101 protein-coding genes, 3 pseudogenes and 1 other annotated feature (1 of these 105 only partly in view) are annotated in these 113,505 nt (G+C 64.9%); of the genes and pseudogenes, 57 read left to right on the forward strand and 47 right to left on the reverse strand.

The features are described 5' to 3' along the window. Nucleotides 1-287 precede the first annotated feature (287 nt). The 4 genes and pseudogenes from QOL82_RS20630 to QOL82_RS20645 all read right to left on the reverse strand — a co-directional run bounded on the left by QOL82_RS20630 (nt 288) and on the right by QOL82_RS20645 (nt 5,070). Nucleotides 288-716: a VOC family protein gene (locus QOL82_RS20630; RefSeq protein ID WP_346772308.1), complete on the reverse strand. Its 429-nt coding sequence runs from the start codon at nt 714-716 to the stop codon at nt 288-290. A gap of 361 nt (nt 717-1,077) precedes the next feature. Then, nucleotides 1,078-2,664, reverse strand: coding sequence for a vanadium-dependent haloperoxidase (locus QOL82_RS20635; protein ID WP_283444196.1), 1,587 nt, complete (start codon nt 2,662-2,664; stop codon nt 1,078-1,080). 658 nt (nt 2,665-3,322) lie between these two features. Further along, a pseudogene (locus QOL82_RS20640) lies at nt 3,323-3,751 on the reverse strand (IS5/IS1182 family transposase); the annotation flags it as partial. A gap of 53 nt (nt 3,752-3,804) precedes the next feature. Further along, a complete protein-coding gene (locus QOL82_RS20645; RefSeq protein WP_283444197.1) occupies nt 3,805-5,070 on the reverse strand; it encodes an IS256 family transposase in 1,266 nt (421 codons plus the stop codon). 333 nt (nt 5,071-5,403) lie between these two features. Here QOL82_RS20645 and QOL82_RS20650 point away from each other — a divergent pair, with 333 nt between their 5' ends. The 5 genes from QOL82_RS20650 to QOL82_RS20670 all read left to right on the forward strand — a co-directional run bounded on the left by QOL82_RS20650 (nt 5,404) and on the right by QOL82_RS20670 (nt 7,827). Further along, a complete protein-coding gene (locus tag QOL82_RS20650; RefSeq protein WP_283444198.1) occupies nt 5,404-5,655 on the forward strand; it encodes a hypothetical protein in 252 nt (83 codons plus the stop codon). 60 nt (nt 5,656-5,715) lie between these two features. Beyond that, entirely contained in the window at nt 5,716-6,027 is a 312-nt protein-coding gene (locus tag QOL82_RS20655; protein ID WP_283444199.1) for a site-specific integrase, read from the forward strand. Between the two features lie 100 nt (nt 6,028-6,127). Next, complete coding sequence (locus QOL82_RS20660; protein ID WP_283444200.1) at nt 6,128-6,382, forward strand: site-specific integrase; 255 nt, start codon at nt 6,128-6,130, stop codon at nt 6,380-6,382. A gap of 74 nt (nt 6,383-6,456) precedes the next feature. After that, nucleotides 6,457-6,828, forward strand: coding sequence for a TIR domain-containing protein (locus QOL82_RS20665; RefSeq protein ID WP_283444201.1), 372 nt, complete (start codon nt 6,457-6,459; stop codon nt 6,826-6,828). Between the two features lie 9 nt (nt 6,829-6,837). Further along, entirely contained in the window at nt 6,838-7,827 is a 990-nt protein-coding gene (locus QOL82_RS20670) for a caspase family protein (protein ID WP_283444202.1), read from the forward strand. Nucleotides 7,828-8,177: 350 nt separating this feature from the next. On the opposite strand, the gene QOL82_RS20675 is transcribed toward QOL82_RS20670, so the two are convergent. From QOL82_RS20675 to QOL82_RS20685, 3 genes and pseudogenes are all read right to left on the reverse strand, one after another. Further along, a complete protein-coding gene (locus tag QOL82_RS20675; protein WP_283444203.1) occupies nt 8,178-8,708 on the reverse strand; it encodes a hypothetical protein in 531 nt (176 codons plus the stop codon). 591 nt (nt 8,709-9,299) lie between these two features. Further along, nucleotides 9,300-10,522: pseudogene (locus QOL82_RS20680) on the reverse strand (IS3 family transposase). Beyond that, nucleotides 10,128-10,244: a sequence feature (AL1L pseudoknot), on the reverse strand. (Overlaps the previous pseudogene by 117 nt.) A gap of 332 nt (nt 10,523-10,854) precedes the next feature. Then, a pseudogene (locus QOL82_RS20685) lies at nt 10,855-11,049 on the reverse strand (magnesium chelatase domain-containing protein); the annotation flags it as partial. Between the two features lie 263 nt (nt 11,050-11,312). On the opposite strand from QOL82_RS20685, the gene QOL82_RS20690 reads away from it, so the two are divergent. Continuing rightward, the gene (locus tag QOL82_RS20690; RefSeq protein ID WP_283444204.1) at nt 11,313-12,452 is read left to right on the forward strand and encodes a GGDEF domain-containing protein; all 1,140 of its coding nucleotides are present in this window, start codon (nt 11,313-11,315) and stop codon (nt 12,450-12,452) included. 105 nt (nt 12,453-12,557) lie between these two features. Here QOL82_RS20690 and QOL82_RS20695 read toward each other — a convergent pair whose 3' ends face one another. Then, a complete protein-coding gene (locus QOL82_RS20695) occupies nt 12,558-12,812 on the reverse strand; it encodes an accessory factor UbiK family protein (RefSeq protein ID WP_283444205.1) in 255 nt (84 codons plus the stop codon). A 236-nt stretch (nt 12,813-13,048) separates the two neighbouring features. On the opposite strand from QOL82_RS20695, the gene QOL82_RS20700 reads away from it, so the two are divergent. From QOL82_RS20700 to QOL82_RS20710, 3 genes are read left to right on the forward strand one after another with little or no spacing between them, the layout of a single operon-like run. After that, a complete protein-coding gene (locus tag QOL82_RS20700; RefSeq protein WP_283444206.1) occupies nt 13,049-13,822 on the forward strand; it encodes a TorF family putative porin in 774 nt (257 codons plus the stop codon). A gap of 15 nt (nt 13,823-13,837) precedes the next feature. Then, the gene (glnK, locus tag QOL82_RS20705) at nt 13,838-14,176 is read left to right on the forward strand and encodes a P-II family nitrogen regulator (protein WP_283444207.1); all 339 of its coding nucleotides are present in this window, start codon (nt 13,838-13,840) and stop codon (nt 14,174-14,176) included. A 10-nt stretch (nt 14,177-14,186) separates the two neighbouring features. Beyond that, complete coding sequence (locus tag QOL82_RS20710) at nt 14,187-15,731, forward strand: ammonium transporter (protein WP_283444208.1); 1,545 nt, start codon at nt 14,187-14,189, stop codon at nt 15,729-15,731. Between the two features lie 155 nt (nt 15,732-15,886). Here QOL82_RS20710 and QOL82_RS20715 read toward each other — a convergent pair whose 3' ends face one another. Both QOL82_RS20715 and QOL82_RS20720 read right to left on the reverse strand, forming a co-directional pair. Beyond that, complete coding sequence (locus QOL82_RS20715; protein ID WP_283444209.1) at nt 15,887-16,324, reverse strand: PIN domain-containing protein; 438 nt, start codon at nt 16,322-16,324, stop codon at nt 15,887-15,889. Next, entirely contained in the window at nt 16,321-16,623 is a 303-nt protein-coding gene (locus QOL82_RS20720) for a hypothetical protein (RefSeq protein ID WP_283444210.1), read from the reverse strand. The genes QOL82_RS20715 and QOL82_RS20720 overlap by 4 nt, the downstream gene beginning before the upstream one ends. A gap of 247 nt (nt 16,624-16,870) precedes the next feature. Between QOL82_RS20720 and gshA the strand changes: the two genes are divergently transcribed. From gshA to QOL82_RS20765, 9 genes are all read left to right on the forward strand, one after another. Continuing rightward, a complete protein-coding gene (gshA, locus tag QOL82_RS20725; RefSeq protein WP_283444211.1) occupies nt 16,871-18,169 on the forward strand; it encodes a glutamate--cysteine ligase in 1,299 nt (432 codons plus the stop codon). A gap of 4 nt (nt 18,170-18,173) precedes the next feature. Beyond that, nucleotides 18,174-19,121: a glutathione synthase gene (gene gshB, locus QOL82_RS20730; RefSeq protein ID WP_283444212.1), complete on the forward strand. Its 948-nt coding sequence runs from the start codon at nt 18,174-18,176 to the stop codon at nt 19,119-19,121. Between the two features lie 30 nt (nt 19,122-19,151). After that, nucleotides 19,152-19,559: a PTS sugar transporter subunit IIA gene (locus QOL82_RS20735; RefSeq protein ID WP_283444213.1), complete on the forward strand. Its 408-nt coding sequence runs from the start codon at nt 19,152-19,154 to the stop codon at nt 19,557-19,559. Nucleotides 19,560-19,580: 21 nt separating this feature from the next. After that, nucleotides 19,581-19,850, forward strand: coding sequence for an HPr family phosphocarrier protein (locus QOL82_RS20740; RefSeq protein ID WP_283444214.1), 270 nt, complete (start codon nt 19,581-19,583; stop codon nt 19,848-19,850). A 28-nt stretch (nt 19,851-19,878) separates the two neighbouring features. Further along, on the forward strand, nt 19,879-21,630 hold the full coding sequence (ptsP, locus tag QOL82_RS20745; RefSeq protein ID WP_283444215.1) for a phosphoenolpyruvate--protein phosphotransferase: 1,752 nt from the start codon (nt 19,879-19,881) through the stop codon (nt 21,628-21,630). Nucleotides 21,631-21,954: 324 nt separating this feature from the next. Beyond that, on the forward strand, nt 21,955-23,127 hold the full coding sequence (metX, locus tag QOL82_RS20750; RefSeq protein ID WP_283444316.1) for a homoserine O-succinyltransferase MetX: 1,173 nt from the start codon (nt 21,955-21,957) through the stop codon (nt 23,125-23,127). Beyond that, a complete protein-coding gene (gene metW, locus QOL82_RS20755) occupies nt 23,124-23,738 on the forward strand; it encodes a methionine biosynthesis protein MetW (RefSeq protein WP_283444216.1) in 615 nt (204 codons plus the stop codon). Before metX ends, metW begins: the two co-directional genes overlap by 4 nt. After that, complete coding sequence (locus QOL82_RS20760) at nt 23,735-24,985, forward strand: AmpG family muropeptide MFS transporter (RefSeq protein ID WP_283444217.1); 1,251 nt, start codon at nt 23,735-23,737, stop codon at nt 24,983-24,985. The genes metW and QOL82_RS20760 overlap by 4 nt, the downstream gene beginning before the upstream one ends. Further along, nucleotides 24,982-25,851 carry a M48 family metallopeptidase gene (locus tag QOL82_RS20765; protein WP_283444218.1) on the forward strand — a complete coding sequence of 290 codons (870 nt, stop codon included), beginning with the start codon at nt 24,982-24,984 and terminating at the stop codon, nt 25,849-25,851. Before QOL82_RS20760 ends, QOL82_RS20765 begins: the two co-directional genes overlap by 4 nt. A gap of 50 nt (nt 25,852-25,901) precedes the next feature. On the opposite strand, the gene QOL82_RS20770 is transcribed toward QOL82_RS20765, so the two are convergent. Both QOL82_RS20770 and QOL82_RS20775 read right to left on the reverse strand, forming a co-directional pair. After that, complete coding sequence (locus tag QOL82_RS20770; protein WP_283444219.1) at nt 25,902-27,116, reverse strand: DUF1501 domain-containing protein; 1,215 nt, start codon at nt 27,114-27,116, stop codon at nt 25,902-25,904. Between the two features lie 19 nt (nt 27,117-27,135). After that, a complete protein-coding gene (locus QOL82_RS20775; protein ID WP_283444220.1) occupies nt 27,136-28,668 on the reverse strand; it encodes a DUF1800 domain-containing protein in 1,533 nt (510 codons plus the stop codon). Between the two features lie 543 nt (nt 28,669-29,211). Between QOL82_RS20775 and QOL82_RS20780 the strand changes: the two genes are divergently transcribed. Next, nucleotides 29,212-31,107, forward strand: a complete 1,896-nt coding sequence (locus QOL82_RS20780; protein ID WP_283444221.1) for a serine hydrolase domain-containing protein — start codon at nt 29,212-29,214, stop codon at nt 31,105-31,107. Nucleotides 31,108-31,287: 180 nt separating this feature from the next. On the opposite strand, the gene QOL82_RS20785 is transcribed toward QOL82_RS20780, so the two are convergent. Next, nucleotides 31,288-32,085, reverse strand: a complete 798-nt coding sequence (locus QOL82_RS20785) for an exodeoxyribonuclease III (protein ID WP_283444222.1) — start codon at nt 32,083-32,085, stop codon at nt 31,288-31,290. Nucleotides 32,086-32,300: 215 nt separating this feature from the next. Between QOL82_RS20785 and pyrE the strand changes: the two genes are divergently transcribed. Then, a complete protein-coding gene (gene pyrE / locus QOL82_RS20790) occupies nt 32,301-32,969 on the forward strand; it encodes an orotate phosphoribosyltransferase (protein ID WP_283444223.1) in 669 nt (222 codons plus the stop codon). Between the two features lie 6 nt (nt 32,970-32,975). Further along, nucleotides 32,976-33,602, forward strand: coding sequence for a DUF4124 domain-containing protein (locus QOL82_RS20795; protein ID WP_283444224.1), 627 nt, complete (start codon nt 32,976-32,978; stop codon nt 33,600-33,602). A gap of 146 nt (nt 33,603-33,748) precedes the next feature. On the opposite strand, the gene QOL82_RS20800 is transcribed toward QOL82_RS20795, so the two are convergent. From QOL82_RS20800 to QOL82_RS20815, 4 genes are all read right to left on the reverse strand, one after another. Then, nucleotides 33,749-34,075 (reverse strand): hypothetical protein, encoded by a 327-nt coding sequence (locus QOL82_RS20800; RefSeq protein WP_283444225.1) that lies wholly within the window; start codon nt 34,073-34,075, stop codon nt 33,749-33,751. Between the two features lie 4 nt (nt 34,076-34,079). After that, nucleotides 34,080-36,080 carry a hypothetical protein gene (locus QOL82_RS20805; protein ID WP_283444226.1) on the reverse strand — a complete coding sequence of 667 codons (2,001 nt, stop codon included), beginning with the start codon at nt 36,078-36,080 and terminating at the stop codon, nt 34,080-34,082. A gap of 309 nt (nt 36,081-36,389) precedes the next feature. Further along, the gene (locus QOL82_RS20810) at nt 36,390-36,686 is read right to left on the reverse strand and encodes a hypothetical protein (protein ID WP_283444227.1); all 297 of its coding nucleotides are present in this window, start codon (nt 36,684-36,686) and stop codon (nt 36,390-36,392) included. Between the two features lie 8 nt (nt 36,687-36,694). Beyond that, the gene (locus QOL82_RS20815; RefSeq protein ID WP_283444228.1) at nt 36,695-49,810 is read right to left on the reverse strand and encodes a LysM peptidoglycan-binding domain-containing protein; all 13,116 of its coding nucleotides are present in this window, start codon (nt 49,808-49,810) and stop codon (nt 36,695-36,697) included. A 220-nt stretch (nt 49,811-50,030) separates the two neighbouring features. On the opposite strand from QOL82_RS20815, the gene QOL82_RS20820 reads away from it, so the two are divergent. Continuing rightward, the gene (locus QOL82_RS20820; protein ID WP_283444229.1) at nt 50,031-50,315 is read left to right on the forward strand and encodes a hypothetical protein; all 285 of its coding nucleotides are present in this window, start codon (nt 50,031-50,033) and stop codon (nt 50,313-50,315) included. Between the two features lie 111 nt (nt 50,316-50,426). Here QOL82_RS20820 and gatB read toward each other — a convergent pair whose 3' ends face one another. Genes gatB through gatC form a run of 3 tightly spaced genes read right to left on the reverse strand, consistent with a single transcriptional unit; the run spans nt 50,427 to nt 53,692 of the window. Beyond that, nucleotides 50,427-51,887 (reverse strand): Asp-tRNA(Asn)/Glu-tRNA(Gln) amidotransferase subunit GatB, encoded by a 1,461-nt coding sequence (gene gatB, locus QOL82_RS20825; protein ID WP_283444230.1) that lies wholly within the window; start codon nt 51,885-51,887, stop codon nt 50,427-50,429. A gap of 16 nt (nt 51,888-51,903) precedes the next feature. Then, nucleotides 51,904-53,364: an Asp-tRNA(Asn)/Glu-tRNA(Gln) amidotransferase subunit GatA gene (gene gatA / locus QOL82_RS20830; RefSeq protein ID WP_283444231.1), complete on the reverse strand. Its 1,461-nt coding sequence runs from the start codon at nt 53,362-53,364 to the stop codon at nt 51,904-51,906. 25 nt (nt 53,365-53,389) lie between these two features. Then, nucleotides 53,390-53,692 carry an Asp-tRNA(Asn)/Glu-tRNA(Gln) amidotransferase subunit GatC gene (gatC, locus tag QOL82_RS20835; RefSeq protein ID WP_283444232.1) on the reverse strand — a complete coding sequence of 101 codons (303 nt, stop codon included), beginning with the start codon at nt 53,690-53,692 and terminating at the stop codon, nt 53,390-53,392. Nucleotides 53,693-53,937: 245 nt separating this feature from the next. On the opposite strand from gatC, the gene QOL82_RS20840 reads away from it, so the two are divergent. The 6 genes from QOL82_RS20840 (at nt 53,938) to QOL82_RS20865 (ending at nt 61,023) form a co-directional block, all read left to right on the forward strand. Continuing rightward, on the forward strand, nt 53,938-54,981 hold the full coding sequence (locus tag QOL82_RS20840; protein ID WP_283444233.1) for a rod shape-determining protein: 1,044 nt from the start codon (nt 53,938-53,940) through the stop codon (nt 54,979-54,981). A gap of 105 nt (nt 54,982-55,086) precedes the next feature. Beyond that, a complete protein-coding gene (gene mreC, locus QOL82_RS20845) occupies nt 55,087-56,145 on the forward strand; it encodes a rod shape-determining protein MreC (protein ID WP_283444234.1) in 1,059 nt (352 codons plus the stop codon). Next, a complete protein-coding gene (gene mreD, locus QOL82_RS20850; protein ID WP_283444235.1) occupies nt 56,142-56,654 on the forward strand; it encodes a rod shape-determining protein MreD in 513 nt (170 codons plus the stop codon). Before mreC ends, mreD begins: the two co-directional genes overlap by 4 nt. Before the next feature lie 68 nt (nt 56,655-56,722). Beyond that, complete coding sequence (gene mrdA, locus QOL82_RS20855; protein ID WP_283444236.1) at nt 56,723-58,711, forward strand: penicillin-binding protein 2; 1,989 nt, start codon at nt 56,723-56,725, stop codon at nt 58,709-58,711. A gap of 6 nt (nt 58,712-58,717) precedes the next feature. Then, nucleotides 58,718-59,830, forward strand: a complete 1,113-nt coding sequence (gene rodA / locus QOL82_RS20860; protein ID WP_283444237.1) for a rod shape-determining protein RodA — start codon at nt 58,718-58,720, stop codon at nt 59,828-59,830. Between the two features lie 65 nt (nt 59,831-59,895). Beyond that, entirely contained in the window at nt 59,896-61,023 is a 1,128-nt protein-coding gene (locus tag QOL82_RS20865) for a septal ring lytic transglycosylase RlpA family protein (RefSeq protein ID WP_283444238.1), read from the forward strand. Nucleotides 61,024-61,129: 106 nt separating this feature from the next. Here QOL82_RS20865 and rsmI read toward each other — a convergent pair whose 3' ends face one another. Beyond that, a complete protein-coding gene (gene rsmI, locus QOL82_RS20870) occupies nt 61,130-62,026 on the reverse strand; it encodes a 16S rRNA (cytidine(1402)-2'-O)-methyltransferase (protein WP_430438519.1) in 897 nt (298 codons plus the stop codon). A gap of 49 nt (nt 62,027-62,075) precedes the next feature. Between rsmI and QOL82_RS20875 the strand changes: the two genes are divergently transcribed. From QOL82_RS20875 to QOL82_RS20910, 8 genes are all read left to right on the forward strand, one after another. Further along, the gene (locus QOL82_RS20875) at nt 62,076-63,356 is read left to right on the forward strand and encodes a penicillin-binding protein activator (RefSeq protein ID WP_283444239.1); all 1,281 of its coding nucleotides are present in this window, start codon (nt 62,076-62,078) and stop codon (nt 63,354-63,356) included. A 20-nt stretch (nt 63,357-63,376) separates the two neighbouring features. Further along, entirely contained in the window at nt 63,377-63,739 is a 363-nt protein-coding gene (locus QOL82_RS20880; RefSeq protein ID WP_283444240.1) for a YraN family protein, read from the forward strand. A gap of 44 nt (nt 63,740-63,783) precedes the next feature. Next, nucleotides 63,784-64,380, forward strand: a complete 597-nt coding sequence (locus tag QOL82_RS20885; RefSeq protein WP_283444241.1) for a phosphoheptose isomerase — start codon at nt 63,784-63,786, stop codon at nt 64,378-64,380. Continuing rightward, nucleotides 64,373-65,041 (forward strand): BON domain-containing protein, encoded by a 669-nt coding sequence (locus QOL82_RS20890; RefSeq protein WP_283444242.1) that lies wholly within the window; start codon nt 64,373-64,375, stop codon nt 65,039-65,041. Before QOL82_RS20885 ends, QOL82_RS20890 begins: the two co-directional genes overlap by 8 nt. Before the next feature lie 24 nt (nt 65,042-65,065). Next, nucleotides 65,066-65,491 (forward strand): DsrE family protein, encoded by a 426-nt coding sequence (locus QOL82_RS20895; protein WP_283444243.1) that lies wholly within the window; start codon nt 65,066-65,068, stop codon nt 65,489-65,491. Between the two features lie 120 nt (nt 65,492-65,611). Continuing rightward, nucleotides 65,612-66,121, forward strand: a complete 510-nt coding sequence (locus tag QOL82_RS20900; protein WP_283444244.1) for a TlpA disulfide reductase family protein — start codon at nt 65,612-65,614, stop codon at nt 66,119-66,121. 154 nt (nt 66,122-66,275) lie between these two features. Continuing rightward, nucleotides 66,276-67,835, forward strand: coding sequence for an ATPase domain-containing protein (locus tag QOL82_RS20905; RefSeq protein ID WP_283444245.1), 1,560 nt, complete (start codon nt 66,276-66,278; stop codon nt 67,833-67,835). Continuing rightward, nucleotides 67,832-69,064, forward strand: coding sequence for a sensor histidine kinase (locus QOL82_RS20910; protein ID WP_283444246.1), 1,233 nt, complete (start codon nt 67,832-67,834; stop codon nt 69,062-69,064). Before QOL82_RS20905 ends, QOL82_RS20910 begins: the two co-directional genes overlap by 4 nt. A gap of 12 nt (nt 69,065-69,076) precedes the next feature. Here QOL82_RS20910 and QOL82_RS20915 read toward each other — a convergent pair whose 3' ends face one another. The 5 genes from QOL82_RS20915 to QOL82_RS20935 all read right to left on the reverse strand — a co-directional run bounded on the left by QOL82_RS20915 (nt 69,077) and on the right by QOL82_RS20935 (nt 71,810). Continuing rightward, entirely contained in the window at nt 69,077-70,075 is a 999-nt protein-coding gene (locus QOL82_RS20915; protein ID WP_283444247.1) for an NAD(P)H-dependent glycerol-3-phosphate dehydrogenase, read from the reverse strand. A gap of 21 nt (nt 70,076-70,096) precedes the next feature. After that, entirely contained in the window at nt 70,097-70,546 is a 450-nt protein-coding gene (locus tag QOL82_RS20920; RefSeq protein ID WP_283444248.1) for an SH3 domain-containing protein, read from the reverse strand. A gap of 8 nt (nt 70,547-70,554) precedes the next feature. After that, nucleotides 70,555-71,055 carry a protein-export chaperone SecB gene (secB, locus tag QOL82_RS20925; protein WP_283444249.1) on the reverse strand — a complete coding sequence of 167 codons (501 nt, stop codon included), beginning with the start codon at nt 71,053-71,055 and terminating at the stop codon, nt 70,555-70,557. Nucleotides 71,056-71,128: 73 nt separating this feature from the next. After that, entirely contained in the window at nt 71,129-71,392 is a 264-nt protein-coding gene (grxC, locus tag QOL82_RS20930; protein WP_283444250.1) for a glutaredoxin 3, read from the reverse strand. Between the two features lie 16 nt (nt 71,393-71,408). After that, entirely contained in the window at nt 71,409-71,810 is a 402-nt protein-coding gene (locus QOL82_RS20935) for a rhodanese-like domain-containing protein (protein ID WP_283444251.1), read from the reverse strand. 129 nt (nt 71,811-71,939) lie between these two features. On the opposite strand from QOL82_RS20935, the gene gpmA reads away from it, so the two are divergent. The 10 genes from gpmA (at nt 71,940) to QOL82_RS20985 (ending at nt 82,907) form a co-directional block, all read left to right on the forward strand. Continuing rightward, nucleotides 71,940-72,686, forward strand: coding sequence for a 2,3-diphosphoglycerate-dependent phosphoglycerate mutase (gpmA, locus tag QOL82_RS20940; protein ID WP_283444252.1), 747 nt, complete (start codon nt 71,940-71,942; stop codon nt 72,684-72,686). 31 nt (nt 72,687-72,717) lie between these two features. Then, complete coding sequence (locus QOL82_RS20945; RefSeq protein ID WP_283444253.1) at nt 72,718-74,124, forward strand: murein hydrolase activator EnvC family protein; 1,407 nt, start codon at nt 72,718-72,720, stop codon at nt 74,122-74,124. Nucleotides 74,125-74,127: 3 nt separating this feature from the next. Next, a complete protein-coding gene (locus tag QOL82_RS20950) occupies nt 74,128-75,594 on the forward strand; it encodes a S41 family peptidase (protein ID WP_283444254.1) in 1,467 nt (488 codons plus the stop codon). 153 nt (nt 75,595-75,747) lie between these two features. After that, complete coding sequence (locus QOL82_RS20955; RefSeq protein WP_283444255.1) at nt 75,748-76,509, forward strand: HesA/MoeB/ThiF family protein; 762 nt, start codon at nt 75,748-75,750, stop codon at nt 76,507-76,509. Between the two features lie 368 nt (nt 76,510-76,877). Then, the gene (locus QOL82_RS20960; RefSeq protein ID WP_283444256.1) at nt 76,878-77,735 is read left to right on the forward strand and encodes an STAS domain-containing protein; all 858 of its coding nucleotides are present in this window, start codon (nt 76,878-76,880) and stop codon (nt 77,733-77,735) included. Nucleotides 77,736-77,742: 7 nt separating this feature from the next. Beyond that, nucleotides 77,743-78,102, forward strand: coding sequence for an STAS domain-containing protein (locus QOL82_RS20965; protein ID WP_283444257.1), 360 nt, complete (start codon nt 77,743-77,745; stop codon nt 78,100-78,102). 114 nt (nt 78,103-78,216) lie between these two features. Further along, complete coding sequence (locus QOL82_RS20970) at nt 78,217-78,570, forward strand: anti-sigma regulatory factor (RefSeq protein WP_283444318.1); 354 nt, start codon at nt 78,217-78,219, stop codon at nt 78,568-78,570. Further along, nucleotides 78,555-79,589 (forward strand): ATP-binding SpoIIE family protein phosphatase, encoded by a 1,035-nt coding sequence (locus QOL82_RS20975; protein ID WP_283444258.1) that lies wholly within the window; start codon nt 78,555-78,557, stop codon nt 79,587-79,589. Before QOL82_RS20970 ends, QOL82_RS20975 begins: the two co-directional genes overlap by 16 nt. Continuing rightward, nucleotides 79,580-81,379 (forward strand): ATP-binding protein, encoded by a 1,800-nt coding sequence (locus QOL82_RS20980; RefSeq protein WP_283444259.1) that lies wholly within the window; start codon nt 79,580-79,582, stop codon nt 81,377-81,379. Before QOL82_RS20975 ends, QOL82_RS20980 begins: the two co-directional genes overlap by 10 nt. A gap of 13 nt (nt 81,380-81,392) precedes the next feature. Beyond that, nucleotides 81,393-82,907, forward strand: a complete 1,515-nt coding sequence (locus QOL82_RS20985) for an ATP-binding response regulator (RefSeq protein WP_283444260.1) — start codon at nt 81,393-81,395, stop codon at nt 82,905-82,907. A 102-nt stretch (nt 82,908-83,009) separates the two neighbouring features. Here QOL82_RS20985 and lipA read toward each other — a convergent pair whose 3' ends face one another. From lipA to QOL82_RS21020, 7 genes are all read right to left on the reverse strand, one after another. Further along, a complete protein-coding gene (gene lipA / locus QOL82_RS20990) occupies nt 83,010-83,993 on the reverse strand; it encodes a lipoyl synthase (RefSeq protein WP_283444261.1) in 984 nt (327 codons plus the stop codon). 26 nt (nt 83,994-84,019) lie between these two features. Then, nucleotides 84,020-84,697, reverse strand: a complete 678-nt coding sequence (gene lipB, locus QOL82_RS20995; protein ID WP_283444262.1) for a lipoyl(octanoyl) transferase LipB — start codon at nt 84,695-84,697, stop codon at nt 84,020-84,022. A gap of 5 nt (nt 84,698-84,702) precedes the next feature. After that, nucleotides 84,703-85,014 carry an HP0495 family protein gene (locus tag QOL82_RS21000; protein ID WP_283444263.1) on the reverse strand — a complete coding sequence of 104 codons (312 nt, stop codon included), beginning with the start codon at nt 85,012-85,014 and terminating at the stop codon, nt 84,703-84,705. Between the two features lie 29 nt (nt 85,015-85,043). Beyond that, entirely contained in the window at nt 85,044-85,889 is an 846-nt protein-coding gene (locus QOL82_RS21005) for a D-amino acid aminotransferase (RefSeq protein ID WP_283444264.1), read from the reverse strand. A 343-nt stretch (nt 85,890-86,232) separates the two neighbouring features. After that, nucleotides 86,233-87,381 carry a D-alanyl-D-alanine carboxypeptidase family protein gene (locus tag QOL82_RS21010; RefSeq protein ID WP_283444265.1) on the reverse strand — a complete coding sequence of 383 codons (1,149 nt, stop codon included), beginning with the start codon at nt 87,379-87,381 and terminating at the stop codon, nt 86,233-86,235. A gap of 117 nt (nt 87,382-87,498) precedes the next feature. After that, a complete protein-coding gene (locus QOL82_RS21015) occupies nt 87,499-88,134 on the reverse strand; it encodes an alpha/beta hydrolase (RefSeq protein ID WP_283444266.1) in 636 nt (211 codons plus the stop codon). A gap of 9 nt (nt 88,135-88,143) precedes the next feature. After that, nucleotides 88,144-88,470, reverse strand: coding sequence for a (2Fe-2S) ferredoxin domain-containing protein (locus QOL82_RS21020; protein ID WP_283444267.1), 327 nt, complete (start codon nt 88,468-88,470; stop codon nt 88,144-88,146). Between the two features lie 358 nt (nt 88,471-88,828). Between QOL82_RS21020 and QOL82_RS21025 the strand changes: the two genes are divergently transcribed. Genes QOL82_RS21025 through QOL82_RS21035 form a run of 3 tightly spaced genes read left to right on the forward strand, consistent with a single transcriptional unit; the run spans nt 88,829 to nt 91,222 of the window. Next, nucleotides 88,829-90,499 carry an AMP-binding protein gene (locus tag QOL82_RS21025; protein ID WP_283444268.1) on the forward strand — a complete coding sequence of 557 codons (1,671 nt, stop codon included), beginning with the start codon at nt 88,829-88,831 and terminating at the stop codon, nt 90,497-90,499. 55 nt (nt 90,500-90,554) lie between these two features. After that, nucleotides 90,555-90,821, forward strand: coding sequence for an antitoxin (locus QOL82_RS21030; RefSeq protein ID WP_283444269.1), 267 nt, complete (start codon nt 90,555-90,557; stop codon nt 90,819-90,821). Continuing rightward, nucleotides 90,818-91,222, forward strand: a complete 405-nt coding sequence (locus QOL82_RS21035; RefSeq protein WP_283444270.1) for a type II toxin-antitoxin system VapC family toxin — start codon at nt 90,818-90,820, stop codon at nt 91,220-91,222. The genes QOL82_RS21030 and QOL82_RS21035 overlap by 4 nt, the downstream gene beginning before the upstream one ends. 44 nt (nt 91,223-91,266) lie before the next feature. Here the strand turns inward: QOL82_RS21035 and QOL82_RS21040 are convergent, their stop codons facing one another. The 5 genes from QOL82_RS21040 to QOL82_RS21060 form a co-directional block, all read right to left on the reverse strand. Further along, on the reverse strand, nt 91,267-92,415 hold the full coding sequence (locus QOL82_RS21040; RefSeq protein WP_283444271.1) for a VanZ family protein: 1,149 nt from the start codon (nt 92,413-92,415) through the stop codon (nt 91,267-91,269). Continuing rightward, nucleotides 92,412-93,017: an ABC-type transport auxiliary lipoprotein family protein gene (locus QOL82_RS21045; protein ID WP_283444272.1), complete on the reverse strand. Its 606-nt coding sequence runs from the start codon at nt 93,015-93,017 to the stop codon at nt 92,412-92,414. Before QOL82_RS21045 ends, QOL82_RS21040 begins: the two co-directional genes overlap by 4 nt. Nucleotides 93,018-93,087: 70 nt before the next feature. Beyond that, entirely contained in the window at nt 93,088-94,002 is a 915-nt protein-coding gene (locus QOL82_RS21050; protein WP_283444273.1) for an MlaD family protein, read from the reverse strand. Further along, entirely contained in the window at nt 93,992-94,822 is an 831-nt protein-coding gene (locus QOL82_RS21055) for an ABC transporter ATP-binding protein (protein ID WP_283444274.1), read from the reverse strand. Before QOL82_RS21055 ends, QOL82_RS21050 begins: the two co-directional genes overlap by 11 nt. Beyond that, nucleotides 94,822-95,973 (reverse strand): MlaE family ABC transporter permease, encoded by a 1,152-nt coding sequence (locus QOL82_RS21060; RefSeq protein WP_283444275.1) that lies wholly within the window; start codon nt 95,971-95,973, stop codon nt 94,822-94,824. The genes QOL82_RS21055 and QOL82_RS21060 overlap by 1 nt, the downstream gene beginning before the upstream one ends. Before the next feature lie 106 nt (nt 95,974-96,079). Between QOL82_RS21060 and QOL82_RS21065 the strand changes: the two genes are divergently transcribed. Genes QOL82_RS21065 through QOL82_RS21075 form a run of 3 tightly spaced genes read left to right on the forward strand, consistent with a single transcriptional unit; the run spans nt 96,080 to nt 98,381 of the window. Then, nucleotides 96,080-96,892, forward strand: a complete 813-nt coding sequence (locus QOL82_RS21065; RefSeq protein WP_283444276.1) for a biotin--[acetyl-CoA-carboxylase] ligase — start codon at nt 96,080-96,082, stop codon at nt 96,890-96,892. Then, nucleotides 96,880-97,674, forward strand: coding sequence for a type III pantothenate kinase (locus tag QOL82_RS21070; RefSeq protein WP_283444277.1), 795 nt, complete (start codon nt 96,880-96,882; stop codon nt 97,672-97,674). Before QOL82_RS21065 ends, QOL82_RS21070 begins: the two co-directional genes overlap by 13 nt. Next, complete coding sequence (locus QOL82_RS21075) at nt 97,668-98,381, forward strand: SPOR domain-containing protein (protein WP_283444278.1); 714 nt, start codon at nt 97,668-97,670, stop codon at nt 98,379-98,381. The genes QOL82_RS21070 and QOL82_RS21075 overlap by 7 nt, the downstream gene beginning before the upstream one ends. Before the next feature lie 43 nt (nt 98,382-98,424). Here QOL82_RS21075 and QOL82_RS21080 read toward each other — a convergent pair whose 3' ends face one another. The 5 genes from QOL82_RS21080 to pedF all read right to left on the reverse strand — a co-directional run bounded on the left by QOL82_RS21080 (nt 98,425) and on the right by pedF (nt 103,214). Beyond that, nucleotides 98,425-98,613 carry a cysteine-rich CWC family protein gene (locus tag QOL82_RS21080; RefSeq protein ID WP_283444279.1) on the reverse strand — a complete coding sequence of 63 codons (189 nt, stop codon included), beginning with the start codon at nt 98,611-98,613 and terminating at the stop codon, nt 98,425-98,427. Nucleotides 98,614-98,763: 150 nt separating this feature from the next. Then, on the reverse strand, nt 98,764-99,756 hold the full coding sequence (locus QOL82_RS21085) for an FAD:protein FMN transferase (RefSeq protein ID WP_283444280.1): 993 nt from the start codon (nt 99,754-99,756) through the stop codon (nt 98,764-98,766). Nucleotides 99,757-99,765: 9 nt separating this feature from the next. Continuing rightward, nucleotides 99,766-101,889: a 4Fe-4S binding protein gene (locus QOL82_RS21090; RefSeq protein WP_283444281.1), complete on the reverse strand. Its 2,124-nt coding sequence runs from the start codon at nt 101,887-101,889 to the stop codon at nt 99,766-99,768. Continuing rightward, nucleotides 101,864-102,694, reverse strand: coding sequence for a substrate-binding periplasmic protein (locus QOL82_RS21095; RefSeq protein WP_283444282.1), 831 nt, complete (start codon nt 102,692-102,694; stop codon nt 101,864-101,866). The genes QOL82_RS21090 and QOL82_RS21095 overlap by 26 nt, the downstream gene beginning before the upstream one ends. A gap of 52 nt (nt 102,695-102,746) precedes the next feature. Then, nucleotides 102,747-103,214 (reverse strand): cytochrome c-550 PedF, encoded by a 468-nt coding sequence (gene pedF, locus QOL82_RS21100; RefSeq protein ID WP_283444283.1) that lies wholly within the window; start codon nt 103,212-103,214, stop codon nt 102,747-102,749. A 238-nt stretch (nt 103,215-103,452) separates the two neighbouring features. On the opposite strand from pedF, the gene QOL82_RS21105 reads away from it, so the two are divergent. The 5 genes from QOL82_RS21105 (at nt 103,453) to QOL82_RS21125 (ending at nt 108,074) form a co-directional block, all read left to right on the forward strand. Further along, nucleotides 103,453-105,360 (forward strand): sigma-54-dependent Fis family transcriptional regulator, encoded by a 1,908-nt coding sequence (locus tag QOL82_RS21105; protein WP_430438521.1) that lies wholly within the window; start codon nt 103,453-103,455, stop codon nt 105,358-105,360. 134 nt (nt 105,361-105,494) lie between these two features. Further along, complete coding sequence (locus QOL82_RS21110) at nt 105,495-106,226, forward strand: hypothetical protein (protein WP_283444284.1); 732 nt, start codon at nt 105,495-105,497, stop codon at nt 106,224-106,226. Next, nucleotides 106,226-106,831: a DUF2135 domain-containing protein gene (locus QOL82_RS21115; RefSeq protein WP_283444285.1), complete on the forward strand. Its 606-nt coding sequence runs from the start codon at nt 106,226-106,228 to the stop codon at nt 106,829-106,831. The genes QOL82_RS21110 and QOL82_RS21115 overlap by 1 nt, the downstream gene beginning before the upstream one ends. Then, complete coding sequence (locus QOL82_RS21120) at nt 106,828-107,340, forward strand: hypothetical protein (RefSeq protein ID WP_283444286.1); 513 nt, start codon at nt 106,828-106,830, stop codon at nt 107,338-107,340. Before QOL82_RS21115 ends, QOL82_RS21120 begins: the two co-directional genes overlap by 4 nt. Before the next feature lie 2 nt (nt 107,341-107,342). Beyond that, entirely contained in the window at nt 107,343-108,074 is a 732-nt protein-coding gene (locus tag QOL82_RS21125; protein ID WP_283444287.1) for a hypothetical protein, read from the forward strand. Nucleotides 108,075-108,202: 128 nt separating this feature from the next. Here QOL82_RS21125 and QOL82_RS21130 read toward each other — a convergent pair whose 3' ends face one another. The 4 genes from QOL82_RS21130 to pqqE all read right to left on the reverse strand — a co-directional run. Continuing rightward, on the reverse strand, nt 108,203-109,912 hold the full coding sequence (locus QOL82_RS21130) for a PQQ-dependent methanol/ethanol family dehydrogenase (RefSeq protein WP_430438522.1): 1,710 nt from the start codon (nt 109,910-109,912) through the stop codon (nt 108,203-108,205). A gap of 89 nt (nt 109,913-110,001) precedes the next feature. Next, the gene (locus QOL82_RS21135; protein ID WP_283444289.1) at nt 110,002-110,403 is read right to left on the reverse strand and encodes a DUF779 domain-containing protein; all 402 of its coding nucleotides are present in this window, start codon (nt 110,401-110,403) and stop codon (nt 110,002-110,004) included. 76 nt (nt 110,404-110,479) lie between these two features. Then, nucleotides 110,480-112,000, reverse strand: a complete 1,521-nt coding sequence (gene adh, locus QOL82_RS21140) for an aldehyde dehydrogenase (protein ID WP_283444290.1) — start codon at nt 111,998-112,000, stop codon at nt 110,480-110,482. Between the two features lie 496 nt (nt 112,001-112,496). Next, on the reverse strand, nt 112,497-113,505 hold the 3' portion of the coding sequence (pqqE, locus tag QOL82_RS21145; RefSeq protein ID WP_283444291.1) for a pyrroloquinoline quinone biosynthesis protein PqqE. 128 nt of this gene lie beyond the right edge of the window; 1,009 of the gene's 1,137 nt are visible here — the last part of the coding sequence; its start codon lies off the right edge, out of view — the gene reads right to left on this strand; the stop codon is at nt 112,497-112,499.

A 113,505-nucleotide genomic window follows, 5' to 3' on the forward strand; every position in this document is an offset into this window, starting at 1 on the left:
CGTATCAGCGACTTGCTCCCGCATCGATGGACGCCTGCCTAATTCGTCCATCTACCCCAAGAGGTTTCGTCAAGACGGGATGACTGGGCGCTTACACCTCGTCGAGCTAAAAGTCGAGAAGTGCTGATCCCGCCCGCGCCTAGGCAACATGGCCTTTAAAAGTGTGGCCCAGCGGGGTGCAATTCTCGACGCCCCGTTGCGCCAAGTGACTTCTCGGCCAGCGTTTCAATATCGGTTGGATGACCGCTCGTGGCCGACCGCAGAAGTTAAGGCGCTGGCCATAAACTTCAGGCAAATGCGTCTGCCAAAAACGTCTCAAGCTCTTTTTCTTCCAGCAGCTCAATCGAGAAGTTTCCAAAACGTTTTGGCAGCCAAAGAATACGCGCACCACTAGGCGAATTAAGATTGTCGCGCGCCAGCGGTTTCCCATTTTCATTTTCCGGCTGAACTTCCTTTGCAACCAACTCGTTGTAAGCGGCCTCGATGTCTGGGGTGGAGTAACAATGACGGTATATAGTGCCTTCGCCGTTGGCATCCATAAGAACCTTGAGATTTCCAGTTAAAGGCTGAACAAGCATGAAACGTTCCGCATCCCATCTTACGACCGCATAGCGGACATGGAGAGCATCACGCCGCCAAACTAAAGTCTTAGAAACTTGAGCATTAAAAAGGCAAGCGTAATAATCACACGCTTCCTCCAGGTTCGCGACCAGGATGTCTACATGACTGAATTATATTTTCATGATTTATTTTGCTATGAGGCATGTTATGTTTTTGCCGGAATACGTGGCGCCTCTCGATTCCCATTTTAATGGCCGTTGGAAGATGGATTTGATGTTGATATCGACTTTTTTTGGGTGGTTGCTCATGGCCGGCTGCCGCCAATGATGGAGGACCGTATTCGACCCATAACAGCCGCTTGGCAAGCCCAAACTAAAAGGCGTTTCGTTGCGCGGAAGCAGAGGACGAACGGTAGACATGAGCATCGAAGTGTAATTATCGACCCAAACATTTACCAACTGATTTTGCTTTTCTTGCATTCCTTTAGGAAATTATATATGTTTGATGGCAATTTAATTACCGGGGTAGAAAGGCGTGGTCAAAGACGTAACGTCCAACCTCGTTGCCTTCATTGACCCCAGCGGTCGCATCAACCTGCCAGTGGATTCCAAGCCAAATGCGGCTACGTGCATTTTCCCATTCCGCATCGACGAAGCGCATATAGCTTATAGGCTGCAAGCCTCGAACCGGCTCTGTTCCCATCCCACGGTTCCGACCGTTAAATTCATCGGAAACAACTTCAACAGAGGTTGTCTCACCGAAGAATTTTCGCATTATCTCAAACACAGCTCCACCGAATACAGCGTGACCAGAAGGATATGCTGGAAATGGCGGCGTGAAGTTTGGTCCTCTAGCATTAGATGCAGGTGCGCCGAGCGGATAGAAGCTAGCGTCCCGCGTTGTGGCAGCATTTCCATCATCACCAGGGTATCTAATCGCCGTGACCGGTCGCCAGTATGCATAGTGCCACTTTGCTTCCCAAGCCGAGATCGCAGCGTCTGCCATGGCGGTATTAATAAGGGCTAAATAACGGGCTCTGTCGCTAATGTCAGACAAAGGCAGTAAAGTATGTTTGTTTTGTTCTTTTACTTGGAGAGCCACTTGATTATAAAGTCTTGGCGGCGCGCAAAGACCTGGCGTACCATCATAAGCCCAAAAAATAGCACGAAAGCTTTCAACAGACTTTCTTTCTGTAGGTGTTCCCTTTGATGAGTCACCGCCAAGTCGTTTTACCTCGTTATATAATTCAGCATATTGTGGACTATCGACGGCGGGTGGTGGAGTAGGCCTGAACATATCTGCTCTAGGGATAATGAATGGCGTAACTTTTCCCCAATTGTATCCGAGCGCTACACGAATATTGCTAATTGGATCAGGCTGCCAGACACCAATTCCCGGTTTGATATATACAAATTTTTGGGGATCCGCCGATGCTTGAGATTCTGTACCAATATCGGGCTCGGCCAAAGCCGAATTGTCATTTGCGCGCAAGGCAAGGATTGCTGCCGCAGCTGCTGCGCCAACGGCCTCCCCCTGTTGCTTTGCTTCATCCGTGCCTGGAATGCTTACCGCATCTACACGATAAGCATTGAGAACTGTTTCTTTCTGCAGTGGAAACATAGCAATCAATGTATCCCTGGCTGCAACAGCAATCGCTGCGTCTATTGAGGCATTGCCAGGACCATCAGGACTACCTGAAAAAGACTGGTACTTTTTTGTTATATTATTTACTGCGTCATATATTGCGATGTGAATGATTGCCATTGCGCGGCTTGAGCGGTGCGGCCCTAGCTGATCGTAACCTTCATTAGGCCCTCTGGCATGGTCTGCAGCCGTGACCTGAAGAGCAATTTCGTTCCAAGTTCCGAGACGATCATTTTGCGGAGAAATGGGTCGCACAAAAAGAAGCGATTTAGTTGTGATCGCCACACGATCGGCTTGTGGAGACAATATGTTGCTGAAATCGCTCAATCCGCGTGGAGAGAGGGGAGTCTGTGCTGGAGAAGCAGTTTGACGAGAAGTTTGGGCAGTTGATGCACCATTAAATAAAAATGTCGCTAATATAACCGAAATTCCGCATGGCAATTTTTTAAAGTGCTTCATATTCGCCCGCCCATTTTATTGGATCGATAAGAACTACTTCATTTTTAAAACTATTGTTCTACGTTGCTGATAATGATATTTAGAATGCCACTTTGGCGATTAATTATCAACCAGTTTTTTTCATGGTATCTATCGGAGCGCCAGTTATGTCTAAAATAAAATGAGTTCTATTGATGTGCGCCAATTTGAGATTGTTTTAGATTATTGGATTGATATTCCGTCGCTCTGATCACTTGCGTCATGGCATAATGCTGCTCCCCCTTATCTCCTGTTTGTTATTTGTTGCATGTAGTTGACAGTCTCAATATAGCCATCAAATAATCTATCGAGATGTGTCAGGTTCGCTTGCCCCAAGGGTTTAGGGCCATTAAGTTTCAATTTGAGTTATTGCCAAAGCGGTCCCAGGCAACGCACTGAGTGTATGGCTTCCCTGTAGCAAATTTCAATTAAGGAATGGGGTTGAGCTACCGTCATAGGCCTTTTATATAGAAATAAAGGCCGAGTCTGCTTGTACATGCTCGGCTGTGCAATACATTTCCGAAAGGCCGCTTTTAGCCGACTGGAACCAAAGCCTGAACAGGGGATATCGACTCAAAGCCGCCATAGTCCACTGCATAGTAGGTGCTGAGCAATAAGCCGAGGTCAGTGGCCGGCAAGACTTAAACTTGTTAATGATGAGCCGGATGTTGTGTCCGGCGCCGCAAAGCAAGGCATGCATGGCATCGCCCATTGCCCCTTTGAGCCAGTTGCGCCCAGCTTGCCGTCGTTCTTCATGTGGCCGACGGTCGATTCAATGGCGCTTTGGCGCTTAATCATTGCCTTGAGGCCACGTGTGACTCCACGTTGATGAACTAATTTCCAGATCTGTAGCGGGGGTCCTCCACACCGCGATACCCGCGGTCGACGAACGCCATCAATGGTTTGACCTTGGAGAGGATTGCGGCCTGCTCCAATGCTTCGTAGAGAGTATGGCCATTACAGGGACTGCCCGGCATGGAGCACGCGCCGACTAGAAGGCATTCTTTTAGGTCGTCACAATCGACACCTTCACGCCGACTTCGTATGGTATCTGGGCCTTGCCTTTGGCATAGGCGAGCTAGTGTCAAATCTGGTGTATGGCCGGTCTGAAGGATAGGGCCATCAAGCGGCGAGTTTCTGTTGTTCCGGCGGATTTTCCTGCGCCGCGATGCCATTCTTGAACGGCACGCCGTCCAGTAATGGCTTGATTCTGTCGGCGCCGCGAATTCTGCGCCACGACTTTTCTGCTTCTTCCATCAACTTGAACGCGAGTCCCAGGAACGTTGACCGCGACAGGCAGTTCCTGGCCCGCGTAGTCCGGTGCCGTACCGTGGCAAACGTCGACTCAGTCGGATTGGTGGTCCTTATATGCTGCCAGTGCTCGGCAGGGAAGTCATAGAACGCTAGCAGACTATCCCGGTCCTGCGTAAGCTTCTCGGCGGCCTTTGGATACTTCGCATCATAGGTCGCAACGAATGCCTCGAACGCTTTCAAGGCATCAGCCTTGGTCGCAGCCATAAAGATGTTCTGCATGGCGGCCTTTGCTCTGGCCTGCTGAGATGCCGGCAGCGCATTCAACACATTGCCCAGCTTATGGAGCCAGAAACGCTGGGTCCGCGTGGCAGGAAACACCTCTTCCATCGCTGCCCAGAAACCCATGGCGCCATCGCCAACGGTCAGCAACGGGCCAGCTTGCAGCCCGCGTGCCTTCAAGTCCAGCAGCACCTCGCGCCACGAGGCGGTCGATTCCCGGAAGCCGTCCGCGATAGCGACCCGTTCCTTTCTGCCGTCCGGCGTCACGCCCACTATCACCAGCAGGCACTGACCATTTGCGCCTTCGCTCTTGACACCGGTATGGATGCCGTCGGCCCACCAGTACACATAGCGGGCGCTGCTCAAGTCGCGTCGGTCCCACTGCTGCCATTGCTCTGACCACTGTGCCTTCAAGCGGCTGACCACGTTGGCCGACAAGCCCTTGGCTTGCTCACCCAGCAGCACCGACAGCGCCTCGCTCATGTCACCCGTCGAGATGCCCTTAAGGTACAACCAGGGCAAGGCTGCCGAGACGCGGGGTGACTTCCTGACATAGGGTGGGACCACCGCCGAATTAAACTTCACACCTGTCCCGGATCGGTCACGCACCTTTGGCACTTTCACTGCCACCGGCCCCGCAGCGGTGAGCACGTCACGCTCGGGCAAATAGCCATTGCGTACGACAGCCTTCTTGCCTGCCAGAGTTCTGACGTTGCCGTCCTGCTCCAGCAGCGCGGCCAGCTCCCGTTCAGTGACCTGCTGAATGACTTGCCGCGCGCCGCGGCGAATCAGTTCGTCCAACGACACGCCAATTTCCGGTAGACCAATTCCTGCTTCTTGCTTATCCTTGCGCATGGTGGGGGATTCCTCTTGTTAGATGTTTTTGACTTCGACAATCAAATTCTCCAACAAAACCTCCACCGCCTCCCACCCCGTCCACAGGCATCAATCCGTACACCACTTTCGACTATAGCTCGCGGGCATAGACGGTCTGCGTATTGCGGCTGCGGATGTTCGCGGTAAAGCATTCGATCACGCGCTTCGCCGAGGCTGGCGTTGGCGTGAACAGAGCCGGCAGCCCGGTGTTCTGTAACTCGTGCTGCGGATGAGGTTGCTGGTCATACTGTCTCCCTAGTCACCATCAAGAATAATAACGTCCTTCATCATTCATAATCGCACGGCGTAAGAATGGCCCAAGATCTTGTCATAATTAATAGTGCAAATCCGACTGCGTTGCCTGCGCTCTTCACACCGACGCCCCAAGCGGCGAAACGCATACTTGAATTCTTTATGGCTCAGATCCGCAACCCGAATACTAGGCGAGACTATGTCCGGGCCGTCAGCCGCTTTGCGAGCTGGCGCGCTGAGCATGGGCTGAACGACCTGCAGGACGTCGAGCCGATCCACGTCGCTGCCGATATCGAAACGTTGTTGCTCTAACTGTCGGCGCTATCGGTCAAGTAGCAGCTAGCAGCACTGCGCGTTCTTTTTGACTGGCTGGTGACCGGCCAGATCATTGCCGTCAATCCTGCCCCATCGGTGCAAGGACCGAAACACTCGGTTAAGAAAGGCAAAACGCCCGTGCTGGCTGCCGATGAAGCCAGGACGTTGCTGGATTCCATCGATATTACGATCATGACAGGCCTACGCGACTGGGAATTGATTGCTCTGATAACTTATACCTTTGCCCATGTCAGCGCCGTTATTCAAATGCAAGGTGAGGACGTATATGTGAAAGTCCACCGGACCTGGATTCGACTGCATAAAAGAGGCGGGAAATCGCATGACATGACCTGCCATCACAATCTGTGACGCCTATCTGCATGCGTATGTCGATATCGTGCAGCCCGGCGCGAAAGGCGTGCTGTTCTGTAGTGCGACCGGGCGCAGTACCCAGCTATCGGACCGGCCGATGCGCCAGGCCGATGTGTACCGGATGATCCAGCGGCGTGCCGAGAACGCCGGCACCCGCACGAAAATCGGGTATCACAGCGTCCCGGCCACAGGTATCACCGAATACCTGCGCAATGGCGGCGAGCTGAAGATTGCGCAGCAAATGGCCTTTACGACTGGCGCAACGATCAGGTTTCACTTGATGAAGTTGAACGAATATTGGAATATTGATTTGATAAAAGGCATTTTTAGGGTATTTTCTTTCTTTGTTTAATCAAAAATAGAGGTTTTGACTTTTAAGGCAGTTCCAACGAAGTTGTAAATTAATTAAATTTAGAAAGAAGAACTATGTCAGACAAAAAAGTAGTGTTTGTAGCTTTTGCCATAGAAGACGAGCGGCAACGTGACTTTCTAAAGGGGCAATCACTTCACCCCAGAGCGCCGTTCGAATTTATCGATATGTCTGTCAAAGAACCTTACGACAAGGACTGGAAGGATCGTGTCCGCACACGCATTAGGCGATCCGATGGCGTCATTGTCCTTGTAAGTAAAAACTCGTTGACTTCAAGCGGACAGAAATGGGAAATCGAGTGTACAAAAGAAGAGAAGAAACCCCTGCGTGGCATATGGGCTTACACAGATGATCGCACTAATCTGAATGGGGTACCAACCTACGTTTGGAGTGACAAAAATATCAGCGACTTCATTGATTCCCTATAGAACATAATTATGCGAAAAGCGCTGATCGTAGGTATAGATTATTACACTCATATCAGCCCTTTGAGCGGCTGCGTAAACGATGCGTATGCCGTAAAAAGCGTGCTTGAGCGTCATGCGGATGGCACCGTGAATTTCGTAACGCCCCGACTCCTTACCGGTACCGGTCCTGCAGACGTAGTAGATAGGAACGAACTCAAAGAGGCGGTGCGGGAGCTATTTAGTGATGATGCTGAGATTGCGCTACTTTACTTTGCAGGACACGGCCATATCGAGGATACAGGCGGCTTTCTTTGCGCTAGCGATTGCAGAACTGGTGATGACGGATTTTCTCTCACCGAGTTAATGACTATTGCAAGTAAATCGGCAGCGAAAAACAAATTGATCATTCTAGATAGCTGCCACAGCGGAATCGTGGGAAATCGTGCGGACGCTCCTGTGGCTGAAATCAAGGAGGGAATGACTATTCTTACAGCTTCTACCGCAAAACAGTATGCGATGGAGGTGCCCGGCGGAGGCGCGGGTGTTTTTACACGCTTGTTTGTCGATGCTCTTAGTGGTGCAGCGGCGAATCTAGTGGGTGATATCACACCAGGAAGCATCTATGCACATATCGATCAGTCGCTTGGATCGTGGGCCCAACGCCCCGTGTTCAAGACGAACGTAAAAAAGTTTGTGTCTCTCAGAAAGGCCGCGCCGCCAATTCCACTCTCAGACCTTCTGGCACTCGCAACCCATTTTCCACGTGCGGACTATAATTTTCCACTCGACCCAGCTTATGAGCCCGAGCGATCTGACGAGCAGCGTGCAAATTCTGAAATTCCTCCGCCGAATCCAGAGAAAAATGCAGTTTTTGCCATTTTACAGCGCTATGTTAAAGTAAATTTGGTGCGGCCCGTCGGCGCTCCCCATATGTGGCATGCAGCTATGCAGAGTAAGTTTTGTGAACTTACAGTTCTAGGGCAGCATTATCGCGACTTAGTCGCAAATAATTTGATATGACAGGGCTTAAATGAACCGCGAATACGTAGAACGCATATTACATGCCGTAATGGAGGATCTTGCAGCCCTAGAACACGAGCGCTGGTCCCACTGGCAACGCTATATGCACAGCAAAGGCAAACGTCAGCCCGATGGATCGCTTGTCCTGCCTGCTGAGCTCGTAGAACGATGGGAAAGGCAGAGTTCAATTGGATATGCTGACTTGAAGGACGACGAGAAAGAGAGTGACCGTGAGCAGGTACGCCGATACCTTCCAGTTATAGCCTCGGCTTTGGTAACCCGGTGACGCATTGGTTTAGCTATATGTACCGCCGCCGGAATAAGGTGGCCTCGGAACGGCTTTCCCTGTTCTACCCTCTCTGGGGCATATCGAAGAAGTGAGCTAACCAACGAGCCCAAAATGGAAGAGGATGAATTTTCTCTTTTTCATTGTTGGCAATTGCTAGTTCATTCTGACATATGATAACTAAAGCGGAAAGGGGGAGCGGTTCACTACACTCAATCTCGCAAGCTTGAGCCATCCATTGATTAATGTCATCCTCTTGAAAACTGCGCTCACCTTTTCGATATATCTCGGCAGTTAATTTTCGGTAGTTTCGCGCGAATTCAGCATGACGCCTCGATCGATCGGAAAAAGAGAGCACCAGTGACAATGACGATGAAACAGTGATAAGCGCAGCAATCCGAGTCACAGTTTCGGGCTCGCTAATTTTCCAAATTGCAGCAGATCCACCAATCAAAGAGACCGCCTTGGAAAATTTATCCAAAAGATCGAAAAATCTTTCTCTTTTAAGATGATACAAAGCGGAAAGCTCAGCTTTGTATATGACCTCATGCCTTTTATTCCAGAGATATACCTTTTCCTCTGCTAAGTCAGTCATTTTTTATCTGGTGGCGGCTTCGGCGAAGTCGTTATTGGGATTTTTTTCGAGATAGCATTATTGTTACTTATTGAATCAAAATTTCCGCTTCTTTTGTGGTGAGTAACAGGTTGCGGCTTATTCGGAGCTTTTGTTGGCGTGTTGCCCGGTTTTTTATTATGTGACACGTTATTCCTTGCTCTTTTTATCGCGATGAATGAATTTTACTTGATTGCTAGTATTTATGGGGTCGATCTTAGACAGGCGGTTAGTGAAATTCTATAACTCATTGTGCGGGCAAGCTGTTAACCTATCAAAGATAACGCGCGTGGATCCATGCGCTGATGAAACACCCGCGGCACATTCATCATACCGTCAGCAATTTCATAAAGTGCAAGATGATGTTCGATCTTGTAGCAGCGGCAGCCCGGAAACCAGTCATCCCTTGGCAAAACCATAAACTAAGTGCGGAACGTGTGAGAGCCAGAGGGCTATCATCTTCGGCAGCCATGGCTTCCCTTCAAGGCAGCTCAATACCTAGAATCATTGGCTAGACCGGAAATAACACCCTTTTGAATTTCCCAGACTTTCGTGGAGGCCGGTTAGTGTGAGTCAGGCTGGGACGGCTTGACTGCTCAATTGCCTGTAATAGTTTGCCTCAGCTTCGGCCGGCGGTATATAGCCGAGCGGTTCCAGCAGCTGGTGGTGATTGAACCAGGAAACCCATTCCAGCCTGGCCAGCTCGACGGCCTCGCGTGTTTTCCAGGGAGCGCGTCGGTGGATCAGCTCACCCTTGTAGAGCCCATTGATCGTCTCAGCCAAGGGGTTATCGTAACTGTCGCCTTTGCTACCCACAGACGGCTCGATGCTGGCTTCTGCCAAGCGCTCGCTGTACTTTATGGATACGTATTGGGAGCCCCTTTCGCTATGGTGGACCAACTCGTTGCGCTCCGGCTGACGAGCGTACAGCGCCTATTCCAACGCATCGAGCACAAAGTCGGTGCGCATTGAGCTGCTGATCCGCCAGCCGACGATGCGTCGGGCGAAGACGTCGGTGATTAAGGCGACATAGACGAAACCCTGCCATGTCGAGACGTACGTGAAATCACTGACCCACAGCCGGTTTGGCCGCTGGGCCTTGAACTGGCGGTTGACGCGGTCGAGCGGGCATGGCGCCTTCGTGTCAGCAACCGTCGTGCGTACGACTTTTCCTCGCATGACACCGCGCAGCCCGGCTTTGCGCATCAGGCGCTCTACCGTGCAGCGGGCCACGTCCGTTCCCTCACGCCGCAGTTGACGCCACACTTTGCCGGCGCCGTAGACTTGCAGGTTCGCCTGCCAGACCCGCTCGATGTCGACGCTCAGCACGTCGTCGCGTTGGACGCGGGCACAGCGCAGTGATGGGTTGCGTTGCTGCGCAGCGTGGCACCAGTAGCCCGACGGCGCGACCTGCATTACCTTGCAGATCGGCTCGACGCCGTAGCCATGGCGGTACCGGTCGATGAAAGCCCTCACGGCTTGAAGTGGCGGCCGAGCTCCGCCTGGGCGAAAAAAGCACTCGCCAGACGCAGGATCTCGTTCGCTTTGCGCAGTTCGCGCACTTTACGCTCGAGCGCCTTGACGCGCTCCTCTTCTGCAGTAGTTGGTCCAGGCCGCTGGCCGGCATCACGCTCCTGCTGGCGTACCTAGCGGCGCAGCGTCTCCGGCGTGCAGCCGATTTTGTCGCCGATCGACGTGATTGCTGCCCATTGCGGCTCGTACTGGCTGCCGGCTTCGCTGACCATGCGCACGGCGTGCTCGATGACTTCGGGGGAATACTTGAGTTGCTTTTTCATGGCTCCATTCTCTCAAACGATGGGGCCTCTATAAAACTCGGGGCGATTCACTATGGCGTATTGAAAGGCTACTAGGTGTGGACTTTTTTTCTCTTCATCTAACTGGCTCATCCCTCTGTTGCAGGCTCCCATCCATCCTGTTGAATTTATTTGCAGCAACTGTTCATGACTAAAAATCTGGCCGGCACCCGTGGACTACAGTTAAACAAACCATCCAAATGATTTTGGTCCGAAAAGCCTATGATGGATATTGTCGTAGTGAAATTGTGGGATATAAATTTTTGACATGGCTACCCTGTTCAAAATCGTCAAAAAAATATTTGACTACATTTGATGCGGCGCGCGGGGAATTCGAAGCCGGCGTTCTGCAGCGCCGCCCGCACCCGGTCGCGCGACTCCTTCACCTCGGTGTCGGGAAGCCCGACGATGGTGAAGGCCGGGAGGCCGTTCGCAAGGTGGACTTCCACCGTCACTTCGGGCGCTGTCATTCCGGTCAGCGCCCGGCTTTTCAACACGGCCAGGGTCATCGGTGCTCCGTTCGGAGGATGGGAAAGCCGGGTGGGGCACAGGCCCCCGTGCAGGGACAGCGCACGATACGCAAAACCGCGGCCAACTTCAATTAACCGGCCGCTAACAAAGCGGACGCTCATGCATGACGGTGCGGCAGCCTTGCTTGCATCAAGGTCAGGGCAACTTCGTCCGGGCCATGCCGGGACAGTGAGCTATGATTAAGCTCGCCCAGTTTCCCTATAAAAATGATTACTGGCATCACTATTTGTTTGGAAGATTAATGGACGCATCAACCGCTGCGGCAGCGACACTGGCAGTGCAATTGGCCGTGGCGTTGATCATGGCAGGGACGTTCTATGCGTCGTCCGGTGAACGCTGCACCCGCTACTGGGCGCTCTCGGGGCTGCTGTCGGCCCTGGGCGTGCTCGTCGTCATCGTCAACGGCGGCGCCCCCCGGCTGATGCTTTCCACGGTCGGCAACAGCGCGATCATCGCAGGCATGGTGCTGCAGTGGTGGGGGCTGAGGGCGTTCTACGGAAAGGAACGCAGTCCGCTGGGCTGGATCATCATCGCCGGGTTCTTCCTGTGGTTCGCCTACTCATTTGTCGCCGAGCATGCATTGCGCAGCCGGGCGCTGCTGGCGTCGGTCACGATGACCGCGGTGTTCGTGCTGAACCTGGTCGAACTCCTCAGCAAGCGCAGCGCCCGTGCTTCGTTTGCCGGGATGCTGGCCTGCAGCGCGGCGCTGGTCTCCGCGGCGGCGTTCATCACGCGCGGCGTCGGCGTGTACCAGAACGACCCGCTGTTCCTGCCCGACACCGCCGGCGGGATCGGGGTCGTGATCGTCTACCTGGTGCCGATGGTCACGACGCTGCTCTTCGCCATGGCCCTGATGCTGCTGTATTTCGAGCGCCTTATTTCCGACAAGCACCGGATGGCGACGCAGGACGAGCTGACCGGCCTCTACAACCGGCGCGCCATCGTGTCGGCCGGGCAGCGCGAGATCGACGTTGCCCAGCGCTTGCGCCGTCCGCTCAGCGTCGCCTACATCGATATCGACCATTTCAAGCGCATCAATGACGAGCTCGGCCATGACGCCGGTGACCACGTGATCACGGAGATCGGGCATCTTTTAAAGGATAGCTGCAGGAATATCGATATCGTCGGCCGTTATGGCGGCGAGGAGTTCTGCATCATTTTCCCGGGCATGGACCGGGAGGGCGTGAGCACGCTGGCTGAACGGATGCTGGCTTCGGTACGGCGCTACCGCTTCCGCGGCCAGTTTCCGGTGACCCTCAGCATGGGGTTCACCGTGCTGTCCCCCGAAGACCAGGAGCGCAGCTGGACCGTGCTGATGCAGAACGCGGACAAGCTGCTGTACAAGGCCAAGTCGGAAGGCCGCGACCGCTACTGCATCTAGCCAGCCTCCGGGGCGCCATATAGCGCAGGGGCCGAGACGCACGGGCCGGCCCGCCCCGGCAGTGCGGACGTCCGGAATGCCGCGCCCGGCCGGGAGTCGCGGGAATTACGCGCCGGGGTGACGGTCCCTGACCAGCGCCTCGAGTTCCGCCAGCCGCGCTTCCAGCGCATCCACCTTCGCCCTGGTTTTCGCCAGGACCTGCGCCTGCACATCGAATTCCTCGCGCGTGACCAGATCCAGCCGCGAGAAGCCCTGGCTGAGCATGGCCTTCATGTTTTTTTCCAGGTCTTTTGCTGGCGAATTTTCGAACACTTGCCCGATTTTGCTCTGCAAGTCGTTGAAAAATGTCGATCTGGTCATGTTGCTTCCTTAAAAAGTGAAAATCCTGCCCCATCATGGTGCGCCCCTGTCTGGTGCGCTTCAATGCGGTGCGATGTACGGTAATGCGTCACAGGTTGAGGCGAATTGGGAATACAACAAGCCGCAATAAGCCCTATTTCTGCGTCCATGTCCCTGGCACGCCTCCTGCTAATGTTCCTTGAGAGTACCTCAACATAATAAACAACGTATTGCTCCGACAACCTTAAGGGAAATTCATGAAAAAGCTGATCTTGTCCGTTGCCGTGCTGGGAGCGTTTTCCGCATCCGTTCATGCCCAAACCGCACCGACGCCCGAGCACACCTTCACCGGCAACCTGACGGTCGCCAGCGATTATCGTTTCCGCGGCATCTCGCAGACGTTCAAGCAGCCGGCGGTGCAGGGCGGCTTCGACTATGCGCACAGCAGCGGTTTTTACCTGGGCAACTGGAACTCGAACGTCAGCGGCAACCAGTACAACAATGGCGCCGGGCTGGAAATGGATTTCTACGGCGGCTACAAGTTCGAGCCGGTCACCGACTTCACCGCCGATATCGGCCTGCTGTACTACTACTATCCTGGCGCCAAGGTCGGCCAGACCAACGAGAAGTATAACAACGGCGAGATTTACTTCGGCGGCACCTACAAGTGGTTCTCGGCCAAGTACAGCTACGGCCTGACCGATTTCTTTGGCCTGAACGACACCACCGCGGCCACGCCGCGCGGCAATTCCAAGGGTTCGGGCTACCTCGACCTGGCGTTCAACTATGAAGTGGCCGAGAAGACCACGCTGACGCTGCATGCGGGCCGCCAGTGGGTGCGTCACTACGGCGAGTTCAATTACAACGACTACAAGATCGGCATTGCGCGCGACTTCGGCTTTGCCACCATCGGCCTGGCCGTGATCGGCACCAATGCCGACAAGGGCCTGTACACCGCGGTGGACGGCACCGGCCGCAGCAAGAAGGTAGGCGAGACAACCGCAGTCGTATCGATTTCCAAAACGTTCTGACACCGGGAGCTTCCCATGAAACTCATTACCGCCATCATCAAACCGTTCAAGCTCGACGAGGTGCGTGAAGCCTTGTCCGCCATCGGCGTTCAGGGCATCACGGTGACTGAAGTCAAGGGCTTCGGCCGGCAAAAGGGCCACACCGAACTGTACCGCGGCGCTGAATACGTGGTCGATTTCCTGCCGAAGACCAAGATCGAGGCAGCCGTGGACGACGACATCGTCGAACAGGCGATCGAAGCGATCGAGACCGCGGCGCGCACCGGCAAGATCGGCGACGGCAAGGTTTTTGTCTATGACCTGCAGCAAGTCGTGCGTATCCGCACCGGCGAGACCGGCAAAGAAGCACTCTGAGGACGACAACATGAAAAATCCACTTGCAAGACTGATCGCCGCTGGCATGCTGATGTGCGCCATCGGATTCGGCACGGCGGCGCATGCCGCCGATGAACCGGCCAAGGCGCCGGCCGCTACGGTCCTGGCCCAGGCCGCCTCGGAACCGGCCGCGGCCGCCCCGGCAGCCGCGGCACCTGCCGCAGCCGCACCCGCTGCAGCCGCAGCAGCACCTGCCGCACCTGCAGCCGCCGCACCGGCGCCTGTCCCCAACAAGGGCGACGTCGCCTGGATGACGGTCGCCACCATCCTGGTCGCCATGATGTCCATCCCCGGCCTGGCGCTGTTCTACGGCGGCCTGGTCCGCTCGAAGAACATGCTGTCGGTGCTGATGCAGGTGTTCATGGTGTTCTCGCTGATCATGGTGCTGTGGGCCATCTACGGCTACTCGCTGGCGTTCACGCCGGGCGGCAGCTTCATCGGCTCGTTCGACCGGCTGTTCCTGAAAGGCATCACGGTCGACACCATGACCGGCACCTTCAGCAAGGGCGTCGTGCTGCCGGAATTCACGTTCGTGACCTTCCAGGCGACCTTCGCAGCCATCACCTGCGGCCTGATCATCGGCGCTTTCGCCGAGCGCGTGCGCTTCTCGGCCGTGCTGCTGTTCGTCGTGCTCTGGTTCACATTCTCCTACCTGCCGATCGCGCACATGGTCTGGTTCTGGCCTGGTCCGGACGCCTATACCAGCGCCGCTGCCGCTGAAACCGCGACCGCTTCGTCGGGCTGGCTGTTCCAGAAGGGCGCGCTCGACTTCGCCGGCGGCACCGTCGTGCATATCAATGCCGCGATCGCCGGCCTGGTTGGCGCCTTCGTCATCGGCAAGCGCATCGGCTACGGCCGCGAAGCCATGGCGCCGCATTCGCTGACCATGACCATGATCGGCGCGTCGCTGCTGTGGGTGGGCTGGTTCGGCTTCAATGCCGGCTCGGGCCTGGAAGCCAACGGCCTGGCCGCCATGGCGACCCTGAACACCATGCTGGCAACCGCCGCCGCCGTCGTCACCTGGACCATGGGCGAGTGGATGGCCAAGGGCAAGCCTTCGATGCTGGGCGCTGCGTCCGGCGCGGTCGCCGGCCTGGTCGCCATCACCCCGGCCGCCGGCTTCGTCGGCCCGATGGGTTCGCTGGCCATCGGCCTGCTGGCCGGCGTGATCTGCCTGTGGGGCGTCAACGGCTTGAAGCGCATGCTGGGCGCGGACGACTCGCTGGACGTGTTCGGCGTCCATGGCGTCGGCGGCATCCTGGGTGCGCTGCTGACCGGCGTGTTCGCTTCGCCATCGCTGGGCGGCACTGGCATCTATGACTACGTCGCCAACGCGGTTTCGCCGGAATACTCGATCTCCGGCCAGGTCTGGATCCAGCTGCAGGCCGTGCTGACCACGGTCATCTGGTCCGGCGTCGTCTCCTTCGTCGCCTACAAGCTGGTGGACCTGATCGTCGGCCTGCGCGTACCGGAAGAGGAAGAGCGCGAGGGCCTGGACATCACCAGCCACGGCGAGTCCGCCTACCATGCCTGATCCTGCCTAAGCTCCCTGGCCGCTGGCAGCGGCCACCTGCGCCCCCTCGGGGGCGCTTTTTTTTGGCGTGCCGCGATGGGAATCCACCGGCCGGGCCAGGCTTGCCGCCCGGCCGCCCGGCCGCCTGTCCGCATCGACGATCCCGCCAGGCGCGTTTACCCGGCAGGCGGCTGGCGTAATGGGTTGATGAATTCCAGGCCGTAAAAGTCTTTTTCGTTGTCGCTCACGACAATGCAGTCGTTGCTTGCCGCGATCGCCGCGTCGATCATGTCCAGCGGGTTGCGCGGCCGACCCCGCGCGGACCCGTCCGCCATCAGCCTTGCCCATTCAATCGCCGCCACTTCGTCGAAAGGCAGGATGCGGCCCTCGAAGAGCGTTAAAAGTCCTTCCGGCCCGTTAAACCAGGTTTTTAACTGCTCATGCTTGCGCCCGGCCGGCATTCGCAGCAGGCCGTGCCAGATTTCGCCGATGGTCAGCGTGGTGATGAAGAGGTCCTGGTCGCGCTGCCCGGACATCCATGCAAGCAATGGCCCGGAAGGTTCGGGCTTCATGACGTGGCTGAGAATATTGGCGTCGAGGAGATACCGGCTCACAAATCGACCTTCCTGGGGACGGGCAGCGGCCGGGACAGGTCCAGTTCGGCGCCGACCAGCGGTGAACGGCGCAGCGCCTGCACGATCCCGCCCCTTTTTTCGTCCCCGGGAGTCAGCGCCAGCTTGAGCGCCGCGCGAAGTTTTGCGACTTCGGCGCTTTCCTCCGACAAGCGACGCGCAATGGACCGGATCAGGTCCCTGTCGTTTTCCGAACCGAGGACTTCGAACCTGGCCAGCCCGCGTTCCGTCAGCCGTTTCCGATAATTTTCGATCGCCCGTTTTTGCGAGATGCTGTTCACGGCCTCTCCTGTTCTATCCAGTAATATGTCCGGCAATAATGGTCGGCAAGGAGGGTGGCGGCAAAGTCCGACTCCATGCGCAGCCGTTTGCGCCGCATCACCTTATTTTCCGGCCCGATACTTTAAAACCCGCCGCCGGTCCCCAACCTGAGGAGGTAGTTCCATACCTTGTCCCATCCACCGGCGCAAGCCCGGGAATCCCGATAGAATCTGCGTCACTGTAGACGTAATGTAAAGAAAGTTTGCCATGGTTCCGCATCTAGTCACCGCCCTGAACGGCCCCCTGCTCGAGCTCGAAAAGAAGATCCTCGCCGCCACGCCAGCCATCGAACGCTGGTTCCGGCTGGAGTGGCAGGAGCACACGCCGCCGTTCTACTGCTCGGTCGACCTGCGCAACGCCGGCTTCAAGCTCGCGCCCGTGGACACCAACCTGTTTCCCGGCGGCTTCAACAACCTGTCGCCCGAAATGCTGCCGCTGGCGGTGCAGGCGGCGATGGCGGCGATCGAGAAATATTGTCCGGACGCCAAGAACCTGCTGATGATCCCGGAGCGGCATACCCGCAACACCTTCTACCTGCAGAATGTCGAGCGGCTGATGCAGATCTTCCGCCAGACCGGCCTCAATGTCCGGCTCGGCACGCTGGACGAGACCATCAAGGAGCCGACGCCGATCAACCTGCCGGATGGCGGCACGCTGACGCTGGAGCCGCTGGAGATCCTGGCCAACGGCCGCCGCGTCGGCCTGAAGAATTTCGACCCCTGCACGATCCTGCTGAACAATGACCTCTCTTCCGGCCTGCCGCCTATCCTGGAAGACCTGAACGAGCAGAACGTGCTGCCGCCGCTGCACGCGGGCTGGGCGGTGCGCCGCAAGACCAACCATTTCTCGGCCTATGACGACGTGGTCAAGAAATTCGCCAAGCTGATCGACGTCGACCCGTGGATGCTCAATCCCTACTTCGCGAAGGTCGGCCCGGTCGACTTCCAGGAACGCGTCGGCGAGGATGCGCTGGCCGCCGGCGTCGACGCGGTGCTGGCGAAGATCCGCAAGAAGTACAAGGAATACGGCATCAAGGAAACGCCGTTCGTCATCGTCAAGGCCGATGCCGGCACCTACGGCATGGGCATCATGACCGTGCGCGACGCCAGCGAGGTGCGCGACCTGAACCGCAAGCAGCGCAACAAGATGGCGGTGGTGAAGGACGGGCTGGAAGTCAGCAACGTTATCGTGCAGGAAGGCGTCTACAGCTTCGAGCACATCAATGAGGCGGTGGCCGAGCCGGTGGTCTACATGATAGACCGCTACGTGGTGGGCGGCTTCTACCGCGTCCATGCCGAGCGCGGCGTCGACGAGAACCTGAATGCGCCGGGCGCGCATTTCGTGCCGCTGGCCTTCGCGCAGCAGCATGCGCTGCCCAACCCGCATGCGAAGCCCGGCACCACCGCGCCCAACCGCTTCTACATGTATGGCGTCGTCGCCCGGCTGGCGCTGCTGGCCGCGTCGCTCGAACTCGAAAAAACCGATCCTAATCCGGAAGTGTATTAACAACATGAAAATAGCCTTCCTCGCCGACCCGCTCTCCACCTTCAAGACCTACAAGGACACCACCTACGCAATGATGGTCGAGGCGGCGCGGCGCGGCCACGAGCTGTATGCGTTCCGCCACCGCGACATGGCGATCGAGGCCGGGCGCGTGGTCGCCAACATCGCGCGCATCACGCTGACCGGCGACGCCGACGACTGGTACCGCGCCGAGCCGCCGGTGGCGCGCGCGCTGACCGAGTTCGACGCGGTGCTGGAGCGCACCGACCCGCCGTTCGACATGGAATACATCTACGCGACCTACCTGCTGGAAGTCGCGCAAAACCATGGCGCGCGGGTGTTCAACCGGCCCGAGGCGATCCGCAACCACAACGAGAAGCTGGCCATCGCGCAGTTCCCGCAACTGACCGCGCCGACGCTGGTGACCAGCGACAATGCGCGGATACGCGCTTTCCACCGCGAGCACCAGGACATCATCCTGAAGCCGCTCGACGGCATGGGCGGCGCCGGCATCTTCCGCGTCCGCGAGGACGGCATGAATCTCGGCTCCATCATCGAGTCGCTCTCCGACAACGGCCGGCGGACCATCATGGTCCAGCGCTACATTCCCGAGATCGTCGACGGCGACAAGCGCGTGCTGCTGATCGGCGGCGAAGTGATGCCGTTCGGCCTGTCGCGGATACCGCAGGGCGGCGAGGTGCGCGGCAACCTGGCGGCCGGCGGCCTGGGCGTGGCGCGCGCGATCACGCCGCGCGAGCGCGAGATCGGCGAGACCGTCGCGCCCATCCTCTGGCAGCGCGGGCTGCTGCTGGTGGGGCTGGACGTGATCGGCAATTACCTGACCGAGATCAACGTCACCAGCCCGACCTGTTTCCAGGAAATCGAGCAGCAGACCGGCTTCTCCGTCACCGCGAAGTTCATCGATGCGCTGGAACGCGCCGCCGCCGTGGTTTAATGCTGGCTTTCCGTCCCGAATAAACACCATATGGTTGGTATCTTGCTCCTGACCCATGCGCCGCTAGGGCAGGCTTTCATCGATGCGGCGACCCACGTCTTTCGCGGCCGGCCCGACCGGCTCGAAGCGATCGACGTCAATGCCGACCAGGACACCGCCGAGGTCAGGCGGCTGGCCTCGGAGGCGATCCGCCGCATCGACGACGGCAGCGGCGTGCTGGTCATGACCGACGTCATGGGCGGCACGCCATCCAATTGCACGCTGCCCCTGAGCCAGCCCGGCCATGTCGAGGTGGTCGCCGGCATCAGCCTGCCGATGCTGCTGCGGGCGCTGACCTACCGTAACGACACGGTGGACGTGGTGGTCGAGATGGCGCTTGCCGGCGGCCAGAACGGCGCCGTGCGCGTCGATAACCGGGTACGCCTTTCACCCAACTGACTGATAAAAAAACGGGCCACAATGATTCAGCAAGATATCGAAATCATCAACAAGCTGGGCCTGCATGCACGGGCCTCGGCAAAGCTGACGCAACTGGCGGCGAAATACAAGAGCGAAGTCTGGATGACGCGCAACAAGCGCCGCGTCAATGCCAAATCCATCATGGGCGTGATGATGCTGGCCGCCGGCAAGGGCGCGATGGTCAACCTGGAAGTCGACGGTCCCGACGAGCAGGAATGCTTCAATGCGCTGCAGCAGCTGATACAGGCCCGCTTCGGCGAAGGCGAGTAAAACCCTTCATTCAGGCACGCACAGATCGATGGCATCCTTCACGCTCCATGGCATACCGGTATCGCGCGGCATCGCGATAGGGCGCGCGCACCTGCTGGCGTCGGCGGCGCTCGAGGTCAAGCATTACCTGATCAGCGAGGAGCAGGTGGAAGCCGAGGTCGAGCGGCTGCAGAACGCCATCAACAGGGTGCACCAGGAGCTGCAGGCGGTCTGGCGCGAGCTGCCGGCGGACGCGCCCGCCGAGCTGGGCGCCTTCATCGACGTGCATGCGCTGATCCTGTCCGACCCGATGATCTCCGAGATGCCGCTCGATATCATCCGCAGCCGGCACTACAACGCCGAATGGGCGCTGCTGACCCAGATCGACGAGCTGTCCGCGCAATTCGACGAGATCGAGGACACCTACCTGCGCGAGCGCAAGAACGACATCCAGCAGGTCGGCGAGCGGGTGCTGAAGGTGCTGACCGGCACCGCGTCGACGCTGGCCAACCTGGCCAGCTCGCCGGACTCGACCGCGCACATGGTGGTGGTGGCGCATGACATCTCGCCGGCCGACATGCTGCAGTTCCGCGACCGCGCATTTGCCGGCTTCATCACCGACCTCGGCGGCCAGAATTCCCATACCGCCATCGTCGCCCGCAGCCTGGACATACCGGCGGCGGTCGGCATGTACAACGCGTCGGCGCTGATTGCGCAGGACGACTGGGTGATCATCGACGGCGACGCCGGCGTGGTGATCGTCGACCCGCCGCCGGTGGTGCTGGAGCAGTACCGCGAGCGCCAGGCCAAGCAGGTGCGCGAGCGCAAGAAGCTGAGCCGGCTGAAGAAGACGCCGGCGGTCACGCTGGACGGCACCGAGATCGCGCTGCTGGCCAATATCGAGCTGCCGCAGGACTGCGCGGCCGCGCTGGAGGCGGGCGCCACCGGCATCGGCCTGTTCCGCTCGGAGTTCCTGTTCATGGGCCGCACCGGCTATGCGAACCGGCTGCCGTCGGAGGACGAGCAGTTCGAGTCGTACAAGACCGCGGTGACGGCAATGAAGGGCCGGCCGGTCACGATACGCACGCTCGACATCGGCGCCGACAAGCCGATGGACACCGCCGAGGAAACCGCGCAGAACCCGGCGCTGGGCCTGCGCGCGATCCGCTACTGCCTGGCCGAGCCGCAGATGTTCATGGCGCAGCTGCGCGCCATCCTGCGGGCGTCGGCCTTCGGCCCGATCAAGCTGCTCATACCGATGCTGGCGCATGCGTTCGAGATCGACCAGACGCTGGCGATGATTGCGCAGGCCAAGGCGCAGCTGCGCGAGGCCAACCGCAAGTTCGACCCGCAGATCCAGATCGGCGCGATGATCGAGATCCCCGCGGCGGCGCTGGCGCTGCCGCTGTTTGCGCGCCGGCTCGACTTCCTGTCCATCGGCACCAACGACCTGATCCAGTACACGCTGGCGGTCGACCGGGTCGACCATGAAGTCGCGCACCTGTACAACCCGCTGCATCCGGCCGTGCTGTTCCTGCTGTCGACCACCATCGCCGCCGGCGCCAAGGCCGGCATCCCGGTGTCGGTCTGCGGCGAGATGGCCGGCGACACCAAGCTGACCCGGCTGCTGCTGGGCATGGGACTGCGCGAATTCTCGATGCATCCGGCGCAATTGTTGTCGGTCAAGCAGGAGATCCTGAACAGCGACCTGACCACGCTGGTGCCGAAGACCCGCAAGATATTGCGCCTGATGGAAGCCGATGCGATCAACGAGGCGGTGGAGCAGCTGCGCACGGCCTAGGACGTTGTGAAATCGGCATCGATGCCATCCGGCGCCGGGGCGGCGCATGGCGCTTCGGCCGAGCCCGCGAATCCGCCCGTCCGCGAACCGGCCCTGCCGCCCCGTTTGACGCCGCCCGGCGACTTCGCTATTCTTCTGCGGTGCGCCGATTTGACCGGCTGCCAGCGCGACGCGCGGCAGCTGCAGCTTGCGGGCGCAAGGGGATGCCCCGCATAAATACGGCTAAAGCGAGCTTGATAAAAGCCCCGAACCTGGCCCGACAGCATGCGCTCTCGGGCTTTTTTATTTTGGAGTCGCGCGACCGCTCGCGCGTACCGGACAATGATGAAATCTCTAGGCGTCGTTTCCCCGCAGTCCATGCATTTCCCGGAGCCGCTGCCGCTGCAGAGCGGCGCATCCATCGCCGGCTACACGCTGGTCTACGAAACCTATGGCGAACTCAATGCCAGCCGCTCCAACGCGGTGCTGGTCTGCCATGCGCTCAATGCGTCGCATCACGTGGCCGGCGTCTACCTGAAGGAAGACGGCAGCAGGAGCGTCGGCTGGTGGGACAACATGGTCGGCCCCGGCAAGCCGCTCGACACCGACCGCTTCTTCGTCATCGGCGTCAACAACCTCGGCTCCTGCTTCGGCTCCACCGGGCCGATGCATGCGAACCCGGCCACCGGCAAGCCCTACGGCGCGGCCTTCCCCGTGGTCACGGTGGAAGACTGGGTCCATGCGCAGGCGCGGCTGGCCGACGCGCTGGGCATCCGGCAGTTCGCCGCGGTGATGGGCGGCTCGCTGGGCGGCATGCAGGCGCTGGCCTGGAGCCTGCTGTACCCGGACCGGCTGCGGCACTGCATGGTGATCGCGTCCACGCCCAAGCTGTCGGCGCAGAACATCGCCTTCAATGACGTCGCGCGGCAGGCGATCCTGACCGATCCCGACTTCCACGGCGGCGACTACTATGCGCACGGCGTGGTGCCGCGCAACGGGCTGAAGGTGGCGCGCATGGTCGGCCATATCACCTACCTGTCGGACGATGACATGGCCGAGAAGTTCGGCCGCGACCTGCGCGCCGGCGAATACCAGTTCGGCTTCGGCGTCGACTTCGAGATCGAGTCCTACCTGCGCTACCAGGGCGACAAGTTCGCCGAATACTTCGACGCCAATACCTACCTGCTGATCACCAAGGCGCTCGATTACTTCGACCCGGCCGCGGCCTATGCCGGCAACCTGACCGACGCGCTGGCCGGCACCCGCGCCCAGTTCCTGCTGGTGTCCTTCAGCACCGACTGGCGTTTCGCGCCGGCGCGCAGCCGGGAAATCGTGCAGGCGCTGGTCAACAACCGCCGCCACGTGACCTATGCCGAGATCGACGCGCCGCACGGCCACGACGCCTTTCTGCTCGAGGATGAACGCTACATGGCCACGATAGGCGCTTACTACAACCGGGTATGGCGCGAGATCGAGGCCAGCGCCGCCGACCTGGCCGACATCGCGGTGGCCGCATGAACTTCAACGAACTCACCGCGCTGCGCGCCGACCTCGCCTTCATCGCGCACTGGGTCGCGCCCGGCTCGCAGGTGCTCGACCTCGGCTGCGGCGACGGCGTGATGCTGGACTACCTGCAAAGCGCGAAGAAATGCGCGGGCTACGGCGTCGAGATCGACGATGCCCGGATACCGGCCTGCATCGACCGCAACGTGCCCGTCATACAGCAGGACCTCGAAGCGGGCCTCGCCATCTTCGCCGACAACGCGTTCGACACCGTGCTGTGCCTGTCGGCGCTGCAGATGATGAAGAATGTCGAGGGCGTGCTGCGCGACATCGCGCGGGTCGGCGCCGACGCCATCGTGTCCTTTCCCAACTTCGCCTACTGGCCGCACCGGCTGGCGCTGCTGCGCGGGCGCATGCCGGTGTCGCGCAGCCTGCCGTACGCGTGGTACGACACGCCCAACCTGCGCTGCGCCACCATCAACGACTTCCAGGACCTGGCCGAGGAAGTAGGGCTGGAAGTGCTGGAATTCGTCGCGCTCGACGAAGCCGGCAAGCCGGTGACCTTCCTGCCGAACTGGCGCGGCAGCCTGGCCGTGTTCCGGCTGCGCAAGCGGGTCGGCGCATGAAACAGGACCTGCCGCCGCAAGCGCCGACCTGGCACAGCTACCTGAACCGGCGCATGCTGATCTGCGTCTTCCTGGGCTTCAGTTCCGGGCTGCCGCTGTTCATCCTGCTGTCGCTGATGCAGGCCTGGCTCGCCAAGTCCGGCCTGAACGTCAAGGCGCTGGGCCTGTTCGCGCTGGTGATGTTTCCGTACACCTGGAAATTCCTCTGGTCGCCGCTGATGGACCGATACAGTTTCGGCTCGCTCGGGCGGCGCCGCGGCTGGATGGCGCTGACGCAGGGACTGCTGTTCGTCGGCATCGGCGCGATGGGCATGCTGGACCCGCTGACGCAGGTGCCGCTGATCGCCGCCGCCGCCAGCGCAATCGCTTTCCTGTCGGCCAGCCAGGACATCGTGATCGACGCCTACCGCCGTGAAATCCTGCCCGACAACGAGCAGGGCCTGGGCGGCGCGATCCATGTCAACGCGTACAAGGTGGCCGGCATGGTGCCCGGCGCGCTGTCGCTGATCCTGGCCGACCTGATGGCCTGGCAGCCGGTGTTCTGGATCACCGCCGCCTTCATGCTGCCGGGGCTGGTCTGCACCTTCCTGATCGCCGAGCCGCGCGTCTACGGCACCCCGCCCAGGAATATGCGCGACGCCGTGGTGCTGCCGTTCAAGGAGTTCATCGCCCGCGGCGGCTGGAGCAATGCGCTGGCCATCCTCGGCTTCATCTTCCTCTACAAGCTGGGCGACAGCATGGCCACCGCGCTGGCGACCAAGTTCTATATCGACCTCGGCTTCTCGATGACGCAGATCGGCGCGGTCGCCAAGACCACCGGTTTCTGGGCCAGCATCGCCGGCGGGCTGATCGGCGGCGTCTGGATGGTGCGCCTCGGCATCAACCGCGCGCTGTGGATCTTCGGCGTCGTGCAGGCGGTCGCCATCCTCGGCTTCGCCTGGCTGGCGCATGCCGGCGCCGACATCGTGCTGCTGGCGCTGGTGATCGGCTTCGAGGCCTTCGGCGTGGGCCTGGGCACCGCGGCCTTCGTGTCGTATATCGCCACGACCACCGACCCGCGCTACACCGCCACCCAGTACGCGCTGTTCACCAGCCTGGCCGCAGTGCCGCGCACCTTTGTCAATTCCGGTGTCGGGTTCATCGTGGCCGAGACAGGATGGTTCCTGTTCTTTATCCTGTGCTTTGTGCTGGCGCTGCCCGGCATGCTGATGCTCCCGAAAATCGCCCCCTGGAATGGTGACCGATGAAAAAACTTGCCCGCACATCCACGCTTCTCCTCTGCCTGGCCCTGCCGGCGCTTCCCGCAATGGCCCAGGAGGCCGGCGTCAGCGTCGACCGCATGTCGCGGCTGCGCGGCCTGGTGCCTGAAAAGCAGCTGGAGGAACAGGCCACGATGCAGTACGAGGAACTGAAGCAGCAGGCCCGGCAGAAAGGCGTGCTGGCGGCCGACACCGACCCGCAGCTGCAGCGGGTGCGCGCGATTTCGCGCAGGATCATCGCCAACGCCACGCGCTGGAATCCCGGCGCGTCCGACTGGCAATGGGAAATCAACCTGATCCGGGCCGACAGCGTCAACGCATTCTGCATGCCGGGCGGCAAGATCGCCTTTTTCAGCGGCCTGGTCGACAAGCTGAAACTGACCGACGATGAAATCGCCATCGTCGCCGGCCACGAGATCGCGCATGCGCTGCGCGAGCATGGCCGCGAGCGGGTCGCGAAAGGCAACCTGCTGCAGCTGGGCGCGAACCTCGGTTCCGCGATCTTCGGTTTGGGCCAGACCGGCCAGATGGTGGTCGGGCAGGGTGCGCAGCTGGCGCTTCTGCGCTTCTCGCGCGAGGACGAGACCGAGGCCGACACCGTGGGCCTGGACCTGGTCGCCCGCGCCGGCTACGACCCGCGCGCGGGCGTGGCGCTCTGGCGCAAGATGGCGATGCTGGAAAAGAGCGCGCCGCCGCAATGGCTGTCGAGCCATCCGTCGGGCAGCAACCGGATCGCGCAGATCCAGAAGACGCTGCCGCAGGTGATGCCGGTCTATGCGAAGGCGGTCAATGCCCAGTCCGGCGCGCTGCCGCCCTACCGCAGCAACGTGCAGGGCGTGGCGCCGGTGCAGTAGCCGCGCATGCGGCGCCCCGGGACGCATGGCGGCAGGCCGGATCCGGCCCGCTAGACCAGCCCGATGTCGCGCGGCGGCGCGCCCGGGAACACCCGGCCAAGCTGCGCCGCCGACAGCCCGTACAGGCGGCCGAACAGCCCGCCGAGCACCGCCCGGTATTCGTTCAGCACCGGGTAGTCGCGGTTCTGGAACAGCGTCTCCGGTCGCACCGCCACCTGTTCGCCGGCAATCCGTCCGCCGCGCACGCCGCCGCCCATTACCCAGTACACGGTGCCATGCCCATGGTCGGTGCCGCGGTTGCCGTTTTCACGGAAGGTGCGGCCGAATTCGCTGACCACCACGACCACGGTGTCGCGCCAGGCGTCGCCCATCTCGGCCGGGAAGGCGGCCAGGCCGCGGCCCAGCTCCTCCAGCCGGCTGGCCAGGTAGCCCTTCGCATTGCCCTGCGCCACATGGGTGTCCCAGCCGCCGACGTCGACGAAGCCGATGCTGTACCTGTCCTTCATCAGCCGCGCGATGCGCCGCGCCTGCAGTTCGAAACCTTTTGGATTGATGGCGTCGCGGTTGGCTGCCGCCATCTCGCCGGCCATCCGCTGCGCCACCTCATCGCGGACCGCGAAGCCCTCGCTGACGCGTCCCGCCAGCGCCGAGTCCTGGTACATCGACGCGATCATGCCGGACTGGCGCGCGTCGAGCGCGGACTTGCCCACGCCGCCCAGCGCGATGTTGGGCACCAGCATGCTGCCCTGCAGCGTCAGCGGCAGGCGGTCGGTGAAGCCGATCGGCGCGGCGCCCGCCAGTTCGGCGGCCAGCCGGTTCATGAAGCCGGACCGGTAGTTGCGGCTGCCGCGCTCGTCGCCCTGGCCGAGTTCGATCGCGTCCTGCGTCTCGAAATGGCTGCGCGATGCGTCATTGGCGCCGGCGAAGGGCAGAAACGCCGCCTGGCCGGACTGGTAAAGGGGCAGCAGCGACTGCCGCAGCGCCGGGTGCAGCGCCCAGTCGCCGTCGAGCGCGATGGCGCTGTCCGGCGACGGGTCGGGCCGCGCAATGGCGATATTGGGCCGGCTCTCGTAATAGAAGGAACTCGACGCCGGCACCAGCAGGCTGGCCGCGTCGTAGGCGCCACGCAGGAATACCAGCAGCAGCCGCGGCCGTGCCGGCGAGGACGATGAAAGGGACGACGCCGCGGGCGCGGCGAACAGCGTGCCGCTGCCGAAGCAGAGCGCGGAAGCGGACAGCGCATGCAGGAAATGTCGGCGATCCATGGCGGGTTCCTTGTCGTAGTCAGCGCATCATCATTTCGGGCGACGCCAGCAGCAGCGTGTTCCATTCCTGCGGCGAGCCGGCCTGCCCCAGCGCCTGCAGCGTGGCCGGGCGCAGCGCCGGCTGCAGGCCCTGGAAGAACGCCGGATTGGACAGCTGGGGGAAGGCGGGACGTTCGCGCGGCTGCGGGTCGTCGCTGCGGAACAGGCCGGCGCTGCCGCTGCCGATGGCCTTCGCAATCTCGAAGCGGGTCGCCATCTGCCCCGGGCTGGACCATGCCGCCTCGTCCAGCGCGTAGCCGTCCGGCGTCTGGCGGCCATAAGGCAGCTCGCCCATCCGGCGCAGCCAGTTGATCATCGGCTGGGTGTTGAGGATCACCGTGTCGTCATAGGCCAGCCGCACCGAGGCGACGACGTAATGCATCGGGTCGCGGAACTTGCGGCCCAGCGAGGCCGCGTATTGCGGCGACGCGAACAGGGTTTGCAGCACCGCGGCAATGTCGCCGTCGGTGGCGGTGAAGGTGCGCGCCATGCGTTCGACCACCGCCGGGTCCGGCTGGTCCGCCAGCATGTAGGCGGCGATCTTGCTCGACACGAAGCGCGCCGTCGCCGGGTGGCGGGCCAGCAGGTCCAGCGCCTCGTCGATCTCGGCCATGCCGCGGCCCTGGATGCGGTGGCCCAGGAATGTCTTGTCGCCGGGGTCGTGCCGGCCCGGCCTGAATTCCATCAGCCCCGCGCGGACGACCTCGCCCTGCCGCCCGCCGCCGCGTGGCGGCTCGCCCGTCAGGTTCACGCCCAGGCCGGTCAGGATACGGGCCAGCTCCTGCACGTCCCGCTGCCCATAGCCGCCGTTCACGCCCAGCGTGTGCAGTTCCATCAGCTCCCGCGCATAGTTTTCGTTGATGCGGCCGGCCGCGTTCTGCGCATTGTCCAGGTAGAGCAGCATTGCCGGATGATGCGCGGTGGCCCGCAGCAGGTCGCGGAAATGGCCGAGCGCATGCGGCCGGATCGCCTGCTCGTCATAGTCGCCCACCAGCGCGCGCAGCATGCCCTTGTCCATATGGACGCTGAAGTGATTGGCCCAGAACCAGGTCATCTGCTCCTGCAGCTGGTTGGGCGAGTAGAGCGCCATGAGCAGCGTGCGCGACCTGGCCTCGTTGCCGAGGCGCGCGAGTTCCTGCCGGTAGTCGCGCCGGCCGGCGTCGCGTTCTTCCTCGGTCGGCAGCGCGTCGGCCTCCCTGCGCCGCGCCGCCAGGTCGGCCGCCAGTTGCGCCATCGGCTTTTGCGTGATGGTCATCGCCTCGATGCGGGCGCTGACGGCGGCCGGCAGCGCGGCCGGGCGCGGGTGCAGCTGGTCGCGCAGCCAGGCCGCATAGCCCACGGATTCGGCCTGCCGCAGGCTGGTCGTGTTGATGCCCCAGCTGACGCGGTTCACCTCGCGCACGGCGGTGGGCGTCAACGGCGCATGGGCAGGGGCCTGGCCGGGAGCGGCGCAGCCTGCCACGCAGGCTGCAGCGAGCAGGATGGCGATGCGGGACGGGAGAAACGGCGGCATGCGGTTTTGCAGGCAGGCTGGTGTCATGGCGGTTGCGCTGGCTCGGTGGAATGCGCCGGGCGATCCGGCCCGGTCGGACGATGCTACGGGTGTTAAGCGTTCGACGGGCGCTTATCGAATACATGAAGACAATGTTTATTGTTACGTCATGTATCTGTCGCGGCAGCAGTGTGTTGCGGGAGGGGGTAAAAGACCTGCGCCGCAGCGGCCAGCCCGGATGGATGCGGCACTGGAACCGCGTCGGGCATGCAATCCAAAACGAAACTTGAAACGAATCCGGATGAATCCGGATTGTCAGCTTATGTCAGGTCAGGTAATAAACTATTGGTTATTACATTTTGACTTATGGTTTGACATGAATAAATTAATAATCTATAACACTTGAAGACCGCATGCAGTCAGTTTCCCAAATCAATTCAATCGCACTTGCATTGGCAATGCATTTCATTGCCAGCGTTGCCTGTGCCTGATTAATGCTGATATAGCCAGGAGATACTGATGTCCATCGTTAATGCATGTATTCGACCATTACGCAACGCGTGCATGGCCGCGGTCGTGGGCTTGTGGTGTGGCGCGGTCGACGCTGTGCCGTATGCGACCCTTTCCGGCAACGGCGCGACGCCATCCCGGCAATTTCTCGACTTCGGCCGGATGCAGCAGGGCAGCAATAAGGCCAATTCCGTCAGCAATAGCGCATTCGTTCCGCCGGATAACGCGGCAATGCCGACCAATACATTCAATGGCACATTGCAATTGAATGGCGCGGACCTCAGGAATGAATCCAAATTCCAGGTGCTTTATGGGACGAAGAAAGATACCAGCGTGCCGCTGGATGCGCCGGAAATGCATTACCTTCCCAATTTCTCATTTCAATTCGTCCAGGACGGCACGCACCTGATTCCATTGAAGCGGAATTACCAGGCCGAGGATGCGGCAAGCGGGCATCCGTTCTGGGAATACATTATCGGGCCGGGACGGGTCTGGAATGAAAATACGGACAATGGTTTCAGCCGGGCCGCATTCACGTTTGCCGTCACCGAAAAAGGCCAGAATTGCGTCCATAACGGCATGATGAGTTTCCTGTTCAAGAGCAGCGGCGAAATCAGCAGCGTCTGGTACCAGATTACCGCCGAGACCTGCGCCTATTACAAGATCGACCTGTGGGGTTTTGCCAGGGCCAGCTTTACGCCGGGCGGCATTGCCCAGCCCGGTGCGGTGATTTCCGCCTACCGGGCGGAAGTCGCCAACCAGCTGGACATGCTGCCGATCGAGCAATTGGCGACGGACCTCGCCGGCATCGACCAGGCCGCCCTGGAGCCGCAATACAGCTCGAATGCGAACACGGTGAACGTGTCGCCCAATCCGTACAGCAACCCGAGCGAACATAACCCGGCACACCTGCTCAATTACGGCGTGATGGTCAACGACAGGATCTACTCCGCGCCAGTCCGCACCCGTTCCGGCGCTTATCCGTATCCGCAATGGATGGTCTATCCGCTGTATTCATGGTCGAAGGCCGAGTTCGTCGGCAATGCCGTCGCATTGATCGCGAAATTGCATCCGGATGGCGTTCCCGGCACGCCCGCGGATGGACGGAACAAGAACCTGAAAGCGATTGAAAACCTGGTCGTGGCCGACTGGATTCCGGAAGCCAGGCTCAATGGCACCTGGGAAAATGTCACGCTGGGCAACCTGATCGACATGGGCAGCGGCCATTACATCAACAAGGACATCCATCTCGCCGATGAAAATTCTGCAGCCACCATCAGCCAGTTCTTCGATGTGCTGACCAATGCCGGAAAGCTGGATTTCGCGGCCAATTACTATCCATCGGCGGCCAGTCCCGGCCAGGTATTCGCCTACCATACGTCGGACTTCTACCTGGCCGCGAGGATGCTCGAACTGGTGTCGCAGAAAGTGAATGGCGTCGGCATCGTCCAATCGATGGCCGACAATATTTATAACGGGTTGAAGCTGAGCAGGATCGCGCAAAGTCCGAAACTGACGTATGACGGCGCCGCCCAGCCTTATGGCGGCTACGGCCATTTCGGCTATGCCGACGACATCGCCAAGCTGGGCCGCTTCATGGCGGTCCACAAGGGCGCCATCGGCAACACGCAGGTGCTGGATGCGCAGCATGTCACCGATGTCTTGCAGCTCAATCCGGCAAACCAGGGTTTGACGGTGACGCCTCTTGGCGCTTCATTCCGCTTCAATAACGGCTATTGGTCGAAAAACCTGATTTCCGCCGGCGGATGCAAGCCACGCATCGTATTCGAATCGGGTTTTGGCGGCCTGAGCAAGGTGCTGGGAACGGCAGGGCCGGGCAATCCGGGCTGGGTCTATTACTACGTCAGCGACAACGGCGAATTCCTGTATGCAGCCGCCGTCAACAGCCTTGCCGCCGCCATCGGCTGCCCGAATGTGGGCACCCACTAACCGGCTAGGCCGGCACGGAGCATCACACGAAGGACAGGGCGAAGCGCCCTGTCTTTTTTACATGCGAAGACAGGATGGGCAAGATCGGCCATGCATCGAAAACGGGTGCCCGCATCGCCTTCCAGGCCGGCATCCCGCCGTTTTCCCGGCCGGTCGTCGTTGTCGGGCGCTCTTGGAGCGCTATCGCAGCATGCCGAAATGGTCGTGGTCGTAATGGATCGTCAGCGGCGCATGGTCGGAAAAACGCTGCTCCTTGTAGATGGCCGCACTTTTCGCGGTCATGGCCAGTTCGCCGGTGGCGATCTGGTAGTCGATGCGCCAGCCGACATTCTTGGCCCAGGCCTGGCCGCGGTTGCTCCACCAGGTATAGGCGTCGCCGGTGGTGTCGGGATGCAGCTGCCGGTAGACGTCGACCCAGCGCAGCTCGTCCAGCACCGCACTCATCCATGCCCGTTCCTCGGGCAGGAAGCCGGAATTCTTCAGGTTTCCCTTCCAGTTCTTCAGGTCGATTTCCTTGTGCGCGATGTTCCAGTCGCCGCACAGCACGACCTTGCGGCCGCATTGCGCAAGCTGGGCCAGGTGCCGGTAGAAGTGCTCCATGAAAGCGAATTTCGCCGCCTGCCTGTGCTCGCCGCTGGAGCCTGACGGCAGGTAGACCGACACCACCGACAGCCCGTCGTAGACCAGCTCGATATAACGTCCCTCGGCATCGATTTCCGGGACGCCCAGGCCCTGTATCACCTGCAGCGGCTGGCGGCGGGCATAGATGCCGACGCCGCTGTAGCCTTTTTTCTCCGCATAGTGGAAATAGCCGTAATAGCCTTCCGGGTTGAGCATGTCCGCCGACATGTCCGGCGCCTGCGCCTTGAGTTCCTGCATGCAGATGAAGTCGGCATCCTGCGCAGCGAGCCAGTCCAGAAAACCCTTGCTGGTGGCGGAACGGATACCGTTGAGATTGGCGGAAATGACTCTGAGCATGGGGCTGATAAGCGGTGAAAGGGATTGAAGCGCCTATTGTAATGGGCGTGGGGCGGTAGACCGGGCGCCGCGGCCGCCGAAGCATCCCCATGCCACGGCGCGTCATCGGCGCCACGCGATGGGCCAGAATTTCCTGAAGGCATTTTCAAATGCCATTTCCATCGGATATGAGGATAAAATGACGCTCCCGCATCCGCACTTCTCACGGTCCCATCTTGGAAAATCTACGTCAGCGTTTCATTGCCTTCTCGGTCGATGCCGGCGTCCTGCGCTTTGGCGAATTCGTCACCAAGGCCGGTCGCACTTCCCCGTATTTCTTCAACGCCGGCCTGTTCCATGACGGCGCAACGCTGGGCAAGCTCGCCGACTTCTATGCGCAGACGCTGCTCGACTCCGGCGTCGAGTTCGACATGCTGTTCGGCCCGGCCTACAAGGGCATCACGCTGGCCTCGGCCACCGCGGTGGCGCTGGCGGCAAAGGGACGCAACGTGCCGTTCGCCTACAACCGCAAGGAAGCCAAGGACCATGGCGAGGGCGGCACCATCGTCGGCGCGCCGCTGCGCGGCCGGGTCGTCATCATCGACGACGTGATTTCCGCCGGCACCTCGGTGCGCGAATCGGTCGACATGATACGCGCCGCCGGCGCGACGCCGGCCGCGGTGATGATCGCGCTGGACCGCATGGAGCGCTCCGGCCGCGACGACGCGCTGTCTGCCAACTCGGCGGTGCAGGAAGTCGGCGCCGCCTACAACATGCCGGTGGTGTCGATCGCCAACCTGAACGACCTGCTGACCTATATCTCGGCGGGCGGCAACAGCGAACTGGCGCAGCACCGGGACGCCGTCGCCGCCTACCGCCGCCGCTATGGCGTCGACGGCGCCTGAAGCGGCATGGTCAGCAAGCGGCTTGCCCTGCTGTGCCTGCTGCCCGCGCTGTGGCCGGCGCTGGCGCTGGGCCAGGCCAAGATCTATATCTGCAAGGATGCCGCCGGCCACACGCTGAGTTCGGACCGGCCGATTGCCGAATGCAGCAACCGTCCGGTGCGCGAGATCGACAAGAACGGCATCACCCGGCGCGAGATCGCGGCGCCGCTGACGGCCGAGGAAAAACAGAAAAAGGAGCAGGATGCCCGTGCCCGCCGGGCCGAAGAACTTGCCGCCGTCGAGCAGCGTCGTAATGACGCGGCGATTCTGTCCCGCTTTCGCAGCGAAGACGACATCATCGACACCGGCCGCCGCAACGCCGCCATCGTCCAGGAAAACGTCAAGCGGGAAAAGCAGGTGCTGGCCGCGTCCGAAACGCGGCAGCAGGCCGCCGAAGCCGAACTCGCACAACTGCCCAGCGGCGCACCGCGCCCGGCCTATCTGCGCCAGCGACTGGAAGAAGCCGACCGCGGCGTCAACGGCAGCCGCCGCCGGCTGGACGACTACGAAGCCGAGATCCTGCTGATCAATACGCGTACGGAAGCGACGCTGGCGCGGTTCAGGGAACTGCGGCGGGAGCGGGCGGGGCGGTAAAGGTAGTCGTTGCTTTGATAGTGGCTGGTAGGTATGTCTGGACAGCTTTCCCGCTGCTGACAAGGGCGAATTTTTTCGCAGCCCGGATTAGGTACAAATAGCATACGGACACAATATGGGACTGAAGCTGCAACCGGTCTGCGATCTTATGCTAGCTCTTCATGCCGCAACAAGGCGAAATCTCTCGCCCCTTCGTTCATTTTATCCTGCAAATTTGCCGAACGGGTCGTGTCACTTACATAGAATAAAATTTGATGAACGGGGAATGACAATTCAGCAGGCTCACCATCAATTGGGTCAACATTTCGTTTCAAAACAAAATGCTCATCGTTAGTCTTCCCACATTGAAAATACTCTCCTCCCTGATAGGTACTTTCTCGAACACCGAATTGAATGCCAAGGGAAGATTCCAAAATATTCTTGGCTCCTTCAATGTCATCCGACATATAACCGTAAAGATCGTAGACCGTCATATGTTTATCTCTTTCCAGGTAATGTCAAGCTAGGCGCTTTCTGAGCAGCCGTTGCCGAATTGTTATAAATCATAAAATTGACCTCTCTACCAACTTGCTGCCCCATTTGACTCGACAAATCTCGTAAGCCAAGTACTCGCAAATCACGTGCTGACAGCGGGCCAGTACGGGTTCCGCCTGAACGTAAGCCAATGCCCAATTCTTGCGCTCGGATCAACAAAGCAGGGTCTGCGAGCGCAACATCAAAGTCACTTACGCGTCCAAAATCAAAAGGCTCGCCGGTCTTGAAGCTTCTCCCGGTAACAGCACTTCCTTGAAGTAACGGCTCTGCATTTTCGTATCCTGCGCGGCCTAATCCAGAACGCATGTTGTTACCGAATTGGGCAAAGTCCTCTACGTTCGCAAAGCCATGCGGCACTGAGCTATTTGCCGCACTTTCCGGCACAACCCCCAATATCCCACCACTACGCTGCAAATAATTGTATATCGCCGCGTCAGCAGTCGGCCCAAGCGCGCGCAGGCCCATTGCCCCCAGTTCGGTTACTTTTGCATAAGCGTTGAAACTGAATATCTCGCCCAAGCCACCTGCAAACTGACTCGCCCCCTGATCGTACTCGAACGGTCGCAAGTTGAACTGGTCAAGCCGATTGATATTCTTGCCGCCGGTAAGGGCCAGGTCGCCGATCATGGCCCAGCCCTTGGTGGCATCGCTTACAAGGCCGACGGTGCCCTGAGCCACGCCAAGGCTGAAGTTTTTGCCTAGCATGCCGGCAAAGCCAAGAGCGTTGCCCATCTGCTCGCCGTAGCCCATGGATGGCGTGCCGGCGTTTTCCGCTTCGGTGGAATAGCCTGTCGGAAGGCCGGTGAGGGGGTCGTAGACCGGCTGGATTGTCGAGCTGATGGTATTGGTCAGTGTGTGGATTTCAAAGTCCGGTGATACCACTGGATACGACACTGCCCCGGTATTCCAGATCAGCCCACCATCCGCACTCTGCCCAACCATGTGCAGCGAGGCGTTGTCCGGCACGCCGGGTATGTTCCATTCTGCATAGTCATTGTCGGATCCAGTTAATCCGCCATCGCCGCGCTTGGTAATGATCGTGGTCTCGGGCAGCCATGCGGTGCCATCGGCGTCGTGCCAACCTACGCCTGAGGGAATGGATGCTTCCGTGTGGCCTAAGCCGCTTGTCCGGCTAACTTGTCCGCCATAAGTATCTGCATACTGATCAGCCATTGTCCGCGCCGGCGCATTCCAATAATCCGCCTCCGACATGCCCAGCCCGGACATCGCCAGTGCGTTCGCAATCCTGGCGTCGTTGTTCATCGCCTCAATCTCGGAACGCCTGAAGTCTTCGCGGGCAATGTCCGATACGCCGCTGCTCCAGTTGGCCTCGGCAATACTGCTGCCGATCGCCTGCCCAAACGCATCCGCCGCAATCTGCGTCACGCTGATTCGCCCGCCCCGCGCCACTGCCGTCGCGGCCCCAGCGGCAAGTCCGGTCAATGCCGGCTTCGCCAGCCGTTCACCCCAGCCGGCTTGCGCATACGCCTCCGTGCGCACGCCATCGACGGTCATGCCCAGTCCTTCGCTCACGGCCTGGCCCACGCCCGCGCCGACACCTGCAGCGGCGACACCGATCCAGCTGAATTGGTCCTGCAAGCCGGTCGCGACGCCGATGCCTTGCGAGACCGCGTTGGCCAACATGGCGCGGGAGACGACGGCAAACGTGCCCTGGCCAGCCATGGCGCCGGTAGCGACTTCACCAATGCCGGCAGCGACGCCGCCTCCCACGAAGGCCAGTCCGACCTGCGACCAGCTGAACTTGTCCTGCACGCCGATGGCGATGGCCACGCCTTGCGACACGACCGAGGCAGCGGCCGCAGAGAGCGCGCCGGTCACGACCGTCCCTGCGGTGCCGCCGATGCCGGCTGCATTGACCAGCGGCCCGATCAACTGCGGCGCATACACAGCGCCTACGACTGCCACGATGACCACCAGGATCATCCCCAATATCCCGCACCCGCCGTCGTCCGGCGGCGGTGGCGGCATGGTGGGGGTGGTGTCACCGACGACCAGGCTGGCGTCGTAGGGCCGCATGCTGTCGGCGCGGTCGAAGGTGGTGCCGGTCAGCGTAGGGAGTTGCAGTTGCTGGCCGGGGTGCAGGGCAGTTTTGGTGTCAAGGCCGTTGGCCTCGGCGATGAGGTTGCCGTAGGGGTCGTACTGGCGATTGGTGCTGCCGTCTGCGTAGAGGGCAAGTCAGGAGTCTGATCCCACAAGTCGAGTTCGGCTCATTGAGGCTGAAGCCACAAGTTTCTATCTAATCAAATGCGTAACTTGTTCGCCTTTCACATACTTTGCCCACCCCCTAGTATCGATTTCTTCATGGTCAGCCCATTCAGCAAGACCACCAGCTACAGCAACACCAAGTTCTGCAACTTCAAATTTAGGAGGGGACACATCAAGAGCATTCATCAACGAAATGTGCTCAGGTGATGCCCAGACGGTCTCACACTCGTCGCACATTACAACAAAATTTTTTCCGTCAGCACATCGACGAACACCTAACATTCCAGTCCGACAAATTGGACAGTTATTTTTTATGAAGAACATTATTTGCCTCAACGAATTGGATAACTAGTAATTACTTGATTGCCATTACGTATTACAAGTTGAATGTAATTAACCGAAGGATTGCCAAGTGTATCCCCGCCTTGACCACCAACCCAACCAACTCGACGCCCCATGTCAACTTTATAGACGCTTTTTTTGCCTACGGTGTTTGTAATCACATTTGGTCCACCTCGCTGCGCAATAGTCCATGCTTCGTCAACTAAGCCAATTATTCCTTGTCGTCCAGCGTCAAATACGCCGTGTTCCCCAACACGCAAAGGTTGATCTTCTACGTGATGTAATACGTGTTGAATCCTATTTCCATATAGCGCGTCTGGACCGTATTGCAATCCCAGTGGGGACTCCCATGTATCGTTGCCAATGTACTTTAGACGATTGGCAGCATCTATTTTATTGACCCCGCTGACTTCCGGTACTACCTCCAACACTCCACCAGTACGCTGCATGTAACTGTATATCGCCGCATCCGCAGTGGGCTTTAGCGCGCGCAGCCCAACAACCCCTAGCTCAGCCGCCTTTAAATACGCGCCGGGACTAACCATCTCGCCAACGGCACCCCCAAACTGGCCTACCCCCGGATCGTACTCGAACGGTCGCAAGTTGAACTGCTCAAGCTGGTTTATGTTGCTGCCGCCGTTGAGGACCAGGTCACCAATCATGGCCCAGCCTTTTGCGGCGTCACTGACGAGGCCAATGCTGCCCTGAGCGACGCCGAGACTGAAGTTCTTGCCGAATGTGCCAGCGAAGCCGACGATGTTGCGCATCTGCTCGCCATAGCGCATGGTTGGGCCGTCAGTGTTATCCACCTCAGTGGTGTAGCCGGTCGGTAGGCCAGTGAGTAGATCGTAGACTGGTTGGGTTGTCGAGTTGGGGATGTTGGCTAGCGTGCGGACGTCGATATCCGGCGAGCCCACCGGATACGACACCGGGCCGGTATTCCAGATCTGTCCCCCATCTCCGCTTTGCCCGACCATGCGCAGTGGAGAGCTATCCAGCATCAGCGATTCTCTTGCCTGCCGTAGCAGATGCGCATCAGACTGATCCGCCCATGCCTGGTCATATGCTGCGCGCATATCGTCAACGGAAGCGTTGGGATTGCGGGACATGTAGTCCTGTACGAACCCGTACTCGGCGGAGGGTATCTGGTTCGAGTCGATGCCGCTCAAACTGTCGATGCTCAAGCGCAATCGATCGGCGGTATTTATGGCCTGACCGCCATAAGTATCTGCATACCGATCAGCCATTGTGCGCGCCGGTGCATTCCAGTAATCGGCCTCCGACATGCCCGGCCCGGACATTGCCAGCGCGTTTGCAATCCGGGCGTCGTTGTTCATTGCCTCGATCTCGGAACGCCTGAAGCCTTCGCGGGCAATGTCCGATACGCCGCTGCTCCAGTTGGCCTCGGCAATACTGCTGCCGATCGCCTGCCCAAACGCATCCGCCGCAATCTGCGTCACGCTGATTCGCCCGCCCCGCGCCACTGCCGTCGCGGCCCCAGCGGCAAGTCCGGTCAATGCCGACTTCGCCAGCCGTTCACCCCAGCCGGCTTGCGCATACGCCTCCGTGCGCACGCCATCGACGGTCATGCCCAGTCCTTCGCTCACGGCCTGGCCCACGCCCGCGCCGACACCTGCAGCGGCGACACCGACCCAGCTGAACTGGTCCTGCAAGCCGGTCGCAACACCGATGCCTTGCGAGACCGCGTTGGCCAACATGGCGCGGGAGACGACGGCAAACGTGCCCTGGCCGGCCATGGCGCCGGTAGCGACTTCACCAATGCCGGCAGCGACGCCGCCTCCCACGAAGGCCAGTCCGACCTGCGACCAGCTGAACTTGTCCTGCACGCCGATGGCGATGGCCACGCCCTGCGAGACGACCGAGGCAGCGGCCGCAGAGAGCGCGCCGGTCACGACCGTCCCTGCGGTGCCGCCGATGCCGGCTGCATTGACCAGCGGCCCGATCAACTGCGGCGCATACACAGCGACCACGACTGCCACGATGACCACCAGGATCATCCCCAGTATCCCGCACCCGCCGTCGTCCGGCGGCGGTGGCGGCATGGTGGGGGTGGTGTCACCGACGACCAGGCTGGCGTCGTAGGGCCGCATGCTGTCGGCGCGGTCGAAGGTGGTGCCGGTCAGCGTAGGGAGTTGCAGTTGCTGGCCGGGGTGCAGGGCAGTTTTGGCGTCCAGGCCGTTGGCTTCGGCGATGCGGTACCAGTAGCCGGCGTCGCCGTAGGTTTGCCTGGCGATGCCCTGCAGGGTATCGCCGGGTTGCACGCTGTAGCTGGTGGACGTGGTGCCGGGGTGGCGGTCGTTGATGACCTGGTAGGTGAAGTTCAGGTCGGCGCCGGCGGTAAATTGCGGGTTGGCGTCGTCGTCCTTGGGCTGGACGGGATTGGGGCCGGTGCCGTAGCGGCCGAGGACCTGGCCGTTGGCGATGAGCTGGCGCTGGATGTTGTCGCCCTGCTGGACCAGCAAAGCCTGGCCGCTGGCGTCATTGTAGTAGCGGCGGTTGTTGCCGCTGCCCTCGGCGTCGGTGATGGCGGTGAGGTTGCCGTAGGGGTCGTACTGTCTTGTTGTGCTGCCGTCCTGGTACAGGGTGCTGGTGCCGTCGGTACGGTCGATGACGTAGCCTTCGTAGCGCGCCAGGTGGTTGGTGAAGGTGTTGGTGTAGCCGTTGTCGCCGTACTGGATGACGCGGTATTGGAGGATGTTGCCGACCGCGTCGTAGCTGCCGGTGTGGACGTTGGGCGGGACGGGAACACCGATGTTTTCGAAAAAGTGCTGCATCTCGGGGCTGATGCTGTCGTTGCCGCTGTAGTCGACGAGATAGTCGGGGTTGCCGCCGATGTCGTTCACGCGTTGCCACAACAGGCGGCCGTTGGCGTCGTAGCGGTAGGTGCGCTGGTTGTCGGGCAGTTGGTCGACTTGCGGGACGCCTTCGTTGAGCGCCTCGATCCGGTCTTTGGCCGAGCCTGCGAACACCGTTTCGAACACATCCATGATGTCTCTGCCTGGTACGGCCGCCTCCACCATCGCGGCCTGATACACCAGTCGGCTGCCGGCGTCATACCGCCGCTGCTCGACGTACTGCCCGTCGCGCAGCGTACGCACCAAGCGGTTCATCGCGTCGTATTCATAGGCCGCCGTGGTGTGGCGGCCCTGGGCCTGCCAGGTGTCGCCGGTGCGATTGCCCGCGCGGTCGTAGCTGACGCGGTGGCCGTTCGCGCCGAGTTCGCCGGCGGGCGTGGCGGCGTTGACCAGCACCTGCCGGTTCATCGCGTCGTAGCCGTACCAGCCTTCCTGGTGCTGGGCGATGCCGGCGCCGGCGATGTCGGTGACGATGTGCACCCGGTTGCCAAGGCGGTCATAGCTGATCTGCACGGCGGCCTTGCCGTCGGCGCGGTCGGTCACGTCGGTCATGCGGCCCAGGCTGTCGAAGTGCAGGGTGTTGTCCTGCAGGAGCAGGCCGTCCTGCACGGTGCGCTCAGTCACCCGGTTGCCGGCGGCGTCAAAGGCGTAGGTGGTGGTCTTGTGGTTGGCAGCGTCGACGATCTGCACCAGCTTGCCGGCGGTGTCGTAGGTATAGCGCAGATCCTGGCCGGTTTGCGTGGCCTGTTCAACCATCTGGCCGGCGCTGTCGTAACGGACACGGGTGACTGCGCCGCCGATGTCGGTGTGGGACAGCAGGCGGCCGAAGTCGTCGTACTGCCAGCTGGCATGGGCGCCGTTGGCGTCGGTCATGCCGCTCTGGCGGTTGTGGTGGTCGTACTGGTACTGGGTTTGCTGGCCCAGCGGCTGGATGACGTTGATCAGGTTGCCGTGCAGGTCGTAGCGGTAGCGGGTGAGGTTGCCAAGGCCATCGGTACGGGCGACGACGCGGCCGGCTTCGTCGTAGCGGGTGATGTCAGTGATGCGCTGCTGCCCGCTGTCGGCAAGGATGCCGCTGGCGTTGAAGTCGAAGACCTCGACCGGGGCGGCGATGACGGCGATGCGGCGGCCGAGCTTGTCGTAGGTGATGTCGGTGGCGTGGCCGTTGGGGTCGACGGTGCGCACGACGTTGCCGAAGGCGTCGTAGTAATGCCGGACGATGCCGCCGTCGGCATGGTGTTCCGCGACGAGCTGGCCGGCGGGGTCGTAGTCGTTGACGGTAACGTTGCCGTTGGCATCGGTCATGCCGATCTGGCGGCCCATGCGGTCGTGGAAGAAACGGGTGACCGGCGCGCCGTTGCCGGCGTCGGGGCGGGTCTGCTCCACGACCTGGTTGGCGGCGTTGTAGCGGGTGCGGGTTTGCCAGTCGGGGGAGCGCGGGTCGTCGATGGTGAGGATGTTGCCCCAGCGGTCCTGGGTTTGATGGACTTCGGGGCGCAGGGTCAGGCTGCTGGTGACGCTGGCGATGCGGCTGGTGGCGGGGAGGGCGTAGGACGTGGAGGCAATGGTGCTGTCGGTCAGGACCGGCAGGCTACCGTCCATGGGGATGTCGAACTGGCCGCGGGCATGGGCGACCAGCAGGCCGTCGCGCACAAAGGAGAGGTCGTATTCCCAGGAGCCGGCGGGGTACTCGTTGAGAACGAGTTTCTGCATGCCGATTGGCTGACCGTCGGCGTCTACGCCCATGACTTCGGTGGTTGCCGGGATCTCGGTCCACTCTTCATTGCCGACGGCGCGCACCATCAGGACGGTGGTGGTGCCGGCGGGCGGCATCGGCCATTGCAGCACGGTCGCCAGTGTGCCACCGCGTTCGGTGGTAGGCAGGTTCAGCGGCTTGTAGGCTGCCAGCGTGACTTCGCCGGTCAGGGTGCGTGACGTTTCGGTAGCGTCGGCCGGGATGAGTTGCAGCCGGTATTCGTAGCGGCCGGCGGGGATGGCGCTGCGGTCGACGCCGAAGTAGCCATTGGCGCGCGGCAGCACCGGCATGCTGCGCCAGGCGTCCGTGCTGCCGGCGATGCGGTATTCGAAGCGCTGGCTGCTGCCTTCGCCGGCATTGCCCCAGACCAGCCAGGCGGCGGCGTCCTTGCCGTTGGCGTTGGCGCCGGTGGTGCTGCTGCGAACGGCGATGTTGTCGATGACGGCAACGCCGTCGGCGCCAATGGCCTGGCCGGGCTTGCCGGCGGTGATGTGCAGCTGGCCGGGCAGGGTGACAGTGCTGCCGTCGGGGCCGGTCTGGCGCAGCTCGAACGCGTAACTGCCCGCGCCCAGCGCGGCGATGTTGGCGCCGGCTTCGCCGTTGCCGGCGTCGATGATGGCAAGCGTGGCCCAGTCGCTGCCGTTGGCGTCGCGGATGACCAGCGTTTGCGTCAGGCCAGCGCGCGGCTGCGGCCAGCGCAGCATGCTGGCGTCTGCAACGAAAAAGCTGGCGTCCTGTTCGAGGCCGGTCTGGGCGATCGCGCGGCCGAGCAGGTCGTAGCGGCTGTCGGTGCGGCGCACGTCGGTGGCGAGCGCTGCCGACCAGACGCTGTCGGCCGGCAGCGCGGTGCGGCCATTGCCCTGGATGAGTGCGGTGGTGTTGCCCTGCAGGTCGTGCAGCATGACCTTGTGCTGGCCGTCGCCGGCGTTGCTGCGCCAGAGGCGGCCGGCCTGGTCATAGTCGAAGAACTCCTGCCAGCCGCCGTCGGTGCCGCGGGCGACGACTTCGCCGAAGGCGTTGTAGGCGGTGCCGTGCGCGACGGCGTCGCCGATACTCTGGGACTCGCGCCAGTCGACTTCGCGGCCGAGGGCGTCGCGCTGCCAGGTCTGCCACAGCGTGGCGCGATGGCCGTCGTCGTCGGTGGTGACTGCCTGCCATGCCTTTGCCAGCTGGCCGTGGGCGTCGTAGGAGCGGTATTGCGACACGCCCATGGCGTCGGTGCTCTGGACCATGTTGCCGTGGCTGTCGTACTGCATCAGGGTCAGGCGGTCGGCGCTGCTGCTGGCGGCGGGCGCATGGCCGGCTTCGTCGGCCTGCTGTATGCCGAGTGCGCGGTCGGTTTGCGCGATGACGTTGCCGAAGGCGTCGCGCTGGAATTCGATGAGCGGGATCAGCACCGCGCCACCGGTGGTGCTGGCGCGGGCGGGCGCGGCCACGGCGGTGGTGCGGCCAAGGGCGTCGTACCAGGTGAAGGTGGAAGCGCCGGCGGCGTCGGTGACGCGGACTAGGTTGCCGACGGCGTCGTAGCCATAGCGTGTGACAAGGTCGCCGCGCACGGTGACGGTAGGTGCGGCGGGGTCGCTGTATTCGACGTTGACGCGGGTTTCGCTGGTCTTGCGATTGGCGGCGTCCCAGGTGATGCGGGTGATGCGGTCGTCGGGACTGGAAGACGCGGGCCCGTCCGGCGCGGCTTGCGCGAACTCGACACGCTCGGTCAGGTTGCCCCAGGCGTCGTAGGCGAAGGTGGTGCGGTAGTGCAGCGCGTCGACGGTGGCGACCTGCTGGCCGCGGCGGTCATAGTCGTATTGGGTGCCGACCCACAGGCCTGCCATCGGGTTTTTTAGCTGCGCCGATTCCACGCGTTCGCCGAAGGCGTTGTAGCGGTTGCGGGTAATGGCGCCGGCGGTGAACAGCTGCGCGCCGGGGGCGGCGTCGGGGTCGTAGACGGTGACGTTTGCTTCGCTGAGCCAGGTCAGGCGGCCGTTGCGGTCGACCGCCTGCTGCAGGCTGCGGTCGGCTGCGACGCGGGACACTATCGCGGTGATCTCGGCGCCGTCACTGGCATAGGGCAGCGCGACGGGCAGCGCGACGGGCAGCGCATGGCGGGTGAGCGAGACGATGTCGCCGAAGGCATTGCGGGCGTAACTGGTGACGTAGCCGGCGGCGTCGACCTCGAAGGCCAGGCGGCCCATGCGGTCGTAGGTTTTATGGCTGGCATTGCCGGCGACGTCGCGCCCGGCGATGGCGTCGCCGAAGCTGTCGTAGCGGGTCTCGCTGGACAGGGTCTGCATGCGTTCGGTGCGCTGCGCCAGGTCGCTGCGGCCGTTTTGCACGGGGTCGTCGAGCGTGGCGTCGTACACGCCGACGGGCGGGAACACCGTACGGACCTGGCGGCCGAGCGCGTCGTATTCATAGAACGTGGTGCGGGCGTCGGGCCGACCGTCGGCTTCGGTGCGCGCGCGCAGGTTGCCGAGCGCGTCGTAGCGCTGGCGGGTGACGAGGCGTTGTGGCGTGGGCTGGCCGTCCAGCGCCAGGTCGCCGTTGCCGTCGTGTGCGACGGTGGCGACATCGACTTCGGGGGCAATCTCTGCGGTCATCCGGCCGGCAGCGTCGTATTCGTATTGCCACAACGCGCCGCTGGCATTGCGGTAGGCAACGCGGTTGCCGAGGGCGTCGACTTGCCAGGACTCGGCCAGTCCCAGCGCATCGACATGCTGGGTCAGATGGCCGGCTGCGTCCCATGCCCATTGCTCGGCGTGGCCGGCGATGTTGCGCTCCAGCAGGCGGCCGAGTGCGTCATAGCGGCTCTGCGTGACGTAGCCTTCGGCATCGGCGGCGGATACGACACGGCCGGCGGCGTCGTACTGCTGCCGGGTGATGCGGTCGTGCTGCGGGTCGGCATGCCGCAACAGCGCGATAAAAGTGTCGCGCGGGCTGGCCGCGGCGTCGATGGCCTGCAGGTCGGCTGTGCTGAGCAACTGCGCATGGCGGGTGAGGACGAGCGTCTGGCCGAGCGCATCGTAGACGCTGTGGGTGAGCGCGCCTTCGGCGTCGATGGCGTAGACCATGCGGTTGGCGCCGTCATAGGCGTAGCGCAGTACGCGGTCCTGCTGCGCGTCGGAGACGAGCATGGCTTGCAGCGCGGCGGCGTCGGGCCGTGCGCGTTGCGGGCTGGACAATGCGGCTGGTGCGTTGGCATAAGCGGTGCTTGTGAGCAGGTTGCCGTTGTTGTCGAGTGTGCGACGCGTGATTTGGCCCAGGGCATCGACTTGCCATGTGAGGCGGTTGGCCGCGTCGTAGACCATGTCGGTCACGCGGTCGGCGTTGGAAATCTGTGCCTGGACGGGTGGCGCGCCGAGGGGCAGTGCATTGGCGTAAGCAATGGTGCGCAACAGGTTGCCGTTGCTGTCGTAGCGGAAAACCGTGAGCGCGCCAACGCCGTCGATGCGGGTGGCCTGACGGTTGGCGGCGTCGTAGCTGGTGCGTTCGCTGGCGTCGGTGGCGGGGTTGGCGATGCGCTCGGCCAGCGCTGGCACGGTCTGCGTGCTGAACGATGTGCCAGGGGGCAGCAGCGCGGCGTAGCGGGTGCGGTCGATCACGTTGCCGTTGGCGTCGTAGCGTTGCAGGGTCAGGCCGCCGACGCCGTCCAGCGTGGCGATGGCGTGGTTGGCGGCGTCGTACAGGGTGCGCAGCCGGAGGTCGTGCGCATCGTCGGCGGTGACGGACGGGGCGCTGCCGTGCTGCCAGCTTGCAAGGTCGATCGCGGTGACGTAGGCGCGGTGCTCGATGACGTTGCCGTTGCCGTCGTGGCGGTAGGCATTGACCGCGCCGCGGCCGTCGACGGTCCAGGCGAGGCGGCCATCGCGGTCGAGGACGCGGTATTCGGTGATGTCGGTGGGTGAGGCGGTGACGCGGGCGGCAATGGCGGCGATGTCGCTGGCGAGAGCATCGATTGGAATAGCCTGGGCGTAGCGGGTGCTCTGGATGATGCGGCCGGCTGCATCGTAGGTCAGCGCGGTGACATCGCCGGCGCCGTCCACGCTGTAGCGCAAGCGGTTCTCGGCGTCGTAGGCGTAGCGGCTGGTGTAACCGGCGGCATCGGTGCTGGAGAGGAGATTGCCGTTGGCGTCGTAGGTATGTCGTGTGGTCAGCGCCAGGCCGTCGGCGTCCTCGATCTGGACAATGCGCCGCCCGAGCCCGTCGTACTGGTAGGTGCTTAGGATGCCGTTGGCGTCGGTGACCGACAGCTGCTGACCGCGTGCATCCCAGGTGAAGCTGGTATGCAAGGCCAGGCCGTCGGGGTCGATCACCTGTTGCAGCAACCGGCCGGCACGGTCGTAGCGGAAGGTGGTGACGATGCCGTTGGGGTCCGTGTTCCGCACAACGCGGCCAAGCGCGTCGTACCCATAGGACGTGGTCAGCGCAAGTCCGCTTGGATCGACCGTACGCGACAGCACGCGGTTGGCGGCGTCGTAGCGCAGGCTTGTGGACGTGCCGTTGCCATCGACGGTTTCAATGAGCAGGCCGGCGCGGTCGTAGTGGCTTTCGGTATGCGCCAGCGCGGTGTCCTGAGCGATCGGGTTGCCGTCGCGGTCGTAGGTCAGCTGCGTGACGTTGCCATTGCCGTCGGTCACGCTCTGGGTCTGGCCGTGGCGATTCATCACGGTGGTGACGATGATCCCTTCGGCGGTGGTCAGCGTGGTGCTGCGGGACTGGTCGTCGTAGCGCAGGGTGGTGGCGTTGCCGAGGGCGTCGGTGCGGGTGACGGTACGGGAGAACGCGTCGTAGCTGGTGCTTTGCGCAGCGCCGGTGGCGTCGACGACCTGCACGGTGCGGCCGAGGCGGTCGTATTGAGCCGAGTGGACGTTGCCGTTGGCGTCGGTGCTGCGGACGATGCGGCCAAAGGCGTCGTACTCCTGGCGGGTGGTGGCGACCAGGTTGAGGGCGTCGCGCGTTTCAGTCAGCAGCAGGCCGCGGGCGTCGAAGCGGCGGCGGGTCTCGATGGGGCCAGTGTCGGTGTCGACCGTGGTGGCGATAGCATCGCCGAAGCTGTCGTAACGCTGGCGGGTATGGATGCCAAGCGCGTCGGTGCGGTCGACCTGGCGGCCGGCGCGGTCGTAGACGGCGGTGATGGCGGCATCCGCGCCGGGATTGGCCAGCAGGGCGATGCTGGCGTCGAGCGACGCGCTGACCAGGCCGCCTTGAAGCGCGGCGAGGATATCCGCATCGAGCCGGGCGGCGTAACGCGTGATGCCGGTTTTCTGGCTCAGGCCGTCATAGCGATGGGCTTCGACTTCGCCCAGCGCATTGATCGCATACACCAGCTGGCTGTCGAGGTTGTAGAAGAACAGTGTTCGATGGCCGTTGGCGTCAGTGCGGCTGGTGAGCCGACCGGCGGCGTCGTAGGTGTAGCTTGTACCGTAGGTTTGCCAGATTGCGTCGGACGCTGCACCCGCTGCACCCAAAGCTCCCAGCGCCGCGCTGCCTTCACCGGAAAGCTCCGCCACCAGCCGGCCTTGCAGGTCGTAGCGTCGGGTCTGCATGCGCGCTTCCGCCGTGCCGGCCGCGGTGGTGCTCGTGGTGAGCCGGCCCATGCTGTCGTAGTCATTGCGCGTGACGGTGCCGGATGCATCGGTGCGCGTGACCAGCCGGTTCAGCAGGTCGTATGTGAACTGCTGGTGCTGATCCGCCAGCGACGCAAGCGGCGGCAGGCTTGCGCCGATGCCGCCGGCCACCAGCGCGGCGCGCTGTGCCGGGGTTACAGGCTGCGCGTAGCGTATGGTCCCGATCCGGTTGCCGTTGCCGTCGTAGCGATAGCTCGTCAGATAGCCTTCGCCGTCGATGTCGGCTACCAGCAGGCCGCGTGCGTCGTAGACCATGTGCTCGACGATGTCGTCCCTGCCGGCTGAGGGCAGCAGCTGCGCCAGCGTTCCGCCCGCACGCAATGCGGCATCGGTCGGTCGCGCATAGGCGATGCGCATGACCGGCTGGCCGGCCGCATCGTAGCGGGTCTCGCGCAAGGTGCCGGCGGCGTCGAGTTCGCCGCGCAGCAGGCCGTCCTGGTCGTGGAAGAGGCGGGTGATGCGGTCGTCGGATGACGTTGGGGGCAGCACCTGCGCCAACGTTGGCGCGGATGACAGGCGACTGGTAGCGACCTGCGCCGCATAGGTGACGGTACGCAGCACGCGGCTGGCGCCGTCGTAGTCGGTGCGGGTGACGGTCCCTTCGCCGTCGACCTGCGCGACGACCCGGTTGGCATTGTCGACGACGCGCCAGGTGCGCACGTCCCCGCTGCTGGCAGCCGGTCGCAGCCGCGGCAGTTCGTCGACATAGCCGCCGGTCAGCGCTGGCCGTGCAGCGATGGGCGTGGCGTAGCGGATCGACTGCAGCAGCACATCGTCGGCGTTATAGACATATTCGGTCAGGCTGCCGTCGCCATCGATCTCGCCGGTGAGGCGGCCGGCCGCGTCGTACAGCATCCAGTGCTGGACGCCGGTGGCGTCGGTGCTGCGGCGCAGGCGGCCGTCGGCATCGTAGTCGTGGCGGACGCTGCCCAGCACGGCGCCGGCGGTGTCGACCTGCATATGGGCGACCGGCCGGCCGGCGCGGTCATATTGATCGATGTCCTGCAGGCCGTTGGCCTGCGTGGTCAGCGTGCGGTTGCCTGCATCGTCATAGCGCACCAGCGTGCTGTTGCCCAGCGCGTCGGCGGTGGCCAGCAACCGGTTCAGGCCATCGTATGCGTAGCGGGTAACGCCGCCCGTGGCCGCCACCGTCTGCAGCAGGCGGCCATTGGCGTCGTAGAGGTAACGTGACACCGCGCTGCCCTCGGGCGCGCCGCTGCCGTCGGCCCGCAGCGCTGCATAGCGCGTCTGCTGCGCCAGCTGGCCGCGAAAGTCGTAGCCGTAATCGGTGCGCACCGCCTGGCCCGGCGCCTGTCGCGCGACCCATGAAGCGAGCGCGGCCTCGGTCGGCGCCGCGCCGGTATAGCCGCCCGTGGACACGCCGCTGTTCGACGGCAGCGGCTGCGGATAGGCCACGGCCCACGCGGCGCTGTTCTGAAAGGCCGCGGCATGGTGCAGCTCGGCGGTGCGCTGGCCGGTGGCGTTGTAGCGGTACTCGGTCACGCGGCCCTCCGCGCTGACGAGGAAGCGCAGGTTCAGGCGGCTGTCGTAGATGAAGTGGCTGGTCTGCGGCTGGCTGGCGCGGGCGCTGCCGGCGCCGTCCGGGTCGGGCATCGCATACACGGTCTCGGTGAGCAGCTGGTTGCGCGTGCCATAGCTGCGGGCGACCGTGTTGCCGGCCGCATCCCGCTGCAGCACCAGGTTGCCGTTGCGGTCGTATTCCAAGGCCGTGACCAGCCCGCGCGCATCGGTGACCTGGGTCACGTCGCCGCGGCTGTTGTAGAGGAAGGACTGCACCTGCGCACCACCTTGCACGGCCGGGCCGGTGATGCGCAGCAGCTGGCCGGCGCCATCGTAGTCGTAGCGCGTGACCAGCCCCAGCGGGTCGGTGACGGTGGTGCGGCGGGTGCTCAGGTTGTAGTCGAAACGGGTAGTCTGGCCCAGCGCATCGGTCACGCTGGCGATGCGGTAGTCGCCCAGCAGGTGGACATAGGTGAAGCGGTTGACGCTGCCGTCGTCCTGCGTCACTGCGCTGACGCGGTCGCTCACGCCCTCGTAGGCATAAAGGGTGGTATAGGCATTGCCGTCGCTGATGCGGTTGTCGGCAGGCGAGAGGTCGACGCTGGCGCTGACCAGGCGGTTGAAATGGTCGTAGGCATAGCGCATGCGCACCGTGCCGGCGGCCGGGCCGTCGCGGGTGACGTTGCGCACCTGCGTGAGCAGGCCGGCGGTGTAGTCGAACAGGGTGCTCTCGCCGCTGGCGGTGACGATGCGTTCGACCTGTCCCCAGCGGTTGTAGCTATACGTGAGCGTGTTGCCGTCGGGGTCGCGCCGCTCGGCCAGCGCCCAGTTGTGCGGCTTGCCGTCGGCATAGCGTTCGGTCACGCCGGTGTCGCCGTCGGTCCAGGTCAGGCTGCTGCCGTCGTAGGCGATGGTGTCGTAGGCGCCGGCGCCGTCGGTGCAGAGGTAGACGCCGCGGGCGGTGTCGAAGTCGTAGTAGGTGACGCCGCCGTCCTGGTCGACGCGGGTGACGGTGGTGCCGGCGCGCAGCAGCTTGCCGGTGAATTCGAGGTGGGGCGGCTGCAGGCCGGAGACGTTGTAGGGGCCGGGCGTGTAGGCGCCGTCGAATTTGCCCTGGCTGTTATAGGTGCGTACGCCTTCGACGGTGAGGCCGGAGCCGACCAGGCGCTCGTCGGCGTCCTGCAGCACCAGGTTGCCGCTGGCGACATTGACGTAGACCCGCTCGGTGCCGCGGCCCTGGGCCACGTTGCCGCTCGTGGCGCGCGGGCCGAGGGTGGCGAGCGAAGAGGTCGCCAAACCGAGTGCATCACTGCTGACGATAGCTGCCATGAATGCTCCTGCAAAGCGTTGAATGGGGGCGATGCGGCGCGGTGATAGCGGGGGGTGAGACGAGCGCGGTGGCTAGTGCCGGATGAGAATGTAGCTGCGCGGGAGCAAGAGAATCGCAAGTCGCTAAAAAATAGCGTGCGGTTGGCGGAATCGTCTGGATTTGGCGACGGATTCGGTGTTGCGTTGAGCGGTGATCAGAACCGATGCACGATTATTGAAAATGAAGGCAGGAGTAGTCGATGCGGCGGCGGCGTCGAATCGCCGCGCCCGCCGCCCGATGGCGATCTGGCTGCCGATGCGCCGGCCGATGTTCCGGGCCGCAGTGGATATCGCCGTAATGGCCTTGCGGGCCGGGCATATTTGCCGGCATCACCCGTTGCGGGTGCGCGGCCATGAACTTGCGGCAGCCGGCGTGATTGCCGGACGCCGGACGCCGGCATCGACGCCATCCATGCCCAGCATGGGAACCGAGATCTGGAACTCACCCGGCGGCGCCGGCAGGTAAGCGTCGATGCCCCGGCGGCGCGGTCCGGTTCATCCGGCAGCACCGCCGGCACGGGCGAGCCGATGGCCTGCATCGGCGGCCGATGACCCGGACCGCGGGAACGCGGCCGTTTTACTGCGTCAGCTTCTGCTTCAGCAGTTCGGTCAGCTGCGCCGGGTTGGCCTTGCCGCGCGAGGCTTTCATCGCCTGCCCGATCAGCGCGTTGAATGCCTTCTCCTTGCCGGCCCGGAATTCCTCGACCGACTTCGCATTCGCCGCCAGCACCTCGTCGACGATCTTCTCCAGCGCGCCGCTGTCGGAAATCTGCTTCAGCCCGCGGGACTCGATGATCTCGTCGGCCAGCTGCGCCGATGAGGATTTCGCTTCCCACATCGCGCCGAACACTTCCTTGGCGATCTTGTTGGAAATCGTGCCGTCGGCGATCCGTTGCAGCAGCAGGGCGAATTGCTCGGCGTTGACGGGCGCGTCGGCAATGTCGACGCCTTCGCGGTTCAGCGTGGAAGCGACGTCGCCCATCAACCAGTTGGCGGCGGGCTTGGCCTGCTCACGGCCGGCGGCGTTGACCACGTCCTCGAAATAGCCGGCCATTGCCTTGGACTGCGTCAGCACCGCGGCGTCGTATTCGGTCAGGCCGAAGTCGCGCACAAAGCGTTCGCGCATTGCGCCGGGCAACTCGGGCATGGAAGCCCGCACGCGCTCTATCCATTCCTGGCTGATGGCCAGCGGCGGCAGGTCGGGGTCGGGGAAATAGCGGTAATCCTGCGCGTCTTCCTTGCTGCGCATCGAGCGGGTCTCGCGCTTGTCCGGGTCGTACAGCCGGGTTTCCTGCACCACGCGGCCGCCGTCCTCGATCAGCTCGACCTGGCGCCGCACTTCGTAGTTGATGGCTTCTTCCAGGAAGCGGAAGGAGTTCAGGTTCTTGATCTCGCACCGGGTGCCGTATTCCGCTTGCCCGACCGGGCGCACCGAGACGTTGGCGTCGCAGCGGAACGAGCCTTCCTGCATGTTGCCGTCGCAGATGCCCAGCCACGTTACCAGTGCATGCAGCGCCTTCGCATACGCCACAGCCTCGGCCGCACTGCGCATGTCCGGCTCGGTGACGATCTCCAGCAGCGGCGTGCCGGCGCGGTTGAGGTCGATGCCGGTCATGCCGTGGTAATCCTCGTGCAGCGACTTGCCGGCGTCCTCTTCCAGGTGGGCGCGGGTCAGCTGCACGGTGCGCAGTTCGGGCTTGCCATCCTTTTCCAGCAGGAAGGACAAGGTGCCGCCCTGGACCACCGGGATTTCATACTGGCTGATCTGGTAGCCCTTGGGCAGGTCGGGGTAAAAGTAATTCTTGCGCGCAAAGATCGACTGCGGCGCAATGGTCGCGCCGATCGCCAGGCCGAACTGGATGGCGCGTTCGACCGCGCCGCGGTTCATGACCGGCAGCACGCCCGGCAGGGCCAGGTCGACCGGGCAGGCCTGGGTGTTGGGCTCGGCGCCGAAACGGATAGGCGCGCCGCTGAAAATCTTGGACTGGGTCGTGAGCTGCGTGTGCGTCTCCAGACCGATGACAACTTCCCACTGCATGGTGAACCTCGCTGTTTTATTGTTCCGCGGGCTGGCGCAGGTGCCAGTCGGTTGCGCACTGGTAGCGGTGCGCGATGTTGAGCAGCTTCGCCTCGCTGAAATAATTGCCGGTCAGCTGCAGGCCGACCGGACGCTTGCCATTCTTCTCGCCCTGGCCGAAGCCGCACGGGATCGACATGCCGGGCAGGCCGGCCAGGTTGGTCGACAGCGTGAAAATGTCGGCAAGGTAATTGGCGACCGGGTCGTCCGTCTTCGCGCCCAGGTCCCAGGCCACGGTGGGCGCGACCGGCCCCATGATCACGTCGCACTGGGTATAGGCCTGGCGGAAATCCTCGGCGATGAGCCGGCGTATCTTCTGCGCCTGCAGATAATAGGCGTCGTAATAGCCGTGCGACAGCACATAGGCGCCGACCAGGATGCGGCGCTTGACCTCTTCGCCGAAGCCTTCGGAGCGGGTCTTGCGGTACATGTCCGACAGGTCGGTGTAATTCGCCGCGCGGTGGCCGTAGCGCACGCCGTCGAAACGCGACAGGTTGGACGAGGCTTCCGCCGGCGCGATCACGTAATAGACGGGAATGGACAGCTCGGTCTTGGGCAGCGAGATGTCGACCAGCGTCGCGCCCAGCTTCACGAACTCCTGCAGCGCGGCGCGCACCGCCTGCTCGACGTCGGGCGCCAGGCCCTCGCCGAAATATTCGCGCGGCACGCCGATGCGCAGGCCGTCGAGGCTGGCGTTGAGGTCGCGGGTGTAGTCCTCGCGCTCGCGCTCGACGCTGGTCGAGTCGCGCGGGTCGAAGCCGGCCATCGCGCCCAGCAGCAGCGCGCAGTCTTCCGCGGTGCGGGCGATCGGGCCGCCCTGGTCGAGCGAGGAAGCGTAGGCGATCATGCCGAAGCGCGACACCCGGCCATAGGTCGGCTTGATGCCGGTCACGCCGCAGAACGCCGCCGGCTGGCGGATCGAGCCGCCGGTGTCGGTGGCGGTGGCGCCGGGCGCCAGGCCCGCCGCGACTGCCGCGGCCGAGCCGCCGGACGAGCCGCCCGGCACCGCGCCGCGGTCCCACGGGTTCTTCACCGCGCCGAAATAGCTGTTCTCGTTGGACGAGCCCATCGCGAATTCGTCGCAGTTGAGCTTGCCCAGCGTCACCGTGCCGGCCGCATTGAACTGCTCGACGACCGTGGCGTCGAACGGGCTGATGTAGTTTTCCAGCATCCGCGAACCGGCGGTGGAGCGCCAGCCGCGGGTGACGAAGATGTCCTTGTGCGCGATCGGCACGCCGGTCAGCGCCGTGGCGTCGCCGCTGGCCAGCCGGGCGTCGGCGGCGGCTGCCTGGGCCAGGGTCAGCGCTTCGTTGATGTCTGTATACGCATTGAGATCGCTGGCTTGCATCCGGGCAAGAAAATGGCGGGCAAGTTCGGTCGCTGAAACGTGCTTGCCTTGCAGCAGCGCGGACAGTTCCTTGATGGTCTTGGTGTGCATGGTTTGTTCTTTTGCGGTGTCTGGCTTATTCGATGACCTTGGGGACGAGGTAGAGGCCGTCCTGGGTGGCCGGCGCCGGCTTCTGGTAGTCCTCGCGGCGATTCGGCTCGTTGGCGATGTCGTCGCGCAGGCGCAGCGCAAAGTCCGCGTCATAAGCGGTGATCGGCTGCGCCAGCGGCTCGACGCCGGTGGTATCGACCGCCTTCATCTGCTCGACCAGCGCGAAGATGCCGTTGAGCTTGGAAAGGGTGGAAGAAGCCTGCTCGTCGCTGAGTTCGAGCTGGGTCAGGATCGCTAATCTTTTGACATCGGATAGGGCAAGTGACATGGTTGGAAGGCGTGCTGGACGCGTCTCGGCTAGGGTTGCGGAAATAGTAAAGATTAGCTAATAGGCGGTAAAAACTTGCCAAATCGATGCATTCCGCAGCGATTTCGAGTGTTTTCAGCGTCTGGTAGGAGCCAGATTATAAGGTAGAATGTCGGGTTACTGCCTGCAGGCGCCAGCATAGCGGCTGCCGCGGGGTACAAATAACCTCTAGCGACGCGCACGATGTTGCGCACCAGGACTATTCAATGTTTGGATTTCTCCGCAGTTACTTTTCCAATGATCTCGCCATTGATCTCGGTACTGCCAACACGCTGATCTATGTCCGTGGCCTCGGCATCGTACTCGACGAACCGTCGGTGGTCGCCATCCGCCAGCAGGGCGGTCCGAACGGCAAGAAAACCATACAGGCAGTCGGCAAGGAAGCCAAGCAGATGCTGGGCAAGGTCCCTGGCAACATCGAAGCCATCAGGCCGATGAAGGACGGCGTGATCGCCGATTTCACCGTCACCGAGCAGATGTTGAAGCAGTTCATCCGCATGGTGCATGACACCAAGCTGTTCAAGCCGTCGCCGCGCATCATCATCTGCGTTCCCTGCGGCTCCACCCAGGTCGAGCGCCGCGCCATTCGCGAGTCGGCCCTGGGCGCCGGCGCGTCGCAGGTGTTCCTGATCGAAGAGCCGATGGCGGCCGCCATCGGCGCCGGCCTGCCGGTGTCCGAGGCGACCGGTTCGATGGTCGTCGACATCGGCGGCGGCACCACCGAAGTGGGCATCATCTCGCTGGGCGGCATGGTCTACAAGGGCTCGGTCCGGGTCGGCGGCGACAAGTTCGACGAAGCCATCGTCAATTACATCCGCCGCAACTACGGCATGCTGATCGGCGAGCAGACCGCGGAAACCATCAAGAAAGCCATCGGTTCCGCATTCCCGGGTTCGGAAGTGCGCGAACTCGAGGTCAAGGGCCGCAACCTGTCCGAGGGCATTCCGCGCTCGTTCACCATTTCCAGCAATGAAATCCTGGAAGCGCTGACCGATCCGCTGAACAACATCGTGTCGGCAGTCAAGAACGCGCTGGAGCAGACGCCGCCCGAACTGGGCGCCGACATCGCCGAAAAAGGCATGATGCTGACCGGCGGCGGCGCGCTGCTGCGCGACCTCGACCGCCTGCTGATGGAAGAAACCGGCCTGCCCGTCATCGTCGCCGAAGACCCGCTGACCTGCGTGGTGCGCGGTTCCGGCATGGCGCTCGAGCGCATGGACAAACTCGGTTCGATCTTCTCTTACGAATAAACCCGCACGGCGTAGCCAGTCGCTCCTTGGCATGCCGGGGTCACGCATGGTTGCCTTCGCCATGCCAGCCCGGCCTGCCCAACCGGGGCAGGATGATTCTCACTGATGGAATACAATCCTCCGCCACTCTTCAAGCAGGGCGCCTCGGCCCGCGCCAAGGTCGTCATCTTCGCGCTGCTTGCCATCGTGTTGCTGGTGGTGGACGCCCGCACCAACACGCTCGCCATGCTGCGCCAGTTCGCCGGCACCGCGCTGTATCCGCTGCAGGTGGCGGCGCTGGCGCCGCGCGACGCGCTGTATGCCGGCGCCGGCTATGTCGGGTCGCTCACGGTGCTGCAGCGGGAAAACACCGAACTCAGGAATGAACAGACCCGCAATGCGCAGGCGTTGCAGCAGGGACAGTTCCTGGCCGCCGAAAATGCGCACCTGCGGCAGTTGCTGGCCGCGTCGGAACGGCTGCCGGTCAAGTCGGTGCTGAGCGAGATGCTGTATGACACCCGCGACCCGTTCACCCGCAAGATCGTGCTGAACCGCGGTTCGCAGCATGGCGTTTCCCTCGGGCAGCCGGTCATCGACGACACCGGCGTCGTCGGCCAGGTGACGAGGCTCTATCCATTCACCACCGAAGTCACGCTGCTGACCGACCGCGACCAGGCGATCTCGGTGCAGGTGGTGCGCAGCGGCGTGCGCAGCGTCGCCTATGGCCGCGGCCAGTCCGGCGTGCTGGAACTGCGCTTCATCGCCGCCAACGCCGACATCAAGAAGGGCGACACGCTGGTCACGTCCGGGCTGGATGGCGTCTATCCGGCCGGGCTGGCGGTGGCCACGGTGCTGTCGGTCGAGCACAAGTCGGCAGACGCATTCGCCCGCATCGTCTGCCAGCCGGCGGCCGGGATCGACCGCCACCAGCAGTTCCTGATCCTGCTGAACGAGCAGAAGATGCCGCCGCGGCCGGCGCCGGAAGAACAGAAAAAGGAAAAGGGGCCGAAGAAGCGGATGAAGGACAGCCCGAAGGACGCGGCCCAGGCCGCACCCGCAAGCCCCGCCGCTGCAACCGGTGCCGCCGCGGCGGCCAACACGACCCATGCCGCCGGCGCGGCCGAAAAGAATGTGACCCGGCTCAGCTCGCTGCGCGCGGCGCCGGCCCTGGAGACCAGAAAATGAACCGGCCGCATTACATCCTGCTGCCGGTCAGCCCGCTGTTCATCGCGGTCACGCTGATCTGCGCTTTCCTGCTCAACCTGCTGCCGTGGGGCGGCCTGACCGGCGTGCCCGACTTCGTCGCGCTGGTGCTGATCTTCTGGAGCGTGCACCAGCCGCGCAAGGTCGGCATCGGCGTCGCCTTCGTGATGGGGCTGATGATGGACGTGCACAATGCGTCGCTGCTGGGTGAAAACGCGCTGGCCTATACGCTGCTGTCCTATTTTGCGATCATGATCCACCGGCGCATGCTGTGGTTCCGGCCGCTGACGCAGGCGCTGCACGTGCTGCCGCTGCTGGTGATGATGCAGGTGGTGCAGATGCTGATCCAGGCGCTGGTCAGCGGCAAGTTCCCGGGCTGGTTCTATTTCGCGTCCAGCCTGGTCAGCGCCGCCCTGTGGCCGCTGGTCACCTGGATGCTGCTGGCGCCGCAGAGAAGGGCAATCGACCGCGATGAAACCCGTCCCATCTGAACCGTCCGGCTCAGCCGGGCCGTCCGGGCGCTACCCGATGCACCGCATTCTGCAGGAATGGCACACGCATGACTGAATTCAAGAATACCGAACGGGAACTGCACTACTTCCGGATGCGGCTTTCCGTGGCCGGCCTGTTCGTGCTGGTTTTCTTCGGCCTGCTGGCGGCGCGCTTCGTCTGGCTGCAGGCATACCAGCACGACCATTACGCCGCGCAGGCCGAGGACAACCGGATCTCCATCGTGCCCGTCGTGCCCAACCGCGGCCTGATCGTGGACCGCAACGGCGTGGTGCTGGCCCGCAATTTCGCCGCCTACACGCTGGAAATCACGCCGTCCAAGATCAGGGGCGACCTGGACGAGGTGATCGATGCGCTGGCCGGCATCGTCGAGATCCAGACCAAGGACCGGCGGCGCTTCCGGCGCCAGCTGGAAGAATCCAAGAACTTCGAGAGCCTGCCGATCCGCACCCGGCTGACCGACGACGAGGTCGCCAAGTTCACCGCGCAGCGCTACCGCTTTCCCGGCGTCGACATCCAGGCGCGGCTGTTCCGCCAGTATCCGCTGGGCTCGGTGGCGTCCCACGTGATCGGCTACATCGGCCGGATCAGCCAGCGCGAGGCGGCGAAGATCGAGGACACCGACGACGCCGCGAATTACAACGGCACCAGCTACATCGGCAAGGAAGGCGTCGAGAAGAGCTACGAGGCGCAGCTGCATGGCCAGACCGGCTACGAGGAAGTGGAAGTGTCGGCCGGCGGCCGCGCGGTGCGCACGCTGTCGCGCAAGCCGGCCACGCCGGGCGCGAACCTGATCCTGTCGCTCGATATCGAGCTGCAGAAAGTCGTCGAGCAGGCCTTCGGCAACCGGCGCGGCGCGCTGATCGCCATCGAGCCGGCGACCGGCGACGTGCTGGCCTATGTGTCGATGCCGACCTTCGATCCCAACCTGTTCGTCGAAGGCATCGACCAGCAGAGCTGGGACGAGCTCAACACCTCGCCGGACAAGCCGCTGGTCAACCGGCCGCTGTCGGGCAGCTATCCGCCCGGCTCGACCTACAAGCCCTTCATGGCGCTGGCCGCGCTGGAGCTGGGCCGGCGCACGCCGGCGTCCGCGATCAGCGACCCAGGCTATTTCAACTTCGGCAATCACCGCTTCCGCGACGACAAGGAAGGCGGCCACGGCACGGTCGACATGTACCGCTCCATCGTGCAGTCCTGCGACACCTATTACTATCACCTCGCCAACGACCTCGGCGTCGACGCGATGCACGATTTCATGAAGCCCTTCGGTTTCGGCCAGATCACCGGCATCGACCTCGAGCACGAGAAGCGCGGCATCCTGCCGTCGACCACCTGGAAGCGGACCTCGTACCGCCGGCCCGAGCAGCAGAAATGGTATGCCGGCGAAACCATCTCGCTGGGCATCGGCCAGGGCTACAACTCGTTTACGCCGCTGCAGCTCGCGCATGCGACCGCCATCCTCGCCAACAACGGCGTGGTGATGAAGCCGCACCTGGTCAAGTTCATGGAAGACGGCGGCACCCGCGCCCGCACGGCGACCGTGCCCAAGGAAAGCTACCGGATTGCGCTGAAGCAGCAGAACATCGACGTCATCAAGAATGCGATGGTGGGCGTGATGCGCGAGGGCACCGCGGCCAAGGTGTTCGCCAACGCCGGCTATGTGTCGGGCGGCAAGACCGGCACCGCCCAGGTCATTGCGATCAAGAAGAACGAGAAGTACAACGCCAGCAAGATCGACGAGCGGCACCGCGACCACTCGCTGTTTACGGCCTTCGCGCCGGCCGACAAGCCGCGCATCGCGATTGCCATCATCGTCGAGAACGGCGGCTTCGGCGCGACCGCCGCCGCGCCCATCGTCAGGGAAGCGCTGGACTTCTACCTGCTGGGCAAGCGCGCCAACCCGAACCGCCAGGACGACGTGCCGACCGAGAAGATCGATATCTCCGACACCCGCCCGCTGGCCGAGATACGAGCCGACGAAACTTCCGACGGCGGACCGCGCGCCGGCGCGGAGACACAGGGCAACCGGGACTGACAAATCATGCAACTTTCCGAAAAACGCCCGCTCTGGCAAATCGTCAAACCCTTCCTGACCGCATTCGACGGGCCGCTGACGCTGATCATCTTCCTGATCCTGTCCACCGGCATCGTGACGCTGTATTCGGCCGGCATCGACTTCCCCGGCCGCGTCGAGGACCAGCTGCGCAACATCCTGGTGTCCTTCGTCATCATGTGGATCGCCGCCAACGTGCCGCCGCAGACCCTGATGCGCTTTGCCGTGCCGATCTATACGGTCGGCGTCGCGCTGCTGGTGGCGGTGGCGATGTTCGGCATGATCAAGAAAGGCGCCCGGCGCTGGCTCAATGTCGGCATGGTGATCCAGCCTTCCGAGATCATGAAGATCGCGATGCCGCTGATGCTGGCCTGGTACTTCCAGAAGCGCGAGGGCATGCTGCGCTGGAACCATTTCCTGGTGGCGGCAATGCTGCTGATGCTGCCGGTGTTCCTGATCGCGCGCCAGCCCGACCTCGGCACCTCGCTGCTGGTCGCGGCCGCCGGCTTCTACGTGATCTTCCTTGCCGGCCTGTCGTGGAAGGTGCTGCTGGGGCTGTTCATCGCCGGCGGCGCCAGCCTGCCGGTGGCCTGGACCACGATGCACGACTACCAGCGCGCGCGGGTCATGATGCTGATCGACCCGACCGAAGACCCGCTGGGCAAGGGCTTCCACATCATCCAGTCGACGATTGCGATCGGCTCCGGCGGCATTGCCGGCAAGGGCTGGCTGAACGGCACCCAGGCGCACCTCGAGTTCATCCCGGAACGGACGACCGATTTTATTTTTGCGGTATTCTCCGAGGAATTCGGGCTGATCGGCAATGGCGTGCTGCTGTTCCTGTACCTGCTGCTGATCGCCCGCGGGCTCATCATCGCCGCCAATGCGCCGACCTTCTTCGCGCGGCTGCTGGCCGGCGCGATCACGCTGATCTTCTTTACCTATGCGTTCGTCAACATGGGCATGGTCAGCGGCATCCTCCCGGTGGTCGGCGTGCCGCTGCCGTTCATGAGCTATGGCGGCACCGCGCTGGTGACGCTGGGGCTGGGGGCCGGCATCCTGATGAGCATACAGCGGCACCGCAAGCTGGTGCAGACCTGAGACAGGCCGGGGCAAGCCCCGGGCGCGACACGATAACAAGGAAAATAACGATGCAGGAAAAAGCGATGCACTGTCGATCACGCACATGGCCCGGCGCGGCCGTCGTGCTTGCCGCGTTCGTGATGCTGGCCGCCGGCTGCGGCAGCCCGCCGACGCGGCCGGCCGATGGCGGCGCGACCGCCAGCACCGCCAACTCCGCGCGCCGCAACCTGCCGGCGCTCCCGCCCGCCGGCTCCGGCCGCGGCGGCTATTACCAGGACGACGGTCCGGGCGACAACCCGCCGGACAACCTGTGGGACATACCCGACGCCGAGCCGCGCATCGAGCCCTATGCCAACCGCGGCAACAAGCCCTATGTGGTTTTTGGCAAGACCTACACGCCGCAGCTCGACGAACAGCCGGCCAGGCAGCGCGGACGCGGCAGCTGGTACGGCAAGAAATTCCATGGCCAGCGCACATCGTCGGGCGAGCCGTACGACATGTACAAGATGACCGCCGCCCACCCGACCTTCCCGATACCGTCCTATGCCCGCGTCACCAACATCACCAACGGCAGGACCGTGGTGGTCCGGGTCAACGACCGCGGGCCGTTTCATTCGGACCGCATCATCGACCTGTCCTATACCGCGGCGCTGAAGCTCGGCTACATCGGGCACGGCAGCGCCCAGCTCGAAGTCCAGCGCATCCTGCCGGAAGAGATCAGGCAGATGGAGCTGGCCCGCAGCAGCGGCGCGGCGCCTGCCGTCGCCAGCGCCGCGCCGCTGCCAACCATGTCCGCAATGACGACCGTCGGCATGGCCCCGGCCGCGCTGTCGGCGCCGTCGCCAGTCGAGACCGGGGCGGTGCCGATGCCGCTGACGACCGTCAGCGCGCCCGCCGAGATGCTGGTCGCGCCCGCAGCGGTCGCACCGGTGGCAGGGCCTGCGCCCGCGCCGATGGCAGCGGCAAGCCCGGCGCCTGCCGGCAGCTTCTACCTGCAGCTCGGCGCCTTCTCGCAGGCGGCCAACGCGCAGGCCGCGCGGGCGCAGCATGCGCAGCGCTGGAACGGCCGGCTGCAACAGGTCGACGTGGTCGAAAACAACAGCCTGTTCCGCCTCTACGGCGGCCCGTTCGACAGCCGCGCCGACGCCGAAGCCACCGCGCGCCAGATGCAGGCCAGCGGCGGACCCTTGCCCATCGTCGTGCAGCGCTGAGAACGAGGGGCTGAACCGAACGGCTGCATGCCGGTCGCCGCCCCACGCCCAGTGTCAGACGGACTTCCGTCGCCTGACACCGCGCGCCGGCATCGGCCGGCCGCGCTTATTCGCTGTCGCCGTCGTCCTCGCCCGGCATGTCCGCCTTCATCCGCAGGGCGCGCTCATACAGCGCATTCTTTTTCTGCCCGGTGATGCGCGCCGCGAGCGCGGCCGCCTGCTTCACCGTGCATTCCTCCAGCAGGATCGCCAGCACGCGGTCGGACTCGGCCGCCGCGCCTTCCTCCTGCGCCGGCGCGCCCTCGACCACCAGCACGAACTCGCCGCGCTGGCGGTTGGCGTCGGCCGCCAGCCAGGCCGCGGCATCGGCCAGCGGGCAGCGGTGGATTTCCTCGAACATCTTGGTCAGCTCGCGCGCGAACACCACCTGCCGGGTCGGCTCGAAGTCCGCCGCCAGCGCCGCCACCGTCTCGACGATGCGGTGCGGCGCTTCGTAGAACACCAGCGTCGCCGCCAGCGGCTTCAGCTGCGCCAGCACGGTGTCGCGCTGGCGCGCCTTGGCCGGCAGGAAGCCGTGAAAATGGAAACGGTCGTTGACCAGGCCGGCGACCGACAGCGCGGCGATCACGGCCGATGCGCCGGGCACCGGCACCACCCGCAGGCCGGCCGCGCGCACCGCGTCGACGATGCGCGCGCCGGGATCGGACACCGCCGGCGTGCCGGCATCCGACACCAGCGCGATGCGCTCGCCTGCCTGCAGCCGGGCGATCAGCTTGTCGGCGACTTCCCGTTCATTGTGCTGGTGCGCCGCGACCAGCGGCCGGTGCAGCCCGTAGCGCGTCAGCAGCTGCGCGGTATTGCGGGTGTCCTCGCAGGCGACGGCGTCGACCAGCGCCAGCACTTGCAGTGCGCGCAAGCTGATGTCGGCTGCATTTCCGATGGGTGTGGCCAGCACATATAATGCACAGGCCGGATAATTCTGGGCAACAAGATCCTGCATCATGGGCAGGGCGCCGGAAAAGCTGAATGCGGGTAGTGTCATTGGAGGCGAAATGTCGTTCCGAAAAATGAAGACCGGGCCGGGAAGCTGCGCGGCACTTGTGCCGCGCAGGCTGATCGCCGCGGCAATGCTGGCCGGATTGTGCGCGCTGGCCCAGGCAAACACAACCGCGGCAAATGCGTACCCGGCGGACGGCCTGATGCTGGCCCAGAACGACATCAGCCTGATGCCCGGCGGCCCGGTCGAGACCGAATCGGTGCCGACGCCCGACGTCCTGACCCAGCCGCAGGACCAGGCGGCCGCGCCCCGCGCGTCCGGCCCCGTGCGCATCGGCCTGCTGCTGCCGCTGCGTTCCGACAGCTTGCGGGCCGCCGCCTCGATGGTGCGCGACGGCTTCGTCGCCGCCTACGAGAAAAGCCGCGACCCCGGCGTCAGCCTGACCGTGATCGAAACCGGCGACGCCGCGCAGGACGTGCTGGATGCCTATGCCGGCACGCTGCCCGATGTCGACATCATGGTCGGCCCGCTGTCGCGCAGCGGCGCCGCCGCCGTCGCCCGGCGCGGCACGGTCGACAAGCCGACCATTGCGCTGACGCCCGCCGACGCGGTCGGCGACAATGCCGGCGCGATACCGCAGCTCCTGAGCATGGGCCTGTCGCTGGAGGACGATGCGCGCCAGGCGGCCGAATGGGCCGCCGCCGATCAGCCCGGCGCCGCGGCGCTCGTCGTCTCCACGTCCACCGCCTGGCAGCGCCGCGCCGCGCGCGCATTCCAGGCGGCCTGGCAGCGCCGCGGCCAGCCGGCCGAGATGTTTGAGCTGAGCGCCGCCGGCGGCAACTTGAGCGCCAGCGCGCTGGGGCAGCTGCAGGAGCGGCTGCGCATCGGCCGTCCGGGCCTGGTGTTCGCCGCGCTCGACGCGGCGCAGGCGCGCCAGCTGCGCGAATCGATCGGCGCCGACCTGCCGATGTACGGCACCTCGCAACTCAATCCATACACGCCGCAGGGCTGGACCGCCGTCGAGGCCCGCGCCGACATGAATGGCGTGCGCTTCATCGACCTGCCCTGGCTGCTGCGCCCGGACAGCGCCGCGGCAGCCGGCTACAACCGGCCGGAACAGGCGCGCAGCGCCGACATGGAACGGCTGTATGCGCTCGGCATCGACGCCTACCAGGTCGCGCGCGGCGTGGCAGCGCAGCGCGGGGTGTTCGATGTCGATGGCGCCACCGGCAAGCTCAGGATCAGCATCGGCGCCGGCCCCGCCCGCTTCGAGCGCAGCGCGTCGCCAGCCGCTTACCAGGACGGCATTGCCGCGCCGATGCCCGGGCCGCCGTGAAGGATGGACCGAAGGACGGAATGAAGGACGGCGCCACGCGCACCGCGCGCCAGCTTGCAGGCGACGCCGGCGAGGATGCGGCGCTGGCGCACCTGCAGGAACAGGGGCTGGTCCTGGTCGAACGCAATTTCAGCTGCCGCGGCGGCGAGCTCGACCTGGTCATGCGTGACGGCGCCACCGTGGTCTTCGTCGAAGTGCGCCGGCGCGCCAGCGGCGCTTTCGGCGGCGCGGCAGCCACCATCGGCCGCGCCAAGCAGGCGCGGCTGCAAGCCGCAGCGAACACCTGGCTGCAGCGTTACCGGATGCCGCCGGCATGCCGTTTCGACGTGGTCGCCATCGACGGCGGCGTGCTGAGCTGGCTCAGGAACGCCATCGTCGGATGAGCCAGAACCGGGCTCCAACCGCTTACACCTTATAATCCCGCATCATGATCAATCAACGTATCCTCCAGCACTTCCAGGAAAGTGCCCAACTGAAGCTGCAGGCCGCCGAACAGCTGGCCGAGCCGATTTCGCAAGCCGTGGAAATCATGTTCACCGCGCTTTCCAACGGCAACAAGATCCTCGCCTGCGGCAATGGCGGTTCGGCCGCCGACTGCCAGCATTTCGCGGCCGAACTGGTCGGCCGCTTCGAGCGCGAACGGCTGCCGCTGCCGGCGCTGGCGCTGACGACCGACACGTCCATCCTGACCGCGGTCGGCAACGACTACGGTTTTCGCGACGTCTACGCCAAGCAGGTGCAGGCGTTCGGCCAGTCCGGCGACGTGCTGCTGGCGCTGTCGACCTCGGGCAATTCGGCCAACGTGGTCGCGGCCATCGAGGCCGCGGTCGAGCGCGACATGCGCATCATCGCGCTGACCGGCAAGGGCGGCGGCGTGATGGGCGAACTGATGTCGGACGCCGACGTCCATATCTGCGTGCCGCACGACCGCACCGCGCGCATCCAGGAGGTGCATGCGCTGACCATACATATTCTGTGCGACGGCATCGACGTCGCCTTATTCGGAGGAGATGCAAATGACTGAAAGCCGTGCCGCACTGAAACCAACCACCGCGACCGGCTGGCGCCGCCTGCGCCGCCCGCTTGCGCTGCTCGCGCTGTGCGGCATGACTGCGGTCAGTTTGCAGGGATGCATCGAGATGGCGGTCGGCACCGCGGTGATGGGCACCATCGCCGCCACCGACCGCCGCACCTTCGGCGCGCAGACCGAGGACAAGGCGATCGCCGTGAAAGGCGAGAACCGGGTCTCCAACATGGTCGGCAGCGCCGGCCACGTCAATATCAGCAGCTTCAACCGCAAGGTGCTGCTGACCGGCGAAGTGCCGGACGAGAGCACGAAGACCGCGGTCGAGCGCGAGATCGCCGACATCGCCGGCGTGCAGTCCATCGTCAACGACCTGACGGTGGCGCCGCCGACCAGTTTCTCGTCGCGCTCCAATGACACCTTGCTGACCGGCAAGGTCAAGGCATCGCTGATCGATGCGCAAGACATTTCCGCCAACAGCTTCAAGGTGGTGACCGAGCGGGCGGTGGTCTACCTGATGGGCCGCGTGACCCAGCGCGAAGGCACCCGGGCGGCGGAAATCGCGCGCGGCGTGGCCGGCGTGCAGAAGGTCGTCAAGGTGTTCGAGTACATTACCGAAGACGACGTGCGCCAGATGGCGAACACGCCTGCGCGGCAATAATACGACTGCGGGGAGCCCGACATCATGAAACGCCTGCTGCTGCTTTTTTCGGTGCTGGCGCTGGCGCTGACACTGGCCGGAGCCGCCCGCGCCGCCGAGGTGAAGGTGGTCTACCACATGGCGGACGGCGTCGACCAGGCGTCGCGCGGCCTGGCCAGCATCCGCAATCACCTGCGCGCCGAGCCCGACACGAAGATCGTGGTGGTGGCGCTGGGCGAAGGCATCCGTTTCCTGGTCAAGGGCGCCACCGAGCGCAGCGGCCGCCCGTTCGACGCGGCGGTAACCGCGCTGGCGCGGCAGGGCGTGGAATTCCGGGTCTGCAACAACACGCTGACCGCGCACAACGTCGCGCCGTCGGAACTGGTGCCCGAAATCACGCTGGTGCCGGCGGGCGTGGCCGAGATCGCCAGGCTGCAGGCACGCGAAGGCTATGTCTATATCCGTCCGTAACGACTGGACGCGGTAACCGGATGTGGAAACCGGCGCGGTGACGGCGCGGTAATTGAGCGTGCGGCAAACGCACGCATTTTCATTATAATTGCCCCATTACTGCACTGAATGCCCTTCATCATGCCAACCGCAAACCGCACCTGGATCAAACTGCTGGCCGGCGCCGCTGCCCTCGCGGTCGCCGCCGTCGCCTATTTCACGCTGACCGCGCAGCAGGCGGCGCCCAGCGTGACCTTCACCAGCCTGGACGGCCAGAAGTTTACGTCGGAAAGCCTGAAGGGCAGGGTGGTCATGGTCAATTTCTGGGCCACGTCCTGCGTCACCTGCGTCAAGGAGATGCCGCAGATGACGGAGACCTATAACAAGTACAAGGACCAGGGCCTGGAGTTCGTCGCGGTGGCGATGAGCTACGACCCGCCGAACTACGTTCTGAACTATGCGCAGACCCGCAAGCTGCCGTTCAAGGTGGCGCTGGACACGCAGGGCGAGCTGGCCAGGTCCTTCGGCGACGTCAAGCTCACGCCGACCACCTACGTGATCGACAAGGAAGGCAAGATCATCAAGCGCTATGTCGGCGAGCCGGAATTTTCACAGTTGCACAAGCTGCTCGAAAAGGCGCTGGCGGCCTGAGCCCCGGCGATGCCGCACCGATCTTGCGGCTGCAGCCGATGCGCCATTCGACGGTTATCCCGGGTCCTGCTGGACCCGGTGCTTTTCCAAACACAGGCCCTGAGTGGCCTTTCGCGGTTCTACTGCCTGGCGGCAGCCGGTTAACAAGGAAACAATGGGCAATTCTCTGGTGAAGATGGGCATACCCGGGCTGGACGAAGTCCTGCTCGGCGGCATGCCCCGCAATAACAATGTCCTGGTCGAAGGCCCGCCTGGATCCGGCAAGACGACGCTGGGGCTGGGCTTCATCCACGCCGGCGCCGCGCTGTACGGCGAGCCGGGCGTCATCGTCTCGTTCGAGCTGGAGCCGGAAAAGCTGCTGCGCGACGCGCGCGGATTCGAATGGGACATGCAGCAGCTGATCGACGCCGGCAAGGTCAGGATCATCCAGACCAGCCCGGCCGCGCTGCTTGCCGAGTTCCGCACAAGCGACGGCGTGTTTGCCGGCGAACTCGCGGCCATCGGCGCATGCCGGCTGCTGATCGACGGGCTGACGCCGCTGCGGCTGTATGCCGAGGCGCACGACCTGCCGTTCCGCGAGGACATGCACCTGCTGATCGAGGGCCTGACCCGGCTGGGCGTGACCACGCTGGTCACCGCCGAGCGGGAAGAGGACGGCAACGACGTCTTTCGCCACGAGCGCTTCGTGTTCGACACCATCATTTCGCTGAGCCGCGCCGAACACAAGCGGCGCGTGCACCGCACGCTGGCGGTCGTCAAGTCGCGCGGCCAGGACTTCATCGGCGGCAGCCATTCGATGCGCATCGAGCCGGGCGTCGGCGTGCATGTCTACCGGCGCGCGCAGTCGCGGCCGCTGGCCACCCACAGCCAGCCCACTTCCAGCGGCCGCGTCTCGACCGGCTGCCTGGAAATCGACCGCATCATGGACGGCGGCGTGTATGAAGGCTCGATCACCATGGTCAACGGCATCTCCGGCACCGGCAAGACCGTGCTCGGCGTGCAGTTCCTGTCCGCCGCCATCGCGTCGGGACGCCGCACGCTGCTGGTCACGCTGGACGAGCATCCGCGCCAGCTGATGCGCAATGCCGCCTCGCTCGGCTTCGACCTCGAAAAGCCGCAGGCCGACGGCCAGTTGTTCATCCTGTACGAGTCGCCGCTGGAGCTGGAGCTGGACGTGCATTTCGACCGGATCGCCGAACTGGTGGAGCAGCATGGCATCGACTGCGTCGTGCTCGACTCGGTCGCGGTGTATGAAATGGCCAATGCCGATGAAGTGGCCGACTTCCTGTATGCGCTGGCCAGCTATTTCAAGGACAGGCTGGCGACGGTGTTCCTGAACTACGAAAGCCCGGAACTGCTGGGCCTGTCGCAGATCAGCGAGGAGCTGAAGGGGTCGCACCTGGTCGACAACATCATCCTGCTCAACTACGTGGAAATCTCGACCCGGCTGCGCCGCGCGATCGCGATCCCGAAGGTGCGCGGCAGCAGGAACCTGCAGCTCACGCGTGAATACGTCATCGGCGAGGGCGGCATCACGCTGCTCGAGGACGCCGAGCTGGACGACGCCAACGCGGTGCCGCAGCTTCCGTTCTCGTCGTACTACGGCTTGCTGGCCCGCTCGCCGACACGTCGCAGCCCGGTGATCGAGGAAGCCGTCTCCAAGGGCGCCGGCATGCCGCCATCCAGCGCGGCGCAGGCAGAACTGCCAAATTGAACGCTGCGGACGGCACGGGCATCGTGGACGAGGACTGGTCCGCGTGGGAAACCGCGCTGGCGCAGTTTTCCGCCGCCAGCGGGCTGGTGGTGTCGGCGTACGACGCCCAGGGCCGGCGCCGGGCCGGACCGTTCCTGCAGTCCCGGCTGTCCGAGCTCCTGGCCGCATCCACGCTCTGGCATGACGATGGCGACGGCACGCGTTTCGAACAGGCGCTGGCAAGCCGCGCCGCGCAGGAGGGCCAGGCCAGCGCCGCCTTCTGCGATGAACTCTGCGTGATGGCGGTGCCGCTGACCCTGTTCGACGAGGTCTACGGGGCCGTCGTGTACGGCTGGACGTTCAGCCGCTTCACCTCGGGCATGGCATGCGAGCGCATCGCCCGCCAGCTGGACCTGTCCGGCGCGCGGCTGTGGACGCAGGCGCGGCTGGAGTCGCCGGTGTCGCCGTCGCGGATGGCCAGCCATACCGGGCTGCTGCGCACGCTGATCGACTCGAACACGCGGCAGAAGGAAGCGATCGCCCGGCTCAACGAACTCAACCGGATGCGCGAGGTATTCCTGGCGACCGTGTCCCATGAAATGCGCACGCCGCTGTCGGCCATCTCGCTGCGGCTGGACACGCTGTTGCTGAGCAAGCTCGACGACCCGGTGCGCCTGCGCCGCGAACTGGGCGCGATGATGCGGCACGTGAGCCAGGAAGCGCGCATGGTGGAAGACCTGATCGACGCCGCCCAGACCCGCAACGGCCAGCTGGCGATGCAGCCGGAAGACGTGTCGCTGCTGCGCATCCTGCGCGACGCATTGTCCACGGTGGAGCCCAGGGCCGCGGCGAAGGGCGTCGCGCTGATGGTGGCCTCGCTGGAGCAGGCCGACGTCCTGGTCCGCGGCGACCCGCAGCGCCTGCAGCAGCTGTTCTGGAACCTGCTGTCGAATGCGGTCAAGTTCACCGAGGCCGGCGGCGAGGTCGGCGTCGAGGTCAGCGCCGGCGCCGGCATGCACCGGGTGACGGTCAGCGACACCGGCCAGGGCATTGCCGAGCAGTTCCTGCCCGAGGTGTTCGGCGCCTTCAACAAGCAGCAGGCGCAGAATGCGGAAGGGCTGGGCCTGGGATTGTTCATCGCCCGCCACATCGTCGAACTGCATGGCGGGACCATCGCGGTGGAAAGCGCCGGGGCGGGGAAGGGCGCGGCGTTTACGGTGAGCCTGCCGGCGCTGCAGCCGGAGCCGTAACCGGCTTCGCGGTCAGCCGTGTTCCGGCTGCGGGTCCCGCGCCAGCAGCTCGGCCACCATGTGCTGCGGCGTATCGCCGTCGAACAGCACCCCGGCCACTGCCGCGGCGATCGGCATCTTCACGCCGCACTGCTCGGCCAGCTCCCGCACCGCCTGCGCGCAGCGCACGCCTTCGGCGACATGGCCCAGCTCGGCCACGATGACATCGAGCGGCTTGCCTGCGGCCAGGCCCAGCCCGACCCGCCGGTTGCGCGACAGCTCGCCGGTGCAGGTGAGTATCAGGTCGCCCATGCCGGTCAGGCCCATGAAGGTTTCCGGGCGTCCGCCCAGCGCAATGCCCAGCCTGGAGATCTCGACCAGGCCGCGCGTGATCAGCGCGGCGCGGGCATTGAGCCCGAGGCCCAGGCCGTCGACGATGCCGGTGGCGATCGCCATGATGTTCTTGACCGCGCCGCCCACTTCCACGCCGACCAGGTCGTCGGTCGAGTAGACCCGCATGCTGCCGCCGTGCAGCGCCGCCACGACCCGCTCGCACAGCGCCGCGTCGGCCGAGGCGACCGTCAGCGCGCAGGGCAGGCCGCGCGCGACTTCCTGCGCGAACGACGGCCCGGACAGCGCCGCGCCGGGCACGCCGTCTCCCAGCACGTCGCGCAGCACCTGGTGCGGCAGCAGGCGCGAGCCTTCCTCGAAGCCCTTGCACAGCCACACCAGGTTGGGAATGATAAATGGCCGCAATTGCAGCGCCAGCGGCCGCAGCCCGGCGACCGAGGTGGCGACGATCAGCAGCGATTCCGGGCCGGCCACATGATCGATGGCCTGCCGCAGGTCGCTGCCTGTCGCCAGTTGGGCCGGCAGCGGGAAACCCGGGAGGTAAGGCGTGTTTTCGCGCCGCGCCGCCATCTGCGCCATGACGTCGGCATTGCGGCCCCACAGCAGCACGTCATGCCGCGCGGCCAGCGTCAGCGCGAGCGCGGTGCCCCAGGCGCCGGCGCCCAGGACCGTGATGTTCATGCCGCTCATGGCTGCGGCGACTCAGTCGCCCCAGACATCGGCTGCGCGGATATAGCCGCCCTGACCGTCGCGATGCCTGACCTTGAGCCAGCCGGATGAAATCGGCTCGGCCAGTTCCAGCAGCACGCCGCGGTCGGCGGTGAATATCACCTGGCTGCCCTCGTCCGCCGCGCTGCGCACCTTCGCGCCGGCGACATTGACGATGACATGCCGGCGCGCATCGAGCGCCTTGGCTTCCACCCATGACAGGTCGCCGGAAACGTCCCGCACCTTGGCCCATTCGCCATAGCTGAGGATCACCTCGACCGGCATGCCGCGCGGCGCGACGAAGACCTTGCGGCCGCGTTCGGACGGCGCGTCGTACAGGATGGCCGGCGCCGCGCCGACCGACTTGAAATCGGCGGCGCGGGCCGCCGGCGCCAGCGTGATGGCGGCAGCCGCAGCGGCAACCAGCAGGACCGGACTTTTCATCGCCATGCTCAGTGGGTAGCCTGGGAGCCGTCCGGCATGACGATGCCGGAACCGCCGGCCTGCTCGCCCTGCTGCGCCGCCAGCGCCTGCAGCCGCTGCTGGTAGAACACCTCGAAATTGATTTCCGACAGGTGCACGGGCGGGAAGCCGGCGCGGGTGATCAGGTCGGCGATATTGGCGCGCAGGTACGGATACACGATGTTCGGGCAGCCGATGCCCAGCAGCGGGTCGAGCTGTTCGGCCGGGATGTTGCGGGCTTCGAAGATGCCAGCCTGCTTGCATTCGACCAGGAAAGCGACCTTGTCCTTGATCTTGGCGGTCACGGTGATGGTGACGGTGGATTCGAAGATGCCTTCGGCCAGCGGCTCGGCGCCGACATCGACCGCGACTTCCATCTGCGGCGCTTCCTGCTCAAGGAAAATGGTCGGGGAATTGGGCTGCTCGAGCGACACGTCCTTCAGGTATACGCGCTGGATCTGGAATACGGGTTGCAGGTTTTCGTCGGACATAAACTTCTTTCGTTGGATGAAATATGGACGGCGCATGCCGTCCAGTCGGTCTGCGTCGCCGCAGTAAAAATGCTCAGGCGCCGCGCAGCAGCGGTTCGAGCTTGCCGGCGCGGTCGAGCGCGGACAGGTCGTCGAAGCCGCCGACATGGGTGTCGCCGATATAGATCTGCGGCACCGTGCGGCGGCCGGTCTTCTCCATCATCTGGCTGCGTTGCTCGGGGTCGAGGTCGATGCGCACCTTTTCGATGTCGTCGACGCCCTTGGCCTTGAGCAGGCGCTCGGCCATTACGCAATACGGGCAGACGCCCGTGCTGTACATGAGAACATGCGCGGTCATTGTTTTCGTTCCTTGTTTATTTGGCAGTTGGCAGGCCCTGTGCCCGCCATGCGGCCAGGCCGCCATCCAGACTGTAGACTTCGCCGAAGCCGGCGCTCTTGAGCTGGCTGGCCGCGCGGGCCGACTGCGCACCCGACGAGCATACAACGATTACGGATTTGGATTTGAACTTGTCCAGTTCGCTGATGCGCGACTTGAGTTCCTTGAGCGGGATGTGGCGGGCGTCGCGGATATGGCCTGCCGCGAAGTCTTCCGGACTGCGGATGTCGAGCACCACGCTCTTGCCCTGGTTCAGCATTTGGGTGGCCTGCAGCAGCGACACGCGGGACCCGCCGCGCTGAAGGTTGGGCGCCAGCAGCGCGCCGCCGGACAGCAGGGCCAGTGCAACCAGCCAGATATTATCGATGAAGAATTTCACAAGCTTCCGTTGGTAGGTAAGAAAACAGATAAAAGAGCGCGACATTATAAAATAGAAGTCGGATTACAATTCAAAACCCGCAAATCCCGCGTTTCCCTTCCCATTTCTTTTATTCACCATACAAGCCCCATGTACAAAATCGTTTTGATGCGCCACGGCGAATCCACCTGGAATCTGGAAAACCGCTTCACCGGCTGGACCGACGTCGACCTGACCGACAAGGGCATGGCCGAGGCCCGCCACGCCGGCAAGCTGCTGAAGGAAGCCGGCCTTTCCTTCGACCTCGCGTACACCTCGGTGCTCAAGCGCGCGATCCGCACGCTGTGGATCACGCTCGACGAGATGGACCTGATGTGGCTGCCGGTGAAGAACGACTGGCGCCTGAACGAGCGCCACTACGGCGCGCTGCAGGGCCTGGACAAGGCCGAGACCGCCGCCAAGTACGGCGACCAGCAGGTGCTGGTATGGCGCCGCAGCTATGACACGCCGCCCAATCCGCTGACGCCGGAAGACCCGCGCGCCTCCTACGGCGACCCGCGCTACGCCGGCCTCGCCCGCGAGCAGATCCCGCTGACCGAGTGCCTGAAGGACACGGTCGCGCGCGTGATGCCGTCGTGGGACGAGGAAATCGCGCCGGCCATCCGCGCCGGCAAGCGCATCATCATCTCGGCCCACGGCAACAGCCTGCGCGCGCTGATCAAGATGCTGGACGGGATCAGCGACGCCGACATCGTCGGCCTGAACGTGCCCAACGGCCAGCCGCTGGTGTACGAGCTCGACGCCGACCTCAAGCCGCTGCGCAGCTATTACCTCGGCGACGCCGATGCGATCGCCGCGGCGATGCAGGCCGTGGCCAGCCAGGGCCGCGCGAAGTAAGCAGTCCACGCATGCATCCAGAGAAAAATCCGTGATCCGTGAACGATGGCGGCGCGGCGCCGTGCTGGCGCTGGCGCTGCTGCTGGCCGCGGGCGCGGCCCCGGCTGCCAAGGTGACCGAGCGCACCCGCCAGAAGCAGGCGGCCGAGGCCGAGCGCGCGGCGCTCCAGCAGAAGCTGACCGCGCTGAAGCGCGCGATCAACCAGACCGAAAGCGCGAAGGACGACGCGGCCGACGCGCTGGCCGAGTCCGAGGCCGCGATTTCGGACGCGAACCGGGCGCTGTACGACCTCGCCCGCGAACAGAAGGAAACCGCCGCCCGCGTCGGCCGGCTGCAGAAGGAGCTCGCGCAGCTGACGCGCGAGGTCGATGCGCAGAAGGAGCGGCTTTCCCGGCTGCTGCGCCAGCAGTACGTGGCCGGCAACGAAGACCGGCTGAAACTGCTGCTGTCGGGCGACAACCCGAACCGCATCAACCGCGACCTGCAGTATTTCGGCTACGTGTCGCAGGCGCAGGCCAAGCTGATCGAGATGCTGCGGGCGGACATGGCCGCGGTGGAACGAAACCGGGCCGACACCCAGGACGCCAAGGACGAGCTCGACGAGATCGCGCTCGAGCAGCGCGACCAGAAGGCGCTGCTGGAGCGGGAAAAGTCGAAGCGGGCCACGCTGGTGGCGCAGCTGTCGAGCCGGCTCGGCGCGCAGCGCAAGGAAGCCGGCGCCGTCGAGCGCGACGAGCAGCGGCTGGGCGGCCTGGTCGACCAGCTGGCGAAAATGATCGAGGAACAGCGCCGGGCGGAGATCGCCGCGGAAAACCGGCGCCGCGAACTGGCGGCGGCCGCCGAGCGCGCCCGCGCCGAGAAATTGCGGCAGCAGCAGCTGGCGCGCAAGAAGCAGCAGGAGCAGCAGGCCCAGAATGCGGCGAAAGGCAGGCCGGCGCCCCGGGTCGACCCGGCCGACGCGATCGACGCCGACGAGAATCCGAACACGGCGACTGCGAAGGCCGAACCCGCGCCGCCGCCCAAGCCCGCGATTTTCCCGAGCTCGTTCCCGGCGCTGCGCGGGCAGTTGCAGATGCCGGTCCACGGCGAGCTGGCGGCGCGTTTCGGCGCCAACCGCGGCGACGGCCCGAGCTGGAAAGGCCTGTTCATCCGCGCGCCCGAAGGCGCCGAGATCAAGGCGGTGGCCGGCGGCCGGGTGGTGTTCGCCGAATGGCTGCGCGGCTTCGGCAACCTGATCATCGTCGACCACGGCGGCCAGTACATGAGCATTTACGGCAATAACCAGTCGCTGCTGAAACGCCCGGGCGACGCGGTGAAGTCCGGCGATGTCATTGCGAGCGCAGGCAATAGCGGCGGCAATGAACAATCGGGTTTATACTTTGAGATGCGGCATCAGGGCCGCGCGTTCGACCCTCTCGGTTGGGTAACTTCCAGGTGACACATGAGCAGCAAATTCAAGAATTTCGGTCTTATCAGCCTTGGTATGATCGCCGGCGTCGTCGGCTCGATGCAGTTCGACGCGATGGCCCAGAAAAACGCCGGAGCGCCGCTGCCGGTCGATGAATTGCGCCAGCTGGCCGACGTATTCGGCCTGATCAAGTCCGATTATGTCGAGAATGTCGAAGACAAGAAGCTGCTGACCGAAGCCATTTCCGGCATGGTCGCGTCGCTGGACCCGCATTCGGCCTACCTGGACAAGAAGGCGTTCAAGGAGCTGCGCGAGGGCACCCAGGGCAAGTTCGTCGGCCTCGGCATCGAGGTCGGCATGGAAGACGGCTATGTCAAGGTCATCTCCCCGATCGAGGATTCACCCGCGTACAAGGCCGGCCTGAAGGCCGGCGACCTCATCACCCGCCTCGACAGCACCCCGGTCAAGGGCATGACGCTGGACGAGGCGGTCAAGCGCATGCGCGGCGAGCCGCAGACCAAGATCACGCTGACGGTCGCCCGCAAGGAAGAGGACAAGCCGCTCCTGATCACCATCGTGCGCCAGGAAATCCGGGTGCAGAGCGTCAAGTCCAAGGTCATCGAGCCCGGCTATGCCTGGCTGCGGGTGGCCCAGTTCCAGGAGCCGACCGTCGAGGACCTGGCGCGGAAACTGAGCGCGATCTACGCGCAGGACCCGAACATCAAGGGCCTGGTGCTGGACCTGCGCAACGATCCGGGCGGCGTGCTGCCGGGCGCGATCGGCGTCTCGGCCGCCTTCCTGCCCAAGGATGTCGCGGTGGTGTCGACCAATGGCCAGCTGCCCGACTCCAAGGCCACGTTCTATGCGCGGCGCGAGTTCTATGGCACCCGTTCGCTGGGCGACCCGCTGTCGAAGCTGCCCGACGCGGTCAAGAACGTGAAGATGGTGGTGCTGGTCAATTCCGGGTCGGCATCGGCGTCGGAAATCGTGGCCGGCGCGCTGCAGGACTACAAGCGCGCCACCATCATGGGCACCCAGACCTTCGGCAAGGGCTCGGTCCAGACCATACGCCAGCTGTCGGCCGACACCGCGGTCAAGCTGACCACGGCGCGGTATTACACGCCGAACGGCCGCTCGATCCAGGCCAAGGGCATCGTGCCCGACCTGATGGTCGACGAAACCGCGGAAGGCGACGGCCTGAACGGCCTGCGTCTGCGCGAGGCCGACCTGACCAAGCACCTGACCAATGACAAGGACAAGGAAGCCGAAGTCCGCAACAAGGTCGACGAGCTGGAGGAAGAGCAGCGCCTGGCTGCCCTCGACAAGAAGCGCAAGCCGCTCGAGTTCGGCGGCAAGGACGACTTCCAGCTGGCGCAGGCGATCAACTACCTGAAAGGGCTGCCGGTCCAGGTCGCCAAGGCCAAGGTCGTGGAAAGCAAGAAGGAACCGAGCATCAACGACCCGGAAGACCCGAAGAAGAACGGCGACACCAAGAAATAGGCGCCGGATGGCGATGCCAGGGCCGCAGCGATGCGGCCTTGTTTTTTAACGACGGGCAGTTCGGGTTCCCAGGGCCGTGCAACGCCCGGCCCGCCTTGCCGTCCCCGACGCGCTCTTGACCCGCCCCTTTCCTGTATTTATTCCGCCCTGTCCATGAACGACCAACAACTGCTGCGCTATTCCCGCCATATCCTGCTCGACGCCATCGGCATCGAGGGCCAGGAGCGGCTGCTTGCCGCCCATGCGCTGGTGATCGGCGCCGGCGGGCTGGGGTCGCCGGCGGCGTTCTACCTGGCGTCCGCCGGCGTCGGCCACATCACGCTGGCCGACCATGACACGGTGGACCTGACCAACCTGCAGCGCCAGATCCTGCACACCACCGAGCGCATCGGCCAGCCCAAGGTGGAGTCGGGCCGGCGCGCGCTGGCCGGCATCAATCCCGACGTCGAAGTCACCGCGCTGGTCGAGCGGCTGGAGGGCGCGCGGCTGCAGGATGTCGTGGCCTCGGCCGACGTGGTGCTCGACTGCAGCGACAATTTCGCCACCCGGCATGCGGTCAACGCCGCCTGCGTCGCGGCCGGCGTGACGCTGGTGTCCGGCGCGGCGATCCGCTTCGATGGCCAGGTGGCGGTGTTCGACAGCACCCGGGCCGATGCGCCGTGCTATGCCTGCCTGTTTCCGCCAGGCCAGGAATTCGAGGAAGTCCAGTGCGCCACCATGGGCGTCTTCGCGCCGCTGGTGGGCATTATCGGCACCATGCAGGCAGCCGAGGCGCTCAAGCTTCTGTGCGGCGTGGGGGAAACCCTGGCGGGCCGGCTGCTGCTGCTCGACGCGATGGCGATGGAATGGACCAGCATACGGATTGCCCGCAACCCGGAATGCGGCGTCTGTGGCGGCGTCCACCGGCATGCCTAGCGGCATCGGCCGCCGGGCCGCGCGATGCCGCCAGGAACATTCGGCCTATGGCCTTGCGAAAGCTGCCTGTCCCCGCATGTTTTCCGTCGCCGGAACCGGCCAGTACGCTTCCGCGGGCGGTGCGCCGTGATAGCCTGCCTGCCAGCGCAGGCGCACCGGCCTGCAGTAATCCGTTCCGCGCCTTCACGATTTTTCGTCTTCACGGATTTGCATCGAGGCAATCCGCGCTTGAAATGATATGAAATCTTCTATAATGGCCGTTTATTTCTTCAACGAAATTCCAGGATGCAGAACTGCATCATCGCTGAAGACCCCTGCTTTCCTTTTATGCCTGGCCACGCCGGCTCGACCACTCTAACGGAGATGTAATGCGCAATGAAACCAGCCGCCTGGGCAACATTATTCTCAACCATCAGACCGAATTGCTTGAAGGCTGGGTATCGACCCTGGTTGCCCGAACCGGCCGCCGCGAGGCAAATGCCGAAACCGAACTGCGGCAGCAGGCCAGCCGCTTCCTGAGCCTGGTCGGGCAGGCAGTCACTACCGCCGGCACCGACAATATCGACAGCAACGCATGGCAGGAAGCGCGCCAGCTGCTCAGCGACATCTCCGCGACCCGGGTGCGCAAGGGCCACAGCTCGATTGAAACCGCGAACTTCGTGTTTTCGCTGAAAGAGCCGCTGAACGGCTACCTCCAGGCCGAATTGAGCGACGATCCGGCCGCGCTGGTCAGCGAGATCACCGCGACCAATGCGCTGTTCGACATGCTGGGCCTGTTTACCGTCGAGACTTACCAGAAGCTGCGCGAGCAGGTCATCATGCGCCAGCAGCAGGAACTGCTCGAACTGTCGACCCCGGTCGTGCAGCTCTGGAAGGATGTGCTGGCGCTGCCGCTGATCGGCACGCTCGACAGCGCCCGGACCCAGGTCGTGATGGAAAGCCTGTTGCAAAAGATCGTCGACACCGGCGCGCTGATCGCCATCATCGACATCACCGGCGTGCCCACCGTCGACACGCTGGTCGCCCAGCACCTGCTGAAAACCGTCGCGGCTGCGCGGCTGATGGGCGCGGACTGCATCATCAGCGGCATCCGGCCGCAAATCGCGCAAACCATCGTGCACCTGGGGGTGAACCTGGAAGACGTGATCACCAAGGCCACGCTGGCCGACGCGTTCCAGGTCGCGCTCAAGCGCACCGGCGCCACCATCAGCCAGAAAGACGAGTGAGGCCGGCATGGAGCGCATTCCTATTCTGAAGATGGGCAAGCTGCTGCTGGTGACGATACAGGTCGACATGCATGACAGGCTGGCCATGACGCTGCAGGACGACCTGACCACGCGGATTGTCAAGGATCGTGCGAAGGGCGTGCTGATCGATATATCGGCGCTCGATCTGGTAGATTCGTTTATCGGACGGATGATTAACAATATTGCGGCAATGGCCAAGATCCTGGACGCCGATACGGTGCTGGTCGGCATGCAGCCGGCCGTCGCCATTACCCTGGTGGAACTCGGTCTGACGCTCGAAGGCGTCAAGACCGCGCTGAACGTCGACCGCGGCATGAAGATGCTGGGGCTCGGCGGCATGTCATGAAGCCGGGCGCACGCGCCCGGCCGGCCAATAGTCAGTTGAAAAGGTGCGGTCTTGATTGGCAATGACGTCGATGTGAAGGTGGTCCCGCTGCGTGCCGATGAAGACGTGGTGCGCATGCGCCAGGCCGTGCGCGAATGCCTGGTGTCGGTCGGGTTTTCCCTCATCGACCAGACCAAGATGATCACCGCGGCGAGCGAACTCGGCCGCAACACGCTGCGCTATGGCGGCGGCGGCGAGGCGCACATCCAGAAAGTGGTCGAAGGCGGCCGGCGCGGCGTGACCCTGAGCTTCATCGACCAGGGCCCCGGCATAGTCGACGTCGAACTGGCGCTGACCGACGGCTATACCACCGGCAACGGCATGGGGCTGGGCCTGAGCGGCGCGCGCCGGCTGGCCGACGATTTCGAGCTCGACACGACTCCCGGCGTCGGCACCACGGTCCGGATATCCAAATGGAAGCTGTTTTGACCGCGCTGCCGCCGCAGACCATCCATCATGTCAGCGAAAGCAGCGGCATTGCGGCGGTGCGCCGCGCCGGCAACCAGCTGGCTTCCTGCCTCGGCCTCGACGAAACGGTGGCCGGCAAGGTGGCGCTGGTGATCACCGAGGCGGCGACCAACATCTTCAAGCATGCGGGCAGCGGCGACATCCTGCTGCGCGGGCTGGCCGCGGGCGACGCGCGCGGCGTCGAGGTCCTGGCGATCGACAAGGGGCCGGGCTTCGTCAACATCGAGCAGGCGATGCGCGACGGCATGTCGACCGCCGGCAGCTACGGCGTGGGCATGGGCGCGATGCAGCGGGTGGCGGACGAGTTCGACCTGCATGCCGACGACACCTATGGCAGCGCGCTGCGGCTGGCGGTCTGGGGTCCCGGCCAGGCGCGCCCGGGCCTGGAATGGACGGTCGGCGCGGTCTGCCTGCCGCTTCCCAGCGAGGAAGTCTGCGGCGACGCCTGGAACTGGGCCTGCGACGACGATCGCCTGCTGCTGATGGTGGCCGACGGCCTCGGCCACGGCCCGGACGCCGCGCGCGCGTCCGAGGCTGCCGTGGCGCTGGTGCAGCCGGGCGGCAGCTTCGCGCCCGCCGCGGTGCTGCGCCTGGCGCACGGCGCGCTGCAGGGCACCCGCGGCGCGGCAGTGGCGGTGGCCTGCCTCGACAGCGTCGCCAGCGAGTTGCATTTCGCGGGCATCGGCAACATCACGGTGTCGCTGCACGGCGGGGACAAGGCGCGCCACCTGGTGTCGCATAACGGCATCGTCGGCAGCAACATGCGCAAGGTGCAGGAATTTTCGATGCCGCTGACCGACGACGCGATGCTGATCATGCATAGCGACGGCATCGGCACGCGCTGGGACCTGGAACGCTATCCGGGCCTGTCGCAGCGCCACCCGGCGCTGATCGCGGCGGTGCTGTACCGCGACCATGCGCGCGGCCGGGACGACGCCAGCATCGTCGTCGCGCAGCGCCACCAGGGGCCATGGCGATGACGATGCGCATCCTGAGCGTGAGCATACGGGCCGAACTCGACGTGGTTTCCTGCCGCCAGCGCGCGCGGCAGATTGCGGCGCTGTGCGGTTTCGGCCTGCAGGACCAGGCGCGCATCGCGACCGCGGCGTCGGAAGTGGCGCGCAATGTGTACAACTATGCAGCGCCGGGCCGCGCCGAATTCCTGATCGAGGGCGAGACCGCGCCGCAGGTGCTGACCATACGCATCGAGGACCAGGGGCCGGGCATCGCCGAACTCGACCGCATCCTGGCCGGCCAGTACAAGTCACAGACCGGCATGGGCGTCGGCCTGATCGGCGCCCAGCGGCTGATGGACCGCTTCACGATCAACAGCCGGCCGGGCGCGGGCACCGTGGTCGAGCTGCGCAAGCTGCTGCCGGCGCATGCGCCGCTGCTCACGCCGGCGCTGGTCGGCGACATCGGCGCCCGCCTGGCGGCGCTGCCGACCGAGGCGACGCTGACCGAGGTCCAGCAGCAGAACCGCGAGCTGCTCAATACGCTGGCCGAACTGAAGGCGCGCCAGGAAGAACTGCTGCAGCTCACCCGCGAGCTGGAAGACACCAACCGCGGCGTGGTCGCGCTGTATGCCGAACTCGACGAGAAGGCGGGCCACCTGCGCCGCGCCGACGAGATGAAATCGCGCTTCCTGTCCAACATGAGCCATGAATTCCGCACGCCGCTCAGCTCCATCCGCGCGCTCTCCAAGCTGCTGCTGGACCGGGTCGACGGCGAGCTGACGGTCGAGCAGGAGAAGCAGGTCAGCTTCATCCTGCGCGGCGCCGAGGACCTGTCCGAACTGGTGAACGACCTGCTCGACCTGGCGAAGATCGAGGCCGGGAAAATCGATATCCGGCCCGGCAGCTTCGCTGTCGCCGACCTGTTTTCCGCGTTGCGCGGCATGCTGAGGCCGCTGCTGGTCAGCGAATCGGTGCGGCTCGAATTCGACGAGGCGGCCGACCTGCCGCTGCTCTGTACCGACGAGGCCAAGCTGTCGCAAATCCTGCGCAACTTCATTTCCAACGCGCTGAAATTCACCGACGCCGGCGAGGTCCGCGTCAGCGCGGTCTTCCTGGCCGACGAGGACGCGGTGCGGGTGTCGGTGCGCGACACCGGCGTCGGCATCCCCGAGGCCAGCCAGCAGCTGGTGTTCGAGGAATTTACCCAGATCGAGAACCGGCTGCAGCAGCGGGTCAAGGGCACCGGCCTGGGCCTGCCGCTGTGCCGCAAGCTGGCCGGCCTGCTGGGAGGCCGGGTCGAACTGCAGAGCACGCTGGGCGTCGGGTCGACCTTCTCGGTCGTGCTGCCGGTGCGCTGCGCGCCGCAGCCGCGCAGCGACGCGCCGGCCGCCGCCGCGGCGGGCGAGGACGAGCCCGGACTGCCGGTGCTGGTGGTCGAGGACGAGGAATCGACCCGCCTGCTGTATGCGCGCTTCCTGCACGGCTCGGCATTCCGGCCGGTCTTTGCCGCCAGCGTGCGCGAGGCGGAAGAGCAGTGGCAGGCGCGGCCGCCGGTGGCGGTGCTGCTCGACGTGTCGCTGAAAGGCGAGGACTCGTGGCGCTGGCTGACCGACATCAAGAGCGACCCGCGGCGCGCGGCGGTGCCGGTGGTGCTGGCGACCGAGACCGACGACAAGCGCAAGGGCCTGGCGCTGGGCGCGGATGCGTATTACATCAAGCCGCTGTCGCGGCTCGAATTGCTGTCGACGCTGGATTACCTGACCAGCGGCGAAGCCGGCGCGAACGCCGGGCAACGTAAGGAGAATTCTTTGTGAGGCACTGGCTGTCATGAACGCAGGCACGCACGAATCGCTGGTGCTCAATGTCGACGACAACGACGGCGCCCGTTATGCGAAAACCCGCATCCTCACGCGCGCGGGTCTGCGCGTGATCGAGGCGGCAAGCGGCGGCGAAGCGCTGCAGGCAGCGCAGGAACACCACCCGGACCTGGTGCTGCTGGACATGAAGCTGCCCGACATCCACGGCATGGAAGTGTGCCGCATGCTCAAGCAGGATGCCGCGACCAGTTCCATCCTGGTGCTGCAGACCTCGGCGTCCTATCTCAGCAGCGCCGACAAGATACGCGCGCTGGACGGCGGCGCCGACAACTACCTGTTCGAGCCGATCGAGCCGGAAGAACTGGTGGCCAACGTCCGGGCGCTGCTGCGGCTGGGCCGGGTCGAGCGGCAGCTGCGCGAAAGCGACCGCCAGAAGGACGAGTTCCTGGCGACGCTGGCCCACGAGCTGCGCAATCCGCTGGGACCGATACGCAACGCGGTGGAACTGCTGCGGCAGCTCGGCGGCGACTCGCACGAACAGCAGGAGCAGGCGCGCCATACCATCGTGCGGCAGACCAATCACCTGGTGCGCCTGGTCGACGACCTGCTGGACGTGTCCCGCATCAACCAGGGCAAGATCACGCTGCGGCGCGAACCGGCCGAGCTGTCCGCCTTCATCGGCGCCGCGCAGGAAACCGTGCAGCCCATCATGCAGGCCCGTCAGCATGCGCTGAGCGTGAGCCTGCCGCCGCAAACGGTGACGCTCTTCGGCGACAGCGTGCGCCTGGCGCAGATCGTCGGCAACCTGCTGCACAATGCGGCGAAGTTTACGCCGGTCGGCGGCAGGATCGCGCTGGATGCGACGCTGGACGCCAACACCCTGGTGCTGCGCATCAGCGACAACGGCATCGGCGTGCCGGCGACCAGCGCCGGCAGGATATTCGAATTGTTCGCCCAGGCGCAGCATGTGCCCGACCGGGTGCAGGACGGGCTGGGCATCGGCCTGTCGCTGGTCAAGAAGCTGGTCGAGCTGCATGGCGGCTCGGTGTCGGTCAGCAGCGCGGGAGAGGGCCTGGGCAGCACTTTCGAAGTGCGGCTGCCGGTGATGCAGGCCAGCGCGCCCGCGCAGTCGGCGCAGCAAGCGCCGGCGGCAAGCGGCACGAGCGGCGGCTACCGCATCCTGGTCGTCGACGACAGCGTCGATTCGGCCAGCATGCTGTGCGCGCTGCTGGAAATCAGCGGCCATACGGTGCTGACCAGCCACACCGGCAAGGACGCCATCGCGGCGGCGACGCAGTTTCACCCGGAGATCATCTTCCTCGACATCGGCCTGCCCGACATGACAGGCTATGAAGTTGCCGCCCGGATGCGCCGGCTACCCGACATGGACAGCGTGAAGCTGGTCGCGCTGACCGGCTACGGCCAGGAAAAGGACAAGCAGGACGCCAAGGCAGCCGGCTTCGACCATCACCTGGTGAAGCCGATCAATTTCGACGCATTGACCGCATTGACGACGCGGCCCTGAGCGGGAGAGGACGGCGCGCAATCGCGGGGTGAAGGGCCGGACGGCCTTTCCACGCCGGGACTGCGCAGTTTGCCGCGCAATGCCGCGCGGCAAACCCGGGGCTCAGGCGACCCCGGCCACCCCGGCGCCATGCGCCTGCTGGTCGGCATGGTAGGAGCTGCGCACCATCGCGCCGACCGCCGCATGCACGAAACCCATCTTGTAGGCTTCTTCCTCGAACATCTTGAACGTGTCCGGGTGCACGTAGCGGCGCACCGGCAGATGGTCGCCGGAAGGCATCAGGTACTGGCCGATGGTCAGCATGTCGACATCGTGCGCGCGCAGGTCGCGCATGACCTGCAGGATTTCCTCGTCGGTCTCGCCCAGGCCGACCATGATGCCGGACTTGGTCGGCGTCTGCGGATGCAGTTCCTTGAAGCGCTTCAGCAGGCTCAGCGAATACTGGTAGTCGGAGCCGGGACGGGCTTCCTTGTACAGCCGCGGCGCGGTTTCCAGGTTGTGGTTCATCACGTCGGGCGGCGCGGCTTTCAGGATCTCCAGCGCCCGGTCCATGCGGCCGCGGAAGTCAGGCGTCAGGATCTCGATGCGGGTGTTGGGCGACAGCGCCCGCACGCGCTCGATGCAGGCGACGAAATGGCCGGCGCCGCCGTCGCGCAGGTCGTCGCGGTCGACCGAGGTGATCACCACGTAGCTGAGCTTGAGCGCGGCGATGGTCTTCGCGAGGTTTTCCGGCTCGTTCGGGTCCAGCGGGTCGGGACGGCCGTGGCCGACGTCGCAGAACGGGCAGCGCCGGGTGCACTTGTCGCCCATGATCATGAAGGTCGCGGTGCCCTTGCCGAAGCATTCGCCGATATTCGGGCAGGACGCTTCCTCGCACACTGTCACCAGGTTGTTGGCGCGCAGGATGTCCTTGATCTCGTAGAAGCGGGTGGTCGGCGAACCGGCCTTGACGCGGATCCAGTCCGGCTTGGGGAGGCGTTCAGCGGGAATGATCTTGATCGGGATGCGCGCGGTTTTGCCGGCGCCTTTCTGCTTGTCGTTCGGATTGTAGGTCGAAGAAGCAAGTTCGATCGGGTTGGATGCCATGGTGTGCGGAGCGCCGGGCGGCGCCACTATCCTTTCAGTCGGTCAATTAATTGGCGGGCCAGCGCCTGCTGCACCTCGGCCAGCGGCGCGTCCACGCCCAGGGTCTTCATGTCCACCGTCGCCAGGCCGGCGTAACCGCAGGGGTTGATCCAGCCGAAGGGCGCGAGATCCATGGAAACATTGAGGGAAACGCCGTGGTAGGTGCAGCCGTTGCCGCGTATCTTCAGGCCCAGCGCGGCAATTTTCGCGCCTTGCCAGCGGCCGTCGGCGATGTAGATGCCGGGCGCGCCGGCATGGCGCTCGCCGGCCAGATTATACGCCGCAAGCGTTTCGATCACCGCCTGCTCGATTGCGTGCACGAACTCGCGCGCATAGAGGCGGGCGTCCCGCCGGCGGCGTTTCAGGTCCATCAGCAGGTAGATCACGGCCTGTCCCGGCCCGTGGAAGGTCACTTCGCCGCCGCGGTCGGTCTGCACCACCGGGATGCCATGCGCGTCGAGCACATGGGACGGATCGGCGCCCAGGCCCAGCGTGTAGACCGGCGGATGTTCGACGATCCACAGCTGGTCGGCGGATGCCGCATCGCGCGCGCCGGTGTAGTCGCGCATCGCGGCCAGGCTGGCTTCATAAGCCTCCCGGCCGCGATCCAGGACCGCCGGCGCACCCGGCGCGTGGTCCATTGCCCGGTCCATCGCCTGGTCCATTGCGCCTACAGCACCACCTTCACCATCGGATGCGAACTCAGCGCCCGGTAAAGGTTGTCGAGCTGCTCACGGCTGGTGGCGCGCACGGTCGCGGTCAGCGACAGGTAATTGCCCTTGGACGACGGCCGCGTTTCCAGCCGGCCCGTATGGAATTCCGGATCGTGCTGCGTCACCACGTCGACGATCACCGCGGTGAAGGTTTCGTGCATTGGCCCCATGATCTTGATCGGAAAATCGCTCGGATACGTGATCAGGCTTTCCTCGACGGGAATGTCCCCGAGGTTGACGATATTGCCGGTTCTGTTCAGCTTGTCCATCGTGCGCTCCTTGTAGTGCTGCTTGTGATTCAGGCAGCCTTTGCCGCCTGGTAAGCCTCGTACAACTTGCTGTAGATGGGGCCGGGAGCGCCATTTCCAACCGGCTGGCCGTCGATGCGGGTGACCGGCAGCACTTCCTTGGTGGCCGAGGACAGCATCACCTCGTCGGCGGCGAACACCTCGTCGCGGCCGATGCGGCGGACCTCGAAAGGGATGCGGTTGGCCGCGCACAATTCCCGTATCAGGCCGTAGCGTATGCCTTCCAGGATCAGGTTGTCCTTCGGCGGGCCGTACAGCACGCCGTTTTTCACGACCCAGACATTGGACGACGAGCCCTCGGTCAGCATGCCGTCGCGGAACTGGATGGACTCGGTGGCCTCGTGCTCCACCGCGTATTGCGCGGCCAGCACATTGCCGAGCAGGGACACCGACTTGATCTCGCAATGCAGCCAGCGCTTGTCTTCCATCGTCACGCAGGACACGCCGGCGGCCCGCACTGCGTTCGAAGGCAGCACCAGCGGGTTGGTCATGATGAAGACGGTCGGCACCACGGTTGCCGGAAAGGCATGGGCGCGCTTTGCCACGCCGCGGGTCACCTGCAGGTACACCATCTGGTCGTCGTCCGGATAGGCGGCGACCACCTTGTCGATCAGCGCCATCCAGCCGGCCAGGTCATGCGGATTTGGAATGCCGATCTTGTCCAGGCTGCGAAACAGCCGCGCCATATGGTGTTCGGCGCGGAACATTTTGCGCTGGTAGATGGGAATGACTTCGTACACGCCGTCGCCAAAGATGAAGCCGCGGTCGAGCACCGGGATCCGGGCTTCGGAAAGCGGTGTCATTTCGCCATTGAGGTAGACCAGGGAGTCATTCATGTTTTTTTCCGGAAAGAGGTGAGAACGGTATTTTTGCACGTGCGGAATGAAAGGCCGATGCCGATTCTGCATGAAGCGCAGCGGCGATCGACTGGAAGGCATCCGGGTGTTTCGGGGCACGTCGCGCGGGGAGGGCGACCCCGGGGCGGCATCTGTCGCCGTCGCCAGCGTCCGGACCGGCCATGTTCGCGGCGGAGCGCTGCGGGAATCAGGCAGGCGAGGCGTAAGGCACAGCCTGCCGGAAACCGGGCCCGCGCCGATCGGCGACCTTATGCGGGCGTGTCGGCTTTCCGTGCGATCCGGGACGGGCGGATGCTTCCACGCCTGTCCCGACCAATCGCCATTACTTCATCCAGAGCCGGATCGAATCCCAGGCACGGCCGAAGATGCTGGCCTCGTTCACCTGTTCCAGCGCCAGCAGCGGCGCTTCGGTGATGGTCTTGCCGTCGGCGACCATCTTCAGCGTGCCGACCCGGCTGTTCTGCGCAATCGGCGCCACCAGCGGGTCCTTGCGCTCCACGACCGGCTTCATCTTGTCGGCGGTGCCTTTCGGGACCGTGACGAAGATGTCCTGGTTGAAGCCCAGCTTGACTTCCTTCTGCGCGCCTTTCCAGACTTCCGGCGTGGCCACTGCCTGGCCCTTCGCATACAGCTTGACCGTGTCGAAATTGAGGAAGCCCCAGTTCAGCAGCTTCTGGCTTTCCTGCGCGCGGATGGAGTCGGAACGGGCGCCCAGCACCACCGACACCAGCCGGCGCTCGCCGCTGGTGCCGTTGGGACGGTGCGACGATGCGATCAGGCAGTAGCCGGCGGCCTGGGTATGGCCGGTCTTCATGCCGTCCACGGTCGGGTCCAGCCACAGCAGCCGGTTGCGGTTGGGCTGGGTGATCTTGTTATAGGTGAAGCTCTTGGTCGAGTAGATCTTGTACATGTCCGGGAAGTCGCGGATCAGGCGCGCGGCCAGGATGGACAGGTCGTTCGCGGTCGAATAATTGTCCGGGCTGGGCATGCCGGCGGCATTCGCGAAGCGGGTGGACTTCAGGCCCATGCGCTCTGCCTCGCGGTTCATCAGCACGGCGAACGCGTCCTCGGTGCCGGACACGGCCTCGGCCAGCGCAACCGCGGCGTCATTGCCGGACTGGACGATCAGGCCGTACAGCAGGTCATTGATCGACACCGGGGTGGCCGGCTCGATGAACATCTTGGAACTGTCGCCGGACACCTTCCAGGCGCGCACCGACACATTGACCATCTGGTCGAGCTTCAGCTTCTTTTCCTGGACGGCCTGGAACACCAGGTAGGCGGTCATGATCTTGGTCAGCGACGCCGGCTCGATGCGCAAGTCCGGCTCCTGCGACGCCAGCACCTGGCCGCTGGTGGCGTCCAGCAGCAGGAAGGAGCGGGCGGCGACGGTGGGCGCCGGCATGGTCTGCGCAATGGCGGCCGACAGGGACAACAGGGAAGCGGCAATGGCCGCAATGAACTTTTTCATGGAATGGACGAAATGAAGGCGCGAGGCGCGCTTGCGGTTGGAAGCAGTTGAAATAACAGGGACGCATTATAGCCTTGCAGCGCGGCGTGGAAACGCCGCGGTCGACCGCAGCCCTCGCTAGCGGTGCCACATCTCGGTAACCAGGTTCTTGATGTGCTGAAGCTTGCGGTGGAAGAAATGGTCGGCGCCCGGAATGACGATCACCGGCACGTCCTGCGGCCGCACCCAGTCCAGCACCGCGGCCAGCGTAATCGTGTCGTCCTGTTCGCCATGGATCAGGATGGAATTGGCCGGGATCGCCGGCATCGCCCATTTTCCCGCGGCGGAGCCGACCAGCACCAGGCGTTCGGCCGGCTCGCCGCCGGCCTGCAGCCGCTGCTGCAGCTGCGCCTGGACGAAGGTGCCGAAGGAGAAGCCCGCCAGCGCCACCGGCACGCCCGGGTACAGGCTGCGCATATGGGCCAGCAGCAGCGCCGTGTCGTCGGTCTCGCCGGCGCCTTGGTCATGCGTGCCGGCCGATGCGCCGACGCCGCGGAAATTCATCCGCGCGCTGGCATAGCCCAGCCCGACGAAAGCGCGGGCCAGGGTCTGGGTGACCTTGTTGTCCATCGTGCCGCCATACAGCGGATGCGGATGCGCAATCAGCGCGATGCCGCGCGGCGCGGCGAACTGGGCGGCGTCGGGCAGGTCGAGCGCGCATTCGAGGGCGCCGGCAGCGCCGGTCAGGGAAAACCGCTGGGTATGTGCATTCATGGCCGCGCCTCAGATCTTCAGGCGTTCGACCACCTTGCCGCCGACCAGGTCGGAATCGATGATTTCATCGATGTCGCTGTTGTCGACGAAGGTGTACCAGGTGCCTTGCGGGTAGACCACCAGCACCGGGCCTTCCTCGCAGCGGTCGAGGCAGCCGGCCTTGTTGATGCGGATCTTGCCCTGGCCGTTCAGGCCCAGCTTCTTGATGCGTTTTTTCGCGTGCTCCTGCGCGGACTGGGCGCCGCGGTCGGCGCAGCAGGGACGGCCGTCCTCGCGGGCGTTAAGGCAGAAAAAGACATGCTTCTCGTAATACGGTGTGTCGGCTTGATCGCTCATGGAGGTTCGATTCGGATGGCTGCTTGGCGGAACGGCGATGATACACCGCGTGGAATGGGGCTGCAGGGCGCTCGGCAGGGACGCCAGTGGCTCGGGGATGGCAACGGGGACAGTGACAATAGGGCCCGCGATCCATCGGCATGATCCCCGAGGCTTGCGTCCGGGCCGCCGGGCGGCGCAATGCCGCCGCCGGACCGCTGTGGCAGAATCGTCATTGCCAGTTGCCGGCGCGATAACAGAAACAAACGCAACAATAGAAGTTTCGAGCGCCAGCCTGGCCTGGCCGCGATGCGGCCTGATAAAAACAGCTGCATCGCCAGCCTTCCACGCCATTCATCTCCGAGACAAGGTGAACCCCATGCATTCCACTGACGCCTTCATTGCCGCCCGCGACTTCCTGCAGCGGCACCGCACCGACTACGACACCGCCTACCGCGACTTCCGGCCGCCGGTGCTGGACCGCTTCAACTGGGCGCTGGACTATTTCGACGTCCAGGCGCAGGGGAATGACGCGCCGGCCCTGTGGGTCGTCGAGGAAGACGGCTCGGAGCAGAAGATCTCGTGGGCCGACATGGCGATGCGCTCCGGCCGCATGGCCAATTACCTGCGCTCGCTGGGAGTGGCGCGCGGCGACCGGGTGCTGCTGATGCTGCCGAACCGGGTCGAGCTGTGGGAGCTGATGCTGGCCTGCATCAAGCTCGGCGCGGTGATGGTGCCGACCACCATGCTGGTGTCCGGCAGCGACCTGGCCGACCGGCTGCAGCGCGGCGCGATACGGCATGTCATTGCGCAGTCGTCGGAAGCCGCCAAGTTCGTGGGCATGGCGGGCAATTACACCCGGATCGCGGTCGGCGCGGCGGTCGACGGCTGGCATGACCTGGCCGACGCCGCCGGCGCGCCGGCCGTGTTCACGCCCGACGGCGACACCATGGCGACCGACCCGCTGCTGCTGTACTTCACCTCGGGCACCACGTCGCAGCCCAAGCTGGTGCTGCACAGCCACCAGAGTTATCCGGTCGGCCACCTGTCGACGATGTACTGGATCGGCCTGCAGCCGGGCGGCGTGCACTGGAACATCAGTTCGCCCGGCTGGGCCAAGCATGCGTGGAGCTGCTTCTTCGCGCCCTGGAATGCCGGGGCCGCGGTGTTCGTCTACAACTACGCGCGCTTCAATGCGAAGCAGGTGCTGGACGTCATCTGCCGCTGCGGCGTGAGCTCGCTGTGCGCGCCGCCGACGGTCTGGCGCATGCTGATCCAGGAAGACCTGGCGGCGTTCAGGGTGCCGCTGCGCGAACTGGTCGGCGCCGGCGAGCCGCTCAACCCGGAAGTGATTGCGCAGGTCGAGCAGGCCTGGGGCCTGACCATACGCGACGGCTTCGGCCAGTCGGAAACCACCGCCCAGGTCGGCAACCCGCCGGGCCAGCCGGTCAAGCCCGGCTCGATGGGCCGGCCGCTGCCGGGCTACCGGATCGCGCTGCTCGACATCGACGGCCAGCCCGCCGCCGAGGGCGAGATCTGCATCGACCTGGCCGAGCCGCCGCAGGGCCTGATGCTGGGCTACGAGGGCGACGGCGCCAGGACCGCCGATGCGATGCGCGACGGCTATTACCACACCGGCGACATCGCGCTGCGGGACGCCGACGGCTATTACTTCTACGTCGGCCGCAATGACGATGTGTTCAAGGCGTCGGACTACCGCATCAGCCCCTTCGAGCTGGAAAGCGTGATGATCGAGCACGAGGCGGTGCTGGAAGCGGCGGTCGTGCCCAGTCCCGACCCGCTGCGGCTGTCGGTGCCCAAGGCCTACATCGCGCTGCGCGACGGCTTTGCGCCGGACCGGGGCACGGCCGCCGCGATCTTCCGTTATTCGCGCGACCAGCTCGCGCCGTACAAGCGCATCCGCATCATCGAGTTCACCGAGCTGCCGAAGACCATCTCGGGCAAGATCCGGCGCGTGGACCTGCGGCGGCAGGAGGAAGCCCGGGCGGCGGGCCGGCCGCTGGAATTCCGGGAGGAGGACTGCGAATAGGCCGTCAAGCCATAACCGCGTATATACTGTGCATACGTCTTGGCAGGGAGGCACTATGGCGTCGGGCAATGGCAGGTCCAACAGCCGCGTTTTCAAGAGCGGCAATTCGCAGGCGGTGCGCATCCCGCGCGAACTCGCCTACGACGACGTCGGGCAGGAAGTCGAAATCGAGCGCAAGGGCGACACGCTGCTGATCCGCCCGGTGTACCGGAAGAAGCTGGCGGGCATCGCGGACGTGTTCGCGATGTTCAGCCCGGACTTCATGGCCGACGGTCGCGACCTGCATGAGCAGGAGGAACGCGACTGGAGCGGCAAGCGATGAAGTACATGCTGGATACCAACACCTGCATCTACCTGATTCTCAACCGTCCTCCCGAAGTACTGAAAAGGCTGGAACAGCAGTTCGAAGGCGACGTGGTGATGTCGGCGATCACCTATGCGGAGCTGCGCGCGGGCGTGGAAATGACGTCCGCCGACCGCGCCCGCGATGACGCCGCCCTGCGCGCCCTGGTCGCGCGCATCCCGGTGCAGCCCTTCGACGAAGCCGGCGCCGAGGCCTACGCGATCGCCCGCAAGGCGCTGCCCGGGCGCCGGCGCGACGCGATGGACCGGCTGATCGCCGCGCATGCGGCCAGCCTGGACCTCGTGCTGGTGACGAATAACGAAGCGGATTTCAAGGATTATCCGGGCATCGCGATTGAAAACTGGGTCGCCGTCCCGTAGGCGCGTGCGCCTCGCCGGTCACGCGCGGCGGCGCTGCCGCAGCGTCAGCGCTCTCCCGGCTTTGCCCTGTGCACCGGGTGATACAGGAACCACAGCGTGATGAAGGGCCAGGTCAGCGACAGGAACTGCGCGGCGCCGTTGAAGTTCAGGAAGCGGCCCTGCACCCAGGTCTGCAGCGTCGACAGGAAATACGGATTGGCCGGCGCGACATTGACCGCGACCAGGCTGACGATCAGCATCAGCGCGGCGGCGCGGCGCTGCGCGACCGGCGGCGCCATCGCCAGGCCGGCCAGCATGATGAGGCCGATCAGCAGGCCGCCCTCGGCGCCCGGCGTGACCCAGGCAAACGCATTGTCCGGCGAGAACAGCAGCGCGCTGGCCAGCGTCTTCGCCGCCAGCGCGGCGGCCACCAGCGCCAGCGCCAGCGCCATGCGCGGCGCGCGCCGCCGGCACAGGCACAGCAGCGTCAGCACCGCGCCGGTAAAGCCGCAGGCGGTGATGATGGTCTCGGACAGCCAGTACTGTTCCGCGCTCAGCTCGGCTTCGCGCCTGATCAGCGCGCCCAGGTCGATCTGGACGGACCAGAGTTCGGACAGCCAGTCCGACGCGATCGGCAGCAGCTGGCCGTGGCCGAACAGGTAGGCCTGCGGATATACCTGCGCCAGCGGCCACAGCGCGAGCACGATCAGGCCGCGGCTGGCCTCGTGCAGGAACCAGCGGCCGCGCAGCGCCAGCAGGCGGCTCTGCTCCAGAAAGGCCGGCGTCAGCAGCGCGCCGATTACCGCGCCCAGCGCGACGCCGGCCGCGTTGGTCAGCAGGTCGAGGTTGGACGGCACCCGGCTGGGCAGGAAGTTCTGGCCGGCTTCCATCGCCGTCGAGACCAGCGCGCCGATCACGGACGCCAGCAGCACCGCCCAGACGCCGCGCAGCCGCGGGTACAGCGAAAACACCAGCAGCACGCCGAAGGGCGCGTAGCCGACGATATTGGTCAGCAGGTCGAACTTGGTCCAATAGTAGGGCAGCGGCGCAAACAGGAAAGCCGTCAGCGGCAGGCCGTTGCTGCGCCAGCCCGAAAACGGGTACCAGCTGGCATAGACGATCAGGAAGGCATAGAACACCAGCCCGCCGCGCGCGAACACCGACTTCGACGCGGCCGCCGCGGGCAGGGGCTGGCTGGCGGGCTCGCCGTTCATGGAGCCCGCAGGTCGAGGCCGGACAGCCATTTCAGCATGTCGGCGATCACCGCGTCGCTCGCCGCGGCAATCGCGTCGACGCCGCCGGCGGCATCGGCGCTGGGCGCGGGCATGCGCTGCACGAAGCTTTTCTGGCCCAGTAGCCGCCGCCCGTTCAGCACCGACAGCCGCATCGCGACCAGGCCCGCGCTGCGCTCCCGGCTTTCGAACACCTGGCTGATCTCGTCGACATCGAGATGCAGCACCGGGATGCCGCTCGCGCCGTCCGAGGCCGACAGCAGCGTGCCGCCCGCCTGGCCCATCTGCGACTTGAGCCGCTGCGCGAACAGCTGCGCCGGCGGCATGCTCCAGCGGCTGTTCGCATAGGGCCTTGGCTGCCGCGCGCTGTCGTAGGCCAGCCGGTAGAAGATGGCCGGCGAGTCCAGCCACTCCGGCGCGTTGATCTCGGCCAGCGCCATCGGCGGCAGCGCCGGCATGGCGGCGGCGGGGGCAGCCAGCCCGAGGTCGAACAGCTCGGGCTGCGGCTTCTTGATGCTGGCGCAGCCGGGCAGCAATGCGCAGCACAGCAGCAGGGCCGCCGCCCGCCTTGTTGGAAATGTCATCGGTACGATCCTCTTCATTGCAGTCTGACGCCTGTCACCCGGTTATTCGGCCATGCGTTCATTCGGTCATTCATTCATTCGGCGCCGCGAACCCGGTTTCGCCGGGTCCGGGCCGCGCGCCGGGGCCGCCGAACAGGATGCTCTGCGGCCGCTCGCTCAGGCCGTTGAGCGTGCGGTTGAGCACCCGCAGCGAGCCGCGCACGTCGGACGTGAGCGGCAGCACTTCCAGCGTGAAGCGGTCCGCCAGCGCGCTGACGTCGTCGGCGGCTGCGCCGACCCGGGCGATCGCGCCTTCCTGGCCCTGCAGCCCGGTCGCCAGCGTGTCGGCATTGCGGGCCAGCCGCGTCAGCGCGGCCAGCGAGCGCTGCGCCTCGCCTGCCAGCGCCGGCACGGCGGCCAGCGCGGGCTCGAGCTGCCGCGGCAGTCCCTCGACCGCGACCGCGGCGCGGCTGACGTTGGCAAACGCGTTCAGGATGGTCTGCTGGTTTTCATCGTTGAGCAACGTGCCCAGCCGCTTGGTCAGCTCCTCGGTCTGCCCGAGGATGGCCAGGCCGCGGGTCTGCAGGCTGTCGAGCAGGCTGGGGCGCAGCTCGATGCGCGCGACGTCCTGCTTGCTGCTGGCGATGCGCACCGGGTCGCTGCCCTGGTCGTCGAGCTGGACATAGGCCAGCCCGGTCACGCCCTGGTAGCCCAGCGTGGCGAAGGTCGAGCGGGTGATCGGCGTGTCGGGCCGCACGCTGATGTCCACCAGTATCTGGCCCGCCGTCTGCGGGTCGAAGCCGATGCGGTCGACCCGGCCGACGTCCAGGCCGCGGTAGCGCACCGCGGCCTGCGGATTCAGGCCGGGCACCGACAGCCGCGTTGCGATCTGGTAGGGCACGCGCACCTCGCGGTCGCGGTTGAACCAGATTGCGGCCAGCACCGCCATCGCCAGCATGGCGATGGTGAAGATGCCGGCGATCATTGCATGCGCCTTATTTTCCATGGTCGTATTCCCGGTGTGTGTTTGCCGCGCGCGCCTTTTCGCGTTCATCGCGCATGCCCTGCAGCGCGCGCTGTCCGCGCTCGCCCAGGAAGTATTCGGTGATGAAGGGATGGTCGACCCGCACCACCTCTTCCGCCTCGCCATAGGCGATCAGGCGCTTGTCGGCCAGCACCGCGATGCGGGTCGCCAGCGCCAGCAGCGTGTCGAGGTCATGCGTGACCATGATCACGGTCAGATTCATTTCCCGGTGCAGCATCGCGATCAGCCGCACGAAGCTTTCCGACAGCGCCGGGTCGAGGCCGGCGGTCGGCTCGTCCAGGAACAGCAGCTCCGGCTCCAGCGCCAGCGCGCGCGCCAGCGCGACCCGCTTGACCATGCCGCCCGACAGGTCGGCCGGCATCCGCAGCGCCTGCTCGGGCGGGATGTCGACCATCTGCAGCTTCAGCAGCGCGGCGTCGCGCACCAGCGCTTCCGGCAGCACGCGCAGTTCGCGCATCGGCTGCGCGACGTTGTCGAACGCCGACAGCGCCGAGAACAGCGCGCCGTGCTGGAACAGCATGCCCCAGCGGTTGCGCATCTGCTGCAGCGTGGCGGGGTCGGCATGGTGGACGTCGATGCCGAAGACCTTCACCGTGCCGGCGCTGGGCCGCTCCAGTCCCAGCACCTGGCGCAGCAGCGTGGTCTTGCCCGACCCGGAGCCGCCGACCAGCGCGATGATCTCGCCGGCCCGCACGTCCATGCTCAGGTTGTCATGCACGACGACGTCGCCGAAGCGGGTGGACAGGCCCTCGATCCGGATGACCGGCTGCGCTTCTGCCATCAGTAGTAGCCCACGCCGTTGAAGACGATGGCGAACACCGCATCGGCCAGGATGACGACCGTGATGGCGGTCACCACCGAACTGGTCGTGCCCTGGCCCAGGCTCTCGGTGTTGGCCTTGATGCGCAGGCCGAAGTGGCAGGCCACCAGCGCGATCAGGCTGCCGAAGGCCACGCCCTTGCCCAGGCCGATCCAATAGTTCGCGATCGGCACCGCGTTCGGCAGCTTCTGCAGGAAATAGCTGGGCGACATGCCCAGCTGCAGCTGCGCCGCGCCCATGCCGCCCAACAGCGCCATCGCGTCGGTCCAGACCACCAGCAGCGGCATCACCAGCGCCAGCGCCAGCACCTTGGGCATGATCAGCCGGAAGCCGTGCGGCAGCCCCATCACCAGCATCGCATCGAGTTCCTCGGTCACCCGCATCACGCCCAGCTGCGCGGTGATGGCCGACCCTGAGCGGCCGGCCACGAGAATGGCGGCCAGCATCGGCCCCAGCTCGCGGATGATGCTCATGCCGAGGATGTTGACCAGGTAGATGTCGCCGCCGAAGGTGTGCAGCTGCTGCGCCGACAGGTAGGACAGCACCACGCCGATCAGGATGCCGACCAGCGCCGTGATGCCCAGCGCCTGGAAACCGATGTGATAGACATTGGCCGAGATTTCCTTCCACGGGCCGCGCAGCGGGTGGCGGGCGAAGCGCAGCAGGTCCAGCGCCAGCTGGCCGACCAGCCCGACCAGGCCGGCCACGTGGCTGGAGAACTGCAGCGCCGAGCGGCGCAGCGAGGTGATCGAGAACCACGGATGGGTGCGCACCGCGGGCAGGGCCAGCGGGCCGGCGCGCTCCAGCCGCAGGAAGAATTCTTCCTGGCCGGGCGTCAGCGCCAGCCGCGCCGGACGCTGGCGCCCCCAGGCGTTCCACAGCATCTGGGCGCCGATATGGTCCATCGCGGTGATGCCGGACAGGTCCCACTCCAGCGCGCCCGCGCCCGGCAGCCGGCGGAGCAGGGTCTGCACGTCGCGCAGCGCGGCCGGCTGCGCGAGCGCCTGCACCTGCCAGGCGCCGCTGGCGGTGACGGTGGATCGACGTTCCGGATCGAACTGCAGTGCTGGCCGGGAAGCGCGGGCAGCGGACAAGGGTTGCGGATCTGACATGGCATCAGTGTAAGGGACAACCGCCGGTTCGGGCAGTCCGGCCGCGACGGGGCCATGACGCGCAGCATGCTTACGTGGCCGCCGTCCTCCCGCTACAATGCGCAGCATGAATCAGCCGCCCCCGAATCGACAGCCTTCCCGGCAGCAGCTTGCACGCAGCGCGACCGGCCCCGCCCGCCAGGTGGCGATCGAGATCGTCGACGAGACCGGTTCGACCAACGCCGACCTGCTGGCGCGTGCGCCCGGCCTGGCCGGCCCGGTGCTGCTGGTGGCCCGCAGCCAGACGGCGGGCCGGGGCCGCGCCGGCCGTTCATGGCAGTCGGCTCCCGACGCCAGCCTGACCTTTTCCCTCGCGTGGAAATTCGACCGCGCGCTGCCGCAGCTGGTCGGCCTGCCGCTGGCGGCCGGCGTCGCCATCGCCGACGCGCTGCATGCCTGCGGCGTCGACGCCCGGCTGAAATGGCCGAACGACGTGCTGCTCGACGAGCGCAAGCTGGCCGGCATCCTGATCGAGACCGCCGCGGCCCGCGACGGCATCTGGGCCATCATCGGCATCGGCATCAACCTGGCGCTGCCGCCGGCGCTGGCCGAACGCATCGGCGCGACGGCCGCCGCGCTGCCGCAGCTGGCCGCAGCGCCGGACGACCTGCTGGCCGCGCTGCTCAACGCGCTGGCCCGGGCGCTGACCGAGTTCGGCGACGCCGGCCTCGCGCCTTTCACCCAGCGCTGGAATGCGCTGCATGCATGGGCCGGCCAGCAGGTAAGGGTGCTCGACCATGGCCAGGTGCGGCAGCAGGGCGCGGCCGTCGGCATCGACGACAGCGGCCGGCTGCTGATCGACAGCGCCGACGGCCGGGTCGCGGTGCTGTCCGGCGACGTCTCGCTGCGACGCACGGGAGCGCCGCCGTGCTGCTCCTGATCGACGCCGGCAATACCCGCGTCAAATGGGCGCTGCTCAATGCCGGCGCCTATGGCGCGGCAGGATTCGACCCGGCGCTGCTGGGCAGGTGGGACGACAGCGGCGCGGTCGGGCGCGACGCGCTGGGCCAGCTGGCGGACACCTGGCGCGGCCGCCAGGTGTCGCGGGTGCTGCTGTCGAACGTCGCCGGCGAAGGCATGCGCGGCCAGCTCGACCAGCTGCTGCTGCGCGCGTTCGGCGCGCGTCCGATCGCCACCGAGTGGTTCCGGCCGGCGCCTGAGCTGGCCGGCGTGCGCAACGGCTACCGCAATCCGCTGCAGCTCGGCGCCGACCGTTTCGCCTCGGCCATCGGCGCGCATGCGCTGTACCCGGGCGAGGCGCTGATCGTCGCCACCTGCGGCACCGCCACCACGGTCGACGCGATCACGCCCGACGGCCTGTTCCTGGGCGGGATGATCCTGCCCGGGCTCGGGCTGATGGCCAGCTCGCTGGCAAAGAACACCGCGCAGCTGCCGCAGGTCGGTTCCCGCATCGAGATCGTCACGCCGTTCGCGGACAACACCACCGACGCGATCATCAGCGGCTGCGTCGCCGCGCAGACCGGCGCGATCGGCCAGGCGCTGGCCGCCCATGCCGCCAGCCATGGCAAGGTGCGCTGCATCCTGTCGGGCGGCGCCGGGCGCATGCTGGCGCCGCATCTTCCCCATCCCAGCGTCGAGATCGACAACCTGGTGCTGGTGGGCCTGCAGACGGTCGTGATGAAGCAGCAGGCATCATGCTGAAGTTCGTGCTCGGCGCGCTGCTCGTGGCCAACCTGGCGCTGTTCGCGGCGCAGCGCGGCCAGCCGGGCGGCCATGAGCCGGCGCGGATGAACAACCAGCTCTACCCGGAGCGCATCCGCCTGCTGCCGGCGTCGGCGGCCGGCGGCGCGGCGCCCGCCGCAACGCCTGCGCCTGCGCCCGAATCCGCACCGGCGCCCGGTTCCGCCGCACCGCAGCCGGCAGCCGCCGACGCCGGCCCGCCCGCCGCGCAACTGGCCTGCGTCGAGCTGCTCAGCTTCACCCTGGCCGAGGCGGCGCGCTTCGAAACCCGCATCGACGCGCTGGGCCTGTCCAACCGGCTGTCGCGCCGCGAACTGCCGATGCCGTCGAGCTACATGGTGATGCTTCCGCCGCAGGGCAGCCGCGACGCGGCCGAGCAGAAGACCGCCGAACTGCGCGGCCTGGGCATCAACGACTCCTTCATCCTGCAGGACAATTCGCCGCGCCGGTTCGGCATTGCGCTGGGCACGTTCCGCAGCGAGGAAGCGGCGCAGGCGCACCTGGAAACCATGATCCGGCGCGGCGCCAGGACGGCGCGCATCGCCGAAGTCGGCACCGGCGCCGCGCGGGTGGCGATCCAGCTGCGGGCGCTGGATGCAACGGCCGAAGCGCAGGTCACGCGCGCCAGGGCCGAATTCCCGCGGCTCGAAGCGCGTCCCTGCACCTGACGACGGCGCACGGCCCGGACCCGCGCAACCATCCGCCGGCGCGCTAGCCCGGCGACGCCGCCAGCTGTGCGATGCGCTCTTTCAGGCATTCCGGGCACAGGCAGACGGTGTCGTCCGCGTCGTCCAGCGCGTCGGCCGGCAGCGGCGGCAGCGCGGCGCACCAGCACGGGTTCTCGGTCGCCTCGACCATGCCGCACTCGAAGAATTTCTGGCAACGACTGCAGGTGCTCATCGGTATGCTCCTGAAAACGGGTAAATAGTGCCCAAATGCCAAGAATACCTTGTCGCATTGGAAACCGGCTACCTGCGTTTTCATTCGAGGCCCATTCCCGGCCGCCGCGCGCCGTGAAACCGATGCGGCGATGCGCCGATGCGCCGCGCCTCAGGCCGGCCGCAGCGCCAGGCCAGGCGACTGCCAGCGCCGGCCCTTTTTGTCGATCGCCACCAGGTCCACGCCCGGCATGCCCGCCGCCAGCGCCAGCGAACGCCGTGCGCCCAGCACCATGCAGGCGGTCGACAGGCCGTCGGCCAGGATGCCGCTGGGGGCGGCCACGGTCACCGCCGCCAGTTCGGCCGGGGAATCGCCGGTGGCCGGATCGAAAATGTGATGCTTCGAAAAGTCCGGCGTGAATGCGGTCGCATAGTCGCCCGACGTGGCGACCGCGCGGCCGTCCATCGGCAGCAGGCCGGCATAGGCGGACGCCTGCCGCGGGTCGCGCACGCCCAGCATCCACGGCCGGCCGTTTTCGCCCGCGCCCAGCGCGCCGAACTCGCCGGCATCGATCAGCGCATGCCGTATGCCGCGCGCCTGCAGCGCGGCGCGCGCCAGGTCCACCGCGTAGCCCTGGGCGATGCCGTTGAGCGTGATCGCCATGCCCGGGTCCAGCGTGACGCCGGCGCCGTCCAGCCGCATCCGCCGCCAGCCGACCAGCGGCAGTGCGGGCGCGCGGCTCTGGCCCGTCCGTGCCCGTTCCCACAGCGGCTGCACGGTGATGTCGAACGCGCCGCCGGTCTGCGCGGCCAGCCGGTTCGCCTCGTCCAGGACCGCCAGCAGGTGCGCGCGGGGCCGGGCCAGGCGGCCGTCGCGGTTCAGCGTATGCACCTCGCTGCCGGGACGGTAGATGCTCATCAGCGCATCGACCCTGCGGGCTTCCGCCAGCGCGTCGGCCAGCGCCAGTTCGGCCTGGCGCGCATCGTCGTGCAGCACCTTGATGCTGACCACGGTCCCGAACGCGAGGTCGGCGCCCGCATGCAGCCGCAGCGGCCCGGCCGGTCCGCGCGCGAGGCTGCCGGCGGCGGGCCGCAGCAGCGACCAGCCGCCGGCAGCCATCGCGCCGGCGCCGATCGAGGCGCTAAGGAATGTGCGGCGCTGCATGGCTGCTCCTCATGAAGGTGTGGCGGCGTGGATGACGACCACGCGCGCCCGTTTTTTTTCCAGGATCAGCGGCGCGCACAGGTCGTCGCTCTGATGGATCACCACGCAATCCATGCACTGGAAACAGTCTTCGTAGCGTATGCCGCCGTCGGGCCGGATCGCCTCGTACTCGCAGCGATGGCGGCAGGTCTGGCACGGCTTGCCGCATTCGCGCCGCCGCGGCAGCCAGTCCAGCAGCCGGATGCGGCCCAGTATCGCCAGCCCGGCGCCGAACGGGCACAGGTAGCGGCAGAAGGACTTGTAGACCACCGCGCTGGCGGCCAGCAGCGCGCCGGCATACAGCACGAAGGGCCAGGAGCGCACGAAGTTGAGCGTGATCGCGGTCTTGAACGGCTCCGCCTCGACCAGCTTGTCGGCCAGCTCGGCCGACACGAACACGCTGCCCAGGATGCTTGCCAGCACCAGGTATTTCAGCAGCTTCAGCCGCGCATCCCAGTGCCGCCTGATCGTCAGCTGCGGCAGGCGCAGCCGCTGCGCGAGCTTGCCGATGAATTCCTGCAGCGCGCCGAACGGGCACAGCCAGCCGCAGAAGGTGCCGCGGCCCCAGACCAGCAGCGAGACGAACACGAACGCCCACAGCGACACGGTCATCGGGTCGTACAGGAAGAACTCCAGCCCGCGGCCATCGCGCAGCGCCTGCAGCGCGCCGGTCAGGTTGACGATGGACAGCTGCCCCTGCGCATACCAGCCGATGAACAGCAGCGTAAACAGCAGGTAGCCCTGGCGGAACCAGGCAAAGCGGCGCGGGTTTGCCACCAGCGCCCGCTGCCGCGCCAGCGCCACCGCCAGCACCGCCAGCCCGGCCGCCAGCAGCGCCAGTTCAGCCCAGCGCTGGCGCCATATCGCAACCCAGCCCTTGTCATTGGCGACCGGCGCGTCGTAGAAGCGCGCCGGCAGCCGCAGCGCGCTCGAAAACTCGCGGTTGATGCGCTCGGGATAAATGATGCCCTTGGCCCGCTTGACCACCAGCGCCAGGTCGAGCGGCTGCGCCAGGTCCAGGCCGGACTGGCCGATGATGCGGAACACCCGCAGCGACTTGCCGCGCAGCGCCGGCTCGGCGCTCTTCAGGTCGAGGTCGAGGTCGCGCATCTCGATCGCCAGGCCGTTCTGCTTCAGCAGCAGCCGGTCGGGCGCAGTGCCGGCCACGAAGTCGCCGCCCAGCACGCCGTAACGGCCGCCGTAGGCCACCAGCAGCGCATGGTCGCGCGGCTCCAGCCGGTCGGAGAGCCTGGTCCACGAGGCTGGCGTCAACAGGTTGCGGCCGATGCTGGGCACCGACGCCAGCGCCATGTAGAACTCGCTGGCCGGCTCGTCCGGCTTCGCCAGCGCTTCCGGGTCCAGTCCCTCGCCGGCGCTGCCGGCGAAGGCCGCTTCCACCTGGCGATTGCTCAGGATCACATGGCCGACCATGCCTTCCCTGCGCATGTCGTCGAAACCGATCCGCTCGAAGACATCGGGCCTGAGTCGCGCGATCTGGTCCGGGTCGGCCGCGCCGGCGAAGCCCAGCCTGGCGCGCGCCACTTTCAGCGCCGACGCCAGCACGCTCTGGTTCATGATGCGCACCGACGCGGTGGCCTTGGCGACGCCGTCGATATGCACCAGGCTGCCCTCGTTGCGCGGGCCGCCGCGCGGCGCGGTGTCGATCGCCACGCTCTGCGTCAGCGACAGGCCGCGGTACTGCTCGACGAAGCGGAACATCGGCGCTTCGCCCAGCCCTTCCAGGAACACCGGCTCATGGTGGGACAGCACCTGCACATCGAGGAAACTGCCCTTCGGGTCGATCGCCACCAGCAGGTTGACCGGCGTGCCGGAAAAGCCCGGCACCGGCGCGAAATCGACCGACTCGAATGCATAGCCGACCAGCTCGATGGCGGTCGCGTTCTGGCGCAGCAGCGGCCATATCGGCAGCGCCGCATCCTTCTCGCCCACCATCAGCGGCGAAGGAAAGCGCCTGGCCAGCGCTTCCTTCGTCATCACGCCGGCCAGCGCCGGCAGGGCGAGCGCCGCCAGCAGCAGCCACGCCAGCGCGGCCGCCAGCGCGCGCTGCCTACGGCGCCACCGGCTGCACGCCATGCTTGGCAAAGATGCGGGCCATTTCACCGGATGCGGTCAGTTCGGCCGCCGCCTTCTGCAGCGCCTCGGCCAGGTCGCGCGCATCCTTTCTGACCGCCATGCCCACCGCCCAGCCTTGCGCCGGCAGGCGCTGGAAATGCACCTGCTGCAGGTCGAAGCGGGCATCCGCGCCGACCACCGACTCGATCTCGGAACGGTGCGCGAGCACGCCTGCCAGCTTGCCGGCCTTCAGGTCCCGCAGCGCGTCGACCGCGGTCGGATAGATCCGCACATGGTCGCGGAACTTGCCGTCGCCTTCGCCCAGCAGCAGCACGGCCGCGATCGACACCTTCTCCACGCCGATGTCCTTGCCCAGCATCGAATCGAGGCCGTCGAAGCGCGGCACCGCTTCCTTGCTGCGGACCAGCCGCACGGTCTCGCGGTAATAGGGCGCGAAGATCTCGACCTTGTCCTGCTGGGCCATCAGCCGCCTGTCCACCGGCACGTGCATCATCAGGTCGGCCGGCCCGTATCCGAGGTAATGGCCTTTCCAGACCATGTTGCGCAGGTCGTCCCCCAGCTCCTCGCCGGCGGGGAATGGCAGCAGCGCGAGCTTCAGGCCGAGCTTGCCGGCCAGTGCTTCGGCAATGTCGACGTCGATGCCGCCGGCCTCCGACGAGAACGGCGCCATGTCCTTGTACACCGCGACCTTGAGCGAGCCGGATTGTTTTACTTTGGCCATGTCCGCGTGGGCGGACACCGGCATGGCCAGCGTCGCGGCTGCCAGCAGCAGCGCGGCGGCGGCATGCATCAGGGGAAAAAACATGGTGGTCTCCGTTTTGTGTTTTTGGTCAGTCATGCAGCCGGCGCCGCCGCGCCTATTTCACCTCGCGCCGGGTTTCCAGGTAGGCCTTGATCGACCACACCGCTTCCTGGTTCAGGATGCCGTCGAACGGCGGCATGTAGACCGCGCCGTTGCGCACCTTGCCTTTCCTGACGCTGGTGGCGAAGTAGTCGTCATTGTCCTTGAAGCACATCTTCTTCTTGGCTTCGACCTTCTGCGTCATGCAGTCGCGGTCCAGCAGCCGAAGGTCGGGCGCGATGCCGCCGGAAACGGCTTCGATGCCATGGCATCGCGCGCAGTTGGCGCCGAAGGCGGACGCGCCGATCTTCTGCGCTTCCTTGTTGTCGCGGTAGGGATTTTCCGCGACCCACTTGTCGCCCAGCGGCGGCAGCGACTTGGTGTCGACCGCTTGCGGCGTCACGTCGCCATGGGCATGAACGGCGGAAGCAGCCAGCGTGGCCACGGCGAAAACAAGGGCGGCGAGAGAGTAGGAACGGTGCATGGAATGGTCTCCTGAAGTATGAAAGCGATTGCCATGTCATACCGCAAATGCCGTGCCAACCGGTATCCGGCGCAGCATGCGAAATGGTTGCGCCATTTATCAACAGGTGTACCATTGCCAAAAAAAATTGCGACTCAAACTGCAACACGCCCTTACCAATAAAGGAGCGGAGACAATGACTGGAGACAAGACCGTCCATGCCGGCTCGGGAGGCAGGTATCTGCCGCAGACCGATGGCATGGTTCCTGCAATCAGTTCCAGCACCATGCTGGACGAATCCCACCGACGTTGCGTCTCCTACGGCTTGTCCGAGACAGCCAGGCCAGACTTCAGCCCGATAGGCAGGAGCGATATTTCATTGCTTGTCGAACAGAACCGCGTGCTGCATACCCATGCGCTGCCGGTGATGGAGACCCTGTACGAGCAGATCGTCAACACGCACAACATGGTGGTGCTGACCGACGCCAACGGCATGATCGTCGACGCGCTGGGCGACGACGACTTCCTGGAAAAGGCCAACCGGGTCGCGCTGCAGCCGGGCGTGAACTGGTCCGAGGAAGGCAAGGGCACCAACGCCATCGGCACCGCCATCGTCGAGAAGAAGCCGACGCTGGTGCATGCGAGCCAGCATTACCTGGTCTCCAACCATTTCCTGACCTGCTCGGCGGCGCCCATCTTCAGCCACCAGGGCAAGCTGATCGGCGTGCTGGACGTGACCGGCGACCAGCGCAGCTTCCACCAGCACACGATGGCGCTGGTGCGCATGTCGGCGCAGATGATAGAGAACCAGCTGTTCTCGGCCGCCTTCGACGACGGCATCACGCTGCATTTCCACAGCCGGCCCGAGTTCATCGGCACGCTGATGGAAGGCATCGCGTCGTTCACGCCCAGCGGCCGCTTCCTGTCGGCCAACCGCATCGGCCTGGTGCAGCTGGGCCTGCCGCTGCCGGCCCTGCAGGCGCATACCTTCAGCTCGCTGTTCGGCATGCCCGTCTCCGCATTGTTCGACCATTACCGCACCGCGTCGCCGTCCCTGCTGACCATGTGCCTGCACAACGGCGTGCGCGTCCATGCGCGCGCCGAGCTGCGCCGCTCCAGCATGGTGTTCCAGAACGTGTCCCATGCGCAGCCGGAAGCGGCGCAGGCGCGGCCGCCGGAGCAGCCGCGCAATGCCGCGGCGCGCAGGCTGTCCAGCCTGCACTATCTCAACACCGGCGACACCCAGATGCAGCGCCTGATCGACAAGGTCGGCAAGGTGCTGGGGCGCGACATCTCGATCCTCATCACCGGCGAGACCGGCACCGGCAAGGACCTGCTGGCCCAGGCCATCCACAACGACTCGCCGCGCGCCGGCGGGCCGTTCGTCGCGGTGAACTGCGCATCGATACCCGAGACCCTGATCGAGTCCGAACTCTTCGGCTACGAGGACGGCGCCTTCACCGGCGCGCGCAAGAAGGGCAGCGTCGGCAAGATCCTGCAGGCCAACGGCGGCACGCTGTTCCTCGACGAGATCGGCGACATGCCGGTCAGCCTGCAGGCGCGGCTGCTGCGGGTGCTGCAGGAACGGGTGGTGCTGCCGCTGGGCAGCAGCAAGTCCATCCCGGTCAATGTGGCCGTGATCTGCGCCACCAACCGCAACCTGCGCGACATGATCGCGCGGTCCGCTTTCCGCGAGGACCTGTACTACCGTCTCAACGGCCTGGTGGTCAAGCTGCCGCCGCTGCGCGAGCGCACCGACCTCGAGATCGTCGTCAACCGGCTGCTGCTGGCGGAGTCCGAAGGCCAGCCGCACAAGGTCTCGGCCGAAGTCATGCGCATGTTCAAGCAGCATAACTGGCCGGGCAATTTCCGCCAGCTCAGCAACCTGCTGCGCACCGCCGTCGTGATGCTGGGCGAGGGGGAGGCGGAAATCGGCATCGAACACCTGCCCGACGATTTCCTCGAAGACCTCAACGCCGTGGCGCACCAGGAGACCGCCGAGAACATCGAGCGTGTCGTGAACCGGGCGAGCACGCTGGAAGACGTGGAAGCGACGGTGATCTCGCGGTCGCTGAAGGCGCATGGCGGCAACGTCTCCGCCACCGCGCGGGCGCTGGGCGTATCCCGCAATACCATCTACCGCAAGATGCCGCAGTCGCCTGTCTGACCGCCTATCCCAATTTGGAACAGTGCTGTTGACGGCTGGAGCAGCGCGGCGCATCCGGCCGCCGTCCGCCGCCGGTTCTGCGCGGCACGAAACTTGCGTTTTCATCGTGGACAAAAAAATGATGGAGACCACGCATGAAGCGCGACGCCGCTCCCGCCCTGGAGCCGATGGACCCGGCATCGGCCTATACGCTGCTGCTGGCGTGGGCGGCTTTCGCCGGCGTGCTGATGTTCGCCGCCACGCTGCTGTGGCAGAACGGCGTCTGGGGCATGCTGATCGAGGCCGATCCGACCGGCATCACGATGATCATCGTCGCGGTCTTTGTTGCGGCCACCGTGCGCTGCGGCTGGCGCAGCCTGAGGCTGTGCGACGAGCGCGCCAGCATGGAAGCCTGGCGGCGCGGCCTGCAGGGCATCTGCGGCCGCCAGGGCCGGCATGTCGATGCGTATTTCCGCGCGCTGCTCGCGCAGTGGCCGCAGGACGCCGGCGCCCGCGGCCGCCTGGCCGACGTGCTGGCCGAGCGGCTGCATGGGCCCGAGGACAGCACATGGTGGGTCAATGGCATACAGATCAAGCTGGGCCTGCTGGGCAAGGTGATCGGCTTTTCCATCCTGGCGATCCAGATCTCGCGGCTGGAAAGCTTCGATCCCAGCCAGACCCAGGACCTGCTCAAGACCCTGACCGGCGGCCTCGGCATCGCGCTGCTGACCACCGCCGTCGGCCTGGTCGCCAATATGCTGCTGGGCCTGCAGCTGACGCAGCTGGACCGCTGCGCCGACATCCTGCTGGCCGACGCCACCCAGTTCGCCGACACCGGCCTGCTGCCTGACCTCGCCGACTTTGCGCAGCTGCGCCACGGCGCCTGATGTCCAGGCGGCGCAGCCGGCGCGACACCGATGTCGATCCGTTCTACGACATGCTGTTCAACATCCTGATCGCATTCGTGTTCTGTTTCATCATCGCGGTGCTGGCGATGAACCCGAAGGCGAAGAAGACCGGCGACGTGCCGGCCAAGGCCGAATTCATCATCACCGTGTCCTGGCCGGACAACGACCCCAACGACATCGACACCTGGGTGCAGGACCCCGCCGGCAACCTGGTCTGGTTCCGCCAGCGCGAGGCCGGCCTGATGCACCTGGACCGCGACGACCGCGGCGAGGTCGGCGACACCATCCTGGTCAACGGCCGCGCCGTCGTCAATCCGCTGAACCAGGAAGTGGCGACGCTGCGCGGCGTCGCGCCCGGCGAGTACACGGTCAACGTGCAGTACTACGAAAGCCGCAACCAGTCGCCGGTCGACGTGACCGTCTCGGTCGTCAAGGTCAACCCGCGCGCCGACGTGGTGTATTACGGCGCGGTCAGGCTGCCGGCCAAAGGCGCCGAACGCACGGCGGTGCGCTTCACCGTCACGCCGGAAGGCAATGTCTCCGACATCAACACCCTCCCGAAAACCATCGTCCAACCGCCATGACCGACAACGCCCTGCTGCTCACCCTGCTGTACGTCGCGCTCGCCTTCCTGCTGCTGGTGCTGTGCTTGGCCACGCGCTGGCCGCTGTGGGCCAAGGCCGGCATGGTGCTGGCCGTGACCGCGTCCTATTTCGTCGCGCAGGCCGCGTTCCAGGGAATGCTGGGATGGCCGACGCCGGGCGCGCCGCCCGAGAAGTTCGTGCTGCTGGCGGTGGTGGTGGAGGAACCGGACAAGGAGCGGAGGCAGAAGGGCGCGCTGTACGTTTGGGTCAATGCGCTGCGGGACAACAAGCCGGTGCAGGAGCCGCGCGCCTACAAGCTGCCCTATGCGCGCGACCTGCATGCGCTGCTGGGCGAGGCGATGAAGAAGAACCGCCAGGGCGTCAGCCAGATCGGCTCGACCGAGGCGCCGGCCGGGGGCAGCGGCAACTCATGGCTGCGCAATGCCGCCGACCCGAAGCTGAAGATCAGGATCAGCGACGCGCCATCGCCGCAGCTGCCGGAGAAATGAGCATGCGCCGCTCTGGTGTCAGTGTCGGTGCCGGTGTAGGTGTCGGCGTTTGCGTGCTGCTGGCCGGCTGCAGCCCGGGCCATGACAGCACGTCCTACTTCCCGCTGGCGCCGGGCGCGCGCTGGACCTACTCGGTGCAGACCGATGCGGACGGCGCCGCCAGCCGCCAGCAGCAGACCATCAGCGTGCTGGACGAGCGCCGCTATGACGGCAAGCCGCTGTTCATACGGCGCAGCGAGACGCCGGGCAACATCGGCATCGAATACTGGCTGCGCGCGCAGCCGGACGGCATCGTGCGCATTGCCCAGCGGATGGACCTCGAAGAGTTCGCCGCGCTCGATCCCGCGCCGCGCACGGTGCTGAAGCTGCCGCTGGCGGTCGGGGCCAGCTGGCGCGCGCCCACTGTGCCCTATACCGTGATGCGCAAGAATGAATATCCGCGCGAGGTGAAGTACGGCCGCGGCATGCCGATGACCTATACCGTCGAGGCGCTGGACGAAAAGCTGACGGTGCCGGCCGGCAGCTTCGCGCATTGCGCGCGCGTGGTGGGACGGGCCGAGATGACGCTGTTCACCGACCCGGTGCGCGGTTTCAACAAGGTGCCGGTGACCACCACCGAATGGTACTGCCGCGGCGTCGGCCTGGTGAAGCTCGAGCGGCTGGAGAAGCTGGCCACGCCGTTCTACAGCGGCGGCAGCGTGCTGATGGAGCTGGTGGAATATCGCATGCCGTGAAGCGCCGGGCGGCGGCCCAGCACCTGCAAAAATGTTTGCGGCAGATAAAAAAACCGGCGACTTGCGGTCGCCGGTCAAACTGCCTGTGGCAGAGGAGAGAGACTTGGATACGTGCAGCGGCGATCGGCCTACAGCGACGCCAGCTTGAACACCCAGACAGATCCGCCCTGTTCCAGGAAGTTCACTTTCTTGGCCACTTCGCCGCCCCACAGCGGCACCGCGCCGCCCCAGCCCGACACCACGGCCACGTACTGCGTGCCGCCTTCCTGCCAGGTGATCGGTGGCGCGACGACGCCGGAGCCGGTCTGGAATTTCCACATTTCCTTGCCGCTCTTGGCGTCCACCGCCTTCAGGTAGCCTTCCGGCGTGCCATAGAACACCAGGTCGCCGGCGGTGGCCAGCACGCCGCCCCACAGCGGCGCATTGTTCTTCACTTCCCATGCGATCTTGCCGGTCTTCGGGTCCATCGCCCGCAGCGCGCCGATGTAGTCGTCATTGATCGGCTTGATGGTGAAGCCCGCGCCGAGGAAGGCCGCGCCTTTCTTGTAGGTCACCGGCTCGTTCCAGATCTCCATGCCCCATTCGTTGGCGGGCACGTAGAACAGGTTGGTCTTCGGGCTGTAGGCCATCGGCATCTGGTTCTTGCCGCCCAGGAAGGACGGCGCCGAGAACACCACCTCGCCCTTCTTGCCGTCCGCGCCCTTGGTCGGGTCGCCCGGCCTGCCTTCGGGAACGAAGTTGGGACGGCCGGTCTTCAGGTCGATGCCGGTGGCCCAGGTGATCTTCTTCACGAACGGGAACGCGTTTTCCAGCTTGCCGTTCTTGGCGTCGATCACGTAGAAGAAGCCATTGCGGTCGGCCTTGCCGCCGAGCCGCTTGCCGCCCTGCTCGAAGGTGACGAACTCGTTGACGCCGTCGAAGTCCCAGCCGTCATGCGGCGTGGTCTGGTAGTGCCACTTGATCTGGCCGGTGTTCACGTCGATGGCCACGGTGGACGACGAGTACAGGTTGTCACCCGGGCGCAGGTGGCTGTTCCACGGCGACGGGTTGCCGGTGCCGAAATAGGCGAGGCCGGTGCTCGGGTCGTAGGTGCCGCCCAGCCAGGTCGCCGCGCCGCCGGTCTTCCACAGGTCGCCCGGCCAGGTCTTGTTGGTGGTGCCCGAGATGCCGTTGTCGATGGCCTTGCCGTCGGCGTCGTACTTGTAGCCCATGTGGCCCTCGACGGTCGGACGCGACCAGACCAGCTGGCCCGTCTTCGGGTCGCGCGCCTCGACCCGGCCGACCACGCCGAACTCGCCGCCGGACACGCCGGTCAGCAGCAGGCCCTTGGCGATCAGGGGCGCGGCGGTGTTGGAATAGCCGGCCGCATAGTCGTCGACCTTTTCCTTCCAGACCACTTCGCCGGTGTCCTGGTTCAGCGCCACCAGCTGCGCGTCCAGCGTGCTGAAGATGACCAGGTTGTCGAACAGCGCCGCGCCGCGGTTGACCACGTCGCAGCAGGGCATGATGCCGTCCGGCAGCCGGTGCTCGTACTTCCACAGTTTCCTGCCGGTCTTGGCGTCCAGCGCGAAGATGCGCGAGTACGAACCGGTGACGAACATCTTGCCGTTGTAGATCAGCGGCTGCGACTCCTGGCCGCGCTGCTTCTCGCCGCCGAAGGAAAAGGACCAGGCCGGCACCAGCTTGGCGACGGTCTTGCTGTTGACCTGGGTCAGCGGCGAATAGCGCTGGCCTTCCTGGTTGATGCCCCAGTTCAGGACGTTGGCCGTGTCCTTGCCGGCGGCCTCCAACATGGCATTGGTCACGCCGGCAGCCCCGGCTGCCAGGGGCGCGGACATGGCCAGGGCAACACTGATGGCGATGCTGTTCTTGCGCATTACGGTCTCCTCGATTTGACTTCGGTGTGCTTTCGGCCTGGCGCCGGGCCTTACTGCCGTTCCTGCAAACTGTCCGCGTGCGTGCGCCTGCCTTCGAGCAGCGCGGACTCCTCGTCCGTGTATAGCCGCGAGCGCGTGAGGAAGCGCTTGCCGGTGCCGTTATCCAGCGAAAACATGCCGCCCATGCCATTGACCACGTCGATGATCAGCTGCGTGTGCTGCCAGTACTCGAACTGCCCGGCGCCCATGTAGAACGGCACGCCGTCCAGGTGGCCGAGGAACACGTCCTCGTCGCCGATGCTGAATTCCCCCGCCGCGTAGCACATCGGCGAACTGCCGTCGCAGCATCCGCCGGACTGGAAGAACATCAGCGGACCGTGCTTCGCGCGCAGTTCCGCGATCAGGTCCAGCGCGGCGGGCGTCGCGACGACGCGTGGTGTCAGTGCATGCATGGGCAATCCCTTCACGGTGGGCCGGCCTGGCGGGACGCATCCGGCGCGCTCCGCTTCCGTCCGGCCCGGAACGGCGTCAGAAAAAACCGAGCGCGTTCGGGCTGTAGCTCACCAGCAGGTTTTTGGTCTGCTGATAATGCTCGAGCATCATCTTGTGGTTTTCACGGCCGATGCCGGACTGCTTGTAGCCGCCGAATGCCGCATGGGCCGGATACAGGTGATAGCAGTTGGTCCAGACGCGGCCGGCCTGGATCTCGCGGCCGACGCGGAAGGCCCGTGCGTTGTCGCGGGTCCAGAGGCCGGCGCCGAGGCCGTACAGCGTGTCGTTGGCGATCTCCAGCGCCTCGGCCTCGTCCTTGAACTTCGTCACCGACACCACCGGCCCGAAGATCTCCTCCTGGAAGATGCGCATCTTGTTGTGGCCTTCGAAGATGGTCGGCTTGACGTAGTAGCCGCCGGCGAAGTCGCCCTCGAGCATGTTCTGCGCGCCGCCGGTCAGCACCTTCGCGCCTTCCTGGCGGCCGATGTCCAGATAGGACAGGATCTTCTCCAGCTGCTCCTGCGACGCCTGCGCGCCTATCATCGTCGACGAATCCAGCGGGTTGCCCTGCCTGATCGCCTCGACCCGCTTGACCGCGCGCTCCATGAAGCGGTCGTAGATCGATTCCTGGATCAGCACCCGCGACGGGCAGGTGCAGACCTCGCCCTGGTTCAGCGCGAACATCGAGAAGCCTTCCAGGCACTTGTCGAAGAACGCGTCGTCCTTGTCCATCACGTCCTCGAAGAAGATGTTGGGCGACTTGCCGCCCAGCTCCAGCGTCACCGGGATGATGTTCTGCGATGCGTACTGCATGATCAGGCGGCCGGTGCCGGTCTCGCCGGTGAAGGCGATCTTGGCGATGCGCTTGCTCGACGCCAGCGGCTTGCCGCATTCGAGGCCGAAGCCGTTGACGATGTTGAGCACGCCCGGCGGCAGCAGGTCGGCGATCAGTTCGACCAGCACCATGATGGAGGCCGGCGTCTGCTCGGCCGGCTTCAGCACCACGCAGTTGCCCGCGGCCAGCGCCGGCGCCAGCTTCCATACCGCCATCAGGATGGGGAAGTTCCACGGGATGATCTGGCCGACCACGCCCAGCGGCTCATGGAAGTGGTACGCATAGGTCTCGGAATCGATCTGCGCGATCGAGCCTTCCTGGGCCCGGATCACGCCGCCGAAGTAACGGAAATGGTCGATCGCCAGCGGAATGTCGGCGGCCATGGTTTCGCGTATCGGCTTGCCGTTGTCGATGGTTTCCGCGGTCGCCAGCAGCTCCAGGTTGGCTTCCATGCGGTCGGCGATGCGGTTCAGGATCAGCGAGCGCTCGGCCAGCGAAGTCTTGCCCCAGGCCTTCTTCGCCGCATGGGCGGCGTCCAGCGCCAGCTCCACGTCCTCGGCGGTCGAACGGGCCACTTCGCAAAAGGTCTTGCCGATCACGGGGCTGATGTTTTCGAAGTACTGGCCTTTCACCGGCGGCACGAATTTGCCGCCGATGAAGTTGTCGTAGCGCTCCTTGAACGGGTTCTTGATGCCGAGCTTGCTGATGTCTGCGAGATTCATGGTGTCTTCCTCTTGGTGTGGTCCGGACGGTCTGTTTGTTTTGCCTGCATGGCTACTAACGCAAATGGTGTGCCATGGCCGCCGCGTTCCCGGCCGGCGTGATGGGCGCAAGCGCGCCGCAGCAATCGCGCGGTGACGCATGAGATCGGGGAGAAGGCCAGCAATCGGTGTAAGGGCCGCATGCGGCAGGGCGCCGCCGTTGCCGCACCTGCTCACCTTTGCAACAGTGCTGTCCTAATTTGTCATAGGGGACGCCGGCCGGGCGATGGCACCATGGCGGCGCGGCAATACGGCAGGGCGGCCTGCCATGCCAATCCCGGTTCACAGGGTGGAATGAAAGCCTGCAGGGTGCTAATGCGCTATTGCTTAGTACACCCTACGGGCCTGCGGGACGGAACCATCGATTCCATCCGGTACGCGATGACTTGGGATTGGTATAGGAGGAGGAAAGGAGAAGTGGTGCGCTGCCCGCGGGCGGGCAGCGCGGTGCGGCAGGTCAGGTCGCGGCGTCGGGAGCCGGCGCGGCCAGCGCACGCGAGTTGGCGTCGGTGCGGAACAGGATGGGCTGCGTCCCGGCGTCCATCGGCGCCTTGAGCGCAGCCTGGAAAATGATCGCGTCGACCCGCCCGCGCTGCGGCGACTTCGAGCAGACCGGGTCGGCCGCGCGTGCGTCGCCGGCCAGCATCGCGGCCTGGCAGCGGCAGCCGCCGAAGTCGATGGCCTTTTCCGGGCAGCTGCGGCACGGCTCCTGCATCCAGTCGTCGCCGCGGAACAGGTTGAAGGCCGGGCTGTCGCGCCAGATCCATTCCAGGCTGGCGTCCTTCACGTTGGGCAGTTCGACGCCCGGCAGGCTGCGCGCATTGTGGCAGGGCAGGGCGGCGCCGTCCGGGGCCACCGCGAGGAACACCGCGCCCCAGCCGTTCATGCAGGCCTTGGGACGGTCCTCGTAGTAATCCGGCACCACGAACAGCAGCTTGCAGCGCTTGCCGATCTTTTCGCGGTACCGCTGCACCACCTGCTCCGCTTCCCGCACCTGGGACAGGGTCGGCATCAGCTGATGCTGGTTCAGCTTCGCCCAGCCGTAATACTGGGTGTTGGCGAGTTCGAGGTATTCGGCCTCCAGTTCCAGCGCCATCTCGATGATCTTGTCCACGTGCGCCAGGTTATGCCGGTGCAGCACGCAGTTCATCACCATCGGGTAATCGTATTTGCGGATCAGCGCCGCGACCTTCTTTTTCAGCTCGAAGGTCTTCGTGCTGCTGAGGAAGTCGTTCATTTCCCGCGTCGAGTCCTGGAACGACAGCTGGATATGATCGAGCCCGGCTGCCTTCAGCGCCGCGATGCGCGGCTCGGTCAGGCCAACGCCGGACGTGATCAGGTTGGTGTAGAAGCCGAGCCGGTGCGCCTCGGCGACCAGTTCCTCCAGGTCGTCCCGCGCCAGCGGTTCGCCGCCGGAGAACCCGAGCTGCACCGCGCCCATCGCGCGCGCCTCGCGCATCACGCGG

The sequence above is a fragment of the Noviherbaspirillum suwonense genome (genome assembly GCF_900182955.1).
Lineage (GTDB): Bacteria > Pseudomonadota > Gammaproteobacteria > Burkholderiales > Burkholderiaceae_D > Noviherbaspirillum_A > Noviherbaspirillum_A suwonense.

What these genes read in the sequence shown, in the direction of transcription:
- QOL82_RS20635 (WP_283444196.1), bottom strand. Translation starts at nt 2,664, where the DNA reads ATGAAGCACTTTAAAAAATTGCCATGCGGAATTTCGGTTATATTAGCG.
- QOL82_RS20645 (WP_283444197.1), bottom strand. Translation starts at nt 5,070, where the DNA reads ATGCGCAAGGATAAGCAAGAAGCAGGAATTGGTCTACCGGAAATTGGC.
- QOL82_RS20650 (WP_283444198.1), top strand. Translation starts at nt 5,404, where the DNA reads ATGGCCCAAGATCTTGTCATAATTAATAGTGCAAATCCGACTGCGTTG.
- QOL82_RS20660 (WP_283444200.1), top strand. Translation starts at nt 6,128, where the DNA reads ATGCGCCAGGCCGATGTGTACCGGATGATCCAGCGGCGTGCCGAGAAC.
- QOL82_RS20665 (WP_283444201.1), top strand. Translation starts at nt 6,457, where the DNA reads ATGTCAGACAAAAAAGTAGTGTTTGTAGCTTTTGCCATAGAAGACGAG.
- QOL82_RS20670 (WP_283444202.1), top strand. Translation starts at nt 6,838, where the DNA reads ATGCGAAAAGCGCTGATCGTAGGTATAGATTATTACACTCATATCAGC.
- QOL82_RS20675 (WP_283444203.1), bottom strand. Translation starts at nt 8,708, where the DNA reads ATGACTGACTTAGCAGAGGAAAAGGTATATCTCTGGAATAAAAGGCAT.
- QOL82_RS20690 (WP_283444204.1), top strand. Translation starts at nt 11,313, where the DNA reads ATGGACGCATCAACCGCTGCGGCAGCGACACTGGCAGTGCAATTGGCC.
- QOL82_RS20695 (WP_283444205.1), bottom strand. Translation starts at nt 12,812, where the DNA reads ATGACCAGATCGACATTTTTCAACGACTTGCAGAGCAAAATCGGGCAA.
- QOL82_RS20700 (WP_283444206.1), top strand. Translation starts at nt 13,049, where the DNA reads ATGAAAAAGCTGATCTTGTCCGTTGCCGTGCTGGGAGCGTTTTCCGCA.
- glnK (WP_283444207.1), top strand. Translation starts at nt 13,838, where the DNA reads ATGAAACTCATTACCGCCATCATCAAACCGTTCAAGCTCGACGAGGTG.
- QOL82_RS20710 (WP_283444208.1), top strand. Translation starts at nt 14,187, where the DNA reads ATGAAAAATCCACTTGCAAGACTGATCGCCGCTGGCATGCTGATGTGC.
- gshA (WP_283444211.1), top strand. Translation starts at nt 16,871, where the DNA reads ATGGTTCCGCATCTAGTCACCGCCCTGAACGGCCCCCTGCTCGAGCTC.
- gshB (WP_283444212.1), top strand. Translation starts at nt 18,174, where the DNA reads ATGAAAATAGCCTTCCTCGCCGACCCGCTCTCCACCTTCAAGACCTAC.
- QOL82_RS20735 (WP_283444213.1), top strand. Translation starts at nt 19,152, where the DNA reads ATGGTTGGTATCTTGCTCCTGACCCATGCGCCGCTAGGGCAGGCTTTC.
- QOL82_RS20740 (WP_283444214.1), top strand. Translation starts at nt 19,581, where the DNA reads ATGATTCAGCAAGATATCGAAATCATCAACAAGCTGGGCCTGCATGCA.
- ptsP (WP_283444215.1), top strand. Translation starts at nt 19,879, where the DNA reads ATGGCATCCTTCACGCTCCATGGCATACCGGTATCGCGCGGCATCGCG.
- metX (WP_283444316.1), top strand. Translation starts at nt 21,955, where the DNA reads ATGAAATCTCTAGGCGTCGTTTCCCCGCAGTCCATGCATTTCCCGGAG.
- metW (WP_283444216.1), top strand. Translation starts at nt 23,124, where the DNA reads ATGAACTTCAACGAACTCACCGCGCTGCGCGCCGACCTCGCCTTCATC.
- QOL82_RS20760 (WP_283444217.1), top strand. Translation starts at nt 23,735, where the DNA reads ATGAAACAGGACCTGCCGCCGCAAGCGCCGACCTGGCACAGCTACCTG.
- QOL82_RS20765 (WP_283444218.1), top strand. Translation starts at nt 24,982, where the DNA reads ATGAAAAAACTTGCCCGCACATCCACGCTTCTCCTCTGCCTGGCCCTG.
- QOL82_RS20770 (WP_283444219.1), bottom strand. Translation starts at nt 27,116, where the DNA reads ATGGATCGCCGACATTTCCTGCATGCGCTGTCCGCTTCCGCGCTCTGC.
- QOL82_RS20775 (WP_283444220.1), bottom strand. Translation starts at nt 28,668, where the DNA reads ATGCCGCCGTTTCTCCCGTCCCGCATCGCCATCCTGCTCGCTGCAGCC.
- QOL82_RS20780 (WP_283444221.1), top strand. Translation starts at nt 29,212, where the DNA reads ATGGCCGCGGTCGTGGGCTTGTGGTGTGGCGCGGTCGACGCTGTGCCG.
- QOL82_RS20785 (WP_283444222.1), bottom strand. Translation starts at nt 32,085, where the DNA reads ATGCTCAGAGTCATTTCCGCCAATCTCAACGGTATCCGTTCCGCCACC.
- QOL82_RS20795 (WP_283444224.1), top strand. Translation starts at nt 32,976, where the DNA reads ATGGTCAGCAAGCGGCTTGCCCTGCTGTGCCTGCTGCCCGCGCTGTGG.
- QOL82_RS20800 (WP_283444225.1), bottom strand. Translation starts at nt 34,075, where the DNA reads ATGACGGTCTACGATCTTTACGGTTATATGTCGGATGACATTGAAGGA.
- QOL82_RS20805 (WP_283444226.1), bottom strand. Translation starts at nt 36,080, where the DNA reads ATGATCCTGGTGGTCATCGTGGCAGTCGTAGGCGCTGTGTATGCGCCG.
- QOL82_RS20810 (WP_283444227.1), bottom strand. Translation starts at nt 36,686, where the DNA reads ATGTTCTTCATAAAAAATAACTGTCCAATTTGTCGGACTGGAATGTTA.
- QOL82_RS20815 (WP_283444228.1), bottom strand. Translation starts at nt 49,810, where the DNA reads ATGGCAGCTATCGTCAGCAGTGATGCACTCGGTTTGGCGACCTCTTCG.
- QOL82_RS20820 (WP_283444229.1), top strand. Translation starts at nt 50,031, where the DNA reads ATGAAGGCAGGAGTAGTCGATGCGGCGGCGGCGTCGAATCGCCGCGCC.
- gatB (WP_283444230.1), bottom strand. Translation starts at nt 51,887, where the DNA reads ATGCAGTGGGAAGTTGTCATCGGTCTGGAGACGCACACGCAGCTCACG.
- gatA (WP_283444231.1), bottom strand. Translation starts at nt 53,364, where the DNA reads ATGCACACCAAGACCATCAAGGAACTGTCCGCGCTGCTGCAAGGCAAG.
- gatC (WP_283444232.1), bottom strand. Translation starts at nt 53,692, where the DNA reads ATGTCACTTGCCCTATCCGATGTCAAAAGATTAGCGATCCTGACCCAG.
- QOL82_RS20840 (WP_283444233.1), top strand. Translation starts at nt 53,938, where the DNA reads ATGTTTGGATTTCTCCGCAGTTACTTTTCCAATGATCTCGCCATTGAT.
- mreC (WP_283444234.1), top strand. Translation starts at nt 55,087, where the DNA reads ATGGAATACAATCCTCCGCCACTCTTCAAGCAGGGCGCCTCGGCCCGC.
- mreD (WP_283444235.1), top strand. Translation starts at nt 56,142, where the DNA reads ATGAACCGGCCGCATTACATCCTGCTGCCGGTCAGCCCGCTGTTCATC.
- mrdA (WP_283444236.1), top strand. Translation starts at nt 56,723, where the DNA reads ATGACTGAATTCAAGAATACCGAACGGGAACTGCACTACTTCCGGATG.
- rodA (WP_283444237.1), top strand. Translation starts at nt 58,718, where the DNA reads ATGCAACTTTCCGAAAAACGCCCGCTCTGGCAAATCGTCAAACCCTTC.
- QOL82_RS20865 (WP_283444238.1), top strand. Translation starts at nt 59,896, where the DNA reads ATGCACTGTCGATCACGCACATGGCCCGGCGCGGCCGTCGTGCTTGCC.
- rsmI (WP_430438519.1), bottom strand. Translation starts at nt 62,026, where the DNA reads ATGATGCAGGATCTTGTTGCCCAGAATTATCCGGCCTGTGCATTATAT.
- QOL82_RS20875 (WP_283444239.1), top strand. Translation starts at nt 62,076, where the DNA reads ATGTCGTTCCGAAAAATGAAGACCGGGCCGGGAAGCTGCGCGGCACTT.
- QOL82_RS20880 (WP_283444240.1), top strand. Translation starts at nt 63,377, where the DNA reads ATGAAGGACGGCGCCACGCGCACCGCGCGCCAGCTTGCAGGCGACGCC.
- QOL82_RS20885 (WP_283444241.1), top strand. Translation starts at nt 63,784, where the DNA reads ATGATCAATCAACGTATCCTCCAGCACTTCCAGGAAAGTGCCCAACTG.
- QOL82_RS20890 (WP_283444242.1), top strand. Translation starts at nt 64,373, where the DNA reads ATGACTGAAAGCCGTGCCGCACTGAAACCAACCACCGCGACCGGCTGG.
- QOL82_RS20895 (WP_283444243.1), top strand. Translation starts at nt 65,066, where the DNA reads ATGAAACGCCTGCTGCTGCTTTTTTCGGTGCTGGCGCTGGCGCTGACA.
- QOL82_RS20900 (WP_283444244.1), top strand. Translation starts at nt 65,612, where the DNA reads ATGCCAACCGCAAACCGCACCTGGATCAAACTGCTGGCCGGCGCCGCT.
- QOL82_RS20905 (WP_283444245.1), top strand. Translation starts at nt 66,276, where the DNA reads ATGGGCAATTCTCTGGTGAAGATGGGCATACCCGGGCTGGACGAAGTC.
- QOL82_RS20915 (WP_283444247.1), bottom strand. Translation starts at nt 70,075, where the DNA reads ATGAACATCACGGTCCTGGGCGCCGGCGCCTGGGGCACCGCGCTCGCG.
- QOL82_RS20920 (WP_283444248.1), bottom strand. Translation starts at nt 70,546, where the DNA reads ATGAAAAGTCCGGTCCTGCTGGTTGCCGCTGCGGCTGCCGCCATCACG.
- secB (WP_283444249.1), bottom strand. Translation starts at nt 71,055, where the DNA reads ATGTCCGACGAAAACCTGCAACCCGTATTCCAGATCCAGCGCGTATAC.
- grxC (WP_283444250.1), bottom strand. Translation starts at nt 71,392, where the DNA reads ATGACCGCGCATGTTCTCATGTACAGCACGGGCGTCTGCCCGTATTGC.
- gpmA (WP_283444252.1), top strand. Translation starts at nt 71,940, where the DNA reads ATGTACAAAATCGTTTTGATGCGCCACGGCGAATCCACCTGGAATCTG.
- QOL82_RS20950 (WP_283444254.1), top strand. Translation starts at nt 74,128, where the DNA reads ATGAGCAGCAAATTCAAGAATTTCGGTCTTATCAGCCTTGGTATGATC.
- QOL82_RS20955 (WP_283444255.1), top strand. Translation starts at nt 75,748, where the DNA reads ATGAACGACCAACAACTGCTGCGCTATTCCCGCCATATCCTGCTCGAC.
- QOL82_RS20960 (WP_283444256.1), top strand. Translation starts at nt 76,878, where the DNA reads ATGCGCAATGAAACCAGCCGCCTGGGCAACATTATTCTCAACCATCAG.
- QOL82_RS20965 (WP_283444257.1), top strand. Translation starts at nt 77,743, where the DNA reads ATGGAGCGCATTCCTATTCTGAAGATGGGCAAGCTGCTGCTGGTGACG.
- QOL82_RS20970 (WP_283444318.1), top strand. Translation starts at nt 78,217, where the DNA reads ATGCGCCAGGCCGTGCGCGAATGCCTGGTGTCGGTCGGGTTTTCCCTC.
- QOL82_RS20975 (WP_283444258.1), top strand. Translation starts at nt 78,555, where the DNA reads ATGGAAGCTGTTTTGACCGCGCTGCCGCCGCAGACCATCCATCATGTC.
- QOL82_RS20980 (WP_283444259.1), top strand. Translation starts at nt 79,580, where the DNA reads ATGGCGATGACGATGCGCATCCTGAGCGTGAGCATACGGGCCGAACTC.
- QOL82_RS20985 (WP_283444260.1), top strand. Translation starts at nt 81,393, where the DNA reads ATGAACGCAGGCACGCACGAATCGCTGGTGCTCAATGTCGACGACAAC.
- lipA (WP_283444261.1), bottom strand. Translation starts at nt 83,993, where the DNA reads ATGGCATCCAACCCGATCGAACTTGCTTCTTCGACCTACAATCCGAAC.
- lipB (WP_283444262.1), bottom strand. Translation starts at nt 84,697, where the DNA reads ATGGACCAGGCGATGGACCGGGCAATGGACCACGCGCCGGGTGCGCCG.
- QOL82_RS21000 (WP_283444263.1), bottom strand. Translation starts at nt 85,014, where the DNA reads ATGGACAAGCTGAACAGAACCGGCAATATCGTCAACCTCGGGGACATT.
- QOL82_RS21005 (WP_283444264.1), bottom strand. Translation starts at nt 85,889, where the DNA reads ATGAATGACTCCCTGGTCTACCTCAATGGCGAAATGACACCGCTTTCC.
- QOL82_RS21010 (WP_283444265.1), bottom strand. Translation starts at nt 87,381, where the DNA reads ATGAAAAAGTTCATTGCGGCCATTGCCGCTTCCCTGTTGTCCCTGTCG.
- QOL82_RS21015 (WP_283444266.1), bottom strand. Translation starts at nt 88,134, where the DNA reads ATGAATGCACATACCCAGCGGTTTTCCCTGACCGGCGCTGCCGGCGCC.
- QOL82_RS21020 (WP_283444267.1), bottom strand. Translation starts at nt 88,470, where the DNA reads ATGAGCGATCAAGCCGACACACCGTATTACGAGAAGCATGTCTTTTTC.
- QOL82_RS21025 (WP_283444268.1), top strand. Translation starts at nt 88,829, where the DNA reads ATGCATTCCACTGACGCCTTCATTGCCGCCCGCGACTTCCTGCAGCGG.
- QOL82_RS21030 (WP_283444269.1), top strand. Translation starts at nt 90,555, where the DNA reads ATGGCGTCGGGCAATGGCAGGTCCAACAGCCGCGTTTTCAAGAGCGGC.
- QOL82_RS21035 (WP_283444270.1), top strand. Translation starts at nt 90,818, where the DNA reads ATGAAGTACATGCTGGATACCAACACCTGCATCTACCTGATTCTCAAC.
- QOL82_RS21040 (WP_283444271.1), bottom strand. Translation starts at nt 92,415, where the DNA reads ATGAACGGCGAGCCCGCCAGCCAGCCCCTGCCCGCGGCGGCCGCGTCG.
- QOL82_RS21045 (WP_283444272.1), bottom strand. Translation starts at nt 93,017, where the DNA reads ATGACATTTCCAACAAGGCGGGCGGCGGCCCTGCTGCTGTGCTGCGCA.
- QOL82_RS21050 (WP_283444273.1), bottom strand. Translation starts at nt 94,002, where the DNA reads ATGGAAAATAAGGCGCATGCAATGATCGCCGGCATCTTCACCATCGCC.
- QOL82_RS21055 (WP_283444274.1), bottom strand. Translation starts at nt 94,822, where the DNA reads ATGGCAGAAGCGCAGCCGGTCATCCGGATCGAGGGCCTGTCCACCCGC.
- QOL82_RS21060 (WP_283444275.1), bottom strand. Translation starts at nt 95,973, where the DNA reads ATGTCAGATCCGCAACCCTTGTCCGCTGCCCGCGCTTCCCGGCCAGCA.
- QOL82_RS21065 (WP_283444276.1), top strand. Translation starts at nt 96,080, where the DNA reads ATGAATCAGCCGCCCCCGAATCGACAGCCTTCCCGGCAGCAGCTTGCA.
- QOL82_RS21075 (WP_283444278.1), top strand. Translation starts at nt 97,668, where the DNA reads ATGCTGAAGTTCGTGCTCGGCGCGCTGCTCGTGGCCAACCTGGCGCTG.
- QOL82_RS21080 (WP_283444279.1), bottom strand. Translation starts at nt 98,613, where the DNA reads ATGAGCACCTGCAGTCGTTGCCAGAAATTCTTCGAGTGCGGCATGGTC.
- QOL82_RS21085 (WP_283444280.1), bottom strand. Translation starts at nt 99,756, where the DNA reads ATGCAGCGCCGCACATTCCTTAGCGCCTCGATCGGCGCCGGCGCGATG.
- QOL82_RS21090 (WP_283444281.1), bottom strand. Translation starts at nt 101,889, where the DNA reads ATGGCGTGCAGCCGGTGGCGCCGTAGGCAGCGCGCGCTGGCGGCCGCG.
- QOL82_RS21095 (WP_283444282.1), bottom strand. Translation starts at nt 102,694, where the DNA reads ATGTTTTTTCCCCTGATGCATGCCGCCGCCGCGCTGCTGCTGGCAGCC.
- pedF (WP_283444283.1), bottom strand. Translation starts at nt 103,214, where the DNA reads ATGCACCGTTCCTACTCTCTCGCCGCCCTTGTTTTCGCCGTGGCCACG.
- QOL82_RS21105 (WP_430438521.1), top strand. Translation starts at nt 103,453, where the DNA reads ATGGTTCCTGCAATCAGTTCCAGCACCATGCTGGACGAATCCCACCGA.
- QOL82_RS21110 (WP_283444284.1), top strand. Translation starts at nt 105,495, where the DNA reads ATGAAGCGCGACGCCGCTCCCGCCCTGGAGCCGATGGACCCGGCATCG.
- QOL82_RS21115 (WP_283444285.1), top strand. Translation starts at nt 106,226, where the DNA reads ATGTCCAGGCGGCGCAGCCGGCGCGACACCGATGTCGATCCGTTCTAC.
- QOL82_RS21120 (WP_283444286.1), top strand. Translation starts at nt 106,828, where the DNA reads ATGACCGACAACGCCCTGCTGCTCACCCTGCTGTACGTCGCGCTCGCC.
- QOL82_RS21125 (WP_283444287.1), top strand. Translation starts at nt 107,343, where the DNA reads ATGCGCCGCTCTGGTGTCAGTGTCGGTGCCGGTGTAGGTGTCGGCGTT.
- QOL82_RS21130 (WP_430438522.1), bottom strand. Translation starts at nt 109,912, where the DNA reads ATGTCCGCGCCCCTGGCAGCCGGGGCTGCCGGCGTGACCAATGCCATG.
- QOL82_RS21135 (WP_283444289.1), bottom strand. Translation starts at nt 110,403, where the DNA reads ATGCATGCACTGACACCACGCGTCGTCGCGACGCCCGCCGCGCTGGAC.
- adh (WP_283444290.1), bottom strand. Translation starts at nt 112,000, where the DNA reads ATGAATCTCGCAGACATCAGCAAGCTCGGCATCAAGAACCCGTTCAAG.